Source organism: Lactonifactor longoviformis DSM 17459 (assembly GCF_900129135.1).
GTDB lineage: Bacteria > Bacillota > Clostridia > Lachnospirales > Lachnospiraceae > Lactonifactor > Lactonifactor longoviformis.
In genome coordinates this window covers 1-115,343 of sequence record NZ_FQVI01000011.1, presented here as the reverse complement: position 1 = coordinate 115,343, position 115,343 = coordinate 1, and the positions used below count along the sequence as shown (strand labels likewise).

Sequence of the window (115,343 nt, the reverse complement as noted above, 5' to 3'; positions counted from 1 at the left end):
CGTAGGCCGGGCGTTCTTCCGGAGTTGGGGAATTCACGTGAATAAGCACATCGCACTTGTGTCTGGCAAGGAGGCTCGTGGCCTGTACAGCACCCATATAATTGTCGGTGTTGACGCTGCATACAAAGCGGTCCTCACGTTCGATTGTAACGATTGGAATAGACAGTCCGGCCAATTCACGGGAGGGAATGGTGTGGCTTAGGATGATCATTCCTTCTATCTGATAGGAGAGAAGTTCCTGAATGTAGCGCCGTTCGCTCTCCTCATTGCCGTTGCCGATGAAGACTAAAAACTTGTAGCCAAAGGTCTCGTAGGTGGAGAGTATCTGATCCAGCATCTCAGAGTAATAGCGGAGATACAGATTGGGCACGATGATGCCGATAAACTCAGTTTTCCCGCTGGCGAGAATGCGCGCTACCTTATTCTCTTTGTAATCCAGCTTCACCAGCGCATCGGAGATGATCTGCTGGTTCTCCAGCGTCAGGGAATCCGGATTGTTAAAGTATCGGGAGATCGTTGTTTTGGAAAAGTTGGTATATTTTGCAATATCGTCAAATGTGACTCTCTTTTTCTGGGCCATAATTATCACGCTGCTTTCTTTATAATGTAATTCTATGTACAAGTATAACAAAATTCAAATACCAGGGCAATAAGTAATCGGTTAAGTAACCGGTTTTGTAACATGTCTACAATTTGGGGTAGTCCATATCGTATATTATTGCTGAAAATCAGCTTGGTGATTGACGAAGAAGTATATCTATGCTATGCTGGAATCATAAAAGTAACCGGTTACTTTACCGGTTAAGCGAAACGTGTAAATGAAAAGTCCCAAAGCCGGGTATAGGGAGTAACGGGAGATTAGGAGGATTGACTGAATGAAAAAGAAAGTAAGGGCAAAAGGGATAGCAGGGTTGCTTGCAGCAGTGCTGGCGGTGACAACACTGACGGGCTGCCGGTTCGGATTTGCAAGTGATCCGGACGATCCGAATGAAGAAGTAAAAGAAGTACCGATTGACACATCCGCAGACACATTTACATATGATGCGTCTTTAGAGGGAACAGAGATTACACTTCTAAACTCAAAGGCAGAGATACAGGCTCCGCTGGAGAAGGTCTCAGCTGCATTTGAAGAGAAGTCTGGCGTGCATGTGGAAGTCATGCCGGTGACAGACGGAGATTCGCCCTACACTAAGGTGGTCAGCATGTATAATTCCGGAACACCGCCTACAATGGCAATTCTGGATACCACGGATGTAATTGCATTGGCAGAGGAAAAGGCCGCAGATTTGACCGGGGAAGCATGGACTGCGCAGGCCGGGGAATATCTGACAGAGGTCAATGGGAAAGTCTACAGTTTTCCGCTATGTATTGAGGGAAGAGGGCTGATTTACAGCAAAGCAGTGATTGAAGAAGCACTGGGTGAGGAATTTGACCCGAAGTCCATTGCCACATTAGATAACTTTACAGAGCTTCTTGAAAAGCTAAAAGCCGCCGGAATTGAGAAGCCTGTATCGCTTGCGAAGGAGGACTGGTCACTTGGAGCGCATCATCTGCAGTATATCTATGAGACCTATGACGGCACTTCAGAAGGGGCACAGGAGATGATTCAACAGATTAAGGACGGAGAATGTGATCTTGACACATATGACAGACTGGAAGAGTTCTTGGATATGTTCGACGTATTGAAAAAATATAATGTGGCGAAAGGCGATCCGCTGGGAGCCGATTACGATGAGATGGCGATAGACTTGGCGGACGGCAAGACGGCGTTCTGGTTCAACGGAAACTGGGCATGGCCCAATCTTACCGAAGCGGGCGCGGGGGAAGAAGATGAGTACGGCTTCCTTCCGTACTTCTTAAACAGCGATGCCGGTGACTTTGCAAATCAGAAGATTCAGGCATCTCCGTCGAAGCAGGTAATGCTGGACGGGCAAATGGCGTCGGAGAAGGAGCAGGCCGCAGCCAGGGAATTTTTAAACTGGATCGTATTTTCTGAGATCGGACAGCAGATGCTTGTAAAGACCTGCAATGTGATACCACCTTTTATCAACAATCCATATGAGCCGGCGGATCCCCTGAGCGCAGATATTTACGAGAAGGTACAGGCCGGTGAGACATTTAACGCGTCAGCCATCGTACCCAACGATCACTGGGCGGTGCTGGGTGCGGCGATGCAGAAATATCTGGCCGGGAGAAGCGACAGGGAGGAACTGACAGAATCTATCGCAGAATATTGGAAAGAGCAAGAGTAGGAGTAGGAAAGAAGGGAAAAGGATGAGAAATAAAAATAGAGGAAAAGATTTCTGTATGTTTGCACTGCCGGGTATGTTTTGCTTCTTTGCTGTGGTAATGATACCGTTTATCTATGGGGTATACCTTACGCTGACAGACTGGAACGGTGTGGCTAAAGTGAAGAATTTTATCGGCTTTAAGAATTTTGCGGGGGTTTTGCGGGACGGGCAGTTCTGGACCTCTCTAGGTCTGACGTTCAAATATGTAATACTGGTGGTTCTCTTAGTAAATGTAATTGCCTTCTTGCTGGCCTATCTTTTGACACGGGGAATGAAAGGCCAGAACTTTTTCAGAGCGGGATTTTTTACTCCTAACTTAATCGGAGGTATTGTTCTGGGATATATATGGCAGTTTGTATTTTCCAGAGTGTTTGTAAATGTCGGCGAGGCTACCGGCTGGAACCTCTTCGGGGTATCGTGGCTCTCTGATCCCACGAAAGCTTTCCTCGCGCTGGTGATGGTATCTGTGTGGCAGCTGTCCGGATATATGATTCTTATTTATGTGGCTGGATTTATGGGACTTAGCGAGGATGTTATGGAAGCGGCCAGCATCGACGGAGCTTCCGGCTGGAGAAAGATGAGGAGTATCGTAATGCCGCTTATGATGTCATCGGTGACAATCTGCCTCTTCCTCACACTGTCTCGTGCGTTTATGGTGTACGATGTAAACCTTTCATTGACTGCAGGAGCGCCTTACGGAACGACAGAAATGGCCGCCATGCATGTGTATGAGAAAGCGTTCACCTCCAGACAGTTTGGGCTGGGGCAGGCGGAGGCGCTTATCCTGTTTCTGATTGTTGCATGTATCAGCGGTATTCAGGTGTACCTGACGAAAAAGAAGGAGGTGGAAGCATAATGAAGCAGACAGCAATCGGCGGAAATAAAAGAAAAGCGGCCAATATACTGGCTACGGCAGGATTGATAATTATATTTCTTGCCTATATGTTCCCGTTCCTGATGGTAGTAATCAACTCTTTGAAGCAGAAGAGAGATATTATTAAAAGCCCGTTCTCCTGGCTGTACACTATTAAGGGACTGTCCTTTGACAATTTTGTTAAAGCGTTTACACAGATGGACTTCATGAATGCCTTTAAGAACTCTTTGATTGTAACAGTTTCGGCGACACTTCTTGTGACCTTGTTCGCAGCCATGCTGGCATATTACATCGTGCGTCACAACAATAGGATATCCAAAATTACATTCGCACTGATGGTGGCATCTATGATTATACCGTTTCAGGCAATTATGATTCCGCTGGTCAGCATTTACGGGGGAACCTTGAATATGCTGAACCACAGGATTACCTTGATATTCATGCACACAGGATTTTCTATGGCGATGTCGGTATTTATGTTTCATGGATTTATCAAAGGCAGTGTGCCCATCGCATTGGAGGAGGCGGCTTACATAGACGGGTGTACGCGCGGACAGACATTTTTCAAAATTGTGTTCCCGCTGCTTAAGCCGATTATCTCTACGATGGTAATCTTAAATGCGCTGGCGTTCTGGAATGACTTTCTGCTTCCATCACTAGTGCTGACAGATAAAAAGCTTCTGACGCTTCCGCTTTCGACCTACAGCTTCTACGGCACGTACTCTGCAGATTACGGAACAATTATGGCCGGTCTTCTGCTGTGCGTAATACCGATTCTGATTCTGTATATTATACTTCAAAAGCAGATTATCAGCGGCGTTGTTGCAGGGGCGGTAAAATAAATAACATGAGGAAAGAAAAGGAAATAATATGATAAAAGATATATTACATCTTAAGGCTCCGGGAAACTGGATCAATGACCCGAATGGTTTTATCTATTATCAAGGAAAATATCACCTGTTCTATCAGCATTTCCCCTATGCTCCGGTGTGGGGGACCATGCATTGGGGACATGCGGTCAGTGACGATTTGGTTCACTGGGAGCATAAGGAGATTGCCCTCTTCCCTACGAAGGATTATGACAGAAACGGGGTGTTTTCAGGCAGTGCCATTGAAAAGGACGGTATGCTGTATCTCTATTATTCAGCGGTGCGGTATCTGAAGGAGGAACCGGAAAATATACATCTGTGTCCGGGAGAAAAGTTTGAGACCAGCCAGGCGATGATTACCTCTCCGGATGGGTACCAATTCGACAACTGGAGGGATAAACGGCAGATTATTCCAGTAAGTGCAGATGTGACAATCGCTGATGCTGTCCATACGAGAGATCCGAAGGTGTGGAAAAGCGGCGATACTTATTATATGATTCTTGGGAGCACCCTGGAAGGGAAGCACGGACGGGTGCTGTTCTACAAGAGCAGGGACGCCAGGACTTGGACATATGCCAACCAGTGCCGGGATAAAGTCTTTGGTAAAATACTCGAATGCCCTGATATTTTTATGGCGGGGGAAGGCTATGTGTTCATGGGTTCTCCTATGGGCATTCTGGACGATGGTCTGGAATATGCCCATCAATCCATATGTGCACCGGTGGATTTTGAGGAGGAAAGCTGTGAGCTTAAACTGTTAAGACCTAGTCAGTTTGTGGATTACGGACTGGATCTCTATGCACCGCAGACAACTCTTGACAAAGATGGCAGACGGGTCATGATTGCGTGGATGCGGATGCCATATGCAGCCGATGCACCGGACAGGAATCCGTGGAAGGGCATGATGTGTCTTCCGAGGGTGGTGGAGGAAGAGGCGGGGCACATTTATTTCCGCGTGCACCCAGAGACGGAGCGGTATTTTAGCAAAGAAATGCTGCGAAGGGAAGAGATCGATTATCACAAGCCTTTTCGGATAAAGACGGTGTTAAAAGAAGGAGATATGCTGGATATCGGCGGATACTGTATCAAAGCTGAGAACGATTGTATCCGGACAGACAGAACCAGGGTATTTGCAAGAAAAGATTACGAACGGGATACAAAAGAGGCAGAGCAGTACCGCATGACAAGCAGTACGCCTTCCCTTTGCGGACGGTATGAGCTTGATATCTTTGCGGAGCCTAATCTAATTGAGGTTTTCGTGAATCAGGGACAGTATGTGTTAAGCAATGTGATTTATGGCCTGGGAAGGGGGATAAGCGGCCCTGTGAAGCAACTATTCTCAGGCGGAGACAGGTAGGGAGTGAAGCGATGGGGAAGAAAGCAGATATTTTTCAAGACAGAATGGCAAGGCACCATGACGAGCTGCGCTGGCTCTACATGGAATTGTACCAAAATGGCGATATGTTCGCAGAACTGTGTACACAGATGTATGAATATTATAATATGCGCAGGCAGAAGCTCCACAACCGTGACGAAAGGCGGCTTCGGGACCCGGGCTGGTTCAAAAAAAACGATATGCTTGGCATGATGCTTTATATCGATAATTTTGCAGGTACTCTAAAAGGGGTGCAGGGAAAGCTTGACTACCTGAAAGAATGTAATGTAAACTGCCTGCACCTGATGCCTTTCCTTGACACACCGGCGGGGCGTTCGGACGGGGGATATGCGGTGGCTGATTTCCGGAAGGTGAGACCGGAGCTTGGCACGATGCAGGATCTGAGCGAACTTACCGATGCGTGCCATGCAAAAGGAATAAACGTATGTATGGATTTTGTAATGAATCATACGTCTGAGGAACATGAGTGGGCGATAAAGGCGAGACAAGGCGACGGGGAATATAAGAGCCGCTACTTCTTTTACGACAGCTATGAGATACCGAGACAGTATGAACGGACAGTGCCGCAGGTGTTTCCGACTACCGCGCCGGGTAACTTCACCTATCTCCCGGAGCAAAATGCCCACGTGCTGACGACATTTTATCCTTATCAGTGGGATTTGAACTACCGCAATTCAAGAGTGTTCAATGAGATGATGTACAATTTTCTATATCTGGCAAACCGCGGTATTGATGTGGTACGTATTGATGCGGTTCCATACATCTGGAAGGAGCTTGGAACTTCCTGCCGCAATCTTCCCCAGGTGCATACGATTGTGCGCATGATGCGCATCATCAGCGAGATCGTCTGCCCCAGCGTTATTTTGCTGGGGGAGGTTGTGATGGAACCGGAAAAGGTGGTGCCGTATTTCGGAACAGTAGAAAAACCGGAGTGCCATATGCTGTATAATGTGACAACTATGGCTACTACGTGGAACAGTGTGGCGGCCGGTGATATCCGGCTTTTGAGAAAGCAATTGGACGCTGTCAATGGCCTGCCCAAAGAATACACCTTTTTGAACTATTTAAGGTGTCACGATGATATAGGCTGGGGACTTGACTATGATACCTTAAAATGGTGGGGAATGAAGGAGGTGCCCCACAAGCGGTTCCTGAATGATTATTTCACCGGCAGGTTTTATGGAAGCGTGAGCAGAGGGGAGCTGTACAACGATGATCCGGTCACACAAGACGCAAGGTTCTGCGGAACAACAGCTTCTATGTGCGGAATAGAGAGCGCGGGATTTGAGCAGAATGCAGTCAGGCTAAAGGCAGCGGTTCAGTTGGATATCATGCTGCACGCATATATGCTGACGCAGACGGGAATACCGATGCTCTACAGCGGAGATGAGATTGGCCAGGTCAATGACTATAGTTATAAAGAGGACCCGCTGAAATCCATGGATTCCCGCTATGTGCATCGCGGGAAATTCCGCTGGGATCTTGCCGGGCTTCGTAAGGACGGGACAACGGTGGAGGGGCAGATATTTCCGGCACTTCTCAGGCTGGAACAGATTCGCAGCCGGGAGAAGGTATTTTCTCAAGAGGCAGACGTCTATACATATGATGTAAAAGACGATGCGGTTCTCTGCATAATGCGGGAGACAGAGGAAGAACGGTTTTTTGGGATTTTTAACTTCAGCAGTCAGGGGAGGACAGCCTGGATGCAGGAAGAGGGCATGTACATTGATTTATTTACCGGAGAAGACAGGCGGATGAAGGATGTCTGGCTTTTGCCCCATGAATTTGTGTGGGCGAAGAGATGCAGCAGAGAGGAGTAAGTACAATGACAACAGCGAGTACAGTGACAGCAGCATTAGAAAAAGACTGGTGGAAGCGGGCGGTAATCTATCAGATATACCCCCGCAGCTTCAAAGACAGTGACGGAGACGGAATCGGAGATCTGCAGGGAATCATCAGCAGACTGGACTATCTTGCCGATCTTGGAATAGATGCCGTATGGCTTTCTCCAGTGTGCCGTTCTCCCCAGGATGACAATGGATATGATATCTCGGATTATCAGGATATTGATCCTATGTTCGGTACCCTTGCAGATATGGAGGAGCTGATTGCCGGAGCCGGAAAACGGGGCATAAAAATCATTTTGGATCTGGTGCTTAACCATACGTCAGACGAGCATGTTTGGTTCAGAGAAGCGCTAAAGGGCAGGGATAACCCGTATCATGACTATTATGTATGGCGCGACGGTGCACAAGGCCAGCCGCCCAATGAGATGCAGGCGGCCTTCGGCGGCTCAGCATGGGAATGGGTGCCAGAGCTTTCTCAGTATTACTTCCACCAGTTCTCTGTAAAACAGCCGGATTTAAATTGGGAGAATCCGCAGGTGAGACGGGAGATCTATGAGATGATTCTCTGGTGGATGAAAAAAGGAGTAGGGGGCTTTCGGCTCGATGTTATCGATCAAATAGCCAAGGAACCGGATCGCCTGATTACAGGAAACGGGCCGCGGCTCCATGAATTTATCCGGGAGCTGAGCCGTGAGACCTTCCGGAAAGGTAATCTTATTACTGTAGGGGAGGCCTGGGGTGCAGACGTGGAGCGGGCAAAGCTCTACAGCAATCCGGACGGAAGCGAGTTCTCCATGGTATTCCAGTTTGAACACATGGGAATCGATCAGCAGGAGGGAAAAGAGAAGTGGGATCTTGCGCCATTTTCACTGGTGAAATTCAAGGAAATCATGGAGAAATGGCAGACGGGACTGTACGGGTGCGGCTGGAACAGCCTGTTCTGGGAAAATCACGACTTGCCCAGAATAATCTCCCGCTGGGGGGATGACGGGGAGTACCGCAGCCAGTCCGCGAAGATGCTTGCCATTGTGCTTCACGGAATGCAGGGAACGCCTTACATCTATCAGGGGGAAGAGATTGGCATGAAGAACGTACAGTATGAGTACGGGGAATACCGGGATATAGAGACGATCAACATGTATAAGGAACGGCTGGCTAATGGCTTTTCCGAGGGGGATATTATGGATTCCATCCATGCCAGAAGCCGGGACAACGCCAGAACACCCATGCAGTGGAACGATGGGGTGAATGCCGGATTCAGCGATGGAACCCCCTGGATCAAGGTGAACCCTGATTATACCGAAGTCAATGTAAAGCAGCAGATGGAGGATGAGAATTCGGTCTACTGTTGCTACAAGAAACTGATTGGATTGAGAAAGAAATATCCGGTGTTTGTAGACGGCAAGTTTGAACTGCTTGCAAGGGACCATGAGCGGATCTTTGCATATACGAGGAGCTGCGAGAGCGGCAAAATACTTGTGTATGCGAACTTTAGCAGTGAAGAGGCGGCCTTTTCCCTGCCGGAAAAGTGGCGGGATGCCGAGACACTTATCTGCAATGAGAGCAGCGGGAAAAACGGTATGCTTGGAGCCTATGAGGCGGGTATCTTGTACAGGCAGTGACGCAGTGAAGTTCCCCGCAGATGAAAAGCGTGCGGACTTTGGAAGCAATCGTTTTGACAGTAAGGACGCATCATCTGCGGGAAATTTTGTCATATATACAGACCGCTGGCGCAGCAGGTTACGTTAGCAGCATTTGCTTCCTGTAATCTTGTGCAGCGCAGTAACAGATATGGCGCCGGTTATATCTATATTTCTGACAGTTTCCGGATACGTCAGACTGAATGACACGGAGGTACTGTCTTCGGTAACGGGGATTGTGAAACTTCCGGATGCAGAAGCATTACGTGACGCAGATCCGGTTGGAGCAAAATATGAGTATAATAGCTTGAGCGCTCCGTTTATCTTAGGCGTAATTTGCATATAACTATCAGCCTCCGGTGTTGCTAAAAATATAAAATCTATCAGGTATAAATATCCTGGTTCCAGTATGATTTTAGTATCTGCTAGAGATATCTGTTTCCCCTCCTGAAAGAGAGTCAACATGGGCAGATCCGTTTTGGAGGGAGGGCTGGATTGGACGCCATACTGCGCATAGGAGCACAGTTCCTGCGGCTTGCTGCAATTGCAGTGACAGTCGTTATAACACATAGATATTTCCTCTTTTTAATAAAGTGTATGAGAAAAAAATAAAATGGTTACGGATAAGCATATTTGGGTATGACGTTTAAACTGCCGCACAGGATTGACGAATTTCCTGCTGTCTGTTAGTATAGATATACGGAATGCGGGCGTACCTGCAAGGATCCGGATAAAACAGTTTGGCCAAACCGGCTGCTAAGATGATTTTGCGTACAACTTCATCATAAGGCAGCCGGAATTGACCCTGTTTTGTCCGGTTTTTTCGTTCAGAGGCAGGTGACAGGCTTGTACTCCCCGTTATTATTGTACAGAGATATAAAAACAGAAAGAGAACAGGTGTAAGACTATGAATTTACATTTTGTGCCGGTAAATCCGGCAATCAGGAAAGAAGTGGAGAACTTACAGACGTTACCGGAACAGGCAGGATTTATTGAGAGTGTCCGTGACTGTATGAAGGAGGCGGACGCATGTCCAAAATGGCGGCCGGTGGGCATCTATGACGGCAGTATGCTGGTAGGGTTTGCTATGTATGGCTGTTTCCAAATTTCTAAACCGGAGGGTGAAGTATGGCTGGATCGCATCCTGATAGATGGAAAACATCAGGGCAGAGGGTATGGAAGGGAGGCCGTCTCCGCTTTGCTGAAACGGCTGTACCAAGAATATGGAAAAAAACAGGTGTATCTGAGCGTATATGAGAGCAATACGGCAGCAATACACCTGTATAAGCAGCTTGGTTTTCAGTTCAATGGAAAATTTGATACTAAGGGTGAGAAAATAATGGTATATACTGGTATTCACAGGTAAACTATACCTGCATAAGATAAGTGCCGGAGCAGTGTCTTACGCTCTGTTATTATCCCGGGCTTCTTGTTCTGCCGCTAATTGCTGACCGCAGGGAGTAGTGCATAATCCGCCATGGCAGGTACACCGCAATTCGGAAGGCAATTGCCGTCCTACGCGAAAAAGCGTCTCTGCAGTCTGATCCAGAGGAATGAGGGGATCAAAACCGCCCAGAATCATATTAGCGGATACCACAGCGTTTGCCGCGGACATGGCATTCCGGTTAATGCATGGGATCTGCACTAATCCCGCCACCGGGTCGCATATGGTACCAAGAATATTTTGTACGGCACAGGATGCGGCCTGACACATCTGTTCGGAGGTACCGCCCATTATGTATACCAGTCCGGCTGCTGCCATACCGGAAGCTGCTCCTGGTTCAACCTGGCACCCGTATAATTCCGCAGAGTAATTGCAATCTTTGCTCATGACAATACCTATGATGGATGTAACAAACATAGCACGAATTTTTTCTTCTGTGGAGAGTTCCAGATGATTGGCAACGCCCAGCACAGCTCCGGGGAAGACCCCGGCTGAACCGCCGGTGGGGGCACAGAGAACAACTCCCATGGCGCTGCTGTATTCCATAGTAGCCATGGCCCAGGGAACGGCTGTATTTAATACTCCCATATCCAGCGCTTTTGAATCCTTTTTTATATAGTTCTCAACTTTGCCTGCAGTGGGGGAGATGATGCCGCGCATATCGATCCCGCCTTTCAGGCCCTCTTTTGCACTGTGCTCCATGGTATCCACAACGTATTTCATATAATCCCAAACCTGCTGCTTGCTCCAGCCGCTGCGGGCCATCTCGTACTCCACGGCCAGTTCCCACAGCTCCTTGCTCTCGGAGTGTGACATTGCTAACATTTCCTCTGCACTGGCAAATGGGAGTCTGCAGTGCCGGTTAGAGGGAACTGCGAGGACGGGCTCCATCATAATGACTTCAGAGACAGATGGTATTTTTTTTATTTGCTCAAGAACCTGTTCCTGTAAAGGAGTCCGGTATTTTAGATTAATCAGTCCGCGTCCTTCGAGGGCGGATACGCTGCTTCCTTCATCTCTGCCATTCAATGCCTGTATGTAGGTGCAGATGTGCCCAAGCTCAGCTGTATCGCAGTCTGCTCTCACGATGAGTTCGTAGCAGTCTCCTACGATGGACACGTCGAAGTCATCAATTTTTAATAACTTTACGGTGCCTCCCCCGGTGGAATCGGAATGCACAGTAACCTGTCTTCCTTCTGTATTCTCTAAAGTGATATGTGAGATATTAGGTACAATAGCAGGAAAATCCTGTATTTCAAAGCTGACTTCCACACCGGCTTTTTCGGCTTCCCCAAAGGCATTGCGAAGCCTGGGATCCTCAGGACGCCGGCCCAGGAGACCATTCACATACCCCATATCAGAGCGCTGCCCCTTATACATCATTGTGTAGGCTCCCTCCCGCGCGAAAGCCACAGAAGCTTTTTTCAAAGTTCCCGGAAGAAGCTGCTGTGCCAGAAAACCGATGCGTGAGGGCCCGCATGTGTGCGAGCTGGAAGGTCCAATCATAGTGGGACCGACAATATCATTAAAAATACTTGGACTTTGGCGCTGCATAAAAACCCTCCTTAAAATTTTATAATTATAAAAAATATTTTATGATTATGTGTATTATAAAATGCAGCTTCAAATAAAGTCAACAGATTTTTTTACAATCGTAAAAAATTTTACTTGTAATTTATTCCTAAAAAATGATATGATTTTGTCGTTGGTAAAAACACAGAGGCAAAAGGAGATAAGGTTAATGGGAGAAGGGATAGGAACAAGGGTGCGGAATCTGCGCAAAAGGCGGGGAGTGACACTCACACAGCTGGGACATGAGACTGGGCTTTCCCCTGCTTTTATCAGTAATCTGGAAAGGAACCTCTGCAGTCCCACGCTTGATAATATACAGCGTATCTGTGCGGCCTTAGATATAGAACTTGTGAAACTGCTGGATGATAAGAATTGGGGACAGAATATAATCCGTGCGAAGGACAGAAAAATCGTTTTTGAGCAGAAGGGCCAGATTCGCTATGAATCAATCAATTTTGGCCCGGAGAGACTGGACGGGCTTCTGATTGTTGTGGAGCCCCACTGCGAATATAAGAAGGAATGGACCCATGCCTACGATGAGATAGGATTCGTGTTAGAAGGAGAATTGACGATATCGCTGGACGAACAGCAGTTTGTGCTTCATGAGGGCGATGCTTTTTATGTGGATTCCAAGAAGAAGCACAGCCTCAGTAATCTTTCGGAAGTACCCTGTTCAAGTCTGTGGATTAAGCAGATTAATAATTGTCATTAGAATTAGAAGGTGCAAAGGCGGATGTAGATGCCTTTGTACCTTTTTTATTTCCGCAATGGGCGGGGGGCAAGCGGCTGGTAAGAGGAATTTTGGATACTCCATGCCTTACTTTTGGTTTTATATATATAAAAAACAATCGCAGGAAATTTTATATATATAAAATAATTTGCCGATACACTGCTGATATCCAAAAGCTTACAGGGCTGGTTATGGGACGCAGAGGGAGCAGCAGCCATGAATTGACCGGGAAATCTGTGGGCAGTTTGCCGGTTGAAAACAAACTCCTGTTCTGGTAAAATGATAGCAGTGAAGATAATTAAGAAGGAAAGCAGGCGGCCGGAAGTGACAGAGAACAGAATCTACGTGTGTATTGATTTGAAATCCTTTTATGCCTCGGTAGAATGTGTGGAGAGAGGGTTGGATCCGATGAAGGCCCAACTAGTGGTGGCGGATCCGGAGCGTACGGAAAAGACAATCTGCCTGGCAGTCTCACCAGCTATGAAAGCGCTGGGAGTACCGGGCAGATGCAGAGTATTTCAGATTCCGGCAGGAATAGAATATATTATGGCACCTCCCAGAATGCAGCTCTATATTGATTATTCTGCCGAGATCTACGGTATTTATCTGAAATACATCGCAAAAGAAGATATTCATATTTACTCTATTGATGAGGTTTTTATGGATGTTACGGACTATTTGTCTATGTACCAGATGACGGCAAAGGAACTGAGCATTAAGATTATGCAGGATATATTGGACACCACAGGGATTACTGCAACTGCGGGAATCGGCAGCAACCTTTATCTGGCTAAGATTGCTCTGGATATCACGGCAAAGCATGCGGAGGATCACATCGGCGTTTTAGATGAGATGATCTACCGGGAGACTTTGTGGAGCCACAGGCCTCTTACAGACTTTTGGAGAATCGGGACAGGGACAGCAAACCGGCTGGAGCGGGCTGGTATCTTTACCATGGAGCAGGCGGCAAAGGCCGATGAGGTGATGCTGTACAAGATGTTCGGGGTTGACGCGGAGCTTCTCATTGACCATGCATGGGGAAGGGAACCCGTTACCATGGCTGACATCAAAGCGTATCGGACCAAAGAAAATTGTATATCAAGCGGACAGGTACTTCCCTGCGACTATTCCTATCAGGATGCCATACTGGTTGTGAAGGAAATGGCTGATATGCTCTCTCTGGAGCTTGTGGATAAAGGGCTAGTGACGGATTCCATTACCCTGCATGTGGGATACAGCAGCCGGTTACAGAAGAAATCCGCACATGGGACAGCTTCTATGACAGTTACCACCAGTTCCGCAAAGCAGATAATCGCATCTGCAATGAAGCTGTATGAACGGATTGTGGATCAGTCTGTACCTATTCACAGGATAAACCTTACCTTTAATCATGTGGTGGACGAGAGGTATCAGCAGTATGACCTGTTTACAGATCCGGCAGAGCTGGAGCGGGAACATAAAATGCAGGAAGCTATGCTTAACATTAAAGAAAAATATGGAAAGAATGCGATTCTAAAAGGCATGAACCTTCAGGAGGGAGCGACCGCTATGGAGCGTAACCGGCAGATAGGAGGGCATAAAAGTGGTATCTAAAATGAGCAGAGAGGAAAGGGCAAAGCAGTTTATGCCGTTTGCTGCCCTGAAAGGCTATCCGGATGCCCTGCGCAGGAAAGAAAAGGTAGTGCTGCCAAAGGGAACGCTGTCGGAAGACTATCAGGAAGAACTGGATCGAAAACTGAGGCAGGTGCATAAAAATGACATTATAACAGTTGTATATTTCTGTAAAAATGAATATATCAAACTGACAGGGATGGTATCCAGAATTGATGAGACGGCAAGAGTTCTAAAAATTGTAAATACTAAGATTTCCTTTGATGATTTGTATGATATTACCGAGAGTTCAGGGGAGTCGGAGAAGATACTGTGATATTAGAAAAGTCGGGCGAAAGGAGAATTGGAAGATGAATGAATTTATAACACCTCCAAATCATGTGAACTTTAAAGCAAAGAGGCTGTTTGGAGAAATGGGACAGATCATAGACGGTTCGGTAGCTTATGTTGATTTGAACGGCGGTGGCCCTATACAGCGTCATACACATGAACATAATCATTTGTTCATAGTGACAAAAGGTGAGGCGAGAATTGAAGTTGGTGAGGAAACGATTATTGTAAAAAAGGATGAAAGTTATTTGGTAAACGGGAAAGTTCCCCATGCAGTTTGGAATAACTGCAGCAGCGAGACTGTAATGATAGGGATATCAGTCAAAGGGTTATAGGCATCCTCTTTTCAGGATGGGGAATACGATACTATTACATGTTAGCGAAACATGTATAAAAGTGCTTGACTTTGAGTTAACTCCAGGGAGTATCCTATAGAATAAGTAAAGGAATGGATGTACTACATACAGAAAGCACCGGAAAGAAAAGGCTCTGGTCAGGACTAGACATTCATTTGAACTTATATCACAGAAAGGGGTACTGTAAAATGATATATAAGGAATTTCAGGATTTGAAATTATCGGCACTAGGAATGGGGGCCATGCGGCTGCCTGTTATTGATGGTGATGATGCAAGGATCGATGAGAATGCAGTTTCTGAGATGGTAAGCTATGCCATGGAACATGGTATTAACTATTATGACACCGCCTGGGGATACCACAATGGGAACTCAGAAAGGGTTATGGGAAAAGTGCTGAGTGATTATTCCCGGGGCAGCTATTATCTTGCCACCAAATTTCCAGGATATGATCTTTCCAATATGGATAAGGTGGAGGAGATTTTTGAGCAGCAGCTTGAAAAATGTGGTGTGGACTATTTTGATTTTTACTTGTTTCACAATGTCTGTGAGATGAATATTGATGCTTATCTGAATGAAACTTACGGCATTTTTTCGTATCTGATGGAGCAGAAAGAAAAGGGACGCATCCGTCATCTGGGATTTTCTGCCCACGGAAGCTGTGAGGTGATGAAGCGTTTCCTGGAAGCATACGGGGAACATATGGAATTCTGTCAGATACAGCTGAATTATCTGGATTGGTCATTCCAGAATGCAAAAGATAAGATAGAGCTTTTGAACCAATATAGAATTCCTGTATGGGTCATGGAGCCTCTTCGCGGCGGGCGTCTGGCTGCTCTCTCAGAAGAGCATGCCAGCATATTGCATGCGCTTCGTCCTGACGAGGATATGCCTGCCTGGGCTTTCCGCTTTCTCCAAACCTTGCCTGAGGTTACGGTAGTGCTCTCTGGAATGTCCAGCTTTGAGCAGCTTCAGGAAAATATCAGGACCTTTGAGACCCATAAACCTCTGGATGAAAAAGAAATGGACGCCCTTCTGCATGCGGCGGACCGTATGGTGAAGGGGATCGCACTTCCCTGCACAGGATGCCGGTACTGTACAAGCCACTGTCCTCAGGAACTGGATATTCCTTCGCTTCTTGAACTTTACAATGAGCACTGTTTCACCGGGGGAGGATTTATCGCCCCTATGGCCTTGATGGCGGTTCCTGAAGAAAAACAGCCGCAAGCCTGTGTTGGATGCAGAAGCTGTGAGGAAGTCTGTCCCCAGCAGATAAAGATTTCAGCAGCCATGGCCGATTTCGCAGCAAAACTAAACGGATAATTTATAAGATTAGAGTGAGCCCCAGGGGATAGTTTCAGACAGTGCAGTATATCCAGGCACAGAAATAACTCTGGGGCTTAAACCTATCATAACGGTGATTCTGAAGATACTCGGACATACCATTGCTTATAAAAGGCTACAATGAATACAGAATTAGCAAAGAAACATGGAGAGTTGCCGGAGTCATGAATCAAGGGCACAGTCCAAAGGAATGCAGGCAATGCGGTGCCTGCAGTGAGCGCTGTCCCCAGAAAATCTGCATACCCGACATAGTACATGAACTTGCTGAGTTACTGGAGATATAAAAGTGACAGTGCGGAACAGGAACCTAAGTATCTGAAAACTGCTCAAATTGTGCTGGCAGTTTAGGAACAGACAGAGTAGAATAAAAGGGTAAGTAAAATCAAAGGAGGAAGTCCGGGATGAGATATCGGAAATTGGGAAATACTGGTCTGGAGGTCAGTGAGATCGGTCTGGGTGCGGAATGGCTGGAGCGCCATAATGCCGAGGAAGTAAAAGAAGTGATAGAATGCTGCGAAAAGCAGGGAATTAATATATTGGACTGCTGGATGGCAGAGCCTAAGGTTCGTTCCAACATTGGAGCGGCAATAGAAGGAAAACGGGACAGATGGATTATTCAGGGGCATCTGGGGTCCACATGGCAGGACGGACAGTATGTGCGTACCCGGGACATGGAAAAAGTAAAAGAGGCCTTTTGTGATTTGCTGACACGCCTGCGTACGGACTATGTGGATCTTGGCATGATCCATTTTGTAGATGAGGCCGCAGAGTTTGAACAGATAATGACAGGCCCCTTTATAGAATATGTCCGGGAACTGAACCAGAAGGGTATCATACGCCATATTGGGATGAGCACCCATAATCCTGATGTTGCAAAACTGGCAGCCGAATGCGGAGAGATTGAGATGATTTTATTCAGTATCAATCCGGCCTTTGACCTGCTGCCTGCAACAGAAGATATGAATGAGTATTTTGCAGAAACCTATGACGAAGCTTTACAGGGAATCGCACCGGAAAGGGAGGCATTGTACCGGATCTGTGAAGAACGGGGAATCGGCATTACAGTTATGAAGGGTTACGCCGGCGGACGTCTGTTTTCTGCCCAGTCATCTCCCTTCGGAGTAGCCCTTACCCCAGTGCAATGTCTGCACTATGCACTCACCAGACCTGCTGTGGCCAGTGTAATGGTAGGATATGACACTCCGGAGCATGTGGCGGCAGCGGTGGCCTACGAAACTGCCTCTGAGGAAGAGAAAGACTATGCAACTGTGCTGGCAAATGCACCCCGCCATGCCTATTCAGGTCAGTGTACCTACTGCGGACACTGTGCACCCTGTCCCGCGGAGATCGACATTGCAATGGTAAATAAACTTTATGATTTGGCCGTTATGCAGGAGGAAGTGCCTTCCGCTGTGCGGGCCCATTACATAGGCCTTTCCGCCAATGCAGGGGATTGCATCGGCTGCGGAGGCTGTGAGGAGCGATGTCCCTTTGGAGTACACGTTGTGGAACGGATGGAAAAGGCAGATACTCTGTTTCGGCAGGGAGTCTGAATCCAATACAGCAAAAAAAGTCGAGAAGAAAATGACGGGATAAGGTATGATAGCCACATCAGGAGGTGAACAGATGATGGAACAGACTTTGGCAGTTCAGAGAATGCAGGACTATATTGAAAGGCATTTAGAGGAAACGATTACATTGGCAGATCTGGCAAAGGTGTCCATGTTCTCACCCTGGTACTCCTACCGCCTGTTCCGGGAGTATACGAATTATACTCCGGCAGATTATATCAGGAGATTAAAGCTGTCCAAATCAGCTTTGCGGCTGCGGGATGAAGATGCCAAGGTGATTGATGTGGCTTTTGATTTAGGCTTTCAAAGCGCGGAAGGATATCAGAGAGCCTTTTTCCGTGAATTCGGGTGCAATCCCCGTGAATATGCCAGACATCCGGTTCCTTTGTATCTTTTTATCCCCTATGGAGTTTTATATAACGAAATTCGAAAGGAGAACAAAAAGATGGCAGAGGTAAAAAATGTATACATTCACATGGTACACAAGCCTGTAAGAAAGGCTTTGATTAAAAGAGGGAAAACAGCCACGGAATACTTTACGTACTGTGAGGAAGTGGGATGCGATGTTTGGGGACTGCTTACCAGCATAAAATCCATCAGCGGAGAACCGGTATGTCTTTGGCTTCCGGAGAAAATGCGCAGACCGGGTACCTCCGAGTATGTGCAGGGAGTAGAAGTGCCTATTGATTACCACGGGGAAGTTCCGGAGGGATTTGATGTGGTGGAGCTTCCGGAGGCAGAGTATGTGATGTTTCAGGGGGAACCCTTTGCAGAGGAGGATTACTGCCAGGCGATCGAAGAAGTTCAGGAGGCCATCAAAAAATATCAGCCGGCCGCCGCAGGATATCAGTGGGATACCGGGAATCCCCGTATCCAGCTGGAACCCATCGGCACAAGAGGATATATTGAAATGCTTCCCGTAAAAAGCAGCAAACAGCCATAATGGAAACAGGAGCAGCAGGGCTTTCCCTGCTGCTTCTGTTGCTTTCACAGAACACTGGGGATGGCCTTTATTTCTGTGTGAGGGATAACAGATAAAGGCGGGGTGGACAATACAGCGGACGGGGATTATACTGAAGATAATATATGAATTATGTTTGGAGGTGTTTTTATGGTGAGCAGGACAGATTTTTATTATTTCAGTCCCACAGGAGGGACAAAAAAGGCAGGGGAAGCTTTTTGCAAAGCGATTTCCGTCGAGGTGAAGGAACATAACTTAGGTATCAGAGGGAAGGAGACAGCCGATCCCACCGGGGATTTGGCAGTATTTGCAGCACCGGTTTTCGGTGGAAGGATACCGGCCCTCGTTTCAGAGAAGATTAAGGCACTGGAGGGAAGCGGTAAGAAAGCAGTCACCTTTGTTGTCTATGGTACTAGGGCGTATGAGGATGCGCTGCTGGAACTGAATCAAGCGGTTTCCCATCAGGGATTCCAGATTGCGGCCTCGGGAGCTTGCATTGCTCAGCATTCTATGGCCCCAGAGGTAGGAAAGGGCAGACCGGATGAAAAGGACGTTTCTGAAATCACCGGGTTTGCCAAACAAGTAGAAAGCAAGCTGGACAATTGTATCCGGACAGGGGTTACGGTTCCGGGAAATCAGCCTTATAAAGAGGCAATGACGATCCCAGCCCCTCCCATATCCCTGGAATCCTGCAGCCTGTGCGGCAAATGCGAAGAGGTCTGTCCCACAGCTGCCATTACAGTGAATGAAGGACACATTGCCACAGATCCCAATACCTGTATTCTCTGTATGGCCTGTACCGCAGTCTGTCCCAATCAGTCCCGGATCCTTCCCCCGCCCCTGCAGGAGCGCATGGAGCAAATGCTGGGAGCACTGAAGGACGTACGGCGGGAGAATGAATATTTTACCCTGTAGTACATAGACTGCGGATAAAAAACAGGAAATCTATTGACAGCGGGTGAAAGATAGCTTATAATCAAAAAAAATAAAATGAAAAAGAGGTAGTGTATGTTACGTGTGGTTATAATGGAGAATACAGCTAATTAAATAGTTGTGAGGGGATAACAGATTCCGTCAGGAGGTTTGTTGCGCCCTTTTATCTGCCTTATACAATGCTAACATACATTTTGCAGAACTCTGTATATAAAATGAACGGAAAAAGCATGGCTCTACGGCTGTGCTTTTTTATTACATAGGAAACTTCATTCCCTATGTAATAAAAAACCTCCGGGGGATCACACTGCGGCGGAAAGGAAGATGCTGTCTGCGACAGCCCGCCGCAGGCGGAGATTGCGCTTTCGCGCAATCTTTCTTATGCTTATTTTATATACAGTCAATCTGTGTGCCGCGGGAGTTGTATGTCTGATAGGGCGATACTTCCGCGGCATTTATTTTTACAAAAACAAGAAAGGCAAGAGACAGGTGAGTTAAATGACAGATACAGAAAGATTACTTGAGTTCCATAAAATTAAAGAAAAACTAATAGAACTGGCATGTACAGATAAAGCCAAAGAAAAAATACAGGATTTAACCCCCTATTTATCAGAGACAAAAGTAAAAGCAAAGCTGCGAGAGACTACTGAGGCAAAGGCTATGATAGAGACATGCGGCAATCCGCCGCTGACAGCCCTGCAGGGGATTGAAGCATGGATTAAGCTGGCAGAACAGGGGGGATGCCTGACTCCGGAGCAGCTGGAGGCTGTTTCGATCACCTTTTCCGCTGTAAAAAGAATGAAGGATTACCTGAACAGAGGCAAGTCCTATGAAATAGGGATGGCTTACTATGAAGAGAATCTGGAACCTCTGGATGATATCAGAGAGGAGCTGAACCAGAAAATCAGAGGTGGAAAAATAGACGATTATGCCTCAAAGCGGCTGAAAACTCTGAGAGAAGCCATTGATCGGACGGATGCAAAAATGCATGAAAAAGCAGATTCTGTGATAAAGGCGAATAAGCAGTATATGGCGGACAGCTTCAGCACTGTGAGAAACGGACGGTTGTGCATCCCGGTAAAAAAAGAATATAAATTCAGAATCAGCGGCTCTGTGATTGATAAATCCTCCACTGGCAATACCTTATTCATAGAACCTTCTTCCGTGGCTAAATTATATGAGGAGATGCAGGAGCTAAGAATCGATGAGGAGAATGAAGAAATCAGGATTTTATATACGTTAACCGCAATGCTGTCAGATAAGGCCGAGGTAATCCAACAGAACAACCATACCATTGAGAAGCTGGATTTTATGTTTGCCAAGGCAAAATTGAGTATAGAATATGACGGAATCCCTCCCGAAGTAAATACGGAGCGGTATATACGTCTGAGGAATGCAAGACATCCGCTCATGGACAGGAAAGTGAATGTCCCCCTTAATTTTGAGATCGGAAAAGGAGTAAACGGTGTGATTATCACGGGTCCGAATACAGGTGGAAAGACAGTTGCCATTAAGACAGTTGCCCTTACCTGTATGATGGCTCAGTGCGGACTCCATGTAACTTGTGAGAAGGCAGTTATATGTATGAACAATGCTATTTTATGTGATATCGGGGATGGACAGAATCTATCGGAAAACCTGTCTACCTTCTCTGCCCATATTACGAATGTGCTGGATATCCTGCGCACTGTGAGCCGGGACAGCCTGGTTATCATGGATGAATTGGGTTCTGGCACGGACCCTGCGGAGGGAATGGGAATTGCCATCGCAATCCTGGAAGAATTGAAAAAAAGCGGCGCCCTGTTCCTGGTTACAACCCACTATCCGGAGGTAAAAGAATATGCAAAACAGGAATCGGGGATCGTGAATGCCAGGATGACCTTTGACAAAGAAAGCCTGAAGCCTTTATACCAGCTGGTTATCGGCGAGGCAGGAGAGAGCTGTGCCTTTTATATAGCAGGAAAGCTGGGAATGCCGGCGCGTATGCTGGAAAGAGCGGCAAAGGCAGCTTACGCGGAGAGCTATAATGCACGGTGGGGCGGCATCACTGGAGGAGAAGAATTCCAAAAGACGTCACATCCCCGGATACAGAAGGCAAAAAAAGTATCCCGCCAGGAGAATGCAATGAAATATCAGTTAGGGGACAGTGTTATGGTTTACCCCGATAAAAAGATTGGCATTGTGTGTCAGACAGCCAATGAAAAAGGCGTCCTGCGGGTACAGCTGCAGGACAAAAAAATATGGATCAGCCATAAACGAATTAAGCTGCAGGTTGCAGCCCGGCAGCTTTATCCGGAAGATTATGATTTTTCTATTATCTTTGACAGTGTAGAAAAGAGAAAGGCCCGTCATCAGATGGAGAGAAAATATGTAGATACAGAACTCGTGTATGATGAATCCTGACAGCGGCTTTCAGATACAGAATGCGGATAGAATTCTGGCAGAAAAAGTGTTAAAATAAAGGATATGACGGTGATTACGAGCTGAGTAAATAGGAGATGAAAGGGAAATAAAATGACAAAATTATTGCTAATAGAAGATGATGATGCCATTTCCTTTGGTATTTCGTCGGCATTAAAGAAAAAGGGTTATCAGGTGACTGCCTGTTCCTCAATGGAACAGGCAAAAGGCCTGCTTCCAGGGGGGTATCAGCTGATTCTGCTGGATCTGAATCTGCCGGACGGAAGCGGATACGAGCTCTGCCGATGGGTGAAGCAGCGCATGGATACTCCGGTTATCTTTCTTACGGTTCGGGATGAAGTGAGGGATATTACAAAAGGTCTGGATATGGGAGCGGATGATTATATCACAAAGCCATTCAATATTTCCGTATTGGAATCCCGTATCGGGGCTGTTCTCAGGAGGGTATTGTCACATCGTGAAGCCATTCTTTCCTGCGGCACGCTGTCACTTGACAGGGAGCGGATGCAGGCGGTTCTGGAGGGGGAGGAAATCGGATTAACCGCGCTGGAGTACCGGCTTCTTCTGGTACTGATGGAGAATAAGGGCAGAACACTGCCAAGAAGGCTGATTTTGGAAAAACTTTGGGACGCAGAGGGCAACTTTGTAAATGATAATACCCTCACGGTTACCGTAAAACGTCTGAGAGAGAAACTGGGTAATACGGAATATATTGTAACAGTCAGGGGAATTGGCTACCGCCTGGAGGAAAACAGATGAGGGAGACTGGGAGCAAAGGGTTTGCAAAGGCAATTATTGTTTGGGTGATAGTAGGATTGGCGGCGGGAAGTATTTCCGCTGTTTTTTTAACAGCTCATGAATACCGGGAAGCTGCCGTTCTGACGGGAGCCGTACTGGAGGGCAATTCTGTGGCAGAGGGCCTTAAGGGAAAATCGGACGAGGATGTCCAAAGGGGCGAAAAATATCTGAAAAAATACGGATACCGTCCCTATGGAAATCTGGAACAAAATCTTCTGTTTGCCTGGGGGATACACACCCTGATCTTCACGGCGGCAGGGGGATGCCTTTATGCTCACAGAATGAAGAGACAGCGTATGCAGAGAAAAAGGATCCGAGAATTGACGGAATATCTGCAGGCAGTGAACCGGGGAGAGGCAAGTGCTCTTTCCAGAACAGAAGATGAGTTCTCCCGCCTGGAGGATGAGATATATAAGACAGTGATGGAGCTGGCCTGCACAAAAGAAAAGGCAGTGAAGGAACATGAGGTCCTGTCCGAGCGGATTGCGGACATTGCCCACCAGCTGAAGACGCCTCTTACCTCTATGTCCCTGATGACAGAACTTTTGGAAGAGTATCAGACAGAGGAGGCGGCCGGATATATGGCACATCTGAAGCGCCAGGTAGGGCGTCTGACCCGTCTGGTAAACGGTTTGCTTACGCTGGCCAGGCTGGACTCCCATGTGATTCTGTTTCAGCAAAGCCGTGTGGAGGCTCTGGAGCTAATTAAAGACGCGGCAGAGCCCCTTAGGGAAATTCTGGAAAGGGAGAACATAACCCTGGAGATTACATCGGAGGGAGAAGACGGTGTCTTTTTTTTCACTGACGAACAGTGGACGGGCGAGGCCCTGCTTAATATTCTGAAAAACTGTATAGAGCACACGCCCAGGAAGGGGCGGATCTGTGTCAATTACAGCAAGAATCCACTGTACACGGAGATTCAGGTGGAGGACGGGGGACGGGGATTTTCAAAGAAAGATCTCCCTCATCTCTTTGAACGCTTCTACAGAGGAGAAGGGGCGGTTAAAGACAGTGCAGGAATTGGCCTGGCTCTGGCTAAGGCGATTGTGGAAAGCCAAAACGGACATATCCAGGCGGAGAATTCCCCCGCCGGACATGCCCGCTTTCGTCTGCGCTTTTATCCTGATCCTCATAGTATTCCAAATGCAGACTGCTAAAGGGTATCGTTTTTCACGGCTGTTATAATAGTCTCTCTTTGTATTCGCCGTCCCCCTGCAAGGTAGGCCCCCATGACAGCAGCCAGTATCAGAAGGGTATATCCCAGCAGGGCAAAGACAGGGGCGTAAGGCAGGTACTGGGACAGGGATATCTCATTAATGGAGAGGAATGTCCCCAGAATAGCCGCCTGAAAGGGCAGGCTTAACAGAACCGGCTTCAAACCCAGAGAGATACCTTCCAGATACAGCAGCTTCCAGAGCTGTCTTGGGGAGAGTCCTGCAGATTTCAGCATGGCGAACTCCCGGCTGCGAAGGCGGAGATTCCCGGAGATGCTGGCCCACACATTGGAGAGACCTATCAGGGCAAGCAGGCCTGTGAGGCAGGAGACAATGATACTCATAGCCAGACTGGAGTCTTCGCGCATCTTCTCTATCATCGCCAGATCAGATACGACATAGTCTCCGCTTCCGTAATACTTTGCCAGCACAGCCTCTGTCCGTTCAGAGGCTTTTTGGATCCGGGGATAGGAGACACTGCCGTCTTCGCTTGTGACAAGGATTCCGGTAACGCTGCTGGAGGAAAACTGCCTTTTTTCGCTGCAGGATGCACCGATTTCCAGAACATGCTCCATAGGCATGACAGCAATCAGTGTGAATCTGGAAAACCGCATTGCGGGGGAGGGCAGTTCATCCACCAGTGCGCCTGCGGTCAGAGCAAATTCATAGGTGCCGGTGTCCTCATCATAAGCCTGTTCTGTAAACTGAATGCGCTGGCCTTCCGAAAGCTTCAGGAGATCTCTGTACACACTTGTTTTTTTGGTACTCACATTGGGGTCCTCGGTGCGATTGTAAACCAATGCTTTTGAAGCATCAGCAAAGTAAGGAGCGGGATCGATCTGAAGCCGGCGGCAGTAATCTCTGAAGCTGTCTTCTTCCAGTCCGATCAGAGTAGAAAAAATCCTGTATTCTCCGTCACGCTCAATGGTAGAATATTTTTTTTCTGATACAATCTTGTCAAATCCCCCCAAATAGGTTTCTATATCGTCGGAGGCATCCTGCTCTGTCACCCAGGTGGCACAGGCCAGATCATTGAAAATAGCAGCCGTGGAGATGCCGGGAATACTCTTAATTGCATCCAGGGCTTCCTGCTCCGGAGGGCGTCCGTCACTTATGGTAAAGGAGATATGCTGGTTTCTGTCTGATTTTGCCTGGTAGACATCCTGAGCAGCCTTCTGGGCTGTAAGAATATATAAAAAACCAGTCAGCAGCAAAAAGGACAGGCACAGAGAGATGGTTGCTGTCCGGTAAGACCTCTTTCTGGCGGCCAGCGCATTGGCGGCCAGTTCTCCGATAATTCCGAAACGGCTGGTAATATGGCTTTTTCTCAGTCTTTTTCCTTTCATCTGGTCTCCCTGACGGAGAGCCTCCACAGGCATCATATCAGCAACTTTTTTTGCAGGTATCCGCGCGGAGAGCCAGACTGTGATCCAGGACAGGAGGACAGCGGGAAGGATGGAGGGAATCCCAAAGGATGCCGCAATATCAGGGGCGGATCTTCCCACATCATTGGTAGCATTAATCAGGGCGAATACCCCTGTATTTAGCAGCCAGCCAGTGACCAGTCCGAAAGGCAGAGGAAGCAGCATGAGTATAAAACCTTCTAAGGTCACAGCGGACATAATCTGCCGGGGAGTGGCTCCGATGCCTGAGAGGGTGCCCAGCTGAGTTATTTTTTCACTGACAGAGAGCGCAAATGCATTGTGAATCATCAGGACGAAAACACCGACAATAAGGGCTGCGATTACAAGAAACATAAGAGGAACCGCAAAAGCTTCCAGGCGTGCGGGACCTCCTTTCAGTTCAGGAGGAAGGATGGCATAGTGCGCCAGGAGCTTGGTGTTGTATTTCAGAGAATAGGATTCATATTCATCTTTCTCATAGCCAATGGACTCTGCCAGCAGAGGAAGCTCCCGATACGTGCTGCGCATAGGATCAAACCGCAGATAAACGGTGATCTGATCGTCAGGAAGAAGGTTTTTGGTGTCCAGATAGGTCAGTCCGGTGTAGGCGGGAACAGTGGAGGAGGTTGTAACATCCAGCTTGCCCACAAGGGTATAGGACTTTGTGCCGCTTTGGCGGAAGCTTTCATTATCGTGATAGCCTGCCGTCTCCTGACATACCTTGCCTTCACACATTCGCTGTCCCACAGGAAGGGTGAGCGTATCTCCGATATCTGCCTCCGGATGGTCGTCAAAGTATTGCTTTGAGAGAGCCAGTTCATTCTCTTTTCGCGGAATCCGGCCCTCCAGCAGTATGTTCTTTTCAGGCATGGATTCCCAATATGCTTTATTGGCGCCGCGGGAGATAATGTAGCTGCGTCGGCCTTTGTCTCCAAGCTGTGCCACTTCCCAGGGACCCTTTACAAGTACGGCAGATACCGAGGCATAATTGCCTATCTGCTCCAGATCCCTGCCGTAAGTTGTATCAAAAAGTTCCCCGTGCCAGTTCCCGTTCTCCAGCTTTGTCAGAGCCAGGGAATCCGTCCACATGGTGTATACAAATCCGCAGAAGCATGACATCATGGCTGTCATAAGATAAAGGGCAGTCATAATGGCAATGCTGGTGCGCTTATTTTGCCGGAGGGTATCCCATACATATTCTCTTACTATTCTCATAATGCCACCGCCTCATCATGGAGCAGCCTGCCGTCCTCAAGTGTAATGATGCGGTCCGCTTCCAGCGCAGTTTTTTCATCGTGGGTAATCAGCAGAACTGTTTGTCCGTACTCACGGTTGGATAACTTCAGCAGCTCTATGGTCTCCTCAGAATTCTTTCGGTCCAGATTACCGGTAGGCTCGTCGGCCAGGAGGATAGCTGGCTGGTAGATAAGGCTTCTGGCGATTGCCGTCCTCTGCTGCTGTCCCCCGGAGAGTTCCCGGGGCAGATGGGAGAGGCGGTCAGAGAGTCCCAGGGCCCCTGTAATCTGGTGGAAACGGTTCATATCGGGCTTTTGCCCGTCCAAAAGAACCGGAAGGAGTATATTCTTCTGAACATTCAATGTAGGGATTAAGTTGTAAAACTGATATACCAGACCAACTTTTCTTCTGCGAAAGACTGCCAGCTGCTCCATGGAGAGTGTTGAAATATCTGTGTCCTCAATATAGATGTTTCCGCCGGTTGGGCGGTCAACGCCTCCGAGCATATGTAATAATGTAGATTTTCCAGAGCCGGAAGTGCCAACTATTGCAGTAAAACTGCCCTTCTCCAGGGACAGGCTGATATCATTCAGTGCAGTTACTTTATTAGAGCCGCTGCCGTAGGTTTTGGTCAGGTGGCTGCATCGCAGTATTTCCATAAATAGTCTCCTTTCTGCTGCCATACGGCCGGGCCGCATGCAGGTTCTGAGGGGATATGCTGCGGATCCCCTCTGGGTTTATCTAGATAATACCATCATAGCCGTTTCAGGTGACATTAAGGTGACAAAAATCAAGATTTCATTAATTTCTGAGGAGAAGGGGAACCCCCGGTTAGGGATGGGAGCTTTTTGAAAAAGCCGTTTCTCTGCCTCTCTTCTGGAGGAAAAAAGATAAATGAAATATCCCTGGGGGTGGCTTGTGCAGGTGCGGATTCTTGGTTATCCTGTAGAAAATTAAGAGTTTGCCCTTTGGGCATAGACAAAGAAAAGGAGTAAAGCATGAAAAAGAGAAGGAAAGCTATCTTGGCTCTCATATGTACAGCAGCTCTGCTGGCAGGGTGTTCCGGTTCCGGAGACTCTGGAACAAAAGCGGCAAAGGAGCAGCAGAAAGAAGCACAGAGCAATGAAAAAGCAGACACAGACGGCCGTGAGGAAGGAACTCAGGGGGAAGCAAAGACAGAAATCACGGTAGGATTCTCCAACGATACAGACAGCTGGGATCCCTGCAGTGGATTTGGATATGCAGGTTCTCCTCTGTTCAGCACTCTGGTAAAAGTAAACGGAAAAAATCAGCTGGAAAATGACCTGGCTACCGAATACAGTATGAGCGGGGACGGCCTTACCTGGACATTCAAAATCCGCGGTGACGTGAAGTTTACAAATGGTGAAACACTGGATGCCTCAGATGTTGCGTTTACCTTTAACACCACGAAAGATAAGGCAACTTATGTGGACCTTACCATGCTGGAGAGCTGCAGGGCGGTGGATGAAACTACCGTTGAGTTTAAATTAAACAAACCCTGCGTTACTTTTATCTATACAGTGGCAGGGGCAGGAATCGTGCCTGAGGATGCATATTCGGATTCCTTCGGGATGGAGCCTGTCGGCTCCGGTCCCTACAAACTGACCCAGTGGGATAAGGGACAGCAGTTTATCCTGGAAGCCAATGAAGATTATTATGGAGAACAGCCGAAGATAAAGAAGGCAGTCTTTCTTGTGCAGGAGGAGGATGCCAGATTTGTGGCTGCTCAGGCCGGAGAGGTAGATCTTGCGCTTACCTCGGCAACTCTGGCCGGCACAGAAATTGAAGGGATGAAGGTAGTGTCGGTAGAATCAGTAGATAACCGGGGGATTACCTTTCCTATGCTGCCGGAAGAAGGAAAGACGACAGAGGATGGATATAAAATTGGCAATAATGTCACTTCGGATTTGGCAATCCGCAAGGCTATGAGTTACGGAATTGACAGGGAACAGATCATCGACGAGGCCCTAAATGGATTTGCAAAGCCTGCGTACTCCGAATGTGACGGCCTGCCCTGGTGGAACGAGGAAGATGTCATTGAGACAGATATAGATTATGCAGTACAGCAGCTGGAGACGGCCGGCTGGAAGGATACCGATGGAGACGGCATTCGGGAAAAGGGCGATGTGAAGGCAGAATTTAACCTAATGTACTTTGCCGGGGATTCCATGAGACAGGCAGTGGCTATGTCGGTGGCGAATCAGGCAAAGGAGAAGCTTGGAATTGCCATCCATGTGGAAGGGGTCAGTGCAGACGATACGGTTAAGAGGATGTTCTCCGAGCCTATGATCATGGGATGGGGGTCAGACAGTCCAATGACTTCTTATATGCTTTTCCACAGCAGCAATGCGGGAAAGATAGATTTTTACAATCCTGAATTTTTCACGAGTGAAGTTGTGGACGGATATCTGGACAAGGCTATGAATTCCAAAACAATGGAAGAGTCTCTGGAGTGGTGGAAGAAGGCCCAGTGGGACGGAACTACAGGAACTTCTATGAGAGGAGAGGCGCCCTGGGCATTCTATGTGAATATGTCTCACCTTTATTACGTAAGAGAAGGACTTGATATTGGAGAACAGAGAATCCATGCACACGGGGCAGCGTGGCCTCTGATTGCCAACCTTGCTGAGTGGGAATGGAAGGAATAACCTGAGGCAGGGGCGGACAGAAGGAGCAAAAGATGAACAGTAAAAGAATAGTAAAAAGCACCGGGCGGTATGCGATTCGCTTTGTGACTCTTCTTATCGCAATCAGCATCATAAGTTTTATCCTGGTAAGCCTGTCACCGGTGGATCCGGTACAGCAGTATGTTGGGGCTGTACCGAATGTAAGTGAAGAGCAGAGAGAAAAAATTGCTGAATATTGGGGATTGAACGATCCCCCGGCAGAACGCTTTGCAATCTGGGCCAAATCTCTGCTTCACGGAGATTTTGGAACCTCCCTTATCTACCGCAGGCCGGTCCTTGATATCATCGGGGAAAAATTTGCGGCATCCCTGGCGCTTATGCTGACCGCCTGGGTTTTCTCGGGTATATTGGGATTCACTATAGGCTGCATAATGGGTGTTTACAACGGAAAGTGGCCGGACCGGATTCTCAAAAAGGTTTGCCTGACTATGTGCGCCATCCCTACATTTTGGATAGGAATTGTTTTTTTGATGGTATTTTCTGTTAAATTGGGATGGTTTCCCATGGGAATGAGCGTACCCAAAGGAGTTCCTGCGGATCAGGTGACCTTACTCCAGCGCATTCACCACCTAGTCCTGCCGGCGCTTACCCTGAGCTTCCTGTCCTTTGCAAATGTGGCTCTGCATACCAGAGAAAAGTTAGTGGACGTTCTGGAAAGCGACTATGTTCTCTTTGCAAAAGCAAGCGGTGAGTCTCGGTTCAGTATCTGGAAACGCCACGGTCTGAGAAACATCCTGCTTCCGGCAGTAACCATGCAGTTTGGCTCCTTCAGTGAGCTGTTCGGCGGTTCTGTGCTGGCAGAAACTGTATTCTCTTATCCGGGCCTGGGGGCGGCAGCTTCGGCGGCGGGAATGGGATCTGATATCCCCCTGCTTCTTGGGATTACGCTATTCAGCGCAGTATTTGTGTTTGTGGGAAATATGCTGGCCAATATCATCTATGGAATTGCAGATCCCCAGATAAGGGAGGGTTATGAACATGAAGAGTAGGACCGGAAGGTTTTCAGTAAACAGGAGAACCAGAACTATACTGACCCTGATACTTATTTTTGCCTTTCTTTTCGGCATCTACCTGGCAGGAACTATCATGTCTGATGAACTGATACAGGCAGATTTTTCCCAAAAAGGCTTAAAGCCCTCCTGGGAGCATCCTTTTGGCACCGATCTGTTGGGAAGAGATATGCTGGTGCGAACCATAAAGGGGCTGTCCATCAGCATTGTGGTGGGCACAGTGGCCTCCTCAGTAAGTGCGGTTATCGCATTGTTTGTAGGGGTGGCCGCAGCTACTGGATCCTCCAGACTGGATCATTTTATCAACTGGCTGATCGATTTGGTTATGGGGATACCCCATACCGTACTGCTCATATTAATATCCTTTGCCTGCGGAAAAGGACTGAGGGGAGTACTGATCGGGGTGGCTGTGACTCATTGGACCGGACTGGCCCGTCTTATCAGAAGCGAGGTGCTGCAGATTCGTTCCCAGCAATACATTGAGGTGTCCAGAAGGCTGGGTCATAACAGCAGGTGGATAACCATACACCATATTCTTCCTCACATGATTCCTCAGTTCCTCATCGGGCTGATTCTGATGTTTCCTCATGCTATTATGCATGAGTCTTCCCTGACCTTTTTGGGATTCGGACTGTCGCCGGAGCAGCCGGCCATAGGAATTATTCTGTCGGAATCTATGAAATACCTTTCTACAGGTATGTGGTGGCTGGCTTTTTTCCCGGGTCTGATGCTGGTTATCGTGGTTTTGCTCTTTGACCGTTTGGGAGAGAACCTGAAAAAAATTGTAGATCCCTACAGTGCACATGAATAGGAGGCAGAGGAATGGAGAAGAAAACAAAGGAAGAGTATGTACATCCTCTTTTGGAGGTTAAAGATCTTTCCGTGTCCTTTCGTATGTATGATACGGGGCTTGAGCAGTATGATCTGAAGGTAATATCAAACCTGAACATAGATGTGAAACAGGGAGAAATTGTGGCGGTAGCAGGCTCCAGCGGATCGGGGAAAAGTCTGCTGGCCCATGCAGTGATGGGACTGCTGCCGGAAAATGCCGCCACAACAGGAGAGATGTATTATAAAGGAATGCCTTTGATACAGAAAGAGAAGGAGCAGCTGAGAGGAAAAGAAATCGCACTGGTGCCTCAGTCAGTGGCCTATCTGGATCCCTCTATGAGAGTCGGAACACAGGTACTGGGGGAAAAGCCGGACCAGAGAAAGCGAAAGGAACAAAAAGAGGTATTCTCCAGGCTGCATCTGGAAGAACACGTGGAACGGCTCTATCCCTTTCAGCTGTCAGGAGGCATGGCCAGAAGAGTTCTGGTTTCTACGGCACTGATCAGCGGTGCAGATCTGATTATCGCTGATGAACCTACCCCGGGACTAGATCTGGAGATGGCAGTGGAGGCATTAACCTGTTTCCGGGAAATGGCAGACGAAGGCAAAGCAGTGATTTTGATTACCCATGACATCGATTTGGCATTCCATGTAGCAGACCGTGTAGCTGTCTTCTACGCGGGGACGACGGTTGAGATTGCCCCATCAAAAGACTTTAGAGAAGGCCCGGAGGCTCTCCGGCATCCTTATTCAAAGGCTCTGTGGAGGGCACTGCCCCAGAACGGTTTCGTCCCCATCCCTGGATTTCAGCCATATGCGAAGGCACTGCCGAAAGGGTGCTTATTCGCGCCCAGATGTCCAAACCGTACAGAGGAATGTGAAAAACCAATACCCATGCAGGAATTGCGTGGGGGAACAGTGAGGTGTATCCATGCGACTTGAGGCAAAAAATGTCAGCTTCCGGTATAATGAGCGTTCTCCGTGGATTTTGAGGGAGGTGACTGTGACGGTAGAAGAAGGGGAGCGTGTGGGATTGATTGGCCCCAGCGGCTATGGGAAAAGTACCCTTCTTCGGCTGATGGGGGGATATTTGAAACCAGCTTCCGGAGAAATTCTTCTGGACGGGAAACCACTGGAAAAAAAGGGGATCAGCCCGGTACAGCTGATTTACCAGCATCCGGAAAAGGCAATTAATCCAAGGTGGAAGATGAAAAAAGTACTGGAGGAATCCGGTATGTTCCGGGAGGAAGTGATGGAGGCTCTGGGCATCGAGAAGGAATGGCTGGGGAGATATCCCAGGGAGCTGTCCGGAGGGGAACTCCAGAGATTCTGTGTGGCCAGATCTCTGTTTCAGGGAACCCACTTCCTGCTGGCGGACGAAATGAGTACTATGCTGGATGTGATTACACAGGCCCAGATATGGAATCTGATGGTAAAGGAAGTGCAGGAGAGGAATATAGGGCTTTTAATGGTGACACACAACAAGGCCCTTGCAAAGAAGGTATGCACCAGGTGTATTGATCTGAGGGAGCAGGGGGGACGGTGACGGTGAATCCCGCGGCAGCGGGCTGTCTGGTTCGGACGGGAGAAAGGCTTAAGTTCCGGGGACACCTCCGTCGCAAGATTCCTCTCACCTGAGTATAGGAAAGTTCCAGGATGAGGGAGGTTTTTGGCAGTTTATCCAAAACATCAAGCGGACAATAGTGCGGAACAAGAGGAAAAGTGTACCACTCTCGACCTTCCCCACCCGTTTTCCGTGAATGTGAAGTGAGTCTCTGCCAGGATATAGAAGGGAGCCTCGAGCTGACCTGCCCTTATCCCCCGGCCCCTGGCCTTGTCTCCCCGGTGCTCCCTTCTATATCCGTCCGTCTGCAACGCCTCGCTCGCCGACTACATAACCCCGAACTTCACATACACAAAACTATAATTTACTTTTATATTGCATCCCCCACAACACCATGGAATCTAATATTGGCTTTAAACTATACCCAGTTTCAGTCAGAGAGTACTCTACCTTTGGGGGGACTTCCGGGTAGACCTTGCGGGAGACGAGGCCGGCGGCTTCCATGGCCCGCAGATGGCTGGTCAGGACTTTTTGGGTGATGCCTGTTACGGAACGCATCAGCTCGCTGAAACGCTTTGTGCCGGTGAGGAGATCCCGGATGATAAGGACTTTCCACTTGTCTCCGATGAGCTGCAGCGTTATTTCAACAGGGCATTCCGGGACCTTTTTCATGTTTTCCATAGAAAAACCTCCTTAGTATCTAATTATATGTAGTGTCTTTTTTGGATGTTAGTTTATATTATATACAGAATAGAGAAGAAAAGGCAAGATAGGACATAGGAAAAAACTTGACATTTAAGTCTTACAAATGTAATATTTAGGTGTAACAGATAATTAGGGGAGTACAAAACAATAGTAAGAGAGGCAGAGTTATGGGGAACAGGACAGAAAAGGAGAGAAAGACAAGAAAAAAAAGATGGAAGGCCGCGGTAATCGTGCTGGGAATATGTGGTGCGGCAGCTGTGTCCGCAGGGATGTTTCTGTGGGCTGTTCCCGGGTTTCATGAAAAGCCGGAAAAACTGCTGGTTCGCTATATGGAGTGTATTGAAAAGAAGGACTATAAGGGCATGTATGCCATGTTAAGCGATGAGAGCCGGACTGCATATACAGAGGAAGCATTTATCCTGCGCAATCAGAAAATTTATGAGGGGATTGAGACTTCTGAGGTCAGCACAGAAGTTGTGGAGATAAAAAAACACAAGTCTCAGGTGACAGTATCTTATCAGCAGACTATCAAAGGAGTGGCAGGAGAATTTTTCTTTGATAATGAGGCAGTTTTTGTGAAGGAGAAGGGGTATGCTCTTCAGTGGGACGATCATGTGATATTTCCCGGCCTGGAGAAGGAGGATAAGGTACGGGTGTCTGTCCAGGAAGCAGCAAGGGGAGAGATTCAGGACAGAAACGGTGTAGTACTGGCAGGTCAGGGGATGTCGACATCAGTGGGAGTGGTTCCGGGAAAGATGGGAGAGGATGCTGCCGGAGATCTGGAAAAAATGGCCCGGCTTTTGGGAATATCTGCAGATGCGATTCAAAGCAGGCTGGAAGCAAAATGGGTGAGGGAGGATACTTTTGTGCCCATCGCCACATTGCCGAAGATTTCAGAGCTGGATACCTTAACTTATGAGCCGGAGGAAGAGACACAGCAGAACCAGGAGCTGCAGGATGCGCTTCTGGAAATACCGGGGGTTATGCTTTCCGATGTAGATACAAGGGTTTACCCTCTGAATAAGAGTGCGTCCCATCTGACCGGCTATGTTCAGAAGGTGACTGCTGAGGATTTGGAAAAACATGAGGGGGAAGGGTATGGGACAAATAGTGTAATCGGGAGAAGCGGTATTGAGGGTCTCTATGAAAAAGAGCTGAAAGGCAGGGACGGATATGAAATTGAGATTATAGATCAAGAAGGAAACAAAAAAGAAACTCTGGCATTCTCTGCCAAAGAGGACGGGAAGAATATACAGCTGACTATTGATGCGGAACTTCAACAGCGTCTTTATGAGGAGTTCCGGGAGGAAAAAAGCTGCTCTGTGGCTATGAATCCATATACGGGGGAGGTTTTAGCCCTTGTAAGCACACCATCTTTTGACAGCAATGAGTTTATCAGAGGGTTTTCAGAGACAAGATGGTCAGAACTGAATGAGGATGCGTCTACGCCCCTGGTTAACCGCTATCGCCAGACACTGGTACCGGGCTCCTCCTTTAAGCCCATAACGGCAGCTATTGGGCTGGCGGCAGGGGCAATTGACCCGGATGAGGATTATGGCAGTGAGGGAATAAGCTGGCAGAAAGATAAAAGCTGGGGGAACTATTTTGTGACAACTCTTCACGCCTGTGAGCCAGCGACCCTGGAAAATGCGCTAATCTGTTCGGACAATATCTATTTTGCAAAGGCGGCTCTCAGAATAGGAGCCCAACCTCTGCAGGAGGCCTTGGATAAACTGGGCTTTGGCCGGGAGATCCCATTTGAGATCCCTATGGGAAAATCACAGTATTCTAACAGCAAAGAGATTGACTCTGAAGTAATGCTGGCAGACAGCGGCTATGGGCAGGGGCAGATTCTGATAAATCCCCTGCATCTGGCGGCATTGTATACAGCCTTTGTAAATGAAGGCAGTGTGATAAAGCCTTATCTGCAGTATAGAGAGACACCGGGGGCAGAATACTGGATTCCCGGTGCATTTACTCCGGAAATTGCTGAACAGGTAAAAAAGGGGATGGAAAAAGTGATCAATACGCCGGAGGGAACAGGATATGCTGCCCACAGAGAGGATGTGGAGCTGGCAGGAAAGACAGGCACAGCAGAGATTAAGGCTACCAAAGAAGATACCGGGGGCACAGAGCTGGGGTGGTTTGGAATCTTTACGGCGGATCCCAATGAGAAGAAACCACTATTGCTGCTGAACATGACAGAGGATGTAAAGGACAGGGGCGGGAGCGGCTGTGTAGTGGAACATGTAAATCACATATTAGAACAGTATTTTTCAGAGCAGTAAAAATGGAGCCGGCGTAGCTTGTGGCTGTGCCCTTTCTCCGTTTTCAATCCGTTCCAGAAGTTCGTTCCAACGCGGACCGTTGACAACGATTTTGAAACTCAACGGAGCGTTTATTGTTTTTATCTTTTGAGACACTATAATGATACATGAGGGAGTGAAAGAATGGATAATGCAAAAATTGGAAAATTGATTTATCAATTACGAAAAGAAAAAAGATGTTTCATTACTTCCTGAATTGTCAAAAATATTTACTGTTGATTTGGAAAAATTTCTTTCCGGTGAATTAGTTGATAACGATATTTTAAGAGGAAACATGAAAAGAATGTGCTTTTATATTTGCCCTAATTGCGGAAATATAATTACTGCATTGGCAGACACCAATATAACCTGTTGCGGAAAAAAGCTGAAGCTATTACCACCGAAAAAAGCGTCCGAAAATGAATGCCTTATTGTTGAGCGGGTTGAAAATGATTTTTACATTACCACCCAACATCCAATGGAACGAGAACACTATATTTCGTTTGCAGCACTTTTGACCGGCGACAGCATTATGCTCCGAAAGCAATATCCCGAATGGGACTTACAAGTGCGTATTCCTGTTTTTTCGCATGGCAGATTACTTTGGTACTGCAATCAACACGGACTGTTTTATCAAGAGATATAAAGAGAGAAATATACGTTGATGCCTCTGTATGCTGCTTTTCACGAGGACGACCAAACTTTTCCTTGGATTTCGTTTAAGCATTTCATCTCCTTACCCTAAGCTGACAAGGGTAACGGTAATAAAAAAAACGTTGTTAGGGCAAGAATTCTTTTTTACCTGCTGTCTGTCTTACGGTTCAGCAAGTCTTTCAGTTTTTGGATCTCTTCCCCGGAAAGGCGCTCTTTTTCCAGAAAATTGGTGATCATAGAAGTGAGATTCCCATCATAATACCGGTTCAAAAAAGTGTTGTTTTCATATTCCAGGTACTCATCCTCACGCACTAAGGGCGTATAGACAAAGACACGTCCTTCCTTTTCATAGGTGAGGGCACCCTTATTTACCAGACGTTTGATTAACGTCTGAATGGTCTTGGGACTCCAGGTTGTTGTCTTAACGAGAAATTCTGTAATCTCGTTCGTGCTGACGGGAGCCTTTTTCCAGACAACTTTCATAATCTCATATTCTGCCTCTGTAATTTGAGGTAATTTCTTCATATTTAAAACCTCCTAATAGAATGCAAACCTAAAGAATGTAACTGCGTACGCCCCGGAGCAGGCGTGTGTCTGAGTGGCGTTCAGGATATACACCTTATGACAGGATATCCAGTGATTTTAAAATATCCAGGCTGATCTGGGCTGCATGAGAACCGTCGGCATTTGCGTCAGCCTGAAGATTTGCGGCGAAGAAATAGGTGTTGCTGTCCGTCTCTGCATAACCTATAAACCATCCGTTTTTATTCTCTCCCTCAATATTTCCGGTACCTGTCTTACCGTACAGACGGTATCCGTCTTCCGCGGTGATAAATATGGAGTCTTTTACAGCCTGTATGTTTTTCTGTGAAAATTTGAAATCGTTCTTATAAAAATCAACCAGAAGTTCTACCTGCTCGGCAGGGGATATCTTTAAGGAAGACTCCAGCCAGTATCGGGTCACGCCCCCGGATATATCCTGATTTCCGTAGCTGATTTGCTCCAGATACCTTCCCACATTATCCGCGCAAAGTGCTGCATCCAATGCCTGGAAGTACCAGTTGACCGAGTTCTTCATAGCGGAATCCAAATCCTGATCCCGGTTCCAGGAGTCAAAGGGATAGGCAGAGCCATCCCAGGACAGGCCGGAAGACTCAGGGGTAATGATTCCGCTTTCCAGAGCAAACAGAGCGTTATAAATTTTATAGGTAGAATCCGGGGAATATCTGGCAGCGGCTCCCTCTTTATTGTAGATATCCCATCGGTCCCTGTTCATATCATACAGTACAAAGCTGCCCTGATATCCCTGAAAAAAAGAATCTGCTTCCAGATTATGGACGCGGGAAGAAGGGACGGAATAAGGTTCCGGGGAAGCACCTGCTGACAGGACAGGTGCACAGCTCAAGACCATAATTCCTGTCAGAAAAATTATCAGAATGCTTTTGGCTTTAGAAGCAGGTGATTCTCTGCGGTAACTGAGAATTCCCAGTATACGCTTTTCAAGCTGTTTTTTTGGCCCTCCCATGCCTGCAGCAGCAGTGAAAGCGCCTCCTGATAAGCTGCCCGCAAATTTAAGCAGAGTCATTCCATATTCTTTGCGGCTGCCTGCATCCAATATCTGCAGCACCTGGGCATCGCAGGCCAGTTCTCTGTCATCACGCATCCGTCTGAGAGCATACCATACGGCAGGGTGAAACCAGTATACAATCTGGACCAGACATAACACCAGATTCATCCCAAGATCCTTTCTTTTCAGATGCTGGAGTTCGTGGAGCAGGATGTATCGGAGGTCATTCTCGTCGGCATCGGATAATAGAGAAATAGGAAGATAAATCCGGGGGTGAAAGAATCCTGCGGATATGGGGGAGTGCAGGAAAGCACTGCTGAAGAGCGGGATATCCCGTTTTATCCGGCTTTCTCTGACACATTGCCGGTAAATGTCCCGGACACGGACATTTTGTATGGGAAGGGCGGCGCTGAGAAGACGGCATAGTCTTACGTTAGAGCGCAGCGTGTACCAGCACATAACTCCCATTCCCAGAATCCACAGGCTTATAAGAACGGTACCGGGACAGAAGTCATCTGATTGTTTTACCGGAAGCACATAATCCCCTAAAAGAAGCGCATCCCCATTTGGAACGGTAACTGTGTCAGGGGCAGGAAAACTGCCTTTTTCGGCGGCATTATGTCCGTATATCAAGGAATACACAGAAAAACCGGAATTCTTAACGGGAAGAAAAGGCAGAACCAACAGCAGTAAAAACAGGAACCAGAGCTGATACTGCCGGCTGGCCGGCATGTGTCTGTGAAATAGTTTTTTTACTGCCAGAAAAGCAGCTATCATAACCGTAAGAAACAGGTTACTGAGTATAAACCGTAAACCAAACTCGTTCATGAAAAGACCCTCCTTCAGAGCCGGGTAAGTCTTACATATGTAATAAATATAAGCTAATTATAAGTGGCAGCAGAAGAGAAGTCAAGAGTCAGTGTGATGCAAAAGAGAGCCGGATTGCTCCAGGCTCTCTTTTGGCAGATTCCTTCGAAATATTGGTTTAACAGACTTCCCTATAAGGACTTCCGAACCATATCTGCATATTGCGGTGTTCCGAGGCCGTATCCGCCTGCTACTTCCATGATATGTCCGGTAATATAAGAGGAGTCATCGCTGGCGAAAAAAAGTGCTGCATTGGCCATATCTTCAGGCTTGCCCATGCGGTTCAGGGGGACATGAGACAGAAAGGATGCCACAAAGGATTCCGGCATGGAATTCAGCGCGGCGTCGGTAGCTGTCAGACCGGGAAGAACGGCATTGCAGCGGATGTTATCCCGGGCATACTGCAGGGCAATCTGCTGCGTAATATTGTTAACGGCAGCTTTGGATACCCCATAGCCGATTCTGGTTATATCCGGGATAGATCCTCCCACGGAGGATATATTTACGATACTTCCCCATCCGTTATCAATCATATGTGGGATTACCAGCTTGGAAATGCGGTATACACTCCCGAGATTCAGATGCAGAAGATCAAAAAAGGCTTTTTCGGAACTGTGAATCAGATCCAGATCTTCAGAGGGACGGCCGACACCAAAATTATTGATGAGAATATCCAGTCTGCCGCTCTGAGTCATCACGTCATCCACCATAGAAGCGTAGCTCTCCTCCTTAGTGGCTTCAAAATATACTGGGGTCATATCAAACCCCTTCTCTTTGTATTCATCACAAATCTTCTGAGTATCCTCCATTCTGCGGACACCCATATATACCCTGGCTCCCTCCTCTGCTAATTTTAACGCACAGGCCAGGCCGATGCCCTTTGTTGCAGAGGTAACAAGAGCTGTTTTGTTCTGGAGTTTTTTCATGTTTTACCACCTTTATTTTATAATGTTACAGTTAGTTTTATCGGATGTACGCAAAATATACATTCCGTTTTCTGCATAAACCAGCCATGTCCGCAGATACTAAAACAGAATAAATCAGGAGGTGAATTATGGCGTTAATTGGAAGAAAATTAGAGGATTTTGCAGTGCAGTCCTATCAGAACGGAGAGTTCAAAGAAGTAACCTTAAACTGTATAGAGGGACACTGGTCGGTTTTTGTATTTTATCCGGCAGATTTTACATTTGTGTGCCCTACTGAGCTTGGGGATCTGGCTGACAATTACGAGAAGTTTAAGGAAATTGACTGTGAGATCTATTCTGTGTCTACGGACACTCATTTTGTCCACAAAGCATGGGCAGATACTTCAGATACCATCAGAAAGATTCAGTACCCAATGCTGGCGGATCCTACCGGAAAACTGGCCCGTATGTTCGAAGTACTCATAGAAGAGGAGGGACTTGCTCTTCGGGGAACCTTTATTGTGAATCCCGAAGGAGTCATAAAGGCATATGAAGTAAACGACAACAGTATCGGAAGAGATGCGGAAGAACTTCTGCGCAAGGTACAGGCCGCACAGTTTGTAGCAGTTCACGGAGACCAGGTATGCCCGGCAAAATGGAAACCAGGGGAGGAAACACTTTCTCCAAGCCTTGATTTAATCGGAAAATTATAAGAATCTGCCGCTGGGACCTGCAGCTGGTCCCCATGCGGCATTTTTGAATACGGTCAGGAAAGGAATTTAGATATGGAACATGGTATTTATGATCTGTTGATTCTGGGAGGGGGCTGTGCCGGACTGACTGCGGGGATCTATGCGGGCCGTGCAAAACTTAAGGCAGCTGTAGTAGAAAAACAGGGGGCCGGCGGGCAGGCGGCAATTACAGATGAGATTGCGAATTATCCTGGATTTAGAAAAATATCCGGGACGGAACTGGCAGAAAGAATGCTGGAGCAGGCTTCTTCCTTTGGAACAGAATTTCTGCAGCAGGATGTAGTTAACCTGAAGCTTACCCAGGAGATCAAAGAGGTAGAGACAAGCTCCGGGGTTTTGAAAAGCCGGGCTGTTATACTGGCCACAGGGGCGGAGCCTAAAAAGCTGGGCTTTCAGGGGGAAGAGGAGTTCAGAGGGAGAGGAATCGGGTACTGTGCTACCTGCGATGGCTTTTTCTTTGAGGGTAAAGACATTTTTGTAATCGGCGGCGGCTACAGTGCTGCTGAAGAGGCTCTCTACCTTACCCGTTTTGGTAAAAAAGTGACTGTTGTGGTGAGAAAAGGCGCTTTTAAGTGTGCAAAATCTATCTCTGACAAAGTGCTCTCCCATCCGAAGATTGAAGTGATGTTTCATACGGAGATTACCGAGGCATACGGGGATACTGTGCTCAGAGGCGCCGTATTTAAAAACAATCAGACAGGAGAGACCTTTGAGTACAAGGTGTCAGAGGAGGATGAAACCTTCGGTATCTTTGTATTTATCGGTTACCAGCCTTCTACAGAACTGTATCGGGGACAGGTTACATTAGACGAAGCCGGGCATGTGATAACCAATGAACGGATGGAAACAAATCTTTCCGGTGTCTATGCCGCCGGGGATCTCAGGCCAAAGCTCCTCAGGCAGCTGGTGACCGCTACTGCTGACGGAGCGATCGCGGCAACACAGGTAGAAAAGTACATCACAGAATACAAGGAAAAGCACGGCATTCGGGAGGAAAAAAACCTGAATGTATCAGAGCAGACAGAGGCGGACTCTGTGGACGGGCCTGCTATTATCTCACAGGACTTACGTTCTCAGGTACAGACGGTGTTTGACAAACTGGAGAGAGAGACTTACCTGGCAGTTATCCTGGACGACAGCAGAAAGTCTGAGGAGCTAAAGAAATTTTGTGAAGAGGTATGCAGTATTTGCAAAAGGATTCATATGGTAATCCGGAGGAAGGGGGAGGATAAGGAATTGGAAGCAGAAGTAAATGCTGAGAATTACCCTATGATTGCACTTCTGAAGGAAACAAAAGAATACAGCGGAGTAAAATTTTCAGGAATCCCGGCGGGCCACGAGTTTAATTCCTTCGTGCTGGCTGTCTATAATCTGTCAGGTCCTGGCCAGGGAGTGGAAGAGTCGGTGCAAAACCGGGTAATGGCTGTCAAAAGGAGGGTTAAGCTGCAGATCGCAATCTCTCTGTCCTGCCATTTCTGTCCGGAGACCGTAATAGCCGCACAGCATCTGGCTATCTTAAATCCCCAGATAGAGGCAGAAATGATAGATATCAGTATGTTTCCCCAGCTGAAGAAAACGTATAGTCTTATGAGTGTACCGGCATTGATTATAAATGAAAAGCAGACCGTATTCGGGGCGCTCTCTATGGAACAGATTCTGGAACAGATAGAAAAGGTAGGGCAGCTATGACTGAAAGAAGATGGCATTATGCGTGGAATATACTGCTGGGCGTAATACTAATACGGGGATTTGCGGGGGGCGGAATCAATATGACCTCAGGTCTCTTCCTTCTGCCGGTATCCCGGGAAATCGGGGTTGGTATAGGAAGTCTCTCCCTCTACATGAGCATCTCCTCTGTAGTGCTGGTACTTTTTCTTCCCCTTGCGGGAAAGCTTATCAACAAGTACGATATCCGGATGGTGACGCTGGCCGGGGCAGCGCTGCAGGCTGTTTCATTTGCGGCCTGCGGGTTTTTAAATAAGGTTTATGGTTGGTATCTTCTTGCAGTTCCCCAGGCCATAGGGGCGGCCATAGTAGTAAATCTTCTGGGGCCGATTCTGATTAACCGGTGGTTTTCGAGAAATGTAGGCCTTATGCTCGGTATTCAGATGGCCTGCGTCAGTTTGTTTGGAGCCGTTCTTCAGCCGGTCACCTCTGCTGTCATAGCCGGAAGCGGATGGAGAACTGCTTATATTTTGGTTGGAGGGGTTACATTTGCCGTCATTCTATTGGCGTCATTGATACTCCTGCGCAATTCGCCCAAAGACAGCGGCATGCTTCCCTATGGAGCAGAGGAAAAGACAGCGGCGGCAGACAAGGAAAAGCCCAGACAGCAGCTAGAGATAGAGGAGAAGACAGCCTTAAAATCAATCTCTTTTTATCTGCTGCTGATATTTATGATAGCGATTACGGGAGTGGGGGTATTTGTTCAGCATATTCCCACCTATGGGCAGCTGCTGGGTTATTCTGCCCAGAGTACAGGAATGGCTCTGGCCTTTGCCTCAGTGGGAAGTTCCATCGGCTCCGTGGCCATAGGCATGATCAGCGATCGTATCGGCAGTCTGAAGACCTGCTATGGCATCATTGTGATCGGGCTTTTGGCGGCAGCAGGCTTTCTGTTTGCATCCCACAGCTTTTTGATCTTTGGATTAGCTACCTTTATGCATGGCCTGGTCAGCTCCGGTGTTATGGTGCTGGCACCTATCTTGACCCTTACCTTCTATGGACAGAAGGATTATGAGAAGATATACGCAAAGGTTTCCATGGGTGCCCCTCTGGCATCTATCCTTCTGATTCCCGCTTACGGGTTTATCTATGATTTTATGAATGACTACCGTCCGGTCTTATTTGGCATTATCATTCTGCTGCTGATCTCAGCGTTCTGTATTGCGGCAGGCTGGAAAAACCGATGTACCATGGACGGCTGCCCAACCTGGAAGACCAGAAAATAGCAGCAGTACCAAAGAGAAAACCCGGAAAACCAACGGATTGATTTCCGGGTTTCCGGGTTTATTTCCATTCTTTCATAATCTGTATGATCTGGGCTTCATAATCCCCGAAGAGATCTTCGCTGTAGCCGCCGTTTCTCACATTCGTTTCAGCCCCCCAGGACTCATCCTGAAATTCCCAGACGTGATAGGCAATTCCCCGGTATTCAAAGTCAATGCTGCCGCATCCATCCTCTTCCACATAGGAGTATGGCTGCTGACGCTCTTTCAGCACAGCCTGTATCTGTTCAAGGCGCATATAGGTGTCTCCTCCCTCTTTTCAGTGTTACAATACCAGTGAAGGCGCAGCATATACCCTGCCGGCAAGCTCCTGGTCCAGCATATAGAGGCTTTTTGGATCTGAACCAAAGAGCTCCATCTTTTTGATTAAATCATTCGCGTTAGTTTCCTCTTCCCCCTGTTCCTTGACAAACCAGTCTAAAAACTGCATGGTCCTGAAATCCTTTACACTGTAAGCTGCATCGTAGATGTTGTGAATCAGGCCGGTGACATACTGCTCATGGGCCAGTCCCTCCTTCAGGGCGTCCATATTCCCACTGAGATCCGCTGAAGGCTTTTCAATTGCCTCAAAAGTGACGGGGACATCGTTATTCTGCATATATTGTATAAATAACATAGCGTGATCCCGTTCTTCCTGTGCCTGTACCTGGTACCAGTTGGCAAAGCCGTTCAGTCCCTGCTCTACGTAAAAATTAGCAAAGTGGAGATAGAGATAAGCGGAATAAAACTCTTTATTAACCTGTGTATTTAAAAGTTCAGCTACTTTATTATTTAACATAATCATTTCTCCTTTCGATTCTAAGCTTGCCTACAGTATAGTACAGATGTTCTGTAAAATCAATAAGTTACCGGAAAGTTCCTTTTATCAGCAGGGCTTATAAAAGGATTAGCAGAAATAAATACTGATAACGGTGGAAAATATTGATAAATTCAACAAAATATGGTATTATGTTACAAATAGTTTTATAACAACCGTATAAAAGGACGAAAAACCTATTTAAATTTTAGATTTAAAGGTTTTTCGTCCTTTTTTGATATATAGAAATCTGAGAAACAGATTTCAGTATTATCATAAGTACTGCAGTTCAGAGTTGCGGAAGAACTGGCTGGATGTGGGACAGGCGGTGCTTGTTGCGGTAAGTACCTGGCAAATCGTTATAGGATAAGGAGGACGAACAGATGAATGCAAAGGAGTATCTGGAAATCTGTTCCAGGAGTTATACTGGAACGAAGGTAACAAAGAATGAGTGGGACATGGACTATCTGATAGATGAAGTCCGGGAATTAGTAGAGGAGTACAGCTTCAGCTGGGACAAACAGGTTCTTATTCCTCAGGATGACCGTCTCTTGGAGGATATGCTGGCGGCTGCTAAAACCCTGATTCTGAAAATCGGTGTCTATAATATGTCCACAGGCCGTATTATCACATTTACGGAGGAAGAGATTGAACAGGGCATACGAAACATGAAACAGGAGCTTGTGATGGGGGAAGGCAAAGATGCGTATACTCTGGTAGCCAGAGGCATAGAGGACAGAAGAGAGCCGGCTGTCTGGGCCGGCAATCCGGGGTGTCCTACGCCGGAACGTATGTATTATGCCAATGTGCTAAGCTCTGCCAAGGAACCGGTGGTCGATTTGCTGACCTGCGGTTCTCTGGTAGATGTGGACGGCCATACTGTGAAAAGCGGGGATCCTACAGAGGTGATTGCCGTGAGGCGGGAACTTCAGTATCTCCACAAGGCCCTGGAAGCTGTGGGACGGCCCGGTATGGGGCTTTTGGCGGCTGAGAGTGCGGTTACGGAGATGGGAGATCTGAGTGCCTCCTATGAGCGCTGTCTGCGTCCATGCGATTCCCATCTGGTGGCAATGTTTAACGAACTGATTATTGACAACGGGAATCTGATACGTGCCGCCAACTCCCTGGATTACGGCATGAAAAATGCCTCTCTGGCCTGTACCATGGTGGGAGGCCTGGCGGGAGATGCACCGGGCGCTACCCTTGTAATGACCGCGTCTATCCTGGCGGCTAATATTTTGTGTCTGGCAGACTATCACCTCTGTCATCCCATCCATATCAAGGAAGTGGCTACCACAGCCAGGGGCTGCCTGTGGCTTCAGGCTGTACTCTGCCAGATCTTTGCAAAATGTGCTCCGGCAATTATCGTATGTGATCTGTGGCCAAGCAGCGGTGCGCTTACCAAAGAGCTTCTCTATGAAGTGGCGGCGAACTCTATTGTTGTAACCGTCTGCGGCGGGCATCTGGAAGGGCTTGGATCAGCAAACGGAAGGGAGCCCAACGGCACAGGACTTGAAGTAAGACTGATGGGCGAGGTAGGAAAAGCTGTGGCAAGACAGGGAATGACCCGGTCGCAGGCAAATGAGATCGTATTAAAGCTTCTGGAAAAATATGAGCATATATTCCAGATGGAGGATAAGAATAAAGGAAAACGCTTTGATGAGGCGTATGACATGGAGACAGTAACTCCGGTTCCTGAGTGGGAAGCCATGTATGTGGAAGTGAAAGAAGAGCTGAGGACCATGGGAATCTGCTTTTAGCTACAGCAGGAGAAAGGATGGGAAAAGTGAATCAGACAAAACTTACGGTATCTTTTTTTAAACGCGGTGATCTGGGCGGCATCACATATATTGTGACAAATAACATTGTCAACTATCTTATTGTAATTGCTACTTTATCAGGGGTTCTGCAGTGGCCGGATGAAATTGTGTATGGCCGGGTGATACCGGGAATGTCCATCGGACTCCTTCTGGGAGGACTGTATTACTGCTATATGGGATACAAGCTTTCTAAAAAGGAGGGGCGCAGCGACGTAACGGCACTGCCTTCCGGTGTCTCCACTCCTGCTATGTTTGTAATGCTCTACGGGGTAATCACCCCTCTTCACTATGCGCTGGGCGATCCGCAGCTTGCCTGGTCTGCAGCAGTGGCCGCCTGTTTTATCGGCGGGTTTGTGGAATTCTGCGGGGGTATCATCGGCCCATGGATTAAGAAAAAGGTGCCCAGAGCAGCCCTCCTCGGCACTGTGGCCGGGATCGGGTTTATCTGGATGGCAACCCAGGGTGTGTTTGACGTGTTCCGGGATCCCGTGGTAGGGCTGCCCATTTTCATAGTCGCCATGTTTGGTGTATTTGGAGGATATTTGTTTCCCAAAAAAATTCCTCCCCTGGTAGTGGCAATTGTGGGAGGCATTATCTATGCACTTTGTCTTGGACGGACACACTTTGATTTTTCAGGGATAGGCTTTTATTTCCCGAATCCGGTAACAACAGTGCAGGCCCTTGTCAGCGGATTCGCTGTTGTAGCACCCTACCTTACAATCATTATCCCTATTGAGATCTATAATTTTATAGAGACTATGGACAATGTGGAGGCGGCTAACGCTGCAGGTGACAATTACAGTGTCCGGGAAGCACAGTTTGCCGATGGGATATGTACCATGTTTTCCGCATTATTCGGAGGCGTAGTTCCCAACACTGTATGGCTGGGGCATGCAGGACTTAAGAAAGCAGAGGCAGGAATCGGCTATTCGGCAGTCTCGGGCATCGTATTCGGGCTGGCCGGCATCTTTGGACTGTTTACGTTCCTGAATAATCTGGTGCCGCCTGCTGTTTGTGCTATTACATATATCTGGTGTGCCATCGTTATGGTATCCCAGGCGTTCAAGGATACGCCGGTAAGGCACTACGCGGCAGTGGGGATAGCAATGGTGCCTCCGGTTGCTGACTACCTGTTTACACAGATTACAGGTGCGGTAAGCCTTACAGGGACTTATACAGAGACAATGGCGAATGGGCTTTCCGGATATGCCCCGGAGATTAACCAAAAGCTTATCGATGCCGGGGTTATGTGGAACGGAGTGCCGGCGGTAAAGTCAGGGGCAATTATCATAGGAATTCTTCTGGGCACAATGACCGTGTTTATAATTGAAAAAAAGTTAAACGCAGTGGGATTTACCTGTCTGGTGGGTGCTTTGCTGTCTGCCTTTGGATTTATCCACAGCGCTGAGCTGGGGCTGCATCTCACATCTCCCTTTGCCCTGGCTTATCTGGTGATGGCGGTAATTTGTTTTATCCTGAATCTGGGAAAAGGAAAATGGTTTGACGCGCCGGATGACTTTGATTACGTATAATGAAGCAGGAGGCAGCTGGTTGGAATCAGCTGCCTCCTGCATATGGAAGTTTGATCTTCACTTGATATGTTTTTTTATAGCCTCAAAACTTTCTTTACTGATCACATGCTCTATTCTGCAGGCGTCCTCTGCGGCGATCCTCTCATCCACCCCAAGACGGACCAGCCAGTTTGTTAACAGCTCATGGCGCTCAAAGATCATCTCCGCGATCTCTTTTCCTGACGCTGTCAGGGTGATGTAACCCTCTTTTGACATGACGATATGTTCTTTTTGCCGAAGGTTTTTCATAGCCACACTGACGCTGGATTTTTTAAAACCTAATTCTTCCGCAATATCTACGGAGCGGACAACAGGATGTGACTTGCTCAGGACAAGTATAGTTTCCAAATAATTTTCAGCAGATTCATTCACATGCATGGTATTCCCACCTTAATTCCATAATATTCACTGTTTGTATGTCAGATTCAATTAGTATAACATATCCGGCACACAACAGCAAACAAAAGGTAATTGAGAAAAAGTATCAATAAGGTTCTTGACAATAATTGGATGTTAGAATATACTAACCATAGAAATGAAAACCATTATCAATTTCAATTTTAAAGAAAGCAGAGGGGATAGGATGCCGTTAACAATGGTAAAAGCCGGAGAACCCAACATAATCCGTAAGGTTGGAGGAAAAGAAGAGACAAGAAGATTCCTGGAAAATCTGGGCTTTATAACAGGCAGCACTGTTACAGTAGTCTCAGAGATTGGCGGTAATATGATTGTGAACGTTAAGGAATCCCGTGTGGCTATCGGAAAAGATATGGCCAATAAAATCATGGTAGGATAAAGAAGGAGAGACAAGAATGACACTAAAAGAAATTCCCTGTGGGAAAAGCGTAAAAGTGACTAAAGTTGCCGGTGAGGGGCCGGTAAAACGAAGAATTATGGATATGGGCATTACCAAAGGTGTGGAAGTTTTCGTGCGAAAGGTTGCACCTCTGGGAGATCCCGTGGAAATCACAGTTAGAGGATATGAGCTGTCCGTGCGCAAAGCAGATGCTGAAATGATACAGGTGGAATGATTTTTGCCCATTGGTTAGTGTAAACTAATCAAAGATAGTCTTAACAAATCAGAATTAGTATGTACAGACGTTGCAATATACAGCAGATAAAGCAAAAAGAATTGCCGATTTGGCAGAAAAGAGGTAGAACATGTCAATTACAATTGCGTTAGCAGGGAACCCTAACAGTGGGAAGACTACATTATTTAATGCGCTTACAGGTTCCAATCAGTTTGTTGGAAACTGGCCCGGGGTTACGGTAGAAAAGAAGGAAGGAAAATTAAAAGGTCATAAAGATGTTATGATCATGGACCTGCCGGGGATATATTCCCTTTCTCCATATACACTGGAGGAAGTGGTGGCAAGAAACTATCTGATCAGTGAACGGCCGGATGCTATCCTGAATATTGTAGACGGGACGAATATTGAGAGAAACCTGTACTTGTCCACACAGCTGATGGAACTGGGAATTCCGGTAGTGATGGCTGTCAATATGATGGATGTAGTTGAGAAGTCAGGCGACAAGATACATATCGGAAAACTAAGCCAGAAGCTGGGATGTGAAGTTGTTGAGATCTCAGCGCTGAAAGGAAACGGTGTCCAGAAGGCTGCGGAAAAAGCCATTGCCGCAGCAGGCAAAAAAGAGGGAACTCCTCCGGTGCATAAGTTTGCGCCAGAGGTAGAACAAATTCTGGAAGCAGTAGAAGATAAAATGGATGGCACAGTTCCTCAGGAGCAGAAAAGATTTTTCGCCGTCAAGCTTCTGGAAAAAGATGATAAAATTCAATCTCAGATGAAGCATGTGCCTGATGTTTCGGAGGAGATCCGGCAGATAGAAGAAGAGATGGACGATGACACAGAGAGTATTATTACCAACGAGCGGTATGCGTACATCGGTGCTATAATCGGCGAGTGTTATAAGAAGCACAGCAAAGATAAACTTACTGTATCTGATAAGATTGACAGGATTGTTACAAACCGGTTCCTGGCACTGCCCATTTTTGCGGTGGTAATGCTTATTGTATATTCCATCTCTGTGACTACAGTGGGTACCTGGGCCACTGACTGGGCGAATGACGGAGTATTCGGAGACGGATGGAGCTTGTTTGGACTTGAGATACCCGGCATTCCCGTGCTGCTTGAGTCTGCTCTGACTGCGGTGGGCTGTGCTGCCTGGCTACAGGGCCTGATATTGGATGGTATCGTGGCCGGTGTGGGCGCCGTCCTTGGCTTTGTGCCCCAGATGCTGGTGCTTTTCATTTTCCTGGCATTTTTGGAATCCTGCGGATATATGGCCAGAATTGCATTTATTATGGACAGAATCTTCCGCAAATTCGGTCTGTCCGGAAAATCATTTATCCCTATGTTAATTGGAAGCGGATGCGGGGTACCGGGAATTATGGCGTCACGAACCATTGAAAATGACAGAGACCGTAAGATGACCATTATGACAACAACATTTATTCCCTGCGGTGCCAAGCTTCCTATTATTGCTCTGATTGCAGGGGCCCTCTTTGGAGGCGCCTGGTGGGTAGCACCCAGTGCGTACTTTGTGGGAATCGCCGCAATTATCTGCTCCGGAATTATATTAAAGAAAACAAAAATGTTTGCAGGGGACCCGGCGCCCTTTGTTATGGAGCTTCCTGCTTACCATCTTCCTACTGTTGGCAATGTGCTTCGCAGCATGTGGGAGAGGGGCTGGTCCTTTATAAAGAAAGCCGGTACAATCATACTTCTCTCGACCATTTTTGTATGGTTTACCTCATACTTTGGATGGGTAGGGGGCAAGTTCAGAATGTTGGAGGATATGGAACTGAATCACAGTATTCTTGCGGCGATAGGCAACGGAGTGGCCTGGATTTTTGCTCCTCTCGGATGGGGGGACTGGAGATCTGCGGTGGCAGCAATAACCGGACTGGTGGCAAAAGAAAATGTAGTGGGAACCTTTGGAATTCTATATGGCTTCGCAGAGGTTGCAGAGGACGGAACCGAGATTTGGGGAACCCTTGCCGGCAGTATGACAGCAGCTGCAGCATACTCTTTCCTGGTCTTCAATCTGCTGTGCGCACCCTGCTTTGCGGCAATGGGTGCGATCAAGAGAGAGATGAACAATGTGAAATGGTTCTGGTTTGCCATTGGATATCAGACGCTTCTTGCCTATGCGGTATCCCTCTGTGTATACCAGCTGGGTAACTGGATGACAGCTGGGGTATTTGGAATCGGAACTGCAGCAGCGATTCTTCTTGTAATTGGGTTTATCTATCTGCTGGTAAGACCGTACAGAGAAAGCAAGACACTGGATGTAAATCTAAAAAGAATGGCGAATGCGAAATAGTAAGCAGCATAAAGCCCCACACGAGGCTGCATAGACATGCAGGCTCAGAGTATAAGGAGGTGAAAGTGTATGGGAACCATTGTAGTTGGAATTATTGTCATAGGTGTGTCTGGCCTGGCGGTAAGAAGCATGGTACGTGGCAAAAAAGATGGAAAATCCCTCCAATGCGGATGTGACTGCAAACACTGCGGCGGTCACTGCAGACACTAGAAAGGAAAAAGGCTGAGGTGACAGATAGAGGCAATACTAAGGAAAAAAGAAAACTTCCGGACTCCAGAAGCTATCAGCGTACGCAGATGCAGAGGGAAATTATCATAGATAAACTGCGGGAGCGTGGCTGCAGGATTACCAAACAGCGCCTGACGCTGCTGGATATTATCCTTAAAAATGAGTGCTCAAGCTGCAAGGAAATATTTTATATGGCTGCTAAGATAGATGATAGAATCGGTGCCGCTACGGTATACCGCATGGTGAATGTTCTGGAGGAGATAGGCGCCATCAGCAGAAAAAATATGTATAAAGTAGCATACTCAGAAAACTGCTCTATGGAGAACGCCTGCACGGTTGTGTTAGACGATGAGACCGTGTACCATCTTTCTGCCCAGAAATGGAACACCGTGGTGAGAGCCGGGCTGTCCGCCTGCGGGTATCTGGAACGGCAGAAGATTTCATCAATTACAGTAAAACCATGTGGATGTGAAAGGGCTGGCTGCTGACCAAATCCGGCCTGCTCAGATATAGGAGAATATAATAAGACTGCACAGAACATAGAGAAAAGCAGCAGACAGAGAAAAACGTTCATTTCCCTGCCTGCTGCTTTTTCTGCGGGTATTTATGGTTCCCCGGAGGGTAGGATCTTGTGCTTCTGCCGGTATTCTCTGGGTGAAATCCCGAAGACCTTTTTAAAAGCCCGGGAGAAATGAAGCTGGTTGGGATATCCCACAGAGCTTCCTATCTCCCCGATTGAGGAATCGGTCAGTTTTAAAGCCTCTGCGGCTTTTGTCATACGGTAATGAATGAGAAAGTCCTGAGGGGATTGTCCGATGACATCTTTAAAAATTTTGCCGAAATAACTGCGATCCAGGCTGCAGCGTCTGGCCATATCTAAGACGGTGATATTTCTGGAATAATTTTGTTCGATAAAGGTTACTGCTTCCCTGGCATAGAATTCGCTCAGCCTTCCTCCCTGGAGCTTCTGTTTGCAGGAGGAACCTGCGATGAGCCGATCCATAAACAGATAGAGATGGCCAATCTGGCTTAAAGGAGAGGCCGCGGTATTCCGGACAATAGAAAACATTTCGTTGAGGAGCTCTTCCCCATGGAGAGGAGTATCCGGGGTAAAGATGGGATGCTCTCTGGAAAGGCCGGCAATCTCCAGAAATTCTTTGGCTCTTAATCCGCCGAATTCTAGCCAAATATATTCCCAGGGCTCTTTTTCATCCGCATAATAAAGATTGACAAATTCCGGTTCAATTAAAAAACCGGATCCTTCCGTCAGGTGATAGATGGCAGCATTGTCATGCGCATCATTGGAGTGCAGGGTTCCCTTTCCTGAGATTACGTAATGAAATAAATAGTGATTTCTGACAAAAGGCCCGAAGGAATGAAGAGGAGCGCATTTTTCATACCCAAATTGGTATAAAGTTAAATCCATAAAATGTTCGTCCGGAAAAATAGAAAATAAAACATTGGGCATATTTCACCTCCTGCGCATAGATAAACAGGTAATAGTAGTTAAAAATATAGATATATTTTTAGCTATATCCGACAAATATTAGTGATTTTGTTTTATTATATACCAAAATGCGTCTATACTTCAACTATTTTCGTGAAAAGACGAATAAGGAAATAAAAACTGACTCATAGAAATATTTACGGAAAAAGGGTAAAATGCTACTATTTTAAATAAGAAAAGAGAATAGAGCATACAAACTGACGGACACGCAGAAGGTAGGGCATAAAACGATTAGGTAACAGGGAAAAGAAATATCAGGAGAAAAGGAGAATGAGGGTATGAAAGGAAGAGTAAAATCAGCTGTCTGGCCGGCCGCTGTACTTGCGGTTATGGCACTCTCTGCGGCAGGATGCGGGAAGACATCTGAAGACGCCAGGACCCAGGTGAGGATGGTACAGTATAAGCCGGAAGCGGTCAAGGTTTTTGAAGAACTGGAGAATGAATTTAACAGAACTCATGAAGACATAAAGCTTACCATAGAATCCCCAAACGATGCCATGACAGTGCTGAAAACCATGTTTGTGAAAGAGGAGATCCCGGATATCGTGGGAATCGGGGGAGATATTAATTATTCCAATTTTCTGGATGCAGATATGTTCATGGACATCTCTGACTATGAAGGATTATCAGAGGTAAAAGAAGTTTACCTGGAAATCGATAAGAATTTGGAGTTTGTTCCATTAAAGGGAACCTATGCTGTACCTTATGCGGGAAATGCGGCAGGGGTTCTGTATAACCGGACAATGTTTCAGGAGAATGGCTGGACAATACCGACTACATGGCAGGAATTTCTGGATTTGTGTGAGAGGATAAAGGATCAGGGACAGCAGCCTCTGTACTTTGGGTTTAAGGATACCTGGACGTGTCTGGCCCCGTGGAATGCTATGTGTGCAGACCTTGCGCCGGCGGATATATGTGCCAGGGTAAACCGGGGAGAGACAGTATTTAAGGACGCATACCGGGAGACTGCTGAGAAAATTCTGAAGCTTATTCCTTATGCGCAGAAGGATCCCTATGGTTACAGCTATAACGATGCCTGTACAGCATTTGCCAGAGGAGAATCAGCTATGTATGTAATCGGCAGTTATGCGGTTCCCCAGATTAAATCTGTGAATCCTGACATGGATATTGACTCGTTTGTTTTCCCCGCAGCGGATGAGGCGGAACAGAATCTGCTGAATTCCGGGATCGACCTTCAATTCAGTGTTATGAAGGCGTGTGAAAATAAAGAGGCAGCCTATGAGGTCTTAAGGTTCCTGCAGGAGGATCAAAATGTACAAAAATATATGGACGCTCAGAATGCAGTTCCATGTAAGGAAGGAGACTTTGAACTGCCTTCCATGCTGGATGGCATGCTGCCTTATATCAGGGAAGGAAAGATGGCGGATTATCAGGATCATTATTATCCGGCAGAGATGACAGTAGATGCTATGATCCAGACGTACCTCATGGAGGGGGATCCGGATGCGTTTCTTGGGAAATTCGATGCTGACTGGAAGCGATACAACCGGGATATCATCAGGAAAGTAAAAGAATTTGAAAGAGACGGGGAAAAAGAAGGGGGAAGATAGAGATGGAGAAAACCAATGAAAGAAAAAGAACATTTTTGCTCATAACGATACCTGTACTGATCCTGTTTTTTCTGTTTAATACACTGCCGCTGCTTAAAGGGTTTGTATACAGTTTTACCAATTTTAAAGGGTACGGCAGCTATGACTGGGTTGGGCTGCGCAATTACACAGACCTTTTTACAGACGGAAGAATCGGCAAATCGTATCTGTTCACATTTAAATACGCAGTGGTGTGCACCATCATAGTAAATGTTTTAAGTCTTGTTCTTGCGTTTGGTCTGAACAGCAGGATTAAGGCAAAGAGTGCGCTTCGGGGCGTCTATTTTCTTCCAAATGTTTTGGGAGGGCTGGTAGTCGGCTATATTTTCAGCTTCATTTTTACCTATATTCTTCCCGCGGCAGGGTCAGCTATGGGAAGTGAATTCCTGAGTCAGAATATGCTGTCTAATACCAAGACTGCCTGGGCGGCGATTGTTGCGGTAGGCGCGTGGCAGTCAATAGCTATGAACACTATCATCTATATTTCTGGGCTTCAGACCGTACCGGAGGATGTCTATGAAGCCGGAGGACTGGACGGCGCAACAGGGTGGAAGAGGTTCAGGCATCTGACCTTCCCGCTGATTCTTCCTTTCTTCACCATCAATATGGTGCTCTGTATGAAAAATTTCCTTATGGTATTCGACCAGATCATGGCGCTGACAAAAGGCGGTCCGGCGCAGAGTACAGAATCTATTTCTTATCTGATTTACCAAAATGGTATGAACGGGGGACAGTTCGGTTTTCAGAGTGCCAACGCATTTCTGTTTTTTGTGGTAATTGTTGTGATTTCTGTATTCCAACTTACGGTGCTGGGGAAAAAGGAGGAGCAGTTATAATGAATAGTAAGAGAAAACACAGTGAAAAAGTAAACTGGCCGGTAACCATTCTGCTTATTTTAGGATGCATAACTATCTTTTTTCCTCTGTATATGGCGGTCATGATTGCGCTGAAACAGCCTTCTGAGATGACAAACGATATTGCAGGAGCCCTGTCTTTTCCGCAACACTGGAGCCTTGGGAATTTTACAGAGGCTATGCGTGTCACAGACTTCTGGAACTCCCTGGGAAACAGTCTGTTAATCTCAGCAGCGGCTGTGATCCTTTCTATTCTGATCCACTCTCTGGCAGGCTATGCCATTGGCAGAAACATGAAAAGCAGCAAATTCTACAATTTCGTGTATCTCTATATTGTAAGCGGAATGTTTGTCCCCTTTGCCATTCTTATGATGCCGCTTGTAAAACAGACTTCGCAGATGGGAATCGGTAACCGGGCTGGGGTGATCCTGCTTTATGTGGTATTTTATATGCCTATGAATCTATTGCTGTACAGCGGGTATCTGAAAAATATTCCCCTTGCGTTAGAGGAAGCGGCAAGAGTAGACGGAGCAAGCACCTGGAGGACTTATTGGAGTATTATTTTTCCTATTATGAAGCCCATGCATGCAACAGCAGCAGTCCTCACAGTTTTGGGTACCTGGAATGATGTGATGACGCCTCTGGTCATTATGGCGGGAACAGGGAAGAACACTCTGCCTTTGGCGCAGCTTACCTTCCAGACACAATTCGGAACAAATTATAATCTGGCATTCGCCTCTTATCTGCTGGCATTGCTGCCGGTGCTGGCCTTTTATCTGATTTGCCAGAAACAGATATTAAACGGCGTTGTAAACGGGGCGGTGAAATAAAAGAAAGACGAGGAGATATTTTATGGCAATCCTAATTAACAGCAGTCAGACACTTTTTACACTGCAGACAGCCCATACCATGTATCAGATGAAGGTGGACGAGGCGGGAGTGCTGCTGCACACATACTATGGAAAAAAGACCGCTGTCTGGGATTATTCTTACCGGATAATCTGCGAGGACCGGGGGTTTTCAGGAAATCCCTACGATAAGGGGAACGACAGAACCTATTCCCTGGACGCACTGCCTCAGGAGTATCCTTCTTTTGGCAGCGGGGACTACCGTACCAGCGCTTTGAAGGTGGTGTTTCCGGATGGCAGCACTTCCTGTGAACTGCGGTTTGCAGGTGTGAAAGTGAGACAGGGGAAGTACAGGATTCCCGGCCTTCCGGCTCTGTACTGGGAAGAGGAGACGGGGGCGGAGACACTGGAAGTATACATGAGGGATACCACAGGACAAGTGCTGGTCACCTTAATTTACGGTGTCTTAGAGGAACTGGATCTGATTACCCGAACAGCTGTGGTGGAAAATACAGGTAAGGCTCCCATCTGTCTGGAGCGTGTGATGAGCACCTGTGTGGATTATCCGGGTAAGGATTGGGAGCTGCAGACTTTTTATGGAAGACATGTGAAAGAGCGTACCCCCCAGAGAATGGGGCTCCGACACGGGATTCAGTCTGTGGGCAGCACCAGAGGGACATCCAGCCATCAGCAGAACCCCTTCTATATTCTCTGTGAGAAAACAGCAGAAGAAGAACATGGAGCGTGTTATGGATTTTCTCTTTTGTACAGCGGGGACTTTCTGGGAGAAGTGGAATTGGATCAGTATGATCAGACTAGAGCTGTACTTGGTATTCATCCCGGCAATTTCAGATACCGGCTGGAACCCGGGGGATCCTTTTCGGCACCAGAGGCAGCAATGGCATATGCCCCCGGAGGGTTGGGGAACCTGTCACAGATTTACCATCGTGCCTATCGAAAGCATCTCTGCCGGGGAAAATATAAAACAGCCAGAAGGCCGGTGATGCTCAACAGCTGGGAAGGGGTTTATTTTGATTTTACAGGGGAAAAACTGCTTTCTATGGCAAAAGAGGCCGCATCTATGGGCATTGAACTTTTTGTACTGGATGACGGATGGTTCGGAAAAAGGGATACAGATACTTCCGGACTTGGTGACTGGACAGTAAACGAAGAAAAACTGGGATGCACGCTTTCAGAACTTTCACAGAGGATTCACAGGCTGGGGATGAAGTTTGGTATCTGGTTTGAACCGGAAGGCGTTTCAGAAGACAGCGATTTGTACCGGTCACATCCGGACTGGGCGCTTCGTATTCCGGGAAAGACACCGGTCCGAAGCCGATATCAGCTGGTTCTGGACTTTTCCAGGCAGGATGTGAGAGATTATATATTCGGCCGGCTCTGCAGTATATTGGACCATGCCAGGATTGAATATGTAAAATGGGACTTTAACAGAAGTCTTTGTGATATTTACAGCGCCGTACTGCCCCCGGAGAAGCAGGGGGAGGTGGCACACCGTTATATCCTGGGTCTGTATGAGGTTCTGGAGCGGCTTACGGACAGATATCCGGATCTCCTTCTGGAAGGATGCAGCGGAGGGGGAGGGCGTTTCGATGCGGGGATGCTCTATTATGCGCCGCAAAGCTGGTGCAGCGACGATACGGATGCTATTGAACGTCTGACGATTCAGTACGGTACCTCCTTCGGCTACCCAATAAGCGCAGTGGGCTCTCATGTATCCAAGTGTCCCAATGAACAGACAGGGAGAAATACACCCCTGGAGACAAGAGCCACGGTAGCTATGGCGGGAACCTTTGGCTATGAACTGGATGTGAATCAGATGACGGGGGAGGAAAAACAGGCTGTCCGCCGGCAGATTGAGGAGTATAGGAGCTATTATCCGCTGATTCAGGAAGGGCTTTATTTCCGCCTGACAGATCCTGAATACAACGACGGGTATCACGCCTGGGAGTTCGCCGCAGAAGATAAAAGCGAGGCCCTGTTGTGTGTGGTGGCTCTAAAGATTCATCCCAACGGTCCGTCTGTATTGATGAAAGTGAAGGGGCTGGAGGAGAACGGCATATACCTGGTGAATCACAGGGAGTACCCCGGAGGTGTACTTATGGAGGGGGGCATTCCCCTTCCCAGAGCTAAGGTGGAATATGAGAGTTTCCGCTTCCATATAAAAAAGATCAGATGACAGGCATGCAGCAGTACTGCACAAAAAAGGAAGATTTCCGCAGGCGGAGATTGCGCTTTCGCGCAATCTTTCTTTTTACATAATATTTCTATTGGTTTATACAAGGAATACTAGTGATAAAAAGTTTGTTTTATAGTATAATTTGTCTAGATAATAGTACGATATGGCTTAGAAGCGGAGCAGGAGGGGGCCACATGGAGGATTGGAATATAAGAGCAATGCTTGACTCACTGGAAGAGACAGGCGTATATGTCATAGAACAGGATACACACAGACTGCTTTATTTTAACCGGAGAATTAAAGATGTTACGCCTGAAGCACAGCTGGGAATGAAGTGCCATGAGCTGTGGGAAGGCACCTGTTCAGATTGTCCTCTTCTCACTATCGGGGACAGGGATACCAGCCATTCCATCCACTATAATGACCCTTTTGGAAAAGTAGTGGATATCATAGCAAACCGAATGATGTGGAACGGCAGGATTCCTGCATTTGTTATAATTATTACTCCTCACAAGCTTAATTATGAGGAAGAACAGGGGCTGCGGCAGATCGAGAAAATATATTCCAAAAGCCTGGTTACTGTATTTAACGAATGCATCATTGCGAACCTTACGAAGGATTTTTATGTAAATTGTCAGAAGGACGTGATGTGGACAGATATTCCGGAGAGGGGAAATTTTGGGGCAGAGAATAGAGAATATTCCCGCCGGACGATACATCCGGATGATATGGACTGCTTTGACGCCCACTTTTCCAGAGAATCTATGCTCCGGATTTTTAAAAGCGGAAAAAACCAGATTGCAAAGCGGCTGCGGCGAAAAATGGGAGACGGGACATACCATATGGTTGAATTTACCGCAACCAGGACATTGGAGCTGGGGGATGAGTACTGGTGTGTACTGGTATTTCGGGATGTCAACGAGGAATACCTACTGGAGCGGAAGCGGGACCTGGACATGAGCCAGCTGGCTACAGCAGCCAGAGTTGCTTACCAGATGCTGATAGCGGTGAATCTTACACAAAATACCTACCAGATGCTGGAGTACGACAGGTTTCCCACGAAAAAAGCACAGGAATCGGGGTGCTTTGACAATCTGATAGAAGTTGGGATGTCTACCCTGGACCCGGATTACCGCCGGGAGTTTGAAGATAAGTTTTCCCGGAAAGCTCTTCTGGAAGCCTTTTCCAGAGGGGAGAAAAAGGTTACGATGGAAATGCGGCAGATGGGGGACGACGGAAAATATCACTGGAATTCCACCCAGGCAGTGAGGGTGGAGAATCCGGATTCAGATGATGTGCTTCAGATTACCATGTCTAAGGATATAGATGAAGAGCGGCAGCAGCAGGAAGAAAATCTGGAAAAGGAACGCATGGCTACAGTACTGTTAAAGGAGGCGCTGGAAAAAGCAGAGGCGGCAAGCAGGGCAAAAAGTGATTTCCTCTCCAGGATGAGTCATGATATCCGGACTCCTATGAATGCTATTATGGGGATGACAGCTCTGGCAAAGCTCCATATAGGGGAAGAGGGAAAACTCTTAGATTATCTGAATAAGATAGAGGTTTCCGGCGCGCACCTTCTCGGGCTAATTAATGAAGTGCTGGATATGAACAAGATTGAGAGCGGTAAAGTCGAACTGTCAGAGTCAGAGACAGATCTGGGGGAACTGATGCAGGAAGTGGTTCTTCTTGTGCAGCCTGGAGTCAGTGAAAAAAGGCAGGAATTAGAGGTATCACTTTCAGAGGATATGCACCGAAAGGTCCTTACAGACAAGCAGAGGCTTTCTCAGGTTCTGGTGAATATACTGGAAAACGCATCCAAATATACGCAGATGAAAGGAACTGTCCGTATCTTTGCAGAAGAACTGGGGGAAGAAGAAAACCATATGGGCATTTACCGGTTTGTGATAGAAGACACCGGCATGGGAATGAAAAAAGAATTTCTGGAACATATATTTGAGCCCTTCAGCCGGGCCGACGATACCAGAAACAGGAAAATTCCAGGAACAGGTCTGGGGATGACGATTGTACAGAATATTGTGCAGATGATGGGCGGGGATATTAAGGTAGAGAGCGAATATGGAAAGGGCAGTCGGTTTACTCTCACCTTTTCCATGGAAAAGTGTGTAGAGCCCGGGAAGAAATATATCTCTCCGGCAGAGGATATTTATGAAAATTTTGAGGGCATGCGTATCCTCCTGGCAGAGGACAATGAGATGAACCAGCAGATTGCATCGGAGATGCTTGAACTTCTGGGGGTGCAGGTGGAGATTGTGTCAGACGGACGGCAGGCGGTAAATAAGGTATTGGAGAATCCCCCCTTTTATTATGATCTTGTGTTTATGGACATCCAGATGCCGGTGATGGGCGGCTACGAGGCGGTCAGACAGATAAGAGCCTCCGGCAAGGAGGCTATCCATGAGCTGCCCATTATTGCCCTGACGGCAGATGCCTTTTCCGAGGATGTAAAAAAAGCAAAGATGGCCGGCATGAGTGATCATCTGGCAAAGCCAATCAGTATTGAGCATCTGAAAAGTATGCTGAAATACTGCCGGCGGTGGGAGGAGAAGAATAAAAGGCGTTTCTGAATGCTTTACAGAGTTTAGGAGGAACCTGTTGGTTTCTCTCTCTGATCGTGAATCAGGAAACTTTCGAAACCGGCTTTGATGAAGGCATCAATCGTTTTCTGTACCTTCCTCCAATCATTGCACTTGTTGTGCAGAGTCAGTTTGTTAATGGTCAGGCACCCATTCATTTGAAAATAAAAAATAGCTTCTGCTTCTTCAAAGGTAAGAAGGCTATGTGACATCAGCCAGGTTACATAGTCTTCTTTGTTTAAATCTGCGATTTTGTCTATGATTCTTGGTGTAATGGAATCGTCGGAAAATAAAACCCTGTATTGCTCATTGGAATGTATCAGGTCACAGAATGGGTAGGAGCACTTGGAAGTAAGCTGCCGCGGACATAGCACATGATCAATGATATTCGTGGTTTTCTCTATCATTTCACTTAAGATATCATCCAGCACATCATCCATATCATAATAATGAAGATAAAAGGTTCCCCGATTGATCTCTGCCTGTCTGCACAGCTCCGTAACCGTAAGCTTTGAAAAAGACTTTTTTTCAAGGAGTCTAAAAAGAGTTTCCTTTATTATATGCCGGGTATATTTTGTCCGACGGTCTTCCTTTCGTGTATCAGCTGACATAAAACCTCCTTAAAATATCAACAATATTTTAGATATGTTCAGAAATCGTACAGATCCCAAATATTGTTTCTTGTTTTTTTATTATCAAATATTATAATCATTAATATAGAAATAATCAACACATTGTTCATAAATTATAATACGATGGAGGTAAGAGTGTGGGACATGTAATAGCAGTTGCAGGAAAAGGCGGTGTGGGAAAGACAACCTTATGCGGCCTGCTGATTCAATATTTATGCGAAAGCGGACGGGGACCGGTGCTGGCGGTGGATGCTGATGCCAATTCTAATCTGAATGAAGTTCTGGGTGTGGAGACAGAAGTGACGTTAGGAGAGCTGAGAGAGGAGCTGGAAAGAGCAGGGGTAGACAGCCGTTACCAGATACCTGCAGGAATTACAAAACAGGCATATCTGGAGATGAGACTTGCGGATGCCATAACAGAAGAGGATGATTATGATCTGATGGTGATGGGGCGCACCCAGGGACAGGGATGCTACTGTTTTGTAAATGGTTTGGTACAGACGCAGATTCAGAAACTGCAGAGCCACTACCCTTTTATTGTAGTGGACAATGAGGCTGGGATGGAACATATCAACAGAGGACTCCTCCCCACGATGGAAACGGCGATTCTGGTAAGCGACTGCTCCAGAAGAGGGGTACAGGCCGCCGGACGAATCGCAGGTTTGATGGAGGAACTGAATTTCAAGCCAAAGCAGACGGGACTGATTATTAACCGGGCGCCGGACGGAAAGCTGGATGAAGGAACAATGGAAGAAATCTGCAGTCAAAACCTGGAACTATTGGGGGTTGTTCCCCATGATGATATGGTCTACCGCTATGACTGTGACGGAAGGCCAACAGTCCAGCTTCCCAAAGACTCCCAGGTGCGCACCGCTCTGGCCGGGATTATAGATAAACTTAAACTCTAGGGAAACTGTTTGAAATCATGGAGGCAGAGTTATGAGTGTATTTGCTGGCTGTATGGATGCGAGGAATATGATTAGTATAAAGGAAATAGACTGTCCTTCCTGTGAGAAGGCAAATGGAATAGAAGTATTTGAAAAGGATAGCCTGACTGTGGGAGAAAGCAGCTGCACACAATGCGGATATTTTATTCCGGATGGGGTACACCTGATAAAATTTATAGCAGAGGATGAATACTGATATGAAAAATAAGAGAATTCCCTGCGGGGATCCGACACTGTCTGCAGACCGTGCATTTTGTGAGATGCTGAAACATGCGCAGGAATCTCTGGTGAGCCGCAGTCCGGAGGATATAGCAGGGAAAGCCGGAGTTGAATATGTGAAGGAGACTTCTTCTTTCAGAGTAAAAAGTCTCTCACAGATGATAGATATAGAGCTGCCTGGATTTGAAATCAGGCAGAAACTGAATCATTGGCACCATCTGTTGGTGCTGCATTATCTGAACCTTGCGGATGGAATGCCTGTCTCCCCAGAATGGATATCATTTGGGGAATTGAAAGACGGGTTAATCAGAGGTACAAAGTTTGATCATACAGTGAATGAACAGCTGGGAAGCTTTTTCGGTGCACTGTCCCAGGAAAAGGCGGAGGATATTTGCAGGCTTCTTGGGGCTGAAATTGCAGAATCCAGAGCGGACCTGTGTGCAATATTTCCACTTCTTCCACGCTATCCGATAATGCTGAATCTATGGTTTGGAGATGAGGAATTCCCTGCGTCGGCAAGGCTTTTGGTACAAAAGAATGCAGATCATTATTTGACAGTAGAGGATGCTGTCACGGCAGGAGAGTTTATCATCAGTTTGTGTAAAGAGGCAAAGTTACAATGATGACCTGAGATATCGGGTAGCAGTGTACGCCGCAGTGTAAGTATGATATACTTTTTATATACCCTCCGGTGAACTGTAGTGGGTTAACCCACTACAGTTCTGTTGAATTAGGTTCCGAAAGGAGATTTATATGAGAGTAAGAGTACAGGATGCAAGACAGGAAGGAAATTATTATTATACAGGTTATGTGAAGCTGCATGATCTGGCTGACAGCATCAGAGGTTATGCCTTTGAGAAGGAGGTACTGGACAAAGCAGTCATACATAAGAAAAATATGGAGGGCTCAGTCCCGGCCTTTGCAGTTACCTTTCGAATGGGACAGGATGCCAGTATCACAGCGGCGGGAGAGGATCTTATATTTGAGACTGTTGAGTATGAGATTCGGGACGGAAAAAGCAGAGCGGCGGCCGTTCTTTTGATGGATCCCGATTTGATAGAAGAGGGAAGGGCGGCAGTAAAAATACTGTTGGTTTCAGAGGAAAAGATGGCTAAGCTGGAAAAAAATCAATTGTAATAAGGAGAAAAACTGACTTGAAGTTTTATTTTGCACCTATGGAGGGAATTACCGGTTATATTTACAGGTCGGCTTATCACACGTATTTTGGAGGGATAGATAAATATTTTTCTCCCTTTATAGCACCCAATCAGAACCGGAGTTTTAACTCCAAAGAATTAAATGATATACTTCCGGAACATAATGAGGGGATGGTGCTGGTCCCGCAGATACTGACCAACAGGCAGGAAGATTTCATCCGGACTGCACGGGATTTGAAAGGCCTGGGCTATAAAGAGGTAAATCTGAACCTGGGCTGTCCCTCCAGAACTGTAGTTGCCAAAAACAGGGGTTCCGGGTTTTTGGCTTGTCCCAAAGAGCTGGATCAGTTTCTGGAGGATGTTTTCTCCAGTCTGGATCTTTCCATTTCCATAAAAACAAGAATTGGCCGGGATGACCCGGGAGAGTTTTACAGACTTATTGAAATATATAATAAATATCCCTTAAAAGAGCTGATTATACATCCGAGAATCCAGAGAGATTATTACAAAAATCAACCCAATCTTCAAGTGTTTGCAGATGCTTGGAAGCTAAGCCGAAATCCGGTATGTTACAACGGGGATCTTTTTACGCCGGATGATCTTGAAGGCTTTATCCGCCAGTTTCCTGAGACGGATACGGTGATGCTTGGCAGGGGAATACTTTCAGATCCCGGTCTGATTTGCCGGATGAAAAAAAGAGAGCTGCCGGAGAAACAGCGATACAGAGAATTTCATGATGCGGTTTATGGGGAATATCAAAAGGTTCTCTTTGGCGAAAAAACCGTACTTTTTAAGATGAAAGAGCTGTGGTCCTATATGGGCTCCAGTTTTACGAACAGTGGAAAGTATGTAAAGAAGATAAGAAAATGTGAAAAGCTGGCAGCATATGAATCTATTGTTGAAGATTTGTTTCAAGAGCAGGAGATTTGGCACGAGAAATAGTGTCAAGTCTCCTGCTTTTTCCACCTACTGCGGTGTTTTTTCCATCATTTAATCTTCCGATTCCTCTTCCCGATAGATTCCTTTCTGTTTTAGTTCTTCAACTATTCTTTGGTATAACTCCTCCGGGGGTTTCCTATTGTCTGCCTCATCAGGCTTTAATCTGCTTTCAATGATTTTTCCTTCGATGATGATTCTTAATTTTTCAGTAAATTTCATGATTGCCTCCTTCTGCTCAATATTTTGAGCCTATTTGCTTACAGCATAACATATACTTTACTATATGCTCAATATAGTGAGCGAAAAGGCGGGTATTATGCAGAAACTTAAAAGTGGGGAAATGAACATAGGAAATAATTTACGCATGCTGAGAAAGCGCAGCAATCTTACTCAGGATATGCTGATCGCACAGCTGGATACTAATTTTGGCATTCGCATAACAAGAAGTAAATACTCCAGATATGAAACCGGTGAACTGAATGTGCCGATTCAGCTGTTGGTTGCGCTGCATAAGCTGTACAAATGCAGCTACGACGAGTTCTTTGAAGGTCTGGATGTATAATTGTGCCGTGGGTTCTTAAAAAAATCTTAATAATCTCCGGTTTTTTCCAATTCTATTGTAAATGTCAGGCTTTTTTAGTATAATTTAAACAATGTAGGAGTCTGCCTGCATAGAGGGTGAAGATTTTTGTTGAAGACAAAGGAGGTAATAAAATGGCAAAGAAAGGGTATAGGAAGAGAGTCCTGAGCTTTCTGCTTGCCGGATTGCTGGTGGGAACCACGGTGGGAAGCGATCTGGGCGTTACAGTTATGGCCAGCAGCACAGGAACAGAGACACCCGGAACCCCAAAGACAACAGAGACGGCTTTTATTGAAAACACCGGGTATCCGTCCCTGGAAGCGGCATTGAACGCGGTGAGCGAAGGGGCAACGGCACAGATTGATTTGAAAGCGGATCAGACTATTAACAAGACATTAGTCTTGAAAAAAGGCCAGAAGATTTCTATTGTTCCCAAAGATGTTCCAAAAGTGACAATCTCCAGAGCGGATAAATTCGCCGGAGATATGTTTGATGTTACGGCTGAGAACGCTGTGCTTACCTTGGGCAAGCAGGGAATGACAGGCACCTTAGTGCTGGACGGCACTGCAAAAGGCTTGGATGCCGGAACCCCTGTGGGTGCAGTCGTTAAGAAAACCGGGGACGGTAATCTGGTGAAGAACGATAAAGTGGAGATAGTAAACAAGATTTTAGGAACAGTTGCTGTCACTGGCACTCCGGCAGTGGGACAGACATTAACTGCTGATGTAAGTAAAGTGAATCCTTCTAATGCTATACAGGGCCTTGGATATCAGTGGCAGAGATGCGAGGATGGGAAGCAGCCTGTGGATATTGCAGGGGCTACTGCCAGCACCTATACAATAACAAATGCAGATGTGGGTAATACCTTACAGGTAACGGTATCAGGTACAGCTGGCTTTACCGGTAATATTAAAAGCGATAAGACGGCTAAAGTAATTAAAAATTCAATACCTGCACCTAAAGTATCCGGAGAGGCTGAATATGGAGATAAGTTAGAGAAGTTTAGTCTTTCTGGTGACAAGGGGACTTATGCTTGGAAAGATCCTTCAACGGTGTTAAGTGATGTAGGAGATATTACATATGAAGCTACATTTACGCCAAATGATCCGGGAGCATATGAGGCAGGCGATGTAAGTGTAACAGTGCCGGTGAAGCCCAGAAAAGTAACAATCGACATAAAAAAGGATTTAAAAATGACATATGGAGATACTTTTTCTCTAAATAATCCATATGACGTAACAGCTGGGACAATTATTGACGGAGATGACTTAGGTTTGACCTACAAATCTAAGGCACAGGATCCTGGGGCTGCTGTTGGTAAATATCCTGATGTTACAGGAGAGGCTTCTAATCCTAAATATAATGTGACAGTAAATTCTGGGGAAATAGAGATTGTAAAAGCTAAAACTAAACTGAGTATAGAAGCGAAAGCTGTGGATAAAGGTGGTTTGGCAATTGAGCTGACAGTTACTGCCGCACCGAACGGAACCGGAAATACGCCTACCGGGGCAATTAAGTTTTCTCAGGGAACAGAACTGCGGGATGAAAATCCTGTAGCCCTTGAAAATGGGATAGCAACATATATATATAAGGTAGACGAAGTAGGTAAGAAGCTGTCATTTAAGGCCGAATACCAGCCGGATGCTGATTCCAATTACAGCAGTGCTGAAGAAGATGCTGTGATTGAGGTTACACCGAACAAGCTGGAACAAGTTCTTTCCATTGAAGAAGTAAAAAATAAAGTCTTCGGCGATGAACCATTTGAGCTTAATGTGTCAGGGGCTAAAGGAAACGGTAAGCTGACATTTAGTGTAGAAGCGGGCAAAGACGTTATCTCAGTGGATGAGAAAGGAAAAGTTACGATTAAAGCTGCAGGCGAAGCAACGGTTAAGGTAACAAAGGAAGAAGATGCGAACTATAAATCAGCGTCAGCTTCACTAGACATTACCGTTGATCCAATGAAACTAACTGCTGATGATGTAAAAATCACAGGTATCTCTTCATCTTATCCTTCGACTGGCAAACAAATTAAACCTACACCTACCGTTAAACTTGGTGATAAAAAGCTAAAAAAAGATACAGATTATGACCTGAAATACGGCAAAAACACAGCAGTGGGAACCGGAACCGTAGAAATTATATTCAAGGGTAATTATACCGGAACTATAAAGAAAACATTTAAGATAACCAAAAAATCTACTACACCAGCCAAGAAGAGCAGCAATACGAAAAAATCTGCAACCTCAAAGGCCAAAGGAGCAAAGACAGCAGACAATACACCAATAAGCAGTGCAATGTTGGCTCTCTTATTGTCCGGAACAGTAGGTGGTGCAATCATCTATAAAAGGAGAAGAACAACGAAATAACGGCAAATAAAAAAGTAACACCTCGCAGCCCGGAGGTGTTGCTTTTTTATTTTGCACGGATGATAAATAAAAGCAATTAAATTTATTTATCACAAAATAGAGAAATAATTATACGCAAAGAGTAAAGTAGGGACAGGGCAGTTGTAAAAAGGGACACCCCTTGCCTATTTTGGGACGTGTTCTTTCTAGAAAGAACACGTCCCAAAATTCGTCCCCAAATTTCCAAAGTATCTTTTTAGATGTATCTCCATTTGCTTCATGTGTGTTTTGGTCTCTGGGTTTTCATAAGGAATTCTGTGTATTATGCGGGAGATATAGTTCTTCTCATGGATGATATCACGGCTTGCCTGAAAGTTTATGTCATAAAAGTAGGCGATATAAGATACCCAGTAATCCATAGGTGTGACCCGCTGGGAGGATTCTATGCATTGATTGTGAAAGAATGCATCTGCAATATGAGGGCTTATCTGGGAATGTCCCAGCTCTTTTGGGGATATGCCCAGCAGTGTCTCTATGGGCTCTTCTAATTTGACCCGGCAGTTATCCAGCTTGTCGGCATCTCTTATCAGCTTCGCGTGAAGCTGGGTCTGGGGATGAGGTATGCTTCTCAGAATATAATCACTGTGGAGAGCGATGGCTGTACGGATTACGGAATCCCAGGACGGATCCTCTATAAACTGCCGGATCATGCCTTCCTCAAATAGTATCTGTACTCCGTAGGCTGCGTGGTCCATGGTATCTGGCTGGAAGCTGTCAAAGCGTTTTAGCTGTTCAAACCTGCCAATATCGTGGAGAAGGGCTATGATTTTTGCCAGATCGGTATCCTGGCTGGAGAGCTTCATGCGGCGGGAAATTTCTTCGCTGTATGTCATAACTCCGTAGGTGTGGATGATTTTAAGCCGGATCTTATCATCCTTCCGATTGTAGCTGTCCAGATAAGTTTCAAATGCCTGATGTGCCTTTTTAAAATCAATCATGATCTGAGCCTCCCTGAATGAGTATGGATTGGAGGGCGTTTGCCTGTTTTTGCATGGAAAGCAGATCTGCAGGCTCTATCTCAAGCGTGAGCGCTTTTGCATTGTCACGTATTTGCTCCGGCCTGCGGGCACCGCAGAGAATGTTGAGTTCTTTCATGGATGCCGCTGTAAAACAGATGATGAGATTCGCCAGTGAACAGCTGTATTTTTCTGTCAGAGGTTTCCAGTCATCCAAAAGGCGGAGGACATACTTCCTGTTTTCCTGCTGCCAGTAATGGTTCTTGTTTCTGATATCTTCCGGGGAAAGGATAGTGTCAGCAGTTACTTTCCCTGTCAGCAGTCCTTGTTCCAGCGGAGAATAGGCCTGGACCGAGACCCCAAGTTCCCGGCATACGGGAACCAGGTCCCTGGCGATATGGGGATCAAGGATACTGTATTTTTCCTGAATCACATCCAGTTGTCCGTATCGGCAGTAACTTCGTATGATCTCCGGAGTTACATTAGATGCTCCCACCGCCCGAATCTTCCCTTCCTTTTTCAAGGACATGAGTGTCGCTACAGTTTCTTCCAGAGGATAGAGAGCAGGATCCGGGGTCTGCCAGTGGGTGTACAGTATATCAATATAATCGGTTCCAAGTCTGAGTAGACTGTTTTCAAGACTTTTTCGGATTCCCTGGGGGGAGAGATCGCGGTACACATTTTTGCCCTCCATTACTTTATGGAAGCAGGGGGTCTCATAGTCCCACTCCAGGCCGCATTTGGTTGACAAAATAACTTCACTGCGCCTGCCTCTCAGTGCCTTCCCAAGAACCTCCTCACTGTGACCGATCCCATAAACCGGTGCGGTATCAAACCATCGGATACCCAGAGCAACAGCTTCTTCTATGGTTCTCACTGAGACCGCGTCATCATTTTCTCCCCACCAGGTGCCTCCGCCGATAGCCCAGGTGCCCATTGAAATATAAGGTGTCCGGATACCGGACCTTCCGATAGATAAAAGATTCATATAGATTCCTGCTTTCTGAATGTTTATGTATGCAATGCTACTTAGATGATAAATGCAGCCGCGGGGGATGTCAAGCCGCTCGATAGGTGTCCCCTCTATACATTAAAAATAATGTCAAATTTTGGCGGACAAGCAGTATAAAATGGTGTAAAATAGATACTGTTTAAAACAAGCTTTGAGCCAATATAAGGAGACAGGGAGAGATAAAGAGTATGAGTGCATTAGAAAGTGTGATACTTATTACAGCGGCCGCGGGAGTCGGAGGAACCGGATTGGGCGGGATTATAGGAGGTCTGTTTAAAAAGGACTCTACGAAAACCGTGAGTCTTTTGTTAAGCTTTGCAGGGGGAGTCATGCTGAGCATCGTGTGCTTTGATTTATTAATAAGTGCAATCAACACTAAGACCAATATAGGTATCATTATTGCCGGGGTTCTTATAGGAATAGCCCTGGTGTCTCTTTTGAATTATATCATTGACAAACGTACCAACTCTGAGGTGCCTCACATAGATGCGGATCATCCCCGCACGGCAGACGACCTGAAGGAGTTAATTCACAGCGATCACCTTGAGACGCACAGAAGGAATAAAGATTCCAGAGCATCTCTGTTTATTGCCGGGGCGGTTATGGCCTGCGCCATAGCGCTGCATAATCTGCCGGAGGGAATGACCATAGGGGCATCCTTTGCAAATTCCAAGAGTCTTTTTACGGGCTCTGCTCTGGTACTGGCAGTTCTCATCGGGCTGCACAACATACCGGAGGGAATGGCAGTGGCAGTGCCCCTCATAAGCGGCGGAATGAGCAGGGGAAGAGCCATAGCAGTGACGGCATTGAGCGGGGCCCCTACTATAATAGGAGCTCTGCTTGGTTTCTGGCTGGGTGACATCGGCCCTCTGGGGCTTGCTTTAAGTCTTTGTTTTGCCAGCGGTGCCATGCTCTATGTTGTATTCGGGGAGATTCTGCCCCAGGCTATTCTTATGTACCGCAGCAAATCCCCGGCATTCTCCGTAATTGTGGGTATGATGGTGGGAATCCTGATTATATATCTGTAGAACGCCAATACTTTGAAAGTGATCATTATACGAGGAGATGAGAGAATGAGAAATAATGAAATCGTGATTATCAGCGGAGAAGATTATAAAGAGATGACAAAACGTATTCTGGAGGAATCGGATCTTGAAGCCCGTATACCGGACAAAAACTTCCGTATCGGGATAAAGCCCAATCTGGTATCTCCTTCTGCACCTTCCTGGGGAGCTACCACTCACCCGGAGATTGTAGCAGGCATCATCGAATACCTGCAGGAGCGGGGCTATAGAAATCTTGTGGTTCTGGAAGGATCCTGGGTAGGGGATAAAACCTGGGATACTGTAGAGGCATGCGGTTACGACAGGCTGTTTTCTGAATACCAGGTAGAATTTACAGATACCCAGAAGGACGGACACAAAAGCTGCAGCTGCGCAGGGATGAATCTTGAGATCTGCGACAGTGTTTCCGCCCTGGATTTTCTAATTAATGTACCGGTTTTAAAAGGCCACTGCCAGACAAAGATAACCTGTGCCCTGAAGAACATGAAGGGCCTGATACCGAACAAAGAAAAGAGGCGTTTCCATACTATGGGTCTACACAAGCCTATTGCCCATCTGAATGCGGGAATCCGGCAGGATTTCATTGTAGTGGATAATATCTGCGGGGATTTGGATTTTGAGGATGGTGGAAATCCGGTAGTTATGAACCGCATTCTCACAGCTGCAGATCCGGTACTCTGTGATGCCTATGCGTGCAGTCTTTTACAGTATGACATATCCGATGTGCCGTATATTGAACTGGCGGCTGAGCTGGGAGTTGGCTGCTGTGATCTTACAAAGGCTGTGATCCGTTTTTGCGGCCAGGAGGAAGAACTGCAGAAGATATCTTCTCCAAGAAAAATTGTAGAGCTTCAGGACGCAGTGGAAGAGGTGGACTCCTGCAGTGCCTGTTACGGATACCTTATACCGGCCCTGGACAGATTAAAAGAAGAAGGGCTTCTGAAACAGCTGCATACGAAGATCTCCATTGGACAGGGTTATAAAGGCAAAAAGGGGCTGCTGGGGATCGGAAATTGTACCAGGGGTTGCCAGTGCTATCTGAAGGGCTGTCCGCCTACGGAAAATCAGGTATACGATTTTCTGAAAGAGTATATTGAAAACCAGAAGTGATACGAAGAAACGTGAGATAAAATAGTATTGTACACCCTGAATTCTTACATTATAATAGATAATATAAAAGTGTTTATACATCGTGCGGTGTTTGGGGAGGTGTACAGGGGATGAAGAAAAGAATTTATCTGGTTACCGGGGCCAACGGCCATCTGGGCAGTACTTTAATCAGACTGCTCAAAAAAAGGCAGGAGAATGTAAGGGGGCTTATACTTCCGGGGGAAAAAGAGAACCTTCTGAAGGGAGTGGATTACGTCTGCGGTGATGTGCGGCATCTGCGGGAACTGGAACCCCTGTTTGCGGGAACGGAGGGCTCCAGTATCATTTTGCTGCATACGGCAGGGATCGTAGATATCTCAGGGAAATTAACCAGAAGGATGTATGAAGTCAATGTGCTGGGAACGAGAACAATCCTGGCAGCCTGCAGAAAGTATAAGGTAGACAGACTGGTCTATGTAAGTTCTGTACATGCGATACCAGAGGGCGACACACTGCATGTGATAAGAGAAGTAAAACAATTTTCCCCTGATTTGGTTGTGGGCGGATATGCCAAGACTAAGGCACAGGCCACCAGGGAGGTACTGAGAAGTTCCGGACTGGGTACAAATGCTGTGGTGGTACATCCCTCCGGGATACTTGGGCCTTATGACAAAAAAGGGAACTATGTTGTTCAGTTTGTATACGATTATATGAAAGGCAGTCTGCCCGCAGGGGTAAAGGGCGGTTATGATTTTGTCGATGTCAGAGACGTGGCGGAAGGCTGTCTTGCTGCAGCAGAACAGGGGCGGTGCGGGGAATGCTACATTCTATCCAACCGCCATTATGAGATCCGTGAAATTCTTAAAATGATCCGGGAGATTCAGGGAGGACACCGTCTGCCGGTGCTGCCGGTATGGGTGGCAAAGGCGTTTGCGCCATGGATCGGATTCTACGGCCGATGCAGAAACAAACGCCCCCTATATACCAGCTATTCCCTGTATACGCTGACCAGCAACGACAGGTTTTCCCATGATAAAGCCACTAGTGAGCTGGGGTATGTTCCGAGAGATCTGTATGATACAGTCACAGACACCATCCGCTGGCTGGATGCAAATAATCAATGAGGGAGGTGCCTATGGAATATTTAGAAGATTTACTGATTCTGGTAACGCGGGCAGCGATCCTGATTTTCGAGTGCATTGGAGTGGGCGTCATTACCTTTTCAGGCCTCCAGGGGATTGTCAACTACATACGCAGAAAACCCAATACCAGGCTGCTTCTGGCAAAAGGACTTTCTATGGGGCTCGAATTCAAGCTTGGAGGAGAGATTCTGCGCACAGTGATTATCAGGGATATGTCAGAGATTATTATGGTTGGAGCAATCATCATTCTTAGGACCATATTGGCAGTTCTTATTCATTGGGAGATTAAAAATGAAGAGGAGGAGTATGAATTGAGCCACCAAAGGGAAGAAGAGAAGGAAGGATCCGAAGATTCCCGGTCGTAAGCAGTCTATACGATCTGTACGGATATCTGGGTGATATAATTTTCATAACCATACATGGTAAGCTCGTCAAATAAACAGTCTTCATAAAAGAAATCTCCAAGCTTCAGTTTGTTTTCCTGTGCATAGGAATACAGCCGGCCGTAGGAGTCGCCGATGGTTTTCCAGTGCCCTATATGATACACAAAAAGGTACCTTCCCCCGGGCTTTAACTGGTATCTGATTTTGGATGGCAGAGCATCCAGGATTAGATAAATGTTCCGGTAATCGTCATAGATTCCCTCTTCTATCTGAGTTCTGCTGTGGAGGTATCCGATATTGTGGGTACTTTTGAACCCCAGTTTTGCACAGTAATCAATAAGCTCTCCGATTTTCAGAGCCAGAGAAAAATCGTCTGCTGCATCTGCATGGGAGGCTATATAATATTGGGCAGTGCATTCTTTTTCCTGGATCTTAGTGTAATCCTGCTCCAGCGCGTCGGTGATAAACTGTCTTTTGCGCCGGAGCCATTTTTTCGTTTTTTTTCAGCTGGGTCAGTTTTCCGTCAATAATGGCCTCTTCCTTTTCCAGTAACGCAAGCAGAGCCCTGGGACTTTTATGCTCCAGATAAGATTTGATCTCTTTTAACGGCATATCCAATTCTTTTAATGTCCAGATCACATCAAATACATCCAGCTGGGACACGGTGTAATATCTGTAATTGTTATCTCCCTTTACCGCAGGAGAAAACAGGCCAATCTCATCATAATGAAATAAGGTGTGTTTGGTCACTCCGGTAAGTCTGGCAAACTCACCGGTGGTTAAATACATTTCTTTTTGATTCATGATTTTTTCCTCTTGACTATCGGGTTACCCTATACCATATCATATCTAATAAAGGCGCAAAAAGCAAGAAAATGAGGTGATATTATGACAAAATCAATTGGACAGGACTTTAAATTTTTTACATTACTAAAGTTTGCGCTGCCCTCAATGGCAATGATGGTATTCATGTCTTTGTACACAATCATTGACGGGGTATTTATATCCAGACTGGTAGGCAGTGACGCTTTGTCTGCGGCTAACATCATATATCCGGCGGTAAATATTCTCATTGCCGCAGGAGTTATGCTGGCAACCGGAGGAAGTGCTATCATTGCTAAAAAGATAGGGGAAAGGAAAGAGAAGGAGGCCAAAGAAAATTTCACCCTGATTGTTGCGGTGGGAGTTCTCTTTGGAGTGGCGGCATTGGCGGTGGGCAACGTATTCATCCACCCGCTGGTAACGGCAATGGGGGCAACCGAAAGGATTATGGAAGATTGTATTACATATCTGAGTATTCTGCTGTTCTTTGCACCTGCCTGTATGCTTCAGCTGCTGTTCCAGAGCTTTTTTGTAACTGCCGGCCGCCCGGGTATAGGTCTGGCTGTCACTGTGGCAGGAGGAATTACCAATGCTGTCCTGGACTATATACTGATGGGGCCTCTGCAGATGGGTATCGCGGGAGCGGCGCTGGCAACAGGCTTCGGACAGCTTATCCCGGCGGTCTCAGGTCTTATCTACTTTGCTTCCCGGAACCATGATCTGCACTTTATTCGTCCCAGACTTGACTGGAAGGTACTGGCAGACAGCTGTCTGAACGGCTCCTCGGAGATGGTCACAAACTTGTCAACCGCTGTTGTCACGTTTCTATTTAACACTATTATGCTGAGACTACTGGGAGAAGAAGGGGTAGCCGCTATTACTATTGTGCTATACGGTCAGTTTCTGTTCAATGCTCTGTATCTGGGCTTTTCCATCGGGGTAGCCCCCGTCTTCAGCTTTAATTATGGGAGCAGGAATGAGAAACTGCTGAAGCGAATCTATAAAATATGCATTCGTTTTATCGGGATCTCCTCTGTGCTGATCTGCATTTTTGCATTAGCCGGATCCTCCATAATTGTAGAGATCTTTACACCAAAAAGCTCTGCAATCTATGAGATTGCAAGAAGAGGGTTTTTCTTATTTTCCTTTAACTATGTATTTGCCGGAATCAATATCTTTGCGTCTGCTATGTTCACGGCATTTTCCAATGGTAAGGTTTCAGCTGTTATATCCTTTCTAAGGACATTTGTGTTCATTGTGGCCAGCGTATTATTACTTCCGTACCTGATCGGCGTTGACGGCGTGTGGTTTGCGGTTCCTCTGGCTGAAGGAATGACGATATTTGTTTCTGTTTACTTTTTCAGAGCAAAAAAAGAGGTCTACCATTATGGCACACCCAGGGTTCTTACGGAAAATTAAAGCATTCAAACAGCACATCCGCCGCTTTGCAGGTGATATTACTTGTGGAGCGGCGGATGTTATTATAAGTTTCTGTATAAAACACCCGCAGTCCGCACACCTTAATGAAGAGGTGAAATCATGGAATCTATTTGGATGCGCAGGGAGAAACTCCCGAATTTTCAGCCCCTTACTTCTGATAAGAAAACGGAAGCCGTGGTCATAGGCGGCGGGATGGCAGGCATCTTGACTGCTTATCTCTTAAAACACAGAGGAGTTTCAGTGCTTCTTCTGGAGGCAGATCGGATCGGGAGCGGGCAGACAAAAAATACGACAGCAAAAATAGCGCTCTCCCATAACCTTCTGTATGATAAGCTAATCCAGAAGATTGGCAGGGAAGCGGCGGGCCTGTATCTGGGAGCTAATTGGGAGGCAATATTAAAATACGAACAGATAATAACAGAACATAATATAGCGTGTATGTTTGAGCGGGTACCCTCATTTTTATACTCTGTCTCAGACAGAGAAAAGATAGAAAAAGAGGTAGAGGCTGTGAATTATTTGGGCTGCGCAGGGGAATTTACCACAACTACCTCGCTCCCCTTTCCAGTAGAGGGAGCGATCCGCTATCCTGCTCAGGCGCAGTTCCATCCGCTTCTGTTTTTAGAGGGAATTGCCCGGGATATCGAGATTTACGAGAAGACCAGGGTGCTCCGTGTAGAGGAACACAAGGTATTTACTGAGGCAGGCCCCAAGGTGGAGGCAGATCACGTTATCTTTGCCACCCATTATCCGTTTGTAAACCGTCCGGGATACTATTTCATGCGGATGCATCAGGAGAGAAGCTATGCCGCTGCATTCTCTGGTGCCGGCCGTATGGACGGGATGTATCTGGGCACGGATACGAAGTGGGATTATTCCTTTCGGAACAGCGGGGAATATCTGATTTTAGGAGGAGAGAGCCACAGAACCGGAGAAAATCTTACAGAAGCTTCTATTCGAAAACTGAGAGACAAGGCGGCGCTCTGGTGGCCTCAGTGCAGGACAGAAGCTATGTGGTCGGCACAGGACTGTATGTCACCCGATCAGATTCCTTATATAGGCAGGTATTCCGCCCGCCGTCCCTACTGGTATGTCGCTACCGGATTCAGCAAATGGGGCATGTCTTCTTCTATGGTTGCTGCTATGTTAATCAGTGATCTGATTCGGAAGGTACCCAACCCGTGGGAGGAAGTGTTTTCTCCCCAGAGAGGAATCACACTTTCTACGGCGAAGCATATGGCAGTGGACGGTACAAAGGCAGCTGCCGGTCTGATCAAGCAGGTCTTTGCGGTACCTGACCACGTCCTGGAAAATCTTACAATAGGGGAAGGCGGTATTGTGGAGATGCAGGGACAGAAGGTAGGAGTATATAAGAGAGAAGACGGAAAAGTATTTACAGTGTCGGTACGCTGCCCTCATCTTGGCTGCCAGCTGGAATGGAACCCTCAGGAGAAAAGCTGGGACTGCCCCTGTCATGGCTCCAGATTCAGCTATAAGGGAAAACTTATCGATAACCCGGCACAAAATGATATCGGAGGAATGCAGGATGATCAGTAGAAGAGGGCGCAGATGCGGCGCATTTATGGGAGGAAAAGACAAGAGAGAGTATTTTGAGGGATGGTATCTGAAACACCAGAAAGGGAGTAAAACGATCAGCTTTATCCCTTCTTACCATGTAGAAAAAGACGGAAGGATAAGCATTCTCATTCAGGTGATCACGGAAAAGAACGCATGGGAATTCCAATTTTTGCCCAGTCAGTACTACGGGGACCGAAAAAGGTTTTACTGCCAGATCGGTGAGAATGTATTTTGTGAAAAAGGAATCCGGGTAAATCTAAAGAGTAAGGAAGCCGAAATACAGGGGGTTCTGAGATATGGAAGCCTGACGCCTCCTTCCGGGGATATTATGGGCCCTCTGTCTTATTTTACCATGGAATGCAATCACGGTATTCTGAGTCTGAGCCATAAGATTCACGGAAGTCTTCTGATAAATGGGGAACGGTATAATTTGAACGGCGGGTGCGGATATATTGAAAAAGACTGGGGAACTTCGTTTCCTGAAGGATATGTGTGGACACAGTGCAGTGTCTTTGACAAAGGGCATATGGCATTTACGGCTGCTGTGGCGAAGGTACCTGCAGGCAGATGGAAATTTTCAGGATGTATTGCCATCGTGTACTACGGAGGCAGACAGTATCGTCTGGCCTCTTATCTGGGAGCAAGAATCTTTCGGTGGAATTCCGGAGAGTTTATGATCTGCCAGGGAAGAGATCTTCTGTGGGTTCAGTATCCCTGGAAAGGGGGACAGAGTCTGCGCTCCCCGGTAAAAGGGAGGATGTCCGGGAAAATTCAGGAAGCTTTATCCTGCAAGATCCGATACCGCTTCTGGAGGAAGGGAAAGCTTCTTCTGGATGTCACTGCTGACAACGGAAGTCTGGAGGTTGTTAATCCCGGCTGCTTTTCCAGTATTCCAACTTAATCCTGCCTGTAAGGATGATAAAAAGAGGCCCATGTGCCGGTGCTGTCTGCCGGTACATGGGTCTCTTTTATTAAATATATCGAAAAATTTATGAAATTGGAGGAAAAATAGGAGCTGCTGTGATAAAATAATGACATACCGTTTGAAGACAAATGATAAAGGAGGATACAGCAGGTGAGAAGGGACAGAGAAATAGAAGATGTACAGGATATGATAGATATTATCGACCGATGTGAAGTTCTGCGTCTTGGAATGTACGATGACGGGGAGATTTACATTCTTCCTATGAATTATGGGTATACTTATGAGAACGGAGAACTTGTTTTTTATCTTCACGGAGCAGTAGAAGGAAAGAAATTGGATGTCCTTCGCAGATACAGCCGGGTGGGCGTGGAACTGGACTGTGATCACCAGCTGGTGGAGGGGAAAGTTCCCTGCCAGTACGGTTACAAATACGCCAGTATCGTAGGACACGGCACGGCCCAAATTATCGAAGACCCCGGGGAGAAGATAGAGGCCATGAAGATATTGATGAAATGTATTTCAGGCAAGGAATTTGATTTTAATGAAAGACTGGTCTCAATCATTTCAGTGATTAAGGTAACCGTGTCATCCTTTACAGGAAAACGGTATCCCAAATAGGGAAAGAAGAGGAGGATTCATTGTGAAAAAAACAGGTAAAATAATACTGCTGGGGATCATAGTCGGAGTGATTGTGATCGGAGGACTTTGTGTAAGCCAGTATAACTCTATGGTAGGGATCCGGGAGGATGTGGAGAACCAGCAGGCCAATATTGACACGATGCTGCAGAGAAGAGTTGATTTAATTCCTAACCTGGTGAACACCGTAAAAGGATATGCAAAACAGGAAGAGGAAGTCATCACAGCTGTCAGCGATGCCAGGGCAAAGCTGTCCGGGGCGCAGGGTATGGAAGAGAAAGCGACGGCGGATGGTGAGCTTTCCAGTGCCCTCAGCCGCCTGCTTGTGGTAGTAGAAAATTATCCGGATCTGAAATCCAGTGAGCAGTTCCAGTCTCTGTCGGACGAATTGGCGGGAACAGAAAACAGGATTGCGGTAGCAAGAAAAGATTACAACGATGCGGTAAAGACTTATAACCAGAGAATCAGGAGGTTTCCGTCCAATCTGTTTGCAGGCATTTTCGGATTTGAGAAGGCAGAATACTTCCAGGCTGCCCAAGGCGCTGAAAGTGTACCGGAAGTGAATTTTAACGAGTAGAGACAGGGAACAGGGGAGAATATGAAAAAAAAGAGAAAAATATTATGGCTGCCTGTGTTCCTGGTCTGTCTGTTGACTGTTCAGGCTGTACAGGTTTTTGGGGCACCTGAGATTCCCCGTCAGACCAGTGAATTCTATGTCAACGACTTTGCGGATGTACTCAGCGAAGAGACAGAAACCTATGTGGTACAGCGAAGCAAAGCTCTGGCTGAGGAGACAAAGGCTCAGGTAGTCGTCTCCATTGTAGAAAGTCTGGACGGGGATACCATTGAAGATTATGCGAATACTATGTTCCGGCAGTACAAAATTGGTGATGAGAAAGAGAATAACGGGGTTCTGATCCTTGTGGCAATCCGGGATCGGGAGGTCCGGATCGAAGTGGGGTACGGCCTGGAGGGAGCCATTAATGATGCTAAGGCAGGCCGTATTATACGCAGCCAGGGGACTCCGTATTTAAAAGAGGACGACTGGAATACAGGAGTAAAAATGATGTATACCGGGGTGATGGAGGCTGTCTATGAGGAATATGGTCTGCAGCCTCCCGCAGAGCTTGAAACGGAAAGCCTTCTTCCTGAGGAAGATGCAGACAGCGGGGAGAGCAGCGATGATTCAAAGACGGGAGACATTCTATGGATTATTCTGGTAGTTATCATACTGATTCTGCTAAACAATAATAACCGCCGAGGCGGCAGAAGAGGCGGAGGCTTCCGCGGTCCTTATATCGGGGGCGGTTTCGGAGGCTTCGGTGGAGGCTTTGGAGGCGGTTTCGGAGGCGGAGGCTTCGGAGGCGGCGGAGGTTCCTCAGGAGGAGGCGGTTCCTCGGGAGGAGGCGGCGCATCCGGACGTTTTTAAAGATATGAGCCCGGGCTGCCGGACTTTGTGCACGGGAGTACGGCGATGGGGGCGGAAGTAACACATATCCGCCCCCATTTGCTATATAAAAGAAGGAGAGCCAGTACCCTGCGGATACTGGCTTATGAAAAAGAAAAAGTTTTGCGTTAGGTTGTTGGCCTCTTAACACTTATAACTATAAAGGATAATTGTGAAATATCTGTGATTGTTTCTTGAATAAAGTGTGGAGAGTTCCTAAAAAATATGGGAAGAAAGATTAAGCAAATCTTAAGCATTTCTGTATAAATCGTTAATAGAAAAGAAAGTAAATTTTGCTATAATGGCTCAGGATATTAAACACATAGAAAAGCATAGGGGGAAGTACTGTGGAGGCACGGATTTTAGTTGTAGATGACGAGAAAGAAATCGCTGATTTGGTGGAGCTGTTTCTAACAAATGAAGGATTTCAGGTATATAAGTATTATACAGGTGCGGAGGCAATGGAATGCGTACAAACGACATCCCTGGACCTGGCGATTCTGGATGTGATGCTGCCGGATTTGGATGGCTTCACGTTGTGTCAGAGAATCCGGGAGAGTTATACGTACCCAATTATTATGCTCACCGCCAGAGAGCAGGAGATGGACAAGATTACAGGTCTTACCCTGGGGGCGGATGATTATGTAACAAAGCCTTTTCGTCCACTGGAGTTAATCGCCCGGGTAAAGGCGCAGCTGCGCAGGTATAAAAGATACAGCAGTCCGGGGAGCGAGGATGACGTGATTACCGTATCCGGACTGGTTCTGGACAGAGAAAAGCACGGCTGCTGGCTCAATGAAAAGCCTATCAGCCTGACGCCTATTGAGTTCTCCATTCTTTGGTATCTCTGTAAAAACAAAGGGAAGGTAGTTAGCTCTGAGGAATTGTTTCGGGTGGTTTGGAAAGAAAAGTATTTTACAAGCAGCAATAATACGGTGATGGTACACATCCGTCATATCCGGGAGAAGATGAAAGATTCGGCAGAGAATCCGAAATACATTAAGAATGTCTGGGGAGTGGGGTATAAGGTTGAAGAATAAATGGGTAAAAGCAGTAAAGGCAGTTGGGCTTGGCATTCTTGTGCTTGTAGTCTGCAGGTTCCTTTACACACTTCTGGATACAACATTTAACGGGATATTTGTAGACTGGTTTACCAATTCTTTTGTTTACCGGGATACATTTCTGAATGCAGAAACAAATGACTATATAGAATCCCAGACAATCAACTGGTATGCCCTGAAAAGTTTTTTGTATCCTGCTTTTCTTGTCTTCGTACTGGGGGTGGTCTTTCTTGTGCGATGGCTTGCCGCCCGTATGGCCAAAAAAAAGAATCAGCAGGACATTGGAAAAATAGCGGATATCCTCAGAAAGTTTCAGGAAAATCAGAAGGAGATCCCTCCTCTTCCCGGCGATTACGCCAGGATTGAAGCGCAGCTTCATCAGATTCGGGAAAAAGAAGTTAGACAGGTCCGGATTCTGGAAAAGGAAACCAGAAAGCGGAACGATCTGATTACGTATTTGGCTCATGATCTGAAGACCCCCCTGGCCTCGGTGATTGGATATCTGTCCCTGCTGGATGAAGTGCCGGAGATGCCCCCGGCGCAAAAGGCAAAATATATTGGGATAACACTGGATAAGGCATACCGCTTGGAAGAACTCATAAACGAATTTTTTGATATTACCAGATTTAATCTCCAGGCAATACAGATCAATCTGGGGAGGGCTAATCTTGGCTTCCTTCTTCAGCAGCTTGGTGAACAGTTTTATCCCATCTTAGAGCAGCAGAGGAAAAAAGTTGTTATCGAGACTCCGGAAGAGCTGTGGATATGGGCGGACGGAGAAAAACTGGCCAGAGTATTTAATAATATTCTGAAGAATGCCATTGCGTACAGCTATGAGGACACTGTCATTGAGATCCGGGCATGCCGCACGGAGGACAAGGTGAAGATCACATTCTCTAACCTGGGAGATCCCATCCCCCCAAACCAGCTGGAGACCATTTTTGAGAAGTTTTTCCGTCTGGACAGCTCCCGTTCTACTCATACTGGAGGAGCAGGGCTGGGGCTTGCCATAGCAAAAGAAATTGTCCAGGCCCACGGGGGAGAGATCTATGCTGAGAGCGGGGAGGAGAGAACTGTATTTACAGTAATGCTGCCGGACAGAAAGGGGAATCTGACAGAAAATGATAGAGATACGAGAGATAAGCAAAAGCTTTGAAGAGGTCAAAGCAGTAAATAACGTAACGCTGACGATTCAGGACGGAGCGGTTACCGGCCTTCTGGGAACCAACGGGGCCGGGAAAACTACCCTTCTTAGAATTGCGGCCGGTATTCTGCGGCCGGACGAGGGGAGTATTACAGCTGATGGTGAGAATATCTTTGATGTGCCAGCGGTGAAAGAAAAAATTTTTTTCCTGCCGGATAAACCATACTTTTTTGCAAATGCAACCACTGCCAGCCTGGCCCGGTTTTACAAAAATACTTATCCGGACTTTTCAGCAGAACGGTTTTTAGAATTAGCGAAATACTTTGGGTTTGAGGAAAACCAGCGGCTGCGGACGTTTTCGAAAGGGATGAAAAAGCAGGTAAGTATCTTATGCGCAGTGTGTGCCAACACAAAATATATACTCTGTGACGAGGTATTCGACGGTTTGGATCCGGTTGTGCGCCAGTCCGTCACAGGAATTCTTCGGGATGAGATGGGGCGAAGAGAACTGACTTTGGTAATCGCTTCCCACAATCTGAGAGAACTGGAAGAATGCTGTGACTACATTGGAATTTTGCACAAGGGGGGTGTACTCCTGTCCAGGGATATACAGAATATGGAATATGAAATTCATAAGGTGCAGGGTATCTTCAAAGATTCCGGCAAGGAACTGTTATCCGCAGGCCTTTCCCTGGTTTCCTGCAGACAGACAGGATTCTTGACTACATTGCTGGCAAGAGGGGGAAAAGAGGAAGTCCGGGCAGCAATAGAGAGTCTGGAACCGGAATGCTGGGAGTTTCTCCCCCTTACTCTGGAGGAAATATTTATAAATGAAACGGAGGCTATTGGTTATGACATCAAGACTCTCATTTCTTAAAAGAATGAAGGAGGACTTTAAGAGGAGAATATGGCTCATGGTACTTTCCTGCTATTTGTTCGGTATGTACGTACTGGAAACTGCATCCGGGGGAAGTGGATTGCTCTGGGCCGGAGATGACAGACTTGGTCCCGGGAACCAGACTGTTATGGCGATCAGTATTCTTCTGGCTGTTCTGTGCGGAATCCAGGGATTTTCCTATCTCTTTTCCCAGGACAGGACAGACTTTTACTTCAGCCTGCCTGTGAGGAGAAGAACGTTATTCTCTGCTGCTTACTGGAATGGGTTACTGATTTTTGCAGTTCCCTGTTTTATCTCCCATCTTTTATGCTGGTTCATCAAAGATCCGAAGCATATGGGCGACAGTCTCTATCTGGCACTGGCCGGGGTTCTGGTAGCAGGGGCTGGCTTTCTTTTGTTCTATCATATTACTTTGCTGGCTGTGCTGCTGACGGGAAATATTGTGATCGCTGCGGGACTGCTGGCTTTTTTCGTTTTTTATGTGTCGGTAACCTTTGGGATCATTGTACAGATGTACAGCAAAATGTTTTTTCAGACTTTTTACCAGGCCGACTGGCTGAATCGCATAAATCTGTATCTTTCTCCCCTGGATTTATATCAGAGGATGGCCGGTCTCGGGGAATATGGGACTGGGGCAGGCAGGTGGTCCCTGCACGACTATGCTCCGTATCTTGCGGCTGCCCTGGGATTGGCAGCAGTTCTGTATGTTCTGCTCAGGGTATTCTTTTACCGCCGCCCCGCAGAAGCGGCAGGAAAAGCCATAGCATTTCCCGCTGCGCAGCTGGTTCTTCGGTTCTTGTTTGTAGTTCCTCTGGGCCTTATGGGGGGATATTTTTTCCGCCTGTGCGGGGGTCAGAGCGGTTCTGTGGTATGGGTGCTGGCAGGGATTCTGGCGGCAGTGTTCACCTTCCACGGACTGGCAGAGGTGATTTTTCAGTTCCGTTTTCGGGCCATGCTGTCCAGGCAGCGGCAGATGTTTCTTACTGCAGGGATATGTGCATTGATTGCGTGCAGTTTTTACTGGGATCTCTGGGGGTATGATTCTTATCTGCCGGAGGAAGCGAAGGTAAGTTCTGTGTCGGTAAGCATTAAGGGCATGGATGACACAGATCCTTACAGCGAATTTCTAAAAGAGGATCTGAGGAATGATTCGATGGCAGAAAGCCGTTTCCGCCATATGGAACTTACCGGAGAGAGAAAAGCTGCTGTATTGGACTGGATCCGGGGTCTGTCAGAACACACGGAGGGGAAACAGGAGGCAATGACTTACGCTGCGGTTGCCTATCATATGAAAAATGGTTCCGACATTTATCGGCAGTATCCGGTAGTCTCTTCGGAGGACTTGGAAGCATTTCAGCCCATTTATGAGAGCGGGGAATATAAGGCTGGAACGGTGTCACTGATTTCCTATGGGGAAGAGGACATTGATAACGGCTATGAATTCACCTGGTCCAACGGAGTGTCTGTGCTGACGCCTGACCTCAGCGGTGAAGAAAAGAGGGAGCTGTTCGCCTGTTACAGAAGAGATCTGGAGGATTTATCCATGAAGGAGGCCATGGGGGATGTGCCCCTTGGTATGCTGAATTTTGCGAAGGAAGGAAGTATGAACGGAGGCATTGGCTATATTTACCCTTCTTTTACAGAGACAGTAAATTTTCTGAAAGGGAAAGGAATCCCTGCGGATAAAAAACTCAGTGATTACGAGATTCTTAAGATTGTGGCTGTCACCCAGGAAAAAGAGTCCGGTTCCTGGAACGATTACGGCCGGGTATCTTTAAAAAGGGAGACCATAGACGGCAAAGCAAAGATCAAAGCCCTGGAAAATAAGCTCATGTATCAAAAATATGGCATTCAGCCTCTGATGCAGCCCTATGATGCGGACACAGAATACCAGGTGGTAATCAAGGGGAACGAAGGGGATACCATTGTGCGGGTGGACTGTGTAGCTTTGAAGTAGGAGAATGTATAGTTTTGGGGATAGATGTATAAATTTATCGTTTCTTTTACCAAAAAATATGATATAATGAGCGTTAGCGAGCCATAGGGAGTATTGCTCACTTTTGGCGAATGGCGATCATGCCGAAGGTATGATATAATAAGAAATCGATCAGTATACTAAGTATTTTTGAACGGAGACAAAAGAAATGGTAAATCAGGATAAAGTCAGAGAAGGAGTCAGACTCATTCTGGAAGGGATCGGGGAGGACATTAACAGGGAAGGCCTGGTGGAGACCCCGGATCGCATTGCCAGGATGTATACAGAGCTGGTGGGCGGCATGGAAGAGGATGCGGGAGAGCATCTGAAAAAGCGTTTCCATGTGACAAACAATGAGATGGTAGTGGAAAAAGACATTGTGTTCTACTCTCTCTGTGAACACCATATGCTCCCATTCTATGGAAAAGCACACATCGCATATATACCGGATCACGAAGTGGTAGGCCTGAGCAAAATTGCCAGGACGGTGGAAGTGTTTGCAAGACGGCTTCAGCTTCAGGAACAGCTGACGGCGCAGATCGCAGATTCTTTTATGGAGCATTTGAGCCCAAGAGGGGTTATGGTGATGATAGAGGCTGAGCATCTCTGTATGACCATGAGAGGAATTAAAAAGCCCGGTTCCAAGACAGTCACCATGGTAACCAGGGGAGTCTTTGAAGGCAATACCGAACTGCAGAACACTTTTTATCAGCTGGTGAAATAGATGGAGAGAGTAAACAGTATTTTACAGCATCCTACGTACATAGAATGTCTGGAAAAGATAAGGGGATACGAAGAAGAGCGCATTTTCTGTGGCCATGACATGACGCATTTTTTGGATGTGGCTCGTCTGGCCTATCTTTTTAGTCTGGAAGAAGGACTAAAGATAGAAAAAGAGTGGATTTACGCGGCCGGACTTCTTCATGATATCGGGCGGCATGTACAGTACCGGGACAAGACGCCCCATCAGAAGGCGAGCGTCCCTATAGCGGATGCGATACTTGCAGACTGCGGCTTTGAACCGGAAGAGCGCAGGTCGATTCTTACAGCAATCGTCAGGCACAGGGACAGTACAGTACAGGGGGAGAAGAACCTGGCTGGAATCATATACCGGGCGGACAAGATGTCCAGGAGCTGCTTCGGATGTCAGGCTGAAGCGCAGTGTGACTGGAGTCCGGAGAAAAAAAATTTGATTTTAAAGTACTAATGGAATACAGGAGACGGAAGTTATGATGACAATTGGAAATAAAGTATTTGACACAGCGAATCATACCTACATTATGGGAATTCTCAATGTAACTCCCGATTCATTTTCCGACGGAGGCAGATGGAATGAAAGCGATGCGGCCTTACGGCACACAGAGGATATGATTGGGGAAGGCGCTGATATCATTGACATCGGGGGGGAGTCCACCCGTCCCGGTCACGTGCAGATTACAGAGGAAGAGGAGATTCGCCGTGTTGTGCCGGTGATTGAGGCAGTAAAGGCCAGATTTGATGTTCCGGTGTCAGTGGATACCTATAAAAGTGCGGTAGCAAGGGCAGCCCTCGAGGCGGGGGCTGATCTGGTGAATGACATCTGGGGATTAAAATATGATCCTGAACTGGCGGGAGTGATTGCAGCGTCAGGGGCCGCCTGCTGTCTGATGCACAACAGAAACCAGCCGGACTATAAAGATTTTATGACAGATATGTGCAGCGATCTGAGAGATACATTGGCCATTGCCGAAAAAGCCGGTATATCAATGGAAAAAATCATCTTGGACCCCGGCGTAGGATTTGGCAAAACTTATGAAAATAACCTGGAAGCTATCCGGTGCCTGGAACGCCTCCATGAGCTGGCGTGTCCCGTGCTGCTTGGAACTTCCAGGAAATCAGTGATTGGACTGGCGCTGGATCTGCCTGCAGATGAGAGAGTGGAGGGGACCCTGGCTACCACCGTGCTGGGCGTGATGAAGGGAGCTGCCTTTGTGCGGGTTCATGATATAAAAGAAAATGCCAGGGTGATACAGATGACGGAAGCGATCCTGGGAAGAGGGGCTGAATAATGGATAAGATTAAGATACAGAACCTGGAGGTTTACTGCAATCACGGGGTGTTTCCGGAGGAGACAAAGCTGGGACAGAAGTTTTTGATTTCTGCTGTCTTATATACAGATACCAGAGAAGCGGGTCTGACCGATCAGTTGGAGCGTTCGATTAACTACGGGGAAGTCAGTCATTTCATGAAGGAGTACATGGAAAACCACACCTTTAAGCTCATAGAAGCAGTGGTGGAGAACCTGGCAAAGGAACTGCTTCTTCACTTCTCCCTTCTGACTCAGGTGAAGCTGGAAATTAAAAAGCCCTGGGCGCCTATCGGGCTTCCTCTGGATACGGTTTCTATTGAGATTACCAGGGGGTGGCACAGAGCCTACATCGCCCTTGGGTCCAATATGGGGGACAAAGAAGAATATCTTACTCAGGCTGTGGAGGCTTTGAAGGAACAGGAGAGCTGCCGGGTGGGCAGGGTATCAGATTTTATTGTGACAGAGCCTTATGGGGTGACAGACCAGGATAAGTTCCTGAATGGGGCAGCAGAGGTAATGACGCTTCTGACTCCTTTTGAACTGCTGGATATGCTTCATGGCATCGAGCAGGAAGCTGGCAGAAAACGAATGCTTCGCTGGGGACCCAGAACTCTGGATCTGGATATCCTTTTTTATGATGACTTAATCCTTGACACGGAGACACTGCAGATTCCTCATATAGGAATCCCTCTGAGAGACTTTGTACTTTTGCCTATGGCTCAGATTGCTCCTTATTTCAGGCATCCGGTGCTGGGACGGACGGTGGCGGAACTGAAGGAAGCGCTGACAAAAAATTAGGAGGCAGTGTCTGACTGCAGGGAATAGGCTGGGAAAATAGAGAGGAAACGCTATGACAAAGGAAAACTTGGCTCTTGAGATTGTTGAGAGACTGAAAACGGAATATCCGGAGGCCGGATGTACGCTGGACTATGATGATGCCTGGAAACTGCTTGTGAGTGTTCGCCTGGCTGCTCAGTGTACAGATGCCAGAGTAAATGTGGTGGTAGAGGACCTCTATGCAAAGTATCCGGATGTGGATGCTCTGGCTGCTGCGGAACCGGAGGATATAGAGCGCATAGTAAAACCCTGCGGTCTGGGGAAGAGCAAGGCGAGAGATATCAGTGCCTGTATGAAAATATTAAAGAATGAATATGGGGGAAAGGTTCCCAGAGATTTTGACAGTCTTCTGAAGCTCCCCGGTGTGGGAAGAAAGAGTGCCAATCTGATCATGGGGGATGTCTTCGGGGAACCCGCCATTGTCACTGACACGCACTGTATCCGCTTGGTAAACCGCATGGGACTTGTGGATGGGATAAAGGATCCAAAAAAAGTAGAGATGGCACTGTGGAAGCTTATTCCTCCGAAGGAGGGAAGTGATTTCTGTCACAGGCTGGTATATCACGGCAGAGATGTCTGTACAGCCAGGACAAAGCCCCGCTGTGAAAGGTGCTGTCTTGCAGATATATGTGAAAAGAACGGAGTAGAAAAGCCATAGGTTTTACATGGGCTTTTCTGCTCCGTTTTTAAGGTTATAAAACACTGAGCGCCACAGCATGGAGCTTATTTTGGGCGGAATCTGACCGGGACGTCATTATAATTGGAACACCTGCGCCGATGACCGCGCTTCCGGTCTTCAGATTGGCGAAATACCGCAGTGCTTTATCCAGTGCATTTCCCGTACACAGATTGGGGAGAAGGAGGATATCGGCGCTTCCTGCCACGGGATTGGAAATGCCTTTTGCTGCTGCAGCTTCCGCGGACACGGCATTGTCCAGCGCAAGAGGGCCGTCCACCCGGCAGTCTCTGATTTGGCTCCGCTCATTGGCTTTGCTGAGCATAGCCGCGTCAATGGTCTCCGGCATTTTTTCATTAATCACCTCCACAGGGGCGATACAGGCAACCTTGGGACAATGGATTCCCAGCTTATGCGCCAGAGATACGGCATTTCTGATAATCTGAACCTTATCCTCATAAGAAGGGCATACATTGATCGCACAGTCAGTCAGAAGGATAAACCGGTTTTCCTGGGGAAATTCACTGACGGTTATCTGACTGACAAGCGCTTTTTGGGGGACCAGGCAGTATTCTTTGTGGAACAGGGCACGCAGAAAGTCAGAAGTGTGGAGGAGACCTTTCATAATAGCGTCCGCTTTTCCCTCAGCGGCCAGTTCCACAGCCAGCATGGCAGATTTTTTGTCATCTGGTTGGTGGATGATATCCCACATATCCGGTTTTTCTCCAAGGGACAAGAGAATCTCTCTTATCTTATCCTCTATTCCAATTAGTGTAAAAGCGGCAATTCCCTCATTTCGCGCCAGAGCAGCACATTCTAAAACCTCAGAGTCATGGGCAGCGGCTACGGCTATGTTTTTCTTATCAGTATTCTTGCGTATCTCTTTCATGATTTCTTCAAAGTTGTGATACATGGAAACCCTCCTTTCTCAGGCAGACTGCTCATCGTAATTCTGTATAGGTTCCTCCCGGTGCAGGACACGGAGAGCGCCCAGCGCCAGGGATTCCATTTCATTTTCCCCAGGATAGACAGCCACGGGAGCGATAAAGGAGACCCTCTCTTTGATTAGATTAACGAAATAGTCCCAATATCCCAGACCGGCAGTCAAAACGATGGCGTCTATCCTACCTTTCATCACTGCGGCAATTCCTCCGATTTCCTTGGAAACCTGATAAGCCATGGCCCTGGTGACAGACTCAGCCCTTTTGTCACCGGAATCAATTCTGCGCTGCACCTCCTGTCCGTCTACTGTGCCCAGATATGCCGCCATGCCCCCGCGTCCATTTACCCTGCGGAGCATCTCATCCTGGGTGTACCGGCCGCTGTAACAAAGCTTAATTAATTCTCCTACCGGGAGGTCTCCGCTTCTCTCCAGAGCAAAAGGACCATCCCCTGCAAGTCCGTTATTCACATCAATGATTTTGCCCTTTTCATGGGCGGCAACGGTAATTCCGCCGCCCATATGAGCCACTATGAGATGGGTCTCTGCGTAATCCACTCCATGATCCCGGCAGTATTTTCTTGCGGTGGCACGGTGGTTCAAAGCCTGAAATGAAGCAATTCTTTCAATCTCCGGAAGGCCGGAATAAACGGCTTCCTCACACATTTCATTACATACCGGGGGATCTACGGTAAAGGCCGGGATATTGTATTTTTGTCCGAGATCATAGGCGATCTGCCCTCCGATATTGCATGGATGATCCCCATATCTGCCGCACTGGGAGTCCGCAAGCATTTTGCCCGTGATCTTATATGTCCCTCCCCGTACCGGCTGTATGGTACCCCCGCGGCTTACAATAGCGTGAAAAGCTTCCAGCCGCTCACCTTTTTCCTTCAGAAGAGCGAGAATTGCCTCCATACGATACTCATACTGATCCATAAAATGCAGATATCCTGCAATCTCTTCCCTGGGATGAGTAATCGACTGGACCCAGAGCGCAGTGTCGTCAGAATAAACACCTACCTTTGTGGAGGTAGAGCCCATATTAATAATTAGCAGTCGATAATTCATAAACGCCTCCTTATAATATTAATGCAATTTACAAAGTGTTTAATATAATAAACGGCGTTTTAATATGTGAACTTGTTTAATCAAAATATATCATATAGGGGTATGGGAGTCAATATGAAAATCTTTTTTTGCCCTTTTTTACTGCAACCCTTTTTGGATCTGCTCTGCTGCGTTGTGCAGTGCTTCCAGATGTTTCTCTTTATTGGCCAGCATCCTTGTGGTCGGTCCGGAGGAGCTGATTGCGGCCACGGGCCTTCCGGAAAACGAGAGGATTGGTACGGCATAACAGGACAGCCCGATCTCTGTTTCCTCGTTATCACTGGAATATCCATCTGCTTTTACTTTGTCCAGGATATTCAGCAGTTCTTTGGCATCTTTAATGGAGTATGGTGTTTGCTGTTCAAAGACTGCGGAGCGGATGTATTGGTTGATAAACTGATCCGACTCGTAGGCCAGTATGGACTTTCCGGTTGCAGTGAGGTGTGCGTACTGTGTGTACCCCAGAAGAATATCCATTTTCAGCCACAGGGACCCGATGCTTTTGTCTACAAAGGTAACATGAGTGGGATTATCCATGATGACCAGATGGGATGACTCTCCGGTTGCCTCTGAGATGCGGCAGAGATGGGGATGTATGAGACCGATAAGTTCCATGCGGTTGTGGGCAATCTGGCCAAGCGTTGACACTTTGACGCTGAGACGGTATTTGGAATTCTCTGTCTTAACAATATAGCCGCTTTGCTCCAGCGTCACCAGAAATCGGAAAGCTGTGCTGCGGTTAATCCCCAGATAGCGGGTTACATCACTGGGGCTCAGTTCTTCGTAAGTAAAAAAAAGATCCATAACTGAAAGAGCAGTTTCCACAGAATGGAGAATATATTTTTCGTTATTGCCGGTTTCTTTCAAGTGGCATTCCTCCTTTGGATAATATGGTTTCAGTGTAACAAGAAATAGTTTGTCCGTCAACGATTGTTTCATGTAGTAAACGGATGTTTTATATATTATAGACAAAAATGAGTATGAAAAATGTTACACTTTTGCAGCAAAAGAGTAGTTGACAGAATTAGAAACTAAATATATTATAAAGATACAAAGTGTTTGATATACAAAACAACGTTTTGATACAGTGAACAAAATGCAAAAGGTTACTCATTAAATAAACCATAAAGGAGAGAAATGCGTATGAAAGAAATCCGTTTGCACGGCCGTGGCGGCCAGGGAGTTGTAAAAGCTTCCCAGATAGTGGTAAAGGCTGCCGTAGCCGGAAAAAAGTACGGCCAGTTTATTCCGTTTTTCGGGGTGGAACGAAAAGGCTCCCCAGTATTTGGCTATTTGAGAATCTCCGATGAACCCATCCGCAGAAAGATGCAGGTGTATGAACCGGATATCCTGATGATACTGGATGACTCGCTGGTGTCCCTCCCAAGTACATATGCAGGGCTGAAGGAGGGCGGAACTGTTATTATTAATTCTGTCAAAACCCCGGAGGAATTGAAAGTTCCTTCCTGTGCAGGGAAAGTTGCTGTAGTTGATGCAACCGGGATCTCAGAAGAGCTTCTGGGGCGCAATATACCCAACACAGCAATGCTGGGGGCATTCGCCCAAATTTCGGGACTGGTGGACAAAGATGTGCTGTTTCAGGAAGTAGAGGCATCCTTTGGAGCTGCAAACAGAGAGGCTGCCCAAAAGGCTTACGGGCAGGCAGCCGGCTTAAAAGAGTAGGAGGAAGTTTATGGAGAAGCGTTTACATATAACACCCATCGGGGATGAAGGAATGTACATTCTCGATACAGCCAGCTGGAGAGTATACCGTCCGGTGATGGACAAAGAAAAATGTATCGACTGCGGCATGTGCCTGGCCTTCTGCCCGGTCAATGCCGTTGCCGCTGTCGGAAAAAAGTTTGAAATCACTTATGATTACTGCAAAGGATGCGGGATCTGCGCCAATGAGTGCAAAAAAGGTGCGATTGCTATGGTACTGGAAGGAGGTTCAAGATAATGGGCAAGATAAAAGTTCTTACAGGTAATTACTCTGCGGCAGAAGCAGCAGCATTGTGTCATCCGGATTTGATTGCCGCCTACCCTATAACCCCCCAGTCTTCTGTCGTGGAATATCTGGCCGGACTGGTTCACGACGGAGTCATAGATGCCAACCTGGTGCAGGTAGAATCGGAACATTCCGCTATGAGTGTAGTTCAGGGGGCGGCTGCCGGAGGCGGCAGAGTGTTCACAGCAACGTCCGCCCAGGGCCTGGCGCTGATGTATGAACCCTACTTTCGTATGTCTACCCTGCGTTTTCCTATGGTTATGGCTCTGGCTACCAGAGAAATGACCTCGCCGGAGACTGTGTGGAGCGGACAGCAGGATGCTATGAGTGTCCGTGAAGCCGGATGGATTCAGATGTTCTGTGACAGTAACCAGGAGATCGTGGATATGATCATCCAGAGCTATATGCTGGCCGAGCACCCGGAGGTATTACTTCCCGTAAATGTCTGCTACGATGGATTTTACAGCTCTCATCTCACCGAGGGTGTGGATCTCCCCCTGCAGGAAGAGGTGGACAGATTCCTGCCGCCGCCTTCTTTTCACCATGCAGTGCTGGATCCGGATCACCCCTTTGCCCTGGATCCTCTTACACCGGGCCCCATCCTGATGAAATACAGAAAATCTCATCTGGATGCAATGGAGAAAGCCCTGGAAGTAATCGATGAGGTGGATAAGAAATTTGGGGATACCTTTGGACGCTATTACGGGGGAGCTGTCTCTCAGTACCGGACAGAGGATGCGGATGTTGTCATAGTAACCATCGGAGGAATGACCGGAACGGGAATGGATGCGGTGGATCAGGCCAGAGAAGAGGGAATTAAGGCAGGTCTGCTTAAACTGCGCTTCACAAGGCCATTCCCGGCAGAGAAAATAAGAGATGCTTTAAAGGATAAAAAAGCATTTGCGGTGATCGACAGAAGTGTGAGTTTTGGATGGAGCCAGGGCCCCATGCATATGGAAGTCAAGGCAGCGCTGGCGGACGCTGACAGCAGATACTGTCATTTTTCTGCAATCGGCGGTCTGGGCGGCGCAGACATTTCCATTGAAATGATGATGGAGACAATCAGGAATCTGGACGCCCATAAAAATGAACCGGGGGAAAGAGAAACCCAGTGGTATATGGTAGACTAGACAGGAGGAAGATAAATGAGCTATATTGATATTTTAAAAGAAGCAGAAGATCAGGTGACTCCGGGCATGTCTGCCTGTCAGGGGTGCGGCGGAGAGTTAATACTGAGAACCGTTCTGAAAATAGCAGGTAAAAATACAATTGTGGGAATTCCCCCGGGATGTATGGCCGGAGCCGGTGTGGTGGGGTGGAATTACGCCAACGGCCTTAAGATTCCTGTACACATTCCCCTGCTGGATAATACGGCGTCCTTCCTTACCGGGCTGAGTCAGATGTATGAGCGGAAAGGAAGGGGAGAGGTAAATATGATTGGAATCGCAGGGGACGGAGCCACGGCCGACTGTGGATTTCAAAGTCTTTCGGCAGCTGCGGAGAGAAATGAAAAGATGCTCTATGTCTGTTATGACAATGAGGGGTACATGAATACAGGTTATCAGAGAAGTTCCACCACGACGAAGGGTTCCAGGACATCCACCACCCCCATAGGAGCTGTGATTAACGGCAAACAGCAGCAGCAGAAGTATCTTCCTCTGATTATGTCCATGCATGGACTGACCTACTGCGCAACGGCGTCGCCGTCCCACATGGCAGACTTTGTGAAAAAAGTAGAGAAGGGGCTGGCAGCCAGTAAAAAAGGCTTTGCCTACCTGCATGTATTCTCTCCCTGTCCTACGGGATGGGCATATTCCCCGGAAAAAGCTATTGAGGTAGCCAGAAATGCCGTAAGGTCCAACATGTTTCCTCTATGGGAGATGGATGAGGACGGGTATCACATGAATGTGAGAAACAAAACACCGATATCTGTAAAGGAATTTATACAGGGGATTGGAAAATTTAAGAATCTTACAGAAGAAGATATCAACAGTATTCAGCAGATAGCGGATCAGAGATTCCATATACTTATGAGGCTGGCGGAACAGGGAATGGAATGATCATTTGAAAGGAGCAGAAATATGAAATTCGGTGTAATAGGAGGCGCAGGGCGCCTGGGAGCGACAACCGCTTTTTGTGTGGGTTTGCGGGACTGTGTGGAAGAAATAAAATTAATGGACGTGAAAGAGAACTTTGCGGCAGCTAATGTGATGGATATGAACCAGGCGTTTCTTCCGGTGAGCCGGACAAAGGTTTCTTTGGCAAAGGACTATTCAGATTTTTCTGACTGTGACATTATTCTCAGTGCTGCAGCCAAGCCGTTCTCCAAGGAGATTAAAGACCGGGCTCAGGAGCTGCAGATGAATGTAGAAATTATAGCTCCAATCTGTGAACAATTAAAGAAACATTGCAAACCGACAACGGTTGTTATTGTGTCTGCAAATCCGGTGGACGTCTTTGTCTACATCTACCAAAAGCTGCTGGGCTGGGATAAAAAACAATTCCTGGGGCTGGCGGGCAATGATACGATTCGCCTCAAATGGGCCACGGAGATGATTACAGGAAAAGAGTACGCTAATATCGGCGCACTGTGCATCGGTGAACATGGGGGCGGGGCCATTCGTCTGTATGAGTCCATGACATACGGGGGTGTTCCCCTGAAGCTTACCCAGGAACAGCAGTCCCAGATAGAGAGGGAATGCGGCGATTGGTTCAGGCACTGGACCGATCTTGAGACAGGCACGACTACCGGCTATACTTCCGGGGTAACAATGTCAATGATGGTGGAAGCTATTGCGAAGGACATGGATCTTATCATCCCCTGTTCGACGCCCCTCTGTGAACATCTGGGGTATTCCACATGCGCCATGGGCCTGCCAGTAAAACTGGGAAGAGGCGGTGTGAAGGAATTAATCATTCCACAGCTTACCCCTGAGAGGAGACAAGAACTGGACCAGGTTGCGGAAAAAATAAGCGGTATGATAGCAAGTGCAAATTATTAGTGAAACGGCATTCTGCAGAAAGGGGGAAGTTTATTGTCTCTTTTATTAGCAATAATTCCCATTTTAATCGTATTAGTTGGAATTGTAATACTGAAAAAACCGGCCTGGATAGTCGCTCTGATAGGCGTAGCCATTACATTTTTACTGGCAGTCACGGCTTTTTCCGGTAAACCGGCCGCTATGCTTGAAACATCCAGAAGCGGTGTGATAGCTGCCCTGCAGGTGGCATTCCTGGTATGGGGCGCATTTTCTCTGTTAGAATTAATGCAGGTCAGCTCGGGCATGAATCGTATAAAAACAACCGTCAGTTCTCTTACCAGAGACCGCCGTGTACAGATTGTACTCATTGCCTTCTGTCTGGGAGTATTTATTGAAGGGGCCACCGGGAACGGTGCGCCGGCCGCAATTTTGGCCCCGTTCCTGCTGGGGTTGGGCTTTCAGCCGCTGGTGGCTGCTGCCGCCTGTCTGATCTGCAACGGAGTACCGCCCTGCTTTGGGGGTGCAGGAGTTCCTACAATTGCCGGCATGAGCGCAATTACAGGGACCGTACCGCTGGAGGATATTGTTGCCATGACAGGAAGGTTTCTGGCGGCAGGCTGTCTGGTGGTGCCAATTGTTCTCCTGATTGTCTTGTATGGAGCTAAAAGTTTAAAAGGCATGTGGGGATATCTGGCGACAGTATGTATAGGCATGAGTATAGCTATGCTTTTAGTATCTAACTTTATCGGAGCGGAACTATCGGATTTAATATCCGGGGTAGTGGGCGTGATTGTATCCGTTGCCTATTTAAAGCTGGTGGGCGTGAAGGAAAATGCTGCATACATAAATGATTCTTCCACGGAGTTTGAAACAAATCAGTCCAATTTCAAAGCATTTTTACCCTATCTGCTGCTCCTGATTTTACTGCCTGCGGTGCGCTTTAGCTTTCCGCTGAGTGCACTTACAAAGTACGGATATGCCACCTGGATTGGGGCTGTTATTCATATTGTAGTTCTCATCAGCTCATTTTGTATGGGATGCGCAGATAAATTTTTATTATGCGAGAAGAATGCAATTTTAAAATTGATCAAACCAATTATCACGCTGTGTTCCCTTTACGCTTTGGCAAACCTGATGAACAGTTCAGGTATGATCTCCCAGATTGCCCAGTTTCTGGCTGACCTGGCCGGGAAGTTTTATCCTGCAGTCTCCGTTCTTATCGGTGCAATCGGAGCGTTTATCACAGGATCCTGTCTGGGATCTAATAAACTGTTCTGTATGCTTCATCTGGAAGCGGCAGCCACGCTTGGCATCAACCAGATAGTAGCGGTAACGAGCAGCAGTGCGGGAGGTTCCCTGGGCAATATGATTTGCCCGAATAATATTATTGCTGTAAATGCAACTTTGGGCTTAAAGAATGCCGAAGGAGAAGTTTTCAAAAGAACGATTAAAGCATTTATTATTATGACTGTTGTTTACTGCGTTTTGTCCATGGTGTATGCATACCTCTTATTCCCTGCTTTTGGCACATAATGGGGCACATTCATGCCTGAGAGAGACCGAAAGGCAGCCTCAGGCATGAATCAGCTTAAACTGATTTTTGTGATACTCCAGAACCCCTTCCTTTTGCAGCTTTCCCAGCTCACTGGAAAGGGCGCTTCTGTCTACAGACAGATAGTCTGCCAGCTCCTGTCTGTTAAACGGAATCATAAAGTAAGAGGAACCGGCCTGGGCTGCCTGCCAGGAGAGGTAGGACAAAAGCTTTTCTCTCGTTGTCCGTTTGACAATATGCTCCATTTTCTGCGTGAGCAGGAGATTTTTTTCTGCAAGGATGTGAAGCATGTTCTCTATAAGACGGGTATGAAAATGGCATGCGGAGGAGCAGGTGGTAATAATCCGTTTATAGTCAATGAAAAGTACACTCGTATCTTCCCTGGCTACCACGCTTACCGGAAGATGGTCTGCCTGTGCACAGGCAAAGGCCTCCCCGAACATGCCCCCTGCTCCTATGCTGGCCAGAATGGCCCGGTTTCCCCAAAAGTCTTCCTTGATCACATGAACACTGCCTTCCAGTACAATCCCCACATTGACAGGAGAATCCTGTGCGGTAAAAATATAAGATCCTTTATGATAATTCTTTTCTGATGAGGAGAGGCAGCCAAGCATTTCCTCAATCTCATGTTCCTGCACCCCGAAAAACAGAGGGGTATCTTTTAAAATTTCTATTTGTTTTTTCATTCTTCCTCATTTCGTTGTAAAAACAACCGATTTACTACTGCAAGTATAGTATGCTTTCCTCAGATAGTCAAGAAACCAAAAGTAACAATTCATTTTGACTCAGGGAGGCTGAAGTTATGCTGAGAAAAATAATTAAAATTAATGAAGAAAAGTGCAACGGCTGTGGTCTTTGTGCAAAAGTCTGCCATGAAGGTGCCATAGAAATGGTGGATAACAAGGCCAGGCTGATAAAGGAAGATTATTGCGACGGTCTGGGGGACTGCCTTCCGGTCTGTCCTGCAGGCGCCATATCTTTTGAAGAGAGGGAGGCAGCCGCTTTCCAGGGATGTCCGGGCCACCAGCCTCAGAAATTAAATGGACGTCTGCGGCAGTGGCCGGTACAGATTAAGCTGGCACCTTTGACTGCCCCTTATTACCAGCAGGCAAGGCTGCTGATTGCCGCGGACTGTACGGCTTATGCCTTCGGAGATTTTCACCGGGAATTTATGGAGGATAAGGTAACACTAATCGGTTGTCCGAAACTGGACAGTACAGATTACAGCGAGAAACTGACCGCAATTCTCATAGAAAATGAGATTAAGGATATTACGGTTGTGCGCATGGAAGTGCCCTGCTGCCGGGGAATGGTGCAGGCAGTGGAGACCGCGGTGAAAAACAGCGGGAAAAATTTGCAGGTACACTCCGCAACGATCGGAATTAAGGGAAATATTCTGGAGTAAAATAACCCGTTACGGGATAGAGAAAAGGAGATCAATATTATGGAAAACATGTTTTGTTATCAATGTGAACAGACAGCAGGATGCACCGGATGTACAGGAAAAGCCGGAGTCTGCGGAAAAAGTGCAGATGTTGCCAGGCTGCAGGATGAACTGACAGGAGCTCTCATAGCACTGGCCAGGGCTGCAGAGGGAACTATGCCTCAGGAGAGTACCCACCGCGCTATGATTGAGGGATTATTTATCACACTGACAAATGTAAACTTTGATCAGGATTCCATTCAGGCACAGATTGAAAAAGTGAGAAGAGAGAAGGAGGCTCTGGTATCACAGTGCTCTGTGTGCAGGACGCCCTGCGGGAGAAATGACGAATACGATATGGAGAAGCTTTGGAAGGATGAACCCGATATCCGTTCGCTAAAATCCCTTCTGCTGTTCGGATTAAGAGGAATGGCGGCCTATGCCTATCATGCTATGGTGCTGGGATATTCGGACGAAGAGGTAAATCAGTTTTTTTACAAAGGAATGTTTGCAGTGGGAGCGGAACTCCCTATGGAAAAGCTGCTCCCCCTGGTCCTGGAGGTGGGCGGGGTTAACCTGAAATGTATGGAGCTTCTCCACAGGGCAAATACAACTGCTTACGGGATTCCTTCTCCCGTAACTGTTTCACTTTCTGTCCCGAAAGGCCCTTTCATTGTAGTAAGCGGACATGATCTGCGCGACCTGCAGCTTCTTCTGGAACAGACAGAAGGAAAAGGAATCAATGTTTTTACGCATGGAGAAATGCTTCCGGCACATGCGTATCCAAAATTAAAGGCGTATACCCACCTGAAAGGAAATTACGGTACCGCCTGGCAGAACCAGCAGAAGGAATTTGCCGATCTGCCTGCACCGGTACTGTTTACCACAAACTGCCTTATGCCGCCGAGAGACAGCTATAAGGACAGAGTGTTTACTACCGAAGTAGTTTCCTATCCGGGGATGACTCATATCGGCGGGGAAAAGGATTTCACACCTGTAATAGAAAAAGCCCTGCAGCTGGGGGGATATCCGGAGGATATGACATTTACAGGCATAAACGGAGGGACACAGGTGACCACCGGATTCGGCAAAGACGCTGTCTTAGGAGCTGCCGACACTGTGATTGAAGGTGTCAAATCCGGAAAAATCAGTCATTTCTTCCTGGTAGGAGGCTGTGACGGAGCGAAAGCAGGAAGAAATTATTACACGGAATTTGTGCAGGAGGCACCTGAGGACAGCTTGATTCTCACTCTGGCATGCGGAAAATATCGTTTTAACGACATGGATCTGGGAACGGTATGCGGGCTGCCCAGAATCCTGGATATGGGACAGTGCAACGATGCTTACAGCGCTATAATGGTGGCAGTGGAACTGGCAAAAGCCTTTGACTGCAGTGTGAATGAGCTGCCTCTGTCTATGGTTCTCTCCTGGTACGAACAAAAAGCAGTATGTATTCTTCTGACCCTTCTTCATCTGGGAATACAGAATATATATCTGGGTCCAACTCTGCCTGCCTTTGTCTCTGAAAATGTACTGAACTATCTGGAAGAGAAGTATCACATTGCGCCTATCAGTACCCCGAAAGAAGATCTGGCAAGGATACTGCAGGTGTAAAGGTCAGGCGTCAGTACGTTCTGTACACAGAATAGATATGAGAGTCACATATTCTTCCATACGGGTGATTGCCATCTCGTTTAATCCTATCTCATACGAATATCCGCACAGCAGTAACCCGTGGGAATCCGCATAAGCCATAAGCTTTTGATATACAGAAGGGATATAATCCCAGCTTCCTTTACAGTAAGCCTGAAGGTACCTGCCTTTGGGCTTTCTGTAAAGGCCTTTTTTTGTTTTGGGCCGGCTGATTCTTGTAAACAGATAGTCATAATCCGTGTAATTGCCTGTCTGAATCTTCTCTGCCGACAGCATACTGCCGAAGCTTTTCCGGTAGGGAGTATAGGCCGTTACTTCCTTCATGTGCCGGATGAGTGCAGCTATCTCCTGCCCTGTATCAGAGACAGCCGGACTTACTGCCAGATATTCCTCCGGGCAGTCTTTTATAGTAATCTGATTCAGCTTTGCCGATTCAGAGAGGGTCAGCATTTCATCTTTTTCTTCCAGAATCTCCTTTATGGCTTTCAGCCTTCTGACAGAGGCATCAATTTCAGAGGTCTTTTGACGAACCATTTCGTGAAAAAGTTCCGCGGATCGGCGGTCCATATAATGCTTGATTTCATTGATTGACATACCTGCTTCCCGCAGGGCCAGAAGCATTTCCAGAGTCAGGCTCTGTTCATAAGTATAGTACCGGTATCCGTTGCTGCCCTTTTGGGCAGGAGAGAACAGGCCGATATCATCGTAATAGTGCAGCGTTCTCTTGTTAACGCCTGTCAGCCGGGCGAATTCACCGGCGGTAAACACTTGTTTTTGAGGGTTCATTGGCATCCTCCTCCGTAAAATTCTTTCTTGACTTTACAGTTACTGTATCCTTTATTATACCCAAAGGGCATTCCGCAATGCAAGTCAGGACAGGGAGGTTTATTCGCAATGATTCATGAGATTTATCAAAAACCCATTCGTATGGGCAGCATACTGAAGTTCACGCTGCCTACAATTGTAATGACACTGGTACAGTCACTGTATTCCATGGTTGATGGTATATTTGTGGCAAATTTGATAGGTGAGACGGCGCTGTCTGCGCTGACACTGATTTCCCCATACTTTAATATCCTCACGGCAGTTGCCGCGATGTTTGCTTCCGGGGGGAGCGCTGTTGTTATGAAAAAGATGGGAGAGGGGCGGCACAGGGAGGCATGTGAGGATTTTACCATGCTGATGCTCTGCAATTTGCTGACAGGGGGCATTTTAACAATTGCGGGAACTGTTTTTGCAGGGCAGCTGTCGGGGGTTTTCCATGCTTCCGCGGAGGTTTCCCTTTACTGTAAAGAATATCTGTTTTCTTATATGTTTTTTGCAGTCTTTCATCTGCTGTTTTCCAATCTTGAGATGTATGTTATCGCCTCCGGCGGATCCGGCCTTGCCATGTTTAGTTCCATCTTTGGGGGGATCTTCAATATCATATTTGATTATTTGCTGATAAAAGTGTTTTCTATGGGAATGAAAGGGGCAGCCATTGCCAGCGGTATGGGAATGATGATTCCCTGCCTCACTATGATAGTATACTTTATGCGCAAAAAGCATATGCTCCGTTTTGCCATGCCCGGATTCCGGCCGGGAATACTTCTGAAGACGGCTTCTAACGGCTTTTCCGAATTCTCAGGCAACCTGGTAAGCGGTGTTGTGATGCTGCTGTTTAACCAGTGTATGCTCAGATACGCAGGTGAGGCCGGAGTTGCCGCCAGCACTATTATTTTTTATGTGTTTGGGTTCATGAGTGCCTTGTATATGGGGTATATGTTTGGAGTATCTCCTCTTCTCAGCTATTTCTATGGTGAGAATAACAGGGAAAAACTGAGGAAGCTTAGAAACATCAGCTTATTCTTTATCGGCCTGGTTGCTGCAGTTACAACAATATGTGCAGTTGCCGGTTCAGAGGTCCTGGTTGGGGTATTTGCAAATCCGGGAACAGAAGCATATCTGTTAGCCATACACGGAAATAAACTCTTTTCTGCTGCTCTGCTCCTGGTGGGCTTTAATACTTTTTCCAGCATGCTTTTTACGGCATTGTCCAATGGCCTGATCTCTGCAATTATCTCCTTCAGCAGAACATTTCTATTCCTGACAGGCGCAGTCGTGACACTCCCTGTGCTGTGGGGACTGGACGGACTGTGGCTGGCAGTGCCAGCCTCGGAACTGATGGCGGCAGTGCTGTCCTTCTCTTTTTTTGAAAAGTATAAGAAGAAATACGGGTATTAAGAAGACGTTTTCCGTGGTAGAATCATAGTATCTACTAGAGGACAGATCAGGTGAGGAGAGCTTATGAGTATACAGGACGAATTGAGGAGATTCCACAAGGCATATCCTCTGCAGAGAGCAGAGATCGAAAGAAAAGAGTTTTTTTACAGATATCACAGAGGCGGTGAAATTACCATCGTATTATTTACAGGAGGAATTGGGAAAACGGAATTGTTCTGGGAGATTTTTCAGTCCCTGTCTTCCGAATACTCTGTACTGGCTTTTGATTATCAGGAGGGATACGCAACCTGCAGGGAACTGACAGATGCAGTGGCTGCCCTTCTGACCAGGATTGGATCAGAGCGAAACTATTTGTTCGGACAGTCCTACGGGGGACTGATGGCACAGGTACTGGCTAAAAATCACCCTGAGGCAGTCGAAGGCCTGATCCTGACGAATACAGGAACCCTGGCCAGGGACATGGGCAGAGAAGGAAAAGAAGGGATGGAGGAACTGATCAGAGAACTGCAGCAGATCACCAAGGTCCTCCGGCATGTTCCCCTGGGACTTATAAAATCAGCACTCTGGCCTATGGTGAATAAGAAGCTGGCAGGGTACAGCCAGGGCCAGAAAGAATATGTAGCTCAGTTTGTGCGTGTGCTTATGGAAGAACTGCCGGTTTCCTATGTGGAGCACGTCTGCGGGTTGGTTCTGGATCTTAAGAATTGCTGGGATCACACACCGGAGGATTTTGTTAAGTACAGAGGAAAGGTACTGCTGATGCTGTCAGAGAAAGATACTACATTTAACTGTACTGTGAAAAAGGCCCTGGAAGATATCATGCCCGAGCCTGTGGTCCGCAGAGATATCAGCGGAGGGCATCTGGCCATGCTGCTGGAGACAGAAAGGTACGTGAGGGTTATTACTGAGTTCCTGACGGAGAAGGGATAAAATATACCCAGACATTCCATGTCTACCTGCTTTTCACAGCAAATATATGACATATCCCGCTTTGTGTCGTGTATATTCTCTGCTGTCAAATGTTACTATATGGCTGAAAGGAGGCTTTGCCGTGGATCAGAAAAAAACTGGCAGTTTCTTTAAAGAACTGCGGAAGGAAAAAGGGCTGACCCAGGAACAACTGGCTGAACAATTAAATGTATCAGGAAGGACTATATCAAGATGGGAGACTGGCAGTAATATGCCGGATTTGGATCTTCTCATTGAGATAGCAGATTTTTATGAGGTAGAGATCGGGGAACTGATTGATGGAGAAAGGAAAGGCGGGATAATAATGGATAAAGAATTAAAAGAGACGGTTTTGAAGGTTGCAGACTATAGCAGCGATGAGAAGATAAAGCTGATGAAAAAACTGCATGTTTTTGCCTGGGTGGGCGTAATATCTTTTCTCATTTTCTTAGTTTTGGACTGTACGGGGATGGCAGGGGGAAGAGTTCCGGGGGCATTTGCGGACTTCTGTGAAGGGCTGGCCCTGGGTGCACTAATAACAGCTGTAATTTATACAAGCAGACATATTAACAAAGTCAGAGTACTGAAAAAGAGACTTCTTCACCGCCAATAGTTGAGATGAAATCAGAATTCTTGCAGGCTGGATATTACTCAGTACAGCCTTTGTTATGCGTTCCTATTTCATGAATAAATGGGCAATTAGCAAACCCAGGCGAGATTGCCAAGGCTTGGGAGGGGGTGTTTAAATCCCCACCCTTCCACAGTGAATTCTGTCAGTCAGTTTTTTTCTTGTGTTTTGCACAGGAAAATGATATATTTACACTGTTATATGAATATAAAATCTGTTGAAACGGGCCGAAAATACTTTTAGGGAGAAAGTAAAACAGCCTATTTTTATTTCTTTCTATTACATATTTTACGTGTATTATGCACAATTTTTGAAAGTATTTTCAAAATTGGCTAATATATTGAAATTACTATCAACAGGTTTTATAATGATGATTGCAAAGGTGATCATAATAAATAATGATGAAAAGGAGATTGGGGTAATATGGTGATTTATGCAGTTAAGGATTATGAGGAAATGAGCAAAAAGGCGGCCAGTATTATTGGAGCGCAGATTCTTATGAAGCCTGATGCGGTTTTAGGGCTTGCCACAGGCTCTACACCTGTAGGAACTTATCAGCAGCTGGTAAAATGGTATGAGCAGGGAGATCTTGATTTTTCCAAACTGACAACAGTTAATCTGGATGAATATAAAGGACTTCCGGGCGATAATGATCAGAGTTACCGGTATTTTATGAATACAAATCTTTTTGACCATGTAAATATTAATAAGGAAAATACCTTTGTGCCAAACGGACTGGAAGAGGATGCTGCCTATGAGTGCGGCAGATACGATAAAGTGATAGAAGCTACAGGCGGCGTGGACCTACAGCTGCTGGGAATCGGCGGCAACGGACATATTGGGTTTAATGAACCTTCAGATTCATTTGAAAAGGGAACCCACTGCGTCGCATTGACAGAGAGTACAATTCAGGCTAATGCCAGATTTTTTGACAGCATTGATGATGTGCCGAAATATGCGTATTCCATGGGAGTAGGCAATATCATGTCTGCTAAAAAAATTCTGCTGGTAGCTTCCGGTCAAGGAAAAGCCCAGGCCGTTTATGATTCTTGTTTTGGACCAATTACCCCTCAGGTGCCTGCTTCCGCCCTGCAGCTGCACACGGATGTAGTAATTATTGCAGATGAAGCAGCTCTCTCCTTATGCAGAGAAAAAGGAGTGCTGTAAGGAATGATAATTAGAAATGGTTCTGTCTTCGGGGAAGATGGAAAGTACACGGTTCGGGATATTTTTATTGAGAACCATAAAATTGTGGCTTCCCGGGAGGAAGTGACAGATGTAACTGAGATAGACGCGGCGGGAAAGAAGGTGATTCCGGGCCTGGTAGATATCCACAGCCACGGTGCATATGGCCACGATTTTTCCGATGGAGATGTAAAAGGCCTTGAAATAATTCTAAGGTATCAGAGGGAGCATGGAATTACTTCTTACTGCCCGACCTCTATGACACTGCCCAAAGAGCAGCTGCTTGCCATCTTTGGTACAGCCGCAGAAGTGGGCGAAAAAGAAGGCTGTGCCTCTATTCCCGGAATTAATATGGAGGGTCCCTTTATTGATGTGAAAAAGAAGGGCGCCCATGTAGAGGAATATATTGTCAGGCCTGATGTGGAATTCTTCCGGGAATGCAATGAGAGGTGCGGTCATTTGATTCGATTGGTGACTCTGGCGCCTACCGCAGAGGGAGCCATGGAGTTTATTGATGAATTAAAGGATGAGGTGTGCATTTCTCTGGGTCATACTTCAGCAGATTATGAGGTGGCCAGAGAAGCAATGAGGCGGGGTGCGCATCATATTACTCACTTGTATAATGCGATGCAGCCATTTACCCATAGGGAACCTGGTCTTATCGGGGCGGCAATGGATGATCCTCAGTGTGTTGTGGAGTTAATCAGTGACGGAATCCACATTCATCCTTCAGTGGTGAGAGCAACCTTTAGGATGTTTGGGCCAGAGCGTGTGGCACTTATCAGTGATTCTATGATGGCAACCGGTATGGAGAATGGTACCTATGAGCTGGGAGGACAAAGAGTAACAGTGAAAGACCAGAAAGCAGTGCTGGACAGCGGAACCATAGCAGGTTCGGCTACTAATCTGTTTGACTGCATGAGAAAGGCAATTTCTTTCGGAGTGCCGGAGGAAGAGGCAGTTCTGGCGGCAACAAGAAATCCCGCGAAAAGCATAGGAATCTATGACAGAACCGGATCTGTGACAGTGGGCAAAGAGGCTGATCTGTTGCTTGTGGATGACAAACTGAATCTTATCCAGGTAATTTAGAGTTTACTGCTAAGAAAGGCAGGAGCTGTTTGGCATGACAGCACCTGCCTTTCTTACCGCTATTCTTAATAGTAGTTTTAAGCTTTTATCACAGAATAGACACAATTCTGGGATAAAGTGGTGGTTGTGGTGAGGACACTGGATATACATATAAAGGGGAGTATTTATGACAATAGAGCAGTATAATGATTTAGTACAGCCGTATATGGATGCCAGCCAGATTCTGATGTCCAGACTGGAGGCATTGAATCACAATCTGGAAGAAAAGTACCAGAATTGTCCGATTCACTATATTCAGCACAGGATTAAGAAAAAGGAAAGTATTGAAGGCAAATTAAAGCGGCTGAAGCTTAAATCCAAGCCCGAGGACGCAAAAGAAAACCTGCAGGATATAGCCGGAATCCGGGTGATTTGCTACTTTGAGGAAGATATATACCATCTTGTTGTCACCATTAAAAAGCAGGGAGATTTGGTGCTCATAAAAGAGAGAGACTATGTAAGAGAACCAAAGCCTAACGGATACAGAAGTTATCACCTTGTTCTGGGGGTACCGGTATACTATGAAGACGGCATGGCGTATTTTCCTGTTGAGATTCAGCTTCGTACAATGTCTATGGATTTTTGGGCTAGTATGGAGCATAGGATCTGCTATAAGAGAACATGTGAGGACAAAGAGAAGATGGCAGGAGAATTCTTATCCTATGCCAGGATGCTTCAGGAGATAGAAAAAAAATTTGAAGATAGCACCGGGGACAGGTCAATTTGAATTTGGGACAGGCCGGATCGATTTTGGGACGTGTACTTTTTAGAAAGTACACGTCCCCTTTTTCCCCTTTTTACACCCGGATTATGTAAGGTAGAATAATTCAGGCCTTTTATATTCCGCACATTTTTTTCTGAATTTTTTCGCCGCAATTTTATACAAAGGCCCATGATATCCCCTGGAGTTTTTCGGGCAGATCTGGATGCAGGCACCGCAGGAGATGCAGGTGTCTTTTTTTGTTTTCTTTGGATTGGCAATGTCAATGGAATGAGTCGGACAGACTTTGACGCAAAGGCCGCAGGCGGTACATTTTTTATCTCCACTGGGCTTTAATGGCACATTCCCAGGCTGACAGTATGGAGAATTTCCTTTCACCTCAAGGTCTGTGGCGGTATTCTCATTAAATTTATCTAGAATGAGAGAGGATTTCTCACTGAATTCTTTTAAAATACGTCTGTCTTTGGTGTCCGGACGGTTGGGAGCCACATCCTGAAATATGGAATGACGGGCTATAAAAGTACCGGCGGAGATAAGAGAAAAGCCATTTTCCTTCAGCAGATCTCTTAACTCTATTAAAGCATCGTCGTATTCTCTGTTGCCATATACTACAGCCGCAATTGCAGGCGTATTAGAACCTTTCAGGTTTTTAAGCATCTCTGCACACATTTTGGGAATCCTTCCGGCATAGACAGGCATGCCGATAATGAGTAAGGTGTCACTGGATAATTGCTCCTGCTTAGTCAAGGGCTGCTCCATCAGGTCAAAGGATACACTGGGACCGCTGAACTGACGGGCAATGGCGGTAACAACCTTTTTTGTAGTACCTCTCGGACTAAAATAGCACTGAGTAATTTTTCTGATTTGCATGTTATTTCCTCCAATCTTATAACATCCTATCACATCACGCTTTTGGGGTCAATGGCGTTAATCTTAACAGAAAGAAGTAAAATTTTTTTTATTCCTGCAACCTTTTCGCTCCCTGTACCGTCTAATTGATGTACAATGAAAAAGCAAAAGCTTACCCGGGAGCTTGCAGAAAGGAAGGTTGCCAGTAAGGTGATAGATAAGAAAGAGTTAAAGCTGGTGAAAAAGGCCGCAAGAGGCAATGTGACTGCTTATGGACAGTTGGTGGAGATATATAAGAAGTATTTATACCGTATGGCTTATACATATACAAAAGAAGAGCAGAGTGCACTGGATATTGTCCAGGACTGCATTTTAAAGGGGTTTGAATCAGTAAAAAATATTCAGGAGCCTGAATACTTTAAGACATGGCTGACCAGAATTCTAATCCATACGGCAGTGGATCACCTGAGAAAAAGTGCCAAATATGAAAAATATGAGGATTCATATACAGGAGAAACGGAAAAAGGGCTAGGACTGGAGGAAAAATGGGATTTGTATGATGCCATAGATGCTCTGCCGGAAAAATTCAAGACAGTGATTATCTTAAAGTATTTTAATGAAATGCAGATTCAGGAGATTGCTTATGCCATGGAGGTTCCTGAGGGAACCGTAAAGTCCTATCTGCACAGAGCCAAGTCACAGCTGAAAGAGTATCTCAAGGAGGATTATATATATGTACAATGAATTTCATAAGATTCCAATTCCGGAAGAAAAACTGGACAAAACCATAGAGAAAAGTATAGGTATTTTAAAAAGAAAAAGAAGGAGGAAAATACAAAAATATACGATGGTCAGCGTGGGGAGTCTGGCAGCTGTATTTGTCTGTGTCATTGTAGTTTGTATTGCCAACCCTGTGATGGCCAGTAAGCTGCCGCTTATAGGGGATATCTTTGCACAAGTGGAAAAGGATATTTCATTTTCAGGCGACTATTCCCATAAAGCACAAAAATTGGTTCCCGAAGACAATACTGCCAATGATACGGACGCAGAAGGCGGGGAGAATGAATATGAGGAAACTGCACAGGCTTATTCTGCCGCAGACAGAGATATTACTTTGACAGCTTCAGAAGTATACTGTGACGGGACTTCACTGTTTATCACTATAGCAATGGAAAGAAAAGAATCTCTGGGAGTTATGTGGGGATATGATAATCAGTATGCAGGATGGGGAAATGGCGGCGGAGAGACAGATTTGGTACAGCTTTTAGGCAGTTACTCGATTAATGGTTCCGAGGAAAAAGATTACGATTTCAGTCTGGAGGGAAAACAGGTAAACGAAACTACTTTTCTGGGAGTTGTAAAAATCAACCTGATGGAAGAGTTAAATGCAGGGGAAGCGCCTTACGAACTGCAGATATCCTGGGATGCAATTAACTGGGGAGATAAATCAGGCACCGTAGAAAGTGATGTCGCAGGAGAAGGCAATGAGGGAATATGCTTCTTTCGGGGAAAATGGGTCCTTGCCATACCAGTATCCGTTACCTCAGACAATGTTCAGACTTATGAAGTAAACAACACCAACGAGGATGGCATCGGCATAGGGAAAGTTATGGTTACCCCTTATGAGGTAAAAGTAGAACCCATAGAACCCGAAATCTCGTCAGAGCAGATCAGGAAGATATATGACAAGGCCAAAAAACAGGCAGAAGAGGCATTGGGAAAAGAACAGGCAGAAGAATTCTATACAGAGGCATATCTGGACAGTTCCGAGCCTCTGCATATAGGAGTTGCCGTTTTTGATCAGGACGGACAGAGAGTGCGCTGGGTAGAAGATATGGGAGTCTATGAAACCTATGCACTGAAGGAAAAAGAAATTACGAAGTTATCTCTGTATGTAATTGTAGATGATATTACGGCCATCAAAGCAAAAGATCAGGAAAAGGCCGCCGCATGTGCGGTATATTCCGAGGAAATTGAGCTGGAAAAGTAATAAGGGACAGGGCATCTTTATTTTGGGACACCCTGAGATGATTTTGGGACGTGTTCCTTTTAAAAAGAACACGTCCCCTTTTCCTGCCACATATGGTTTAGCGGCCCGCTGCCTTTCCCCAGATTTAGATTTGCTTTTAGGGCTCCGGTTATATAATCTTTTGCATTTTGAATGCAGACGGTCAGAGGATATCCGGCGGCCAGATTACAGGCGATGGCAGAAGAGAGCGTACACCCGGTTCCGTGTGTGTTTGGATTCTCAATGCGCACAGTCCGGTACCACGCCGAGGCTTCACGGGTATAGAGAAGATCGTCGGCAGTGTCTGTGAGATGGCCTCCTTTTATGAGAATTCCTCCTGGGACAAAGGAAGCGATTTTTTTGGCGGCCTGCTCCATATCCTGCGTATTTCTGATAGGATATCCGCTCAGTACTTCCGCCTCAGGAATATTGGGAGTAATAACGGTACCTATGGGAAGAAGCTCTGCCATAAGCGCTTTTGCGGCGTCGTTTTTCATAAGGCTGCTTCCGCTTGTGGCAACCATAACAGGATCTACCACAATGTTCTGGGCATTATATTCTTTGAGCTTTTCTACGATAATGCGGATGATCTCAGCATTAGAGACCATTCCTATTTTTACTGCCTCCGGGGGGATGTCCTGGAAGATGCAGTCCAGCTGACGGGCGACAAAATCAGGGGTGGATTCCTGAATTCCGTATACGCCGGTGGTGTTCTGGGCTGTGAGGGCTGTAATAGCGCTCATAGCGTACATGTTATGTGCGGTGATTGTTTTTATATCAGCCTGGATTCCGGCTCCGCCGCTGGAGTCGGAACCGGCTATGGTTAGTACTGTATGCATACTTTATTCCTCCCATTCGTCCCAGGAGTGCAGATATATATCTGAAATTTCCGCGAGCTTTTCCTGGTTTTTTTCTGAGGGATCCAAGATCCCTGCCAAATGAAAACCGGCATTTTTAGCCGTCTGTGCTGCAAAGTATGCATCTTCGAATACCCAGGTATCCTCAGGACTGGTTCCCAGGGTGTCAGCAGCCAAAAAGTATATTTTGCTTTCTCTTTTGCTTGTGCCGGCTTCCGTGCATGTAATGATTTTTTGAAAATACTTAAGGATCCCATTGCGGGCAAAGGCGGCTTCAATCAGCGGCCGGTCTGTTGAAGTTGCGACGCACATAGGAATTCCCATGTGAGAAAAAGAGTTTAAAACTTTGACAACGCCCGGCTTCAGGGGAACGGTATCTCTATAGCCGCAGAAAATAATACGATTGATTCCGCGGATGATTTCTTCGGCGCTTTCCTTAACTCCGTATTTTGCCCTGAAATATTCGGCGGCTTCCGGAAGACTTAAAGTTTCCAATACCGCGTTGAGATCCGCCCTGGGTGTGATTCCTCTGCTGTTAAGATAGGCATTTCCCAGAGTATCCCAAAGATACATAGAATCCAGCAGTGTTCCGTCTGCGTCAAATATAGCCCCCTTTAATTGGTTCTTCATATTCCCACCATTTCCTTAGATAGTTTTAAAAGCTTCCTGCAGGCTTCTTTAATATCCGGCTGTCCGTAGATGCCGGAGATAATAGAAACACCGTCGATGCCGCTTCCTGCCAGTTCCAGAATGTTATTGTGATTAATACCTCCGATTGCTACAACCGGAATAGATACTGCCCCACAGATTTCTTTTAATGTATCACGTGCAATCACATCCGCATCCTTTGTAGAGGTGGCAAATACAGCCCCCACTCCCAGGTAATCAGCCCCCATCCTCTCCGCAGCCAAAGCCTGTTCCACAGTCTGCGCAGACACGCCGATTATTTTATCCGGACCCAGTTTTTCTCTGGCTTTAGAGGCCGCCATATCACTCTGCCCCACGTGTACTCCATCTGCGCTGCATGCAAGTGCAATGTCAACATTGTCATTAATGACAAAGGGGACGCGGTATTTTGAGGCAAGCGCTTTCATTTCTTTCGCCTCCTCCAGAAAATGGGCTTCATCCAAGTCCTTTTCCCGAAGCTGGAGAAAGGTGATGCCGCCCTCCAGAGAGTCTTTCACCTGTTCCATCAAAGTCTGTTTACCTACCCAGGTTCTGTCAGTGATGGCGTATAAAAGCATAGATTCCTTAGTACAGTTCATAATTAGCTCCTCTCTCCAGCTGCTCTCCGGTTAAATGGTAGACTGCGTCGATCAGATAATTGCGGCAGGATGAATTCCCCGCCTGCTGTGCTGCCATCTTATCATAGGCTAATTGTCCGCATAAGCCCATAGCAATGGAGGCAGCGGCGGCAGCTTCCAGGTGATGTTCGGGGTTGGCGGCAAGATAAGCGGCAGTCAGAGAACTGAGCATACAGCCGCATCCTGTAATTTGAGCCATCACAGAATGTCCATTGCGGATGACATAGGCTTTTTTGCTGTCTGATACGATATCTATGGCTCCTGAGACTGCAATGACAGCACCGGTAATTCCGGCGTATTCCTTTGCAAATGCTATCATATCCGGGAGGGTATCTTCTGTAATCGCATCTGCGGCGTCAGCATCCACTCCTTTGGAACTCCCCTTTCCGTTGGCAAGGGTCTTTATCTCTGAAATATTTCCCCGAATGGCAGCAAACTGTATCTCACTTAACAGAGCTGCTGCAGTCTCCATACGATAAGAAGAGGCTCCGGCCCCCACAGGATCCAAAACTACGGGGTGCCCGCATACATTAGACTGTTTTCCGGCAAGAAGCATTGCTTTGATTGAACGGGGGTGCAGGGTTCCCATATTAATATTCAGCCCATCGCAGAGTGTGGCCATCTCCACTGCCTCTTCTTCCCCGTCTGACATCGTAGGGGAAGCTCCGCAGGCCAGAGTAATATTGGCACAGTCATTCGCGGTTACATAGTTGGTAATATTTTGGATCAAAGGTGATTTTTTTCTAACATTTTCAAGCATTTCTCCTAGCATGTTTGTGTCCTCCTGACAAATTGGTATGTAATGACAGATAACAAAATAATAATGAGCATTACCGGAAGTGTGTTGCCTACCGGAGTGTCAATTCTCATAAATATCCGGTAAATAAGAAATCCCACACCCCAAAGGATCAGATTTCTGGCATTGAAGGATTCCCCGGAAAAATCCTGCTTCAGCAGAAAATAGTCGGCAATCATAACAGCAATCATAGGTGCAAATACAGATCCGATCAGATAGAGAAAGTTTTCAAATTGTTCAATAGGAGCAAGAATTGCCAAGCCTGTTCCTATTACACATACAAATACGGCAACCTTTTGGGCATTGAATTTACTGCTGATGCTTGCAGCACTGACACCTGCTGAGTAGGTATCCAGAAACGTAGTGGTTACAGTAGAAGCTATAAAAATGATCAAGCCAGCGGCGCCCAGACCTGCCTTCAGAAAGATTGCCGCAATGTCAGATTCTGCGGTGTAGACGGCGGCGCCCATTCCAATGAGGTACATCCAGCTGCTGGCAATAAAATAAGTCACTGTGCTGGCTAGGGTGGCAGAGCGCGGTTTTTGAGCTGTCCTTGTATAATCAGAGATGACAGGGAGCCAGGACAAAGGCATGGCCACTGACAGTTCTACAGCAGCTCCAAAACTGATACTGCCCTCCGCCAAACCGGGACTCTTTCCTTTAAAGACAATGACACTCATGATAATAGTGAGAAGAAATAAAGCAGACATTACTACCGTATTTATTTTCCCAAGACCGGTGACGCCGATTAGGATCCAGACCAGGATCAGACCTCCAATAATCAGGGACCAGAGCCATTCCATGTCTGCCCCTGTAAGCGAGGCAGAGATACTTCCGGCGGCCCGTGCACCGCCGATAATCATAATTGCGGTCCATCCGGCCAGCTGAATGACATTAAGGACCGAGAACAGAAGAGAACCCTTCTGTCCGAAGGACAGCCTGGCGGTTTCCATTGAACTTTTTCCTGTCTCACCTCCTATCAGGCCTGCAAAATAAAACAGCGCGCACCCGATGAGATGCCCCAGCAATATAGCAGCTATTCCTTTTTTCATCCCCAGGGGCGCCAGAAGCGTACCTGTCATAATCTCGGCAATTGAAATGGCTGCTCCAAACCATATAAGACTGCTGCCGAAGACTGATGTTTTCTTTTCTATCACTGTTTCCCTCCTTTTTACAATCCCTGATATTGCAGATGCATCACCTCTTTTCCCGTCTGTTTTAGAGAAATCAAAAAGAGAGACGCCAAAACGTCTCTCCGGATTATTAATTTCATCTCCCTACGCTGGCATTATCCATATCAGGTTAAAGGGTCGAAGTTGAGTACTTCCTCTCAGCCTGCTCACAGGCTCCCCTGACTGTAATATTTTGTTTGAAATTAGAATAGCACTAAATGGGGGAAATGTCAAATAATTGGGAAATTGGAATTTAATGTCGTAAGCTTGAGATTTTCCAGTCGGAAGGTGTGGGGTGGCAGGGGGGACGGTGAGAGGAATCCCGCGGCAGCGGGCTGGCTGGCCCGGACGGGAGGGAGGCTTAAGTTCCGGGGACACCTCCGTCATGAAGAGAGTCTAAGACAAAACCGAAATCCCCGCCGGAGCACCGTTCGTATGTGCAAAGAATGCTTGATGTGCATTCTCTGCCCATGCTCACTTTTTTTCGGCCCTGACTGCCGAAAAAATCTCCTGCGTGAATCCCGGTTTTGCCTAAGACTCTCTACTCACTCCTGCGGAATCGTCCGCGGAACTTAAGCCTCCCTCCCGCCCAACCCAGCCATCCCACCGCCGCGGGATTCCTCTCACCTGGATATAGGGAAGTTCCAGAGGGTAAATTTATCAGAAGGGGAATGATATCATTCACATAGGATATGACTGTAATGTAGCCAGAAAGTATAGAAGTGATAACGGTAACCG

113 protein-coding genes and 1 riboswitch (1 of these 114 running past the window's edge) are annotated in these 115,343 nt (G+C 46.8%); of the genes, 83 read left to right on the top strand and 30 right to left on the bottom strand.

The window, feature by feature from the left end; all coding sequences use genetic code 11:
• On the bottom strand, positions 1-580 hold the 5' portion of the coding sequence (locus BUA56_RS11925) for a LacI family DNA-binding transcriptional regulator (RefSeq protein WP_072851987.1). 461 nt of this gene lie to the left of the window's left edge; the window shows 580 of its 1,041 coding nt (coding positions 1-580); it begins with the start codon at positions 578-580; its stop codon lies off the left edge, out of view.
• Between the two features lie 295 nt (positions 581-875).
• On the opposite strand from BUA56_RS11925, the gene BUA56_RS11920 reads away from it, so the two are divergent.
• The 8 genes from BUA56_RS11920 (at position 876) to BUA56_RS11885 (ending at position 10,283) form a co-directional block, all read left to right on the top strand.
• Positions 876-2,252, top strand: coding sequence for an ABC transporter substrate-binding protein (locus tag BUA56_RS11920; RefSeq protein ID WP_072851985.1), 1,377 nt, complete (start codon positions 876-878; stop codon positions 2,250-2,252).
• Between the two features lie 22 nt (positions 2,253-2,274).
• Positions 2,275-3,147: a carbohydrate ABC transporter permease gene (locus tag BUA56_RS11915; RefSeq protein ID WP_072851983.1), complete on the top strand. Its 873-nt coding sequence runs from the start codon at positions 2,275-2,277 to the stop codon at positions 3,145-3,147.
• Positions 3,147-4,007, top strand: coding sequence for a carbohydrate ABC transporter permease (locus BUA56_RS11910; protein ID WP_072851981.1), 861 nt, complete (start codon positions 3,147-3,149; stop codon positions 4,005-4,007). Before BUA56_RS11915 ends, BUA56_RS11910 begins: the two co-directional genes overlap by 1 nt.
• A 28-nt stretch (positions 4,008-4,035) precedes the next feature.
• On the top strand, positions 4,036-5,391 hold the full coding sequence (locus tag BUA56_RS11905; protein WP_187143906.1) for a glycoside hydrolase family 32 protein: 1,356 nt from the start codon (positions 4,036-4,038) through the stop codon (positions 5,389-5,391).
• Between the two features lie 11 nt (positions 5,392-5,402).
• A complete protein-coding gene (locus BUA56_RS11900) occupies positions 5,403-7,250 on the top strand; it encodes an amylosucrase (protein WP_072851971.1) in 1,848 nt (615 codons plus the stop codon).
• Between the two features lie 5 nt (positions 7,251-7,255).
• A complete protein-coding gene (locus tag BUA56_RS11895) occupies positions 7,256-8,899 on the top strand; it encodes a glycoside hydrolase family 13 protein (protein WP_072851970.1) in 1,644 nt (547 codons plus the stop codon).
• 169 nt (positions 8,900-9,068) lie between these two features.
• Positions 9,069-9,263: a hypothetical protein gene (locus BUA56_RS23340; protein ID WP_207650932.1), complete on the top strand. Its 195-nt coding sequence runs from the start codon at positions 9,069-9,071 to the stop codon at positions 9,261-9,263.
• A 561-nt stretch (positions 9,264-9,824) separates the two neighbouring features.
• Positions 9,825-10,283 (top strand): GNAT family N-acetyltransferase, encoded by a 459-nt coding sequence (locus BUA56_RS11885; RefSeq protein ID WP_072851968.1) that lies wholly within the window; start codon positions 9,825-9,827, stop codon positions 10,281-10,283.
• 36 nt (positions 10,284-10,319) lie between these two features.
• Here the strand turns inward: BUA56_RS11885 and BUA56_RS11880 are convergent, their stop codons facing one another.
• Positions 10,320-11,915: an L-serine ammonia-lyase, iron-sulfur-dependent, subunit alpha gene (locus BUA56_RS11880; protein WP_072851967.1), complete on the bottom strand. Its 1,596-nt coding sequence runs from the start codon at positions 11,913-11,915 to the stop codon at positions 10,320-10,322.
• A 187-nt stretch (positions 11,916-12,102) separates the two neighbouring features.
• Here BUA56_RS11880 and BUA56_RS11875 point away from each other — a divergent pair, with 187 nt between their 5' ends.
• The 11 genes from BUA56_RS11875 (at position 12,103) to BUA56_RS11820 (ending at position 24,144) form a co-directional block, all read left to right on the top strand.
• Positions 12,103-12,645 (top strand): helix-turn-helix domain-containing protein, encoded by a 543-nt coding sequence (locus tag BUA56_RS11875; RefSeq protein ID WP_072851966.1) that lies wholly within the window; start codon positions 12,103-12,105, stop codon positions 12,643-12,645.
• Between the two features lie 297 nt (positions 12,646-12,942).
• Positions 12,943-14,256 (top strand): Y-family DNA polymerase, encoded by a 1,314-nt coding sequence (locus BUA56_RS11865; protein ID WP_187143924.1) that lies wholly within the window; start codon positions 12,943-12,945, stop codon positions 14,254-14,256.
• Complete coding sequence (locus tag BUA56_RS11860; RefSeq protein ID WP_341443421.1) at positions 14,246-14,590, top strand: YolD-like family protein; 345 nt, start codon at positions 14,246-14,248, stop codon at positions 14,588-14,590. Before BUA56_RS11865 ends, BUA56_RS11860 begins: the two co-directional genes overlap by 11 nt.
• Before the next feature lie 34 nt (positions 14,591-14,624).
• Complete coding sequence (locus tag BUA56_RS11855; RefSeq protein WP_072851964.1) at positions 14,625-14,939, top strand: cupin domain-containing protein; 315 nt, start codon at positions 14,625-14,627, stop codon at positions 14,937-14,939.
• Between the two features lie 209 nt (positions 14,940-15,148).
• Positions 15,149-16,282 carry an aldo/keto reductase gene (locus tag BUA56_RS11850; protein WP_072852038.1) on the top strand — a complete coding sequence of 378 codons (1,134 nt, stop codon included), beginning with the start codon at positions 15,149-15,151 and terminating at the stop codon, positions 16,280-16,282.
• 422 nt (positions 16,283-16,704) lie between these two features.
• A complete protein-coding gene (locus tag BUA56_RS11845) occupies positions 16,705-17,856 on the top strand; it encodes an aldo/keto reductase (RefSeq protein ID WP_072851963.1) in 1,152 nt (383 codons plus the stop codon).
• Positions 17,857-17,902: 46 nt separating this feature from the next.
• Complete coding sequence (locus tag BUA56_RS11840) at positions 17,903-18,817, top strand: helix-turn-helix domain-containing protein (protein WP_072851962.1); 915 nt, start codon at positions 17,903-17,905, stop codon at positions 18,815-18,817.
• Between the two features lie 168 nt (positions 18,818-18,985).
• Positions 18,986-19,750 (top strand): 4Fe-4S binding protein, encoded by a 765-nt coding sequence (locus BUA56_RS11835; RefSeq protein ID WP_072851961.1) that lies wholly within the window; start codon positions 18,986-18,988, stop codon positions 19,748-19,750.
• Between the two features lie 516 nt (positions 19,751-20,266).
• Positions 20,267-22,171 (top strand): endonuclease MutS2, encoded by a 1,905-nt coding sequence (locus BUA56_RS11830; protein WP_072851959.1) that lies wholly within the window; start codon positions 20,267-20,269, stop codon positions 22,169-22,171.
• A gap of 111 nt (positions 22,172-22,282) precedes the next feature.
• The gene (locus BUA56_RS11825) at positions 22,283-22,948 is read left to right on the top strand and encodes a response regulator transcription factor (RefSeq protein ID WP_072851957.1); all 666 of its coding nucleotides are present in this window, start codon (positions 22,283-22,285) and stop codon (positions 22,946-22,948) included.
• Positions 22,945-24,144, top strand: coding sequence for a sensor histidine kinase (locus tag BUA56_RS11820; RefSeq protein ID WP_072851954.1), 1,200 nt, complete (start codon positions 22,945-22,947; stop codon positions 24,142-24,144). Before BUA56_RS11825 ends, BUA56_RS11820 begins: the two co-directional genes overlap by 4 nt.
• On the opposite strand, the gene BUA56_RS11815 is transcribed toward BUA56_RS11820, so the two are convergent.
• Together BUA56_RS11815 and BUA56_RS11810 are read right to left on the bottom strand one after the other, a co-directional pair.
• Positions 24,141-26,819, bottom strand: a complete 2,679-nt coding sequence (locus tag BUA56_RS11815) for an ABC transporter permease (protein ID WP_072851951.1) — start codon at positions 26,817-26,819, stop codon at positions 24,141-24,143. The genes BUA56_RS11820 and BUA56_RS11815 overlap by 4 nt on opposite strands.
• Positions 26,816-27,499, bottom strand: a complete 684-nt coding sequence (locus BUA56_RS11810; protein ID WP_072851949.1) for an ABC transporter ATP-binding protein — start codon at positions 27,497-27,499, stop codon at positions 26,816-26,818. Before BUA56_RS11810 ends, BUA56_RS11815 begins: the two co-directional genes overlap by 4 nt.
• Positions 27,500-27,838: 339 nt before the next feature.
• Between BUA56_RS11810 and BUA56_RS11805 the strand changes: the two genes are divergently transcribed.
• The 5 genes from BUA56_RS11805 to BUA56_RS11785 are packed head-to-tail and all read left to right on the top strand — an operon-like array spanning position 27,839 to position 32,935.
• On the top strand, positions 27,839-29,509 hold the full coding sequence (locus BUA56_RS11805) for an ABC transporter substrate-binding protein (protein ID WP_072851947.1): 1,671 nt from the start codon (positions 27,839-27,841) through the stop codon (positions 29,507-29,509).
• A 32-nt stretch (positions 29,510-29,541) separates the two neighbouring features.
• On the top strand, positions 29,542-30,537 hold the full coding sequence (locus tag BUA56_RS11800; RefSeq protein WP_072851945.1) for an ABC transporter permease: 996 nt from the start codon (positions 29,542-29,544) through the stop codon (positions 30,535-30,537).
• A complete protein-coding gene (locus BUA56_RS11795; RefSeq protein WP_103711115.1) occupies positions 30,527-31,369 on the top strand; it encodes an ABC transporter permease in 843 nt (280 codons plus the stop codon). Before BUA56_RS11800 ends, BUA56_RS11795 begins: the two co-directional genes overlap by 11 nt.
• 11 nt (positions 31,370-31,380) lie before the next feature.
• Positions 31,381-32,331, top strand: coding sequence for an ABC transporter ATP-binding protein (locus BUA56_RS11790; protein WP_072851941.1), 951 nt, complete (start codon positions 31,381-31,383; stop codon positions 32,329-32,331).
• Positions 32,321-32,935, top strand: a complete 615-nt coding sequence (locus BUA56_RS11785) for an ABC transporter ATP-binding protein (protein WP_072851939.1) — start codon at positions 32,321-32,323, stop codon at positions 32,933-32,935. Before BUA56_RS11790 ends, BUA56_RS11785 begins: the two co-directional genes overlap by 11 nt.
• Positions 32,936-33,310: 375 nt before the next feature.
• On the opposite strand, the gene BUA56_RS11780 is transcribed toward BUA56_RS11785, so the two are convergent.
• Positions 33,311-33,634, bottom strand: coding sequence for a winged helix-turn-helix transcriptional regulator (locus tag BUA56_RS11780; protein WP_072851935.1), 324 nt, complete (start codon positions 33,632-33,634; stop codon positions 33,311-33,313).
• A gap of 191 nt (positions 33,635-33,825) precedes the next feature.
• Between BUA56_RS11780 and BUA56_RS11775 the strand changes: the two genes are divergently transcribed.
• Together BUA56_RS11775 and BUA56_RS11770 are read left to right on the top strand one after the other, a co-directional pair.
• Positions 33,826-35,946 (top strand): penicillin-binding transpeptidase domain-containing protein, encoded by a 2,121-nt coding sequence (locus tag BUA56_RS11775; protein WP_072851933.1) that lies wholly within the window; start codon positions 33,826-33,828, stop codon positions 35,944-35,946.
• Between the two features lie 235 nt (positions 35,947-36,181).
• Positions 36,182-36,610: an XRE family transcriptional regulator gene (locus tag BUA56_RS11770; protein ID WP_341443420.1), complete on the top strand. Its 429-nt coding sequence runs from the start codon at positions 36,182-36,184 to the stop codon at positions 36,608-36,610.
• Positions 36,611-36,762: 152 nt separating this feature from the next.
• On the opposite strand, the gene BUA56_RS11765 is transcribed toward BUA56_RS11770, so the two are convergent.
• The 3 genes from BUA56_RS11765 to hdhA form a co-directional block, all read right to left on the bottom strand.
• A complete protein-coding gene (locus BUA56_RS11765; protein WP_072851930.1) occupies positions 36,763-37,143 on the bottom strand; it encodes a BlaI/MecI/CopY family transcriptional regulator in 381 nt (126 codons plus the stop codon).
• A gap of 94 nt (positions 37,144-37,237) precedes the next feature.
• The gene (locus tag BUA56_RS11760) at positions 37,238-39,013 is read right to left on the bottom strand and encodes a BlaR1 family beta-lactam sensor/signal transducer (RefSeq protein WP_072851927.1); all 1,776 of its coding nucleotides are present in this window, start codon (positions 39,011-39,013) and stop codon (positions 37,238-37,240) included.
• Between the two features lie 170 nt (positions 39,014-39,183).
• A complete protein-coding gene (gene hdhA / locus BUA56_RS11755) occupies positions 39,184-39,978 on the bottom strand; it encodes a 7alpha-hydroxysteroid dehydrogenase (RefSeq protein ID WP_072851925.1) in 795 nt (264 codons plus the stop codon).
• 128 nt (positions 39,979-40,106) lie between these two features.
• On the opposite strand from hdhA, the gene ahpC reads away from it, so the two are divergent.
• The 3 genes from ahpC to BUA56_RS11740 all read left to right on the top strand — a co-directional run bounded on the left by ahpC (position 40,107) and on the right by BUA56_RS11740 (position 43,660).
• The gene (gene ahpC / locus BUA56_RS11750) at positions 40,107-40,670 is read left to right on the top strand and encodes an alkyl hydroperoxide reductase subunit C (protein WP_072851923.1); all 564 of its coding nucleotides are present in this window, start codon (positions 40,107-40,109) and stop codon (positions 40,668-40,670) included.
• A gap of 72 nt (positions 40,671-40,742) precedes the next feature.
• Complete coding sequence (locus BUA56_RS11745) at positions 40,743-42,398, top strand: FAD-dependent oxidoreductase (protein ID WP_072851921.1); 1,656 nt, start codon at positions 40,743-40,745, stop codon at positions 42,396-42,398.
• On the top strand, positions 42,395-43,660 hold the full coding sequence (locus BUA56_RS11740) for an MFS transporter (protein ID WP_072851919.1): 1,266 nt from the start codon (positions 42,395-42,397) through the stop codon (positions 43,658-43,660). The genes BUA56_RS11745 and BUA56_RS11740 overlap by 4 nt, the downstream gene beginning before the upstream one ends.
• Before the next feature lie 58 nt (positions 43,661-43,718).
• Here BUA56_RS11740 and BUA56_RS11735 read toward each other — a convergent pair whose 3' ends face one another.
• Complete coding sequence (locus BUA56_RS11735; protein ID WP_072851916.1) at positions 43,719-43,955, bottom strand: kinase; 237 nt, start codon at positions 43,953-43,955, stop codon at positions 43,719-43,721.
• Between the two features lie 27 nt (positions 43,956-43,982).
• Positions 43,983-44,495: a ferritin gene (locus BUA56_RS11730; protein WP_072851913.1), complete on the bottom strand. Its 513-nt coding sequence runs from the start codon at positions 44,493-44,495 to the stop codon at positions 43,983-43,985.
• A gap of 401 nt (positions 44,496-44,896) precedes the next feature.
• Here BUA56_RS11730 and BUA56_RS11725 point away from each other — a divergent pair, with 401 nt between their 5' ends.
• Positions 44,897-46,273, top strand: coding sequence for a monomethylamine:corrinoid methyltransferase (locus BUA56_RS11725; protein WP_072851911.1), 1,377 nt, complete (start codon positions 44,897-44,899; stop codon positions 46,271-46,273).
• 17 nt (positions 46,274-46,290) lie between these two features.
• Positions 46,291-47,865, top strand: a complete 1,575-nt coding sequence (locus BUA56_RS11720; RefSeq protein ID WP_072851909.1) for a xanthine/uracil/vitamin C permease — start codon at positions 46,291-46,293, stop codon at positions 47,863-47,865.
• Between the two features lie 57 nt (positions 47,866-47,922).
• On the opposite strand, the gene BUA56_RS11715 is transcribed toward BUA56_RS11720, so the two are convergent.
• Positions 47,923-48,282, bottom strand: a complete 360-nt coding sequence (locus BUA56_RS11715) for a metal-dependent transcriptional regulator (RefSeq protein WP_072851906.1) — start codon at positions 48,280-48,282, stop codon at positions 47,923-47,925.
• Between the two features lie 205 nt (positions 48,283-48,487).
• On the opposite strand from BUA56_RS11715, the gene BUA56_RS11710 reads away from it, so the two are divergent.
• From BUA56_RS11710 to BUA56_RS11690, 5 genes are all read left to right on the top strand, one after another.
• Entirely contained in the window at positions 48,488-48,700 is a 213-nt protein-coding gene (locus BUA56_RS11710) for a FeoA family protein (protein WP_072851904.1), read from the top strand.
• 16 nt (positions 48,701-48,716) lie between these two features.
• Positions 48,717-48,935 (top strand): FeoA family protein, encoded by a 219-nt coding sequence (locus BUA56_RS11705; RefSeq protein WP_072851902.1) that lies wholly within the window; start codon positions 48,717-48,719, stop codon positions 48,933-48,935.
• Between the two features lie 130 nt (positions 48,936-49,065).
• Positions 49,066-51,249: a ferrous iron transport protein B gene (gene feoB / locus BUA56_RS11700; protein ID WP_072851900.1), complete on the top strand. Its 2,184-nt coding sequence runs from the start codon at positions 49,066-49,068 to the stop codon at positions 51,247-51,249.
• A gap of 69 nt (positions 51,250-51,318) precedes the next feature.
• Positions 51,319-51,459: a FeoB-associated Cys-rich membrane protein gene (locus tag BUA56_RS11695; protein ID WP_072851898.1), complete on the top strand. Its 141-nt coding sequence runs from the start codon at positions 51,319-51,321 to the stop codon at positions 51,457-51,459.
• Between the two features lie 17 nt (positions 51,460-51,476).
• Complete coding sequence (locus BUA56_RS11690; RefSeq protein ID WP_072851897.1) at positions 51,477-51,965, top strand: transcriptional repressor; 489 nt, start codon at positions 51,477-51,479, stop codon at positions 51,963-51,965.
• 116 nt (positions 51,966-52,081) lie between these two features.
• On the opposite strand, the gene BUA56_RS11685 is transcribed toward BUA56_RS11690, so the two are convergent.
• On the bottom strand, positions 52,082-52,945 hold the full coding sequence (locus BUA56_RS11685) for an AraC family transcriptional regulator (protein WP_072851895.1): 864 nt from the start codon (positions 52,943-52,945) through the stop codon (positions 52,082-52,084).
• Between the two features lie 317 nt (positions 52,946-53,262).
• On the opposite strand from BUA56_RS11685, the gene BUA56_RS11680 reads away from it, so the two are divergent.
• From BUA56_RS11680 to BUA56_RS11660, 5 genes are all read left to right on the top strand, one after another.
• On the top strand, positions 53,263-54,555 hold the full coding sequence (locus BUA56_RS11680) for an ABC transporter substrate-binding protein (protein WP_072851894.1): 1,293 nt from the start codon (positions 53,263-53,265) through the stop codon (positions 54,553-54,555).
• A gap of 2 nt (positions 54,556-54,557) precedes the next feature.
• Complete coding sequence (locus BUA56_RS11675) at positions 54,558-55,430, top strand: carbohydrate ABC transporter permease (protein WP_072851892.1); 873 nt, start codon at positions 54,558-54,560, stop codon at positions 55,428-55,430.
• Positions 55,430-56,278, top strand: a complete 849-nt coding sequence (locus BUA56_RS11670) for a carbohydrate ABC transporter permease (protein ID WP_072851891.1) — start codon at positions 55,430-55,432, stop codon at positions 56,276-56,278. Before BUA56_RS11675 ends, BUA56_RS11670 begins: the two co-directional genes overlap by 1 nt.
• A gap of 22 nt (positions 56,279-56,300) precedes the next feature.
• Complete coding sequence (locus BUA56_RS11665) at positions 56,301-58,493, top strand: alpha-galactosidase (protein WP_072851889.1); 2,193 nt, start codon at positions 56,301-56,303, stop codon at positions 58,491-58,493.
• A gap of 194 nt (positions 58,494-58,687) precedes the next feature.
• Positions 58,688-61,078, top strand: coding sequence for an ATP-binding protein (locus BUA56_RS11660; RefSeq protein ID WP_072851887.1), 2,391 nt, complete (start codon positions 58,688-58,690; stop codon positions 61,076-61,078).
• Positions 61,079-61,092: 14 nt separating this feature from the next.
• On the opposite strand, the gene BUA56_RS11655 is transcribed toward BUA56_RS11660, so the two are convergent.
• Complete coding sequence (locus tag BUA56_RS11655; protein WP_072851886.1) at positions 61,093-61,698, bottom strand: TetR/AcrR family transcriptional regulator; 606 nt, start codon at positions 61,696-61,698, stop codon at positions 61,093-61,095.
• Positions 61,699-61,856: 158 nt separating this feature from the next.
• Here BUA56_RS11655 and BUA56_RS11650 point away from each other — a divergent pair, with 158 nt between their 5' ends.
• From BUA56_RS11650 to BUA56_RS11630, 5 genes are all read left to right on the top strand, one after another.
• Positions 61,857-62,627 (top strand): ATP-binding protein, encoded by a 771-nt coding sequence (locus BUA56_RS11650; protein ID WP_072851884.1) that lies wholly within the window; start codon positions 61,857-61,859, stop codon positions 62,625-62,627.
• 31 nt (positions 62,628-62,658) lie between these two features.
• Positions 62,659-62,862 (top strand): hypothetical protein, encoded by a 204-nt coding sequence (locus tag BUA56_RS11645; protein WP_072851882.1) that lies wholly within the window; start codon positions 62,659-62,661, stop codon positions 62,860-62,862.
• Between the two features lies 1 nt (position 62,863).
• On the top strand, positions 62,864-63,508 hold the full coding sequence (locus BUA56_RS11640) for a DUF3786 domain-containing protein (RefSeq protein WP_072851881.1): 645 nt from the start codon (positions 62,864-62,866) through the stop codon (positions 63,506-63,508).
• A 130-nt stretch (positions 63,509-63,638) separates the two neighbouring features.
• Positions 63,639-64,022, top strand: a complete 384-nt coding sequence (locus BUA56_RS11635) for a hypothetical protein (RefSeq protein WP_072851879.1) — start codon at positions 63,639-63,641, stop codon at positions 64,020-64,022.
• Between the two features lie 17 nt (positions 64,023-64,039).
• Positions 64,040-64,984, top strand: coding sequence for a tRNA dihydrouridine synthase (locus BUA56_RS11630; protein WP_072851878.1), 945 nt, complete (start codon positions 64,040-64,042; stop codon positions 64,982-64,984).
• 48 nt (positions 64,985-65,032) lie between these two features.
• Here BUA56_RS11630 and BUA56_RS23000 read toward each other — a convergent pair whose 3' ends face one another.
• The gene (locus tag BUA56_RS23000; RefSeq protein ID WP_158641001.1) at positions 65,033-65,200 is read right to left on the bottom strand and encodes a hypothetical protein; all 168 of its coding nucleotides are present in this window, start codon (positions 65,198-65,200) and stop codon (positions 65,033-65,035) included.
• Positions 65,201-65,297: 97 nt separating this feature from the next.
• On the opposite strand from BUA56_RS23000, the gene BUA56_RS11625 reads away from it, so the two are divergent.
• Together BUA56_RS11625 and BUA56_RS11620 are read left to right on the top strand one after the other, a co-directional pair.
• Positions 65,298-65,543: a helix-turn-helix domain-containing protein gene (locus BUA56_RS11625; protein WP_072851876.1), complete on the top strand. Its 246-nt coding sequence runs from the start codon at positions 65,298-65,300 to the stop codon at positions 65,541-65,543.
• A 152-nt stretch (positions 65,544-65,695) separates the two neighbouring features.
• A complete protein-coding gene (locus tag BUA56_RS11620; protein WP_072851875.1) occupies positions 65,696-67,927 on the top strand; it encodes a hypothetical protein in 2,232 nt (743 codons plus the stop codon).
• 185 nt (positions 67,928-68,112) lie between these two features.
• Here BUA56_RS11620 and BUA56_RS11615 read toward each other — a convergent pair whose 3' ends face one another.
• Positions 68,113-68,904: an HD domain-containing protein gene (locus BUA56_RS11615; protein ID WP_103711189.1), complete on the bottom strand. Its 792-nt coding sequence runs from the start codon at positions 68,902-68,904 to the stop codon at positions 68,113-68,115.
• Positions 68,897-69,910, bottom strand: coding sequence for an aldo/keto reductase (locus BUA56_RS11610; RefSeq protein ID WP_072851873.1), 1,014 nt, complete (start codon positions 69,908-69,910; stop codon positions 68,897-68,899). Before BUA56_RS11610 ends, BUA56_RS11615 begins: the two co-directional genes overlap by 8 nt.
• 212 nt (positions 69,911-70,122) lie before the next feature.
• On the opposite strand from BUA56_RS11610, the gene BUA56_RS11605 reads away from it, so the two are divergent.
• From BUA56_RS11605 to BUA56_RS11590, 4 genes are all read left to right on the top strand, one after another.
• Positions 70,123-70,962, top strand: a complete 840-nt coding sequence (locus tag BUA56_RS11605) for a ZIP family metal transporter (protein WP_072851871.1) — start codon at positions 70,123-70,125, stop codon at positions 70,960-70,962.
• Positions 70,963-71,007: 45 nt separating this feature from the next.
• Positions 71,008-72,108 carry a DUF362 domain-containing protein gene (locus BUA56_RS11600; protein ID WP_072851869.1) on the top strand — a complete coding sequence of 367 codons (1,101 nt, stop codon included), beginning with the start codon at positions 71,008-71,010 and terminating at the stop codon, positions 72,106-72,108.
• Positions 72,109-72,218: 110 nt separating this feature from the next.
• Positions 72,219-73,211 (top strand): NAD-dependent epimerase/dehydratase family protein, encoded by a 993-nt coding sequence (locus BUA56_RS11595; protein WP_072851867.1) that lies wholly within the window; start codon positions 72,219-72,221, stop codon positions 73,209-73,211.
• Between the two features lie 11 nt (positions 73,212-73,222).
• Positions 73,223-73,594 (top strand): DUF1622 domain-containing protein, encoded by a 372-nt coding sequence (locus BUA56_RS11590; protein ID WP_072851865.1) that lies wholly within the window; start codon positions 73,223-73,225, stop codon positions 73,592-73,594.
• 5 nt (positions 73,595-73,599) lie between these two features.
• Here the strand turns inward: BUA56_RS11590 and BUA56_RS22995 are convergent, their stop codons facing one another.
• Both BUA56_RS22995 and BUA56_RS22630 read right to left on the bottom strand, forming a co-directional pair.
• Positions 73,600-73,776, bottom strand: a complete 177-nt coding sequence (locus BUA56_RS22995) for a hypothetical protein (protein ID WP_158641000.1) — start codon at positions 73,774-73,776, stop codon at positions 73,600-73,602.
• A 268-nt stretch (positions 73,777-74,044) separates the two neighbouring features.
• On the bottom strand, positions 74,045-74,416 hold the full coding sequence (locus BUA56_RS22630) for a MerR family transcriptional regulator (RefSeq protein WP_084067885.1): 372 nt from the start codon (positions 74,414-74,416) through the stop codon (positions 74,045-74,047).
• A gap of 84 nt (positions 74,417-74,500) precedes the next feature.
• On the opposite strand from BUA56_RS22630, the gene BUA56_RS11580 reads away from it, so the two are divergent.
• The 15 genes from BUA56_RS11580 (at position 74,501) to BUA56_RS11510 (ending at position 89,101) form a co-directional block, all read left to right on the top strand.
• Positions 74,501-75,853, top strand: coding sequence for an MATE family efflux transporter (locus tag BUA56_RS11580; RefSeq protein ID WP_072851863.1), 1,353 nt, complete (start codon positions 74,501-74,503; stop codon positions 75,851-75,853).
• Between the two features lie 120 nt (positions 75,854-75,973).
• Entirely contained in the window at positions 75,974-77,431 is a 1,458-nt protein-coding gene (locus BUA56_RS11575) for an FAD-dependent oxidoreductase (protein WP_072851861.1), read from the top strand.
• Complete coding sequence (locus BUA56_RS11570) at positions 77,421-78,353, top strand: tocopherol cyclase family protein (protein ID WP_072851859.1); 933 nt, start codon at positions 77,421-77,423, stop codon at positions 78,351-78,353. The genes BUA56_RS11575 and BUA56_RS11570 overlap by 11 nt, the downstream gene beginning before the upstream one ends.
• 174 nt (positions 78,354-78,527) lie before the next feature.
• A complete protein-coding gene (locus BUA56_RS11565) occupies positions 78,528-78,995 on the top strand; it encodes a pyridoxamine 5'-phosphate oxidase family protein (RefSeq protein ID WP_226904292.1) in 468 nt (155 codons plus the stop codon).
• Between the two features lie 22 nt (positions 78,996-79,017).
• Positions 79,018-79,590 carry a LemA family protein gene (locus tag BUA56_RS11560; protein ID WP_072851855.1) on the top strand — a complete coding sequence of 191 codons (573 nt, stop codon included), beginning with the start codon at positions 79,018-79,020 and terminating at the stop codon, positions 79,588-79,590.
• 21 nt (positions 79,591-79,611) lie between these two features.
• On the top strand, positions 79,612-80,442 hold the full coding sequence (locus tag BUA56_RS11555; protein ID WP_072851853.1) for a TPM domain-containing protein: 831 nt from the start codon (positions 79,612-79,614) through the stop codon (positions 80,440-80,442).
• A gap of 365 nt (positions 80,443-80,807) precedes the next feature.
• A complete protein-coding gene (gene vanR / locus BUA56_RS11550; RefSeq protein ID WP_072851851.1) occupies positions 80,808-81,500 on the top strand; it encodes a VanR-ABDEGLN family response regulator transcription factor in 693 nt (230 codons plus the stop codon).
• The gene (locus BUA56_RS11545; RefSeq protein WP_242946766.1) at positions 81,490-82,677 is read left to right on the top strand and encodes a sensor histidine kinase; all 1,188 of its coding nucleotides are present in this window, start codon (positions 81,490-81,492) and stop codon (positions 82,675-82,677) included. Before vanR ends, BUA56_RS11545 begins: the two co-directional genes overlap by 11 nt.
• The gene (locus BUA56_RS11540; RefSeq protein ID WP_072851847.1) at positions 82,643-83,542 is read left to right on the top strand and encodes an ABC transporter ATP-binding protein; all 900 of its coding nucleotides are present in this window, start codon (positions 82,643-82,645) and stop codon (positions 83,540-83,542) included. Before BUA56_RS11545 ends, BUA56_RS11540 begins: the two co-directional genes overlap by 35 nt.
• A complete protein-coding gene (locus BUA56_RS11535) occupies positions 83,517-85,520 on the top strand; it encodes a DUF6449 domain-containing protein (protein ID WP_139249488.1) in 2,004 nt (667 codons plus the stop codon). The genes BUA56_RS11540 and BUA56_RS11535 overlap by 26 nt, the downstream gene beginning before the upstream one ends.
• A 187-nt stretch (positions 85,521-85,707) precedes the next feature.
• On the top strand, positions 85,708-86,262 hold the full coding sequence (folE, locus tag BUA56_RS11530) for a GTP cyclohydrolase I FolE (protein ID WP_072851843.1): 555 nt from the start codon (positions 85,708-85,710) through the stop codon (positions 86,260-86,262).
• Positions 86,263-86,745 carry an HD domain-containing protein gene (locus BUA56_RS11525; RefSeq protein WP_072851841.1) on the top strand — a complete coding sequence of 161 codons (483 nt, stop codon included), beginning with the start codon at positions 86,263-86,265 and terminating at the stop codon, positions 86,743-86,745.
• A 25-nt stretch (positions 86,746-86,770) separates the two neighbouring features.
• A complete protein-coding gene (gene folP, locus BUA56_RS11520) occupies positions 86,771-87,586 on the top strand; it encodes a dihydropteroate synthase (protein WP_187143905.1) in 816 nt (271 codons plus the stop codon).
• On the top strand, positions 87,586-88,404 hold the full coding sequence (gene folK, locus BUA56_RS11515) for a 2-amino-4-hydroxy-6-hydroxymethyldihydropteridine diphosphokinase (protein WP_072851838.1): 819 nt from the start codon (positions 87,586-87,588) through the stop codon (positions 88,402-88,404). Before folP ends, folK begins: the two co-directional genes overlap by 1 nt.
• A 52-nt stretch (positions 88,405-88,456) precedes the next feature.
• Positions 88,457-89,101: an endonuclease III domain-containing protein gene (locus BUA56_RS11510; RefSeq protein ID WP_072851836.1), complete on the top strand. Its 645-nt coding sequence runs from the start codon at positions 88,457-88,459 to the stop codon at positions 89,099-89,101.
• Between the two features lie 34 nt (positions 89,102-89,135).
• On the opposite strand, the gene BUA56_RS11505 is transcribed toward BUA56_RS11510, so the two are convergent.
• From BUA56_RS11505 to BUA56_RS11495, 3 genes are all read right to left on the bottom strand, one after another.
• Entirely contained in the window at positions 89,136-90,032 is an 897-nt protein-coding gene (locus BUA56_RS11505; RefSeq protein ID WP_072851834.1) for a bifunctional enoyl-CoA hydratase/phosphate acetyltransferase, read from the bottom strand.
• Between the two features lie 15 nt (positions 90,033-90,047).
• Positions 90,048-91,130: a butyrate kinase gene (gene buk / locus BUA56_RS11500; protein WP_072851833.1), complete on the bottom strand. Its 1,083-nt coding sequence runs from the start codon at positions 91,128-91,130 to the stop codon at positions 90,048-90,050.
• Between the two features lie 138 nt (positions 91,131-91,268).
• Complete coding sequence (locus BUA56_RS11495) at positions 91,269-92,036, bottom strand: IclR family transcriptional regulator (protein WP_158640999.1); 768 nt, start codon at positions 92,034-92,036, stop codon at positions 91,269-91,271.
• A gap of 276 nt (positions 92,037-92,312) precedes the next feature.
• Between BUA56_RS11495 and BUA56_RS11490 the strand changes: the two genes are divergently transcribed.
• The 6 genes from BUA56_RS11490 to BUA56_RS11465 are packed head-to-tail and all read left to right on the top strand — an operon-like array spanning position 92,313 to position 97,691.
• Positions 92,313-92,852: a 2-oxoacid:acceptor oxidoreductase family protein gene (locus BUA56_RS11490; protein ID WP_072851831.1), complete on the top strand. Its 540-nt coding sequence runs from the start codon at positions 92,313-92,315 to the stop codon at positions 92,850-92,852.
• Between the two features lie 10 nt (positions 92,853-92,862).
• Positions 92,863-93,129, top strand: a complete 267-nt coding sequence (locus tag BUA56_RS11485; protein ID WP_072851829.1) for a 4Fe-4S binding protein — start codon at positions 92,863-92,865, stop codon at positions 93,127-93,129.
• A complete protein-coding gene (locus BUA56_RS11480) occupies positions 93,129-94,307 on the top strand; it encodes a transketolase C-terminal domain-containing protein (protein WP_072851826.1) in 1,179 nt (392 codons plus the stop codon). The genes BUA56_RS11485 and BUA56_RS11480 overlap by 1 nt, the downstream gene beginning before the upstream one ends.
• Before the next feature lie 15 nt (positions 94,308-94,322).
• Positions 94,323-95,237: a thiamine pyrophosphate-dependent enzyme gene (locus tag BUA56_RS11475; protein WP_072851815.1), complete on the top strand. Its 915-nt coding sequence runs from the start codon at positions 94,323-94,325 to the stop codon at positions 95,235-95,237.
• A 21-nt stretch (positions 95,238-95,258) separates the two neighbouring features.
• Positions 95,259-96,179 carry a malate dehydrogenase gene (locus tag BUA56_RS11470; RefSeq protein WP_072851813.1) on the top strand — a complete coding sequence of 307 codons (921 nt, stop codon included), beginning with the start codon at positions 95,259-95,261 and terminating at the stop codon, positions 96,177-96,179.
• A 33-nt stretch (positions 96,180-96,212) separates the two neighbouring features.
• Positions 96,213-97,691 carry an L-lactate permease gene (locus BUA56_RS11465; protein ID WP_072851810.1) on the top strand — a complete coding sequence of 493 codons (1,479 nt, stop codon included), beginning with the start codon at positions 96,213-96,215 and terminating at the stop codon, positions 97,689-97,691.
• 39 nt (positions 97,692-97,730) lie between these two features.
• On the opposite strand, the gene BUA56_RS11460 is transcribed toward BUA56_RS11465, so the two are convergent.
• Positions 97,731-98,396, bottom strand: a complete 666-nt coding sequence (locus tag BUA56_RS11460) for a Crp/Fnr family transcriptional regulator (protein WP_072851809.1) — start codon at positions 98,394-98,396, stop codon at positions 97,731-97,733.
• A 116-nt stretch (positions 98,397-98,512) separates the two neighbouring features.
• On the opposite strand from BUA56_RS11460, the gene BUA56_RS11455 reads away from it, so the two are divergent.
• A complete protein-coding gene (locus tag BUA56_RS11455; protein ID WP_072851807.1) occupies positions 98,513-99,115 on the top strand; it encodes an ATP-binding protein in 603 nt (200 codons plus the stop codon).
• A gap of 39 nt (positions 99,116-99,154) precedes the next feature.
• On the top strand, positions 99,155-100,747 hold the full coding sequence (gene hcp, locus BUA56_RS11450) for a hydroxylamine reductase (protein WP_341443419.1): 1,593 nt from the start codon (positions 99,155-99,157) through the stop codon (positions 100,745-100,747).
• 3 nt (positions 100,748-100,750) lie between these two features.
• Here hcp and BUA56_RS11445 read toward each other — a convergent pair whose 3' ends face one another.
• Positions 100,751-101,572, bottom strand: coding sequence for a MerR family transcriptional regulator (locus BUA56_RS11445; protein WP_072851805.1), 822 nt, complete (start codon positions 101,570-101,572; stop codon positions 100,751-100,753).
• Positions 101,573-101,680: 108 nt separating this feature from the next.
• On the opposite strand from BUA56_RS11445, the gene BUA56_RS11440 reads away from it, so the two are divergent.
• The 6 genes from BUA56_RS11440 (at position 101,681) to BUA56_RS11410 (ending at position 107,625) form a co-directional block, all read left to right on the top strand.
• Positions 101,681-103,009, top strand: a complete 1,329-nt coding sequence (locus BUA56_RS11440) for an MATE family efflux transporter (RefSeq protein ID WP_072851803.1) — start codon at positions 101,681-101,683, stop codon at positions 103,007-103,009.
• Between the two features lie 63 nt (positions 103,010-103,072).
• The gene (locus tag BUA56_RS11435; RefSeq protein WP_072851802.1) at positions 103,073-103,939 is read left to right on the top strand and encodes an alpha/beta fold hydrolase; all 867 of its coding nucleotides are present in this window, start codon (positions 103,073-103,075) and stop codon (positions 103,937-103,939) included.
• Between the two features lie 121 nt (positions 103,940-104,060).
• Positions 104,061-104,570 (top strand): helix-turn-helix domain-containing protein, encoded by a 510-nt coding sequence (locus BUA56_RS11430; protein ID WP_072851800.1) that lies wholly within the window; start codon positions 104,061-104,063, stop codon positions 104,568-104,570.
• Between the two features lie 438 nt (positions 104,571-105,008).
• Positions 105,009-105,752 carry a glucosamine-6-phosphate deaminase gene (nagB, locus tag BUA56_RS11420; RefSeq protein WP_072851797.1) on the top strand — a complete coding sequence of 248 codons (744 nt, stop codon included), beginning with the start codon at positions 105,009-105,011 and terminating at the stop codon, positions 105,750-105,752.
• Positions 105,753-105,755: 3 nt separating this feature from the next.
• Complete coding sequence (nagA, locus tag BUA56_RS11415) at positions 105,756-106,859, top strand: N-acetylglucosamine-6-phosphate deacetylase (RefSeq protein ID WP_072851796.1); 1,104 nt, start codon at positions 105,756-105,758, stop codon at positions 106,857-106,859.
• Positions 106,860-107,025: 166 nt separating this feature from the next.
• Complete coding sequence (locus BUA56_RS11410) at positions 107,026-107,625, top strand: GTP pyrophosphokinase (protein ID WP_072851795.1); 600 nt, start codon at positions 107,026-107,028, stop codon at positions 107,623-107,625.
• Positions 107,626-107,706: 81 nt separating this feature from the next.
• On the opposite strand, the gene BUA56_RS11405 is transcribed toward BUA56_RS11410, so the two are convergent.
• Complete coding sequence (locus BUA56_RS11405; protein WP_072851793.1) at positions 107,707-108,489, bottom strand: EFR1 family ferrodoxin; 783 nt, start codon at positions 108,487-108,489, stop codon at positions 107,707-107,709.
• A gap of 135 nt (positions 108,490-108,624) precedes the next feature.
• Between BUA56_RS11405 and BUA56_RS11400 the strand changes: the two genes are divergently transcribed.
• Together BUA56_RS11400 and BUA56_RS11395 are read left to right on the top strand one after the other, a co-directional pair.
• Positions 108,625-109,212 carry a sigma-70 family RNA polymerase sigma factor gene (locus BUA56_RS11400; protein WP_072851792.1) on the top strand — a complete coding sequence of 196 codons (588 nt, stop codon included), beginning with the start codon at positions 108,625-108,627 and terminating at the stop codon, positions 109,210-109,212.
• Positions 109,202-110,458: a DUF4179 domain-containing protein gene (locus BUA56_RS11395; protein ID WP_072851790.1), complete on the top strand. Its 1,257-nt coding sequence runs from the start codon at positions 109,202-109,204 to the stop codon at positions 110,456-110,458. Before BUA56_RS11400 ends, BUA56_RS11395 begins: the two co-directional genes overlap by 11 nt.
• 59 nt (positions 110,459-110,517) lie before the next feature.
• On the opposite strand, the gene thiD is transcribed toward BUA56_RS11395, so the two are convergent.
• The 6 genes from thiD to BUA56_RS23335 all read right to left on the bottom strand — a co-directional run.
• Entirely contained in the window at positions 110,518-111,315 is a 798-nt protein-coding gene (gene thiD / locus BUA56_RS11390; RefSeq protein WP_072851789.1) for a bifunctional hydroxymethylpyrimidine kinase/phosphomethylpyrimidine kinase, read from the bottom strand.
• 3 nt (positions 111,316-111,318) lie between these two features.
• Positions 111,319-111,963, bottom strand: coding sequence for an HAD family hydrolase (locus BUA56_RS11385; protein ID WP_072851788.1), 645 nt, complete (start codon positions 111,961-111,963; stop codon positions 111,319-111,321).
• Entirely contained in the window at positions 111,960-112,598 is a 639-nt protein-coding gene (gene thiE, locus BUA56_RS11380) for a thiamine phosphate synthase (protein ID WP_072851786.1), read from the bottom strand. The genes BUA56_RS11385 and thiE overlap by 4 nt, the downstream gene beginning before the upstream one ends.
• Complete coding sequence (thiM, locus tag BUA56_RS11375; protein WP_072851785.1) at positions 112,585-113,409, bottom strand: hydroxyethylthiazole kinase; 825 nt, start codon at positions 113,407-113,409, stop codon at positions 112,585-112,587. Before thiM ends, thiE begins: the two co-directional genes overlap by 14 nt.
• On the bottom strand, positions 113,403-114,590 hold the full coding sequence (gene cytX, locus BUA56_RS11370) for a putative hydroxymethylpyrimidine transporter CytX (protein ID WP_072851784.1): 1,188 nt from the start codon (positions 114,588-114,590) through the stop codon (positions 113,403-113,405). Before cytX ends, thiM begins: the two co-directional genes overlap by 7 nt.
• A 100-nt stretch (positions 114,591-114,690) precedes the next feature.
• Positions 114,691-114,796: riboswitch (TPP riboswitch) on the bottom strand.
• Between the two features lie 350 nt (positions 114,797-115,146).
• A partial coding sequence (locus BUA56_RS23335) for a hypothetical protein (protein WP_207650931.1) occupies positions 115,147-115,343 on the bottom strand: 197 nt, incomplete at its 5' end.

Bases quoted from the DNA above. Each gene is read 5' to 3' on its own strand.
- BUA56_RS11855 (WP_072851964.1), top strand. From the start codon at position 14,625: ATGAATGAATTTATAACACCTCCAAATCATGTGAACTTTAAAGCAAAG.
- BUA56_RS11395 (WP_072851790.1), top strand. From the start codon at position 109,202: ATGTACAATGAATTTCATAAGATTCCAATTCCGGAAGAAAAACTGGAC.
- BUA56_RS11610 (WP_072851873.1), bottom strand. From the start codon at position 69,910: ATGAATCTTTTATCTATCGGAAGGTCCGGTATCCGGACACCTTATATT.
- BUA56_RS11400 (WP_072851792.1), top strand. From the start codon at position 108,625: ATGAAAAAGCAAAAGCTTACCCGGGAGCTTGCAGAAAGGAAGGTTGCC.
- BUA56_RS11780 (WP_072851935.1), bottom strand. From the start codon at position 33,634: ATGGAAAACATGAAAAAGGTCCCGGAATGCCCTGTTGAAATAACGCTG.
- BUA56_RS11405 (WP_072851793.1), bottom strand. From the start codon at position 108,489: ATGCAAATCAGAAAAATTACTCAGTGCTATTTTAGTCCGAGAGGTACT.
- BUA56_RS11905 (WP_187143906.1), top strand. From the start codon at position 4,036: ATGATAAAAGATATATTACATCTTAAGGCTCCGGGAAACTGGATCAAT.
- BUA56_RS11735 (WP_072851916.1), bottom strand. From the start codon at position 43,955: ATGCGCCTTGAACAGATACAGGCTGTGCTGAAAGAGCGTCAGCAGCCA.
- BUA56_RS11865 (WP_187143924.1), top strand. From the start codon at position 12,943: ATGATAGCAGTGAAGATAATTAAGAAGGAAAGCAGGCGGCCGGAAGTG.
- BUA56_RS11645 (WP_072851882.1), top strand. From the start codon at position 62,659: ATGAGTGTATTTGCTGGCTGTATGGATGCGAGGAATATGATTAGTATA.
- BUA56_RS11435 (WP_072851802.1), top strand. From the start codon at position 103,073: ATGAGTATACAGGACGAATTGAGGAGATTCCACAAGGCATATCCTCTG.
- BUA56_RS11795 (WP_103711115.1), top strand. From the start codon at position 30,527: ATGAAGAGTAGGACCGGAAGGTTTTCAGTAAACAGGAGAACCAGAACT.
- BUA56_RS11725 (WP_072851911.1), top strand. From the start codon at position 44,897: ATGAATGCAAAGGAGTATCTGGAAATCTGTTCCAGGAGTTATACTGGA.
- BUA56_RS11440 (WP_072851803.1), top strand. From the start codon at position 101,681: ATGATTCATGAGATTTATCAAAAACCCATTCGTATGGGCAGCATACTG.
- BUA56_RS11595 (WP_072851867.1), top strand. From the start codon at position 72,219: ATGAAGAAAAGAATTTATCTGGTTACCGGGGCCAACGGCCATCTGGGC.
- BUA56_RS11540 (WP_072851847.1), top strand. From the start codon at position 82,643: ATGATAGAGATACGAGAGATAAGCAAAAGCTTTGAAGAGGTCAAAGCA.
- nagA (WP_072851796.1), top strand. From the start codon at position 105,756: ATGATAATTAGAAATGGTTCTGTCTTCGGGGAAGATGGAAAGTACACG.
- thiE (WP_072851786.1), bottom strand. From the start codon at position 112,598: ATGAACTGTACTAAGGAATCTATGCTTTTATACGCCATCACTGACAGA.
- BUA56_RS11705 (WP_072851902.1), top strand. From the start codon at position 48,717: ATGACACTAAAAGAAATTCCCTGTGGGAAAAGCGTAAAAGTGACTAAA.
- BUA56_RS11915 (WP_072851983.1), top strand. From the start codon at position 2,275: ATGAGAAATAAAAATAGAGGAAAAGATTTCTGTATGTTTGCACTGCCG.
- BUA56_RS11385 (WP_072851788.1), bottom strand. From the start codon at position 111,963: ATGAAGAACCAATTAAAGGGGGCTATATTTGACGCAGACGGAACACTG.
- BUA56_RS11800 (WP_072851945.1), top strand. From the start codon at position 29,542: ATGAACAGTAAAAGAATAGTAAAAAGCACCGGGCGGTATGCGATTCGC.
- BUA56_RS11910 (WP_072851981.1), top strand. From the start codon at position 3,147: ATGAAGCAGACAGCAATCGGCGGAAATAAAAGAAAAGCGGCCAATATA.
- BUA56_RS11765 (WP_072851930.1), bottom strand. From the start codon at position 37,143: ATGAAGAAATTACCTCAAATTACAGAGGCAGAATATGAGATTATGAAA.
- BUA56_RS11655 (WP_072851886.1), bottom strand. From the start codon at position 61,698: ATGTCAGCTGATACACGAAAGGAAGACCGTCGGACAAAATATACCCGG.
- BUA56_RS11570 (WP_072851859.1), top strand. From the start codon at position 77,421: ATGATCAGTAGAAGAGGGCGCAGATGCGGCGCATTTATGGGAGGAAAA.
- BUA56_RS11885 (WP_072851968.1), top strand. From the start codon at position 9,825: ATGAATTTACATTTTGTGCCGGTAAATCCGGCAATCAGGAAAGAAGTG.
- BUA56_RS11480 (WP_072851826.1), top strand. From the start codon at position 93,129: ATGGGCAAGATAAAAGTTCTTACAGGTAATTACTCTGCGGCAGAAGCA.
- BUA56_RS11670 (WP_072851891.1), top strand. From the start codon at position 55,430: ATGAATAGTAAGAGAAAACACAGTGAAAAAGTAAACTGGCCGGTAACC.
- BUA56_RS11730 (WP_072851913.1), bottom strand. From the start codon at position 44,495: ATGTTAAATAATAAAGTAGCTGAACTTTTAAATACACAGGTTAATAAA.
- BUA56_RS11615 (WP_103711189.1), bottom strand. From the start codon at position 68,904: ATGATTGATTTTAAAAAGGCACATCAGGCATTTGAAACTTATCTGGAC.
- feoB (WP_072851900.1), top strand. From the start codon at position 49,066: ATGTCAATTACAATTGCGTTAGCAGGGAACCCTAACAGTGGGAAGACT.
- BUA56_RS11880 (WP_072851967.1), bottom strand. From the start codon at position 11,915: ATGCAGCGCCAAAGTCCAAGTATTTTTAATGATATTGTCGGTCCCACT.
- BUA56_RS11875 (WP_072851966.1), top strand. From the start codon at position 12,103: ATGGGAGAAGGGATAGGAACAAGGGTGCGGAATCTGCGCAAAAGGCGG.
- BUA56_RS11835 (WP_072851961.1), top strand. From the start codon at position 18,986: ATGGTGAGCAGGACAGATTTTTATTATTTCAGTCCCACAGGAGGGACA.
- BUA56_RS11600 (WP_072851869.1), top strand. From the start codon at position 71,008: ATGAGAAATAATGAAATCGTGATTATCAGCGGAGAAGATTATAAAGAG.
- BUA56_RS11665 (WP_072851889.1), top strand. From the start codon at position 56,301: ATGGCAATCCTAATTAACAGCAGTCAGACACTTTTTACACTGCAGACA.
- BUA56_RS11485 (WP_072851829.1), top strand. From the start codon at position 92,863: ATGGAGAAGCGTTTACATATAACACCCATCGGGGATGAAGGAATGTAC.
- BUA56_RS11715 (WP_072851906.1), bottom strand. From the start codon at position 48,282: ATGCATGTGAATGAATCTGCTGAAAATTATTTGGAAACTATACTTGTC.
- BUA56_RS11815 (WP_072851951.1), bottom strand. From the start codon at position 26,819: ATGAGAATAGTAAGAGAATATGTATGGGATACCCTCCGGCAAAATAAG.
- BUA56_RS11840 (WP_072851962.1), top strand. From the start codon at position 17,903: ATGATAGCCACATCAGGAGGTGAACAGATGATGGAACAGACTTTGGCA.
- BUA56_RS11580 (WP_072851863.1), top strand. From the start codon at position 74,501: ATGACAAAATCAATTGGACAGGACTTTAAATTTTTTACATTACTAAAG.
- folE (WP_072851843.1), top strand. From the start codon at position 85,708: ATGGTAAATCAGGATAAAGTCAGAGAAGGAGTCAGACTCATTCTGGAA.
- BUA56_RS11775 (WP_072851933.1), top strand. From the start codon at position 33,826: ATGGGGAACAGGACAGAAAAGGAGAGAAAGACAAGAAAAAAAAGATGG.
- thiD (WP_072851789.1), bottom strand. From the start codon at position 111,315: ATGCATACAGTACTAACCATAGCCGGTTCCGACTCCAGCGGCGGAGCC.
- BUA56_RS11640 (WP_072851881.1), top strand. From the start codon at position 62,864: ATGAAAAATAAGAGAATTCCCTGCGGGGATCCGACACTGTCTGCAGAC.
- BUA56_RS11850 (WP_072852038.1), top strand. From the start codon at position 15,149: ATGATATATAAGGAATTTCAGGATTTGAAATTATCGGCACTAGGAATG.
- BUA56_RS11820 (WP_072851954.1), top strand. From the start codon at position 22,945: ATGAGGGAGACTGGGAGCAAAGGGTTTGCAAAGGCAATTATTGTTTGG.
- BUA56_RS23340 (WP_207650932.1), top strand. From the start codon at position 9,069: ATGGCGCCGGTTATATCTATATTTCTGACAGTTTCCGGATACGTCAGA.
- BUA56_RS11470 (WP_072851813.1), top strand. From the start codon at position 95,259: ATGAAATTCGGTGTAATAGGAGGCGCAGGGCGCCTGGGAGCGACAACC.
- BUA56_RS11625 (WP_072851876.1), top strand. From the start codon at position 65,298: ATGCAGAAACTTAAAAGTGGGGAAATGAACATAGGAAATAATTTACGC.
- BUA56_RS11845 (WP_072851963.1), top strand. From the start codon at position 16,705: ATGAGATATCGGAAATTGGGAAATACTGGTCTGGAGGTCAGTGAGATC.
- BUA56_RS11675 (WP_072851892.1), top strand. From the start codon at position 54,558: ATGGAGAAAACCAATGAAAGAAAAAGAACATTTTTGCTCATAACGATA.
- folK (WP_072851838.1), top strand. From the start codon at position 87,586: ATGGATAAGATTAAGATACAGAACCTGGAGGTTTACTGCAATCACGGG.
- BUA56_RS22630 (WP_084067885.1), bottom strand. From the start codon at position 74,416: ATGAATCAAAAAGAAATGTATTTAACCACCGGTGAGTTTGCCAGACTT.
- BUA56_RS11825 (WP_072851957.1), top strand. From the start codon at position 22,283: ATGACAAAATTATTGCTAATAGAAGATGATGATGCCATTTCCTTTGGT.
- BUA56_RS11760 (WP_072851927.1), bottom strand. From the start codon at position 39,013: ATGAACGAGTTTGGTTTACGGTTTATACTCAGTAACCTGTTTCTTACG.
- BUA56_RS11605 (WP_072851871.1), top strand. From the start codon at position 70,123: ATGAGTGCATTAGAAAGTGTGATACTTATTACAGCGGCCGCGGGAGTC.
- BUA56_RS11620 (WP_072851875.1), top strand. From the start codon at position 65,696: ATGGCAAAGAAAGGGTATAGGAAGAGAGTCCTGAGCTTTCTGCTTGCC.
- ahpC (WP_072851923.1), top strand. From the start codon at position 40,107: ATGGCGTTAATTGGAAGAAAATTAGAGGATTTTGCAGTGCAGTCCTAT.
- hcp (WP_341443419.1), top strand. From the start codon at position 99,155: ATGGAAAACATGTTTTGTTATCAATGTGAACAGACAGCAGGATGCACC.
- BUA56_RS11900 (WP_072851971.1), top strand. From the start codon at position 5,403: ATGGGGAAGAAAGCAGATATTTTTCAAGACAGAATGGCAAGGCACCAT.
- BUA56_RS11445 (WP_072851805.1), bottom strand. From the start codon at position 101,572: ATGAACCCTCAAAAACAAGTGTTTACCGCCGGTGAATTCGCCCGGCTG.
- BUA56_RS11745 (WP_072851921.1), top strand. From the start codon at position 40,743: ATGGAACATGGTATTTATGATCTGTTGATTCTGGGAGGGGGCTGTGCC.
- BUA56_RS11575 (WP_072851861.1), top strand. From the start codon at position 75,974: ATGGAATCTATTTGGATGCGCAGGGAGAAACTCCCGAATTTTCAGCCC.
- BUA56_RS11660 (WP_072851887.1), top strand. From the start codon at position 58,688: ATGGAGGATTGGAATATAAGAGCAATGCTTGACTCACTGGAAGAGACA.
- folP (WP_187143905.1), top strand. From the start codon at position 86,771: ATGACAATTGGAAATAAAGTATTTGACACAGCGAATCATACCTACATT.
- BUA56_RS11720 (WP_072851909.1), top strand. From the start codon at position 46,291: ATGGGAAAAGTGAATCAGACAAAACTTACGGTATCTTTTTTTAAACGC.
- BUA56_RS11695 (WP_072851898.1), top strand. From the start codon at position 51,319: ATGGGAACCATTGTAGTTGGAATTATTGTCATAGGTGTGTCTGGCCTG.
- BUA56_RS11920 (WP_072851985.1), top strand. From the start codon at position 876: ATGAAAAAGAAAGTAAGGGCAAAAGGGATAGCAGGGTTGCTTGCAGCA.
- BUA56_RS11410 (WP_072851795.1), top strand. From the start codon at position 107,026: ATGACAATAGAGCAGTATAATGATTTAGTACAGCCGTATATGGATGCC.
- BUA56_RS11635 (WP_072851879.1), top strand. From the start codon at position 63,639: ATGAGAGTAAGAGTACAGGATGCAAGACAGGAAGGAAATTATTATTAT.
- BUA56_RS11490 (WP_072851831.1), top strand. From the start codon at position 92,313: ATGAAAGAAATCCGTTTGCACGGCCGTGGCGGCCAGGGAGTTGTAAAA.
- BUA56_RS11790 (WP_072851941.1), top strand. From the start codon at position 31,381: ATGGAGAAGAAAACAAAGGAAGAGTATGTACATCCTCTTTTGGAGGTT.
- BUA56_RS11785 (WP_072851939.1), top strand. From the start codon at position 32,321: ATGCGACTTGAGGCAAAAAATGTCAGCTTCCGGTATAATGAGCGTTCT.
- BUA56_RS11805 (WP_072851947.1), top strand. From the start codon at position 27,839: ATGAAAAAGAGAAGGAAAGCTATCTTGGCTCTCATATGTACAGCAGCT.
- BUA56_RS11710 (WP_072851904.1), top strand. From the start codon at position 48,488: ATGCCGTTAACAATGGTAAAAGCCGGAGAACCCAACATAATCCGTAAG.
- BUA56_RS11505 (WP_072851834.1), bottom strand. From the start codon at position 90,032: ATGTATCACAACTTTGAAGAAATCATGAAAGAGATACGCAAGAATACT.
- BUA56_RS23000 (WP_158641001.1), bottom strand. From the start codon at position 65,200: ATGAAATTTACTGAAAAATTAAGAATCATCATCGAAGGAAAAATCATT.
- BUA56_RS11475 (WP_072851815.1), top strand. From the start codon at position 94,323: ATGAGCTATATTGATATTTTAAAAGAAGCAGAAGATCAGGTGACTCCG.
- BUA56_RS11525 (WP_072851841.1), top strand. From the start codon at position 86,263: ATGGAGAGAGTAAACAGTATTTTACAGCATCCTACGTACATAGAATGT.
- BUA56_RS11895 (WP_072851970.1), top strand. From the start codon at position 7,256: ATGACAACAGCGAGTACAGTGACAGCAGCATTAGAAAAAGACTGGTGG.
- thiM (WP_072851785.1), bottom strand. From the start codon at position 113,409: ATGCTAGGAGAAATGCTTGAAAATGTTAGAAAAAAATCACCTTTGATC.
- BUA56_RS11740 (WP_072851919.1), top strand. From the start codon at position 42,395: ATGACTGAAAGAAGATGGCATTATGCGTGGAATATACTGCTGGGCGTA.
- nagB (WP_072851797.1), top strand. From the start codon at position 105,009: ATGGTGATTTATGCAGTTAAGGATTATGAGGAAATGAGCAAAAAGGCG.
- BUA56_RS11590 (WP_072851865.1), top strand. From the start codon at position 73,223: ATGGAATATTTAGAAGATTTACTGATTCTGGTAACGCGGGCAGCGATC.
- BUA56_RS11830 (WP_072851959.1), top strand. From the start codon at position 20,267: ATGACAGATACAGAAAGATTACTTGAGTTCCATAAAATTAAAGAAAAA.
- BUA56_RS11460 (WP_072851809.1), bottom strand. From the start codon at position 98,396: ATGAAAAAACAAATAGAAATTTTAAAAGATACCCCTCTGTTTTTCGGG.
- BUA56_RS11455 (WP_072851807.1), top strand. From the start codon at position 98,513: ATGCTGAGAAAAATAATTAAAATTAATGAAGAAAAGTGCAACGGCTGT.
- hdhA (WP_072851925.1), bottom strand. From the start codon at position 39,978: ATGAAAAAACTCCAGAACAAAACAGCTCTTGTTACCTCTGCAACAAAG.
- BUA56_RS11810 (WP_072851949.1), bottom strand. From the start codon at position 27,499: ATGGAAATACTGCGATGCAGCCACCTGACCAAAACCTACGGCAGCGGC.
- BUA56_RS11535 (WP_139249488.1), top strand. From the start codon at position 83,517: ATGACATCAAGACTCTCATTTCTTAAAAGAATGAAGGAGGACTTTAAG.
- buk (WP_072851833.1), bottom strand. From the start codon at position 91,130: ATGAATTATCGACTGCTAATTATTAATATGGGCTCTACCTCCACAAAG.
- BUA56_RS11680 (WP_072851894.1), top strand. From the start codon at position 53,263: ATGAAAGGAAGAGTAAAATCAGCTGTCTGGCCGGCCGCTGTACTTGCG.
- BUA56_RS11510 (WP_072851836.1), top strand. From the start codon at position 88,457: ATGACAAAGGAAAACTTGGCTCTTGAGATTGTTGAGAGACTGAAAACG.
- BUA56_RS11685 (WP_072851895.1), bottom strand. From the start codon at position 52,945: ATGCCCAATGTTTTATTTTCTATTTTTCCGGACGAACATTTTATGGAT.
- BUA56_RS11555 (WP_072851853.1), top strand. From the start codon at position 79,612: ATGAAAAAAAAGAGAAAAATATTATGGCTGCCTGTGTTCCTGGTCTGT.